The organism is Bradyrhizobium algeriense (assembly GCF_036924595.1).
Taxonomy (GTDB): domain Bacteria; phylum Pseudomonadota; class Alphaproteobacteria; order Rhizobiales; family Xanthobacteraceae; genus Bradyrhizobium; species Bradyrhizobium algeriense.
In genome coordinates this window covers 5,279,815-5,393,243 of record NZ_JAZHRV010000001.1, presented here as the reverse complement: position 1 = coordinate 5,393,243, position 113,429 = coordinate 5,279,815, and the positions used below count along the sequence as shown (strand labels likewise).

Here is a 113,429-nt window from a genome sequence, read left to right as displayed (position 1 = left end):
ATCTCGCCAATGCCGCGCGCGGCAATGCGCCGGGCGTGGTCGTGATCCAGGAATGGTGGGGCCTGCAGGACCAGATCAAGGGCCTGTGCGACCGCTTCGCGGTAGCGGGCTTCGATGCGCTGGCGCCCGATCTCTACAAGGGCACGGTGGTTCCGTATCACGACACGGATGCGGCCGGCAAAGAGATGAACTCGCTGGATTTCATGGACGCCACCACGCAGACCGTGCGGGGCGCCGCGCAATATCTGTCGCGCAACGGCGCCAAGGTCGGGTTGACCGGCTTCTGCCTCGGCGGCGCGGTGACCATCATCGGCGCCACCAAAATTCCGGAGCTGGCGGCCGGCGTGGTGTTCTACGGCATTCCGCCGGAGCAGGCCGCAAAGCCCGCGGACGTGAAGATCCCGCTGCAGGCCCATTTCGCCAACAAGGACGACTGGTGCACGCCGCAGGTGATCGATGCCTTCGAGCAGGGCATGAAGGCCGCCGGCAAGTCGCTCGAGCTGTTCCGCTATGACGCCGAGCACGCCTTCGTCAACGAGCAGCGGCAAACCGTGCATGACCGGCAGGCCGCGGAACTGGCCTGGGGCAGGGCGACGGAGTTTTTCAGGAAGCATCTCGGGTGAGGTGCGCGTCGCAATCGGTCTTATGTCCTAGATGCACCGGCCATCGCCGGCTTCATCGCGACGGTCGGGTTCTGGGTGTGCTGACAAATCGCCGCGCGGCATGACCGCTGAGGAATGGAAATGAAAATCTTCTGCACGGGCGCATCGGGCTATATCGGCGGATCGGTTGCGGCGCATCTCATTGCTGCCGGACATCACGTGACCGGATTGGTTCGCTCGCCTGAAAAGGCGGAAGCGGTTCGCGCGCGGGGTATCCAGCCAGTGCTAGGAGCGCTCGATGACGGAGAAACTCTGGCGCAAGCGGCGCAGGCTGCCGACATCGTCGTCAATGCGGCGAGCGCCGATCACAGGGGCGCGGTCGAAAGCCTGCTCGGCGCGCTTGCTGGTAGCGGCAAGCCATTCATACATACATCGGGATCGAGCATCGTCGGCACGCGCGCCAGGGGCGAGCGGTCGGATGCGATCTTCGACGAAGACGCGCCGATCGCACCATCGCCTGCGCGCGTGGCGCGGGTCGCGCTGAACGAGTTCATCCTCTCGCACCGCGACAAAGACTGCCGCCCGGTCATCATCTGCCCGAGCCTGATCTACGGCGTTGGCCTTGGCGCCGGACCTGACAGCGTGCAGGTGCCGCTGCTGATCAGGCTGGCCAAAAAGCGCGGCAACGCGGCGCACGCCGGACCTGGCGAGAACATCTGGTCGAACGTGCATATCGACGATCTCGTAACGCTCTACGCGCTTGCGATCGATAAGGCGCCGGCGGGCGCGTTCTATTTCGCCGAGAACGGCGAGAATTCGATGCGCGAAGCCTGCGAGGCGATCAACCGCATGCTGGGTTTTGCAGGCCCGCCAACGGCGATGTCGATGGCCGAAGCAGCCGCCGAATGGGGCGAAGGCACGACAGAGGATACGATGGCGTCCAACAGCCGCGTGCGGGCCAAGCACGCGCGCCAGCTCGGCTGGCAGCCGAAGGCGCGCGGATTGATCGAAGAGATCGAGCAGGGGTGTTACCGGGAGTAGGTGCGTATAGGCTGCTTCGGCGCGATCAGGCCGTGAGGTGAGGGGCCACATCTCGCATTTTATTTGGAGTTGCGTTAGACTGCTTCAATGACCAAGGTCCTCGAAGACGCCATCGAAAAGGTGCGAAAGCTTCCCGAAGATCGGCAAGCCTATGCGGCGGAATTGCTCGAACAAATTGTTGCCGCCGGCAGCGATCCGTTTGTCGTGCCGGAAGCGCATCGCGCGGCGGTGCTCGAAGGTCTGAGGCAGGCCCAGCGCGGCGAGTTTGTCAGTGAAGACGAAATGTCCGCACTTTGGGAGAAGTGTGGCCTGTGAGACTACGGTACGCGCCGCGTGCCCGCGCTGACATCGCCGAAATCCACGAATACATTTCGCAGCACAGTCCACGCGCGGCCTCTTCCGTCGTCAATCAAATACGCACCACAAGTCGGCTGCTTGCGGAGCATCCCGGACTTGGACGGGAGACGGATATTTCCGGCGTGCGTGTGTTTCCAACGGCTCGCTATTCGTTCCTTGTCGACCACCACATTCGCGGTGATGAATTGGTGATCGTCCATGTCCGGCATGGTCGCCGTGATGCGCCGCGGGCGAATGAATTCTAAAGTTTGCCTTTCATTGTCCGTCCTCGCGTACCCCGTCCCACCACGCACACGTTCCCGACATCAGCTTGTAGTTGCCTTCCATCACCTGCACCGGCGCGCGCAGGCCTGAAGCCGCCGCGCGCAGGCGCATCGCGCGTGCGACCTCGCGGTCTTCGGGCGGCAGCCAGACGCGCTCGTGGCCCCACAGGCTCGGGCCGTCATGCATCTCGACCGGCTGCCATGTCGCAGGATCGATCTCGCGGCCGCCCCAGCCGCATTCGATCATGAAGGCCGACGGCGTCCTGGCGTAGAACGAGGTCATGAAATCGTTGGTGTGCCGGCCGAGCGTGACGCCGACGCGGTCTTCTTGCGTCAGTGCGATGTCGTAGCACTGTCCGACATCGTCGAGCGAGAACAGCTCCACCATCAGATGGTGCATGCCGTTCCTGCCAGTCTCGATCAGCGCGAGGCTGTGATGCCGCGCGTTGACATGGAAGAAGTAAGCGCGGAACGGTTTTTCGATGTAGTCGGAAAGCCCGAAGCCGAGCACGTCGACATAGAACGCCCTCACCGGGGCGATATTTTCGACCGTCAACACGGCGTGTCCAAGCCCGAGCGGGCCGGTGCGGAATCCCGAAATCGAGCGCCCCGGCAAGAAGGGCGTATCGTCGATCTCGGCGCCGTAAAAGGCCTCCAGCCGGTTGCCGGCCGGATCGCGAAACGAAATCAGGCTGCGGACGCGCCTGGCATCGGCCAGCGTCTGCGGTTCGGTGGTGACTGACACGCCGGCTTTTTCCAGCCGTGCCGCCAGCGCGTCCAGCGCGGCGCTGTCGGCGACCTCCCAGCCGAAGAAGCGCGTCCCTTCGCCCATCGCGCGGTCGATCACGATGCGTTGCTTGCGGTCGTCCATCCGGAACGCCAGCAGGGAATTGCCGCGCTCGACCGCCTGCAGCCCCACCAATCCGGTCCCGAACTGGCGCCAGTCGTCCAGCGCATCCGAGCCGAACCCGGCATATCCCAGACCCAGCAATGCCATCGCCAGGCTCCCTTGTTTGCAATCTTTGCGCGTTGAAAGCGCGGCTGCTTGCTCAAATCCTACGCAAGTTTTCGCCTTTCCGACACCCAAAGATCGGGCCGGGATGAGGGCATCCCGGCCGGCCCCTCCCTTGACATCATCACCGGCGGATGGTGTTTAGGGCCCATGAACACCGTTATCAGCCCATCCCGTCTTTGGTGGCGCACCTCTTAAAGAGGTGGCCGGTGCGATTTCATTTTTCAATCGTCGAAGGTCGCCATCGCAGTGCGACGGTCCCTTCGTTTGTCCTGTGTGGCGCTCCCTCCCGAAGTTTCGTAAGAGGATCACATGAACAGGACAGCCTTCTCTCTGCCCGAGCACAGCGAGTACCGGACCAGCGGCGGCCTCGCGATTTCGCGCGCCGTCGAGCAGTTCACCGGCAACGCCAAGCGCCTCGACGACCTGATCGAATTGCTCGACCGCCGCCGCGGTGTGGTGCTGTCCTCCGGCACCACGGTGCCCGGCCGCTATGAGAGTTTCGACCTCGGCTTTGCCGATCCGCCGCTGGTGCTGGAAACCGCTGGCTCCAATTTCTCGCTCTCTGCGCTGAATGCGCGGGGCGAAGTGCTGATCGCGTTTCTGGGCGACGTGCTGCGCGAGCCCTGCGTGGTCATCTCTGAAAAAAGCCCGACGCGGCTGGCCGGCCATATCATTCGCGGCGCCGCACCGGTCGAGGAAGACCAGCGCACCCGCCGCGCCAGCGTGATGTCGCTGGTGCGCGATCTCGTCGCCGCCTTGTCAGCCAATGACGACCCGCTGCTCGGCCTGTTCGGCGCCTTCGCCTACGATCTCGTATTCCAGATCGAAGACCTCGTGCAAAAGCGTGCGCGCGAGAGCGACCAGCGCGACATCGTGCTGTATGTGCCGGATCGCCTGCTGGCCTATGACCGCGCCACCGGCCGCGGCGTGGTGCTGAGCTACGATTTTTCCTGGAAAGGAAAATCCACCAAGGGTCTGCCGCGCGACACCGCCGAGAGCGTTTACGCCAGGACGCCGCGGCAGGGCTTTGCCGATCACGCGCCTGGCGAATATCAGGCCACCGTCGAGGTCGCGCGCGCGGCGTTCGCACGTGGCGACCTGTTCGAGGCGGTGCCGGGGCAGCTCTTCGCCGAGTCCTGCGAGCGCTCGCCGGCCGAAGTGTTCCAGCGGCTTTGTCGTATCAACCCGTCGCCCTACGGCGCGCTGATGAATCTCGGCGATGGCGAATTTCTGGTGTCGGCCTCGCCGGAAATGTTCGTCCGCTCCGACGGCAGGCGAGTCGAGACCTGCCCGATCTCGGGCACGATTGCGCGCGGCGTCGATGCGATCGGTGATGCCGAGCAGATCAGGCAATTGTTGAACTCCGAGAAGGACGAGTTCGAACTCAATATGTGCACCGACGTCGACCGCAACGACAAGGCGCGGGTGTGCGTGCCCGGCACGATCAAGGTGCTGGCGCGGCGGCAGATCGAGACCTATTCAAAGCTGTTCCATACCGTCGATCATGTCGAAGGCATGATGCGCCCGGGCTTCGATGCGCTGGATGCGTTCCTGACCCATGCCTGGGCGGTCACCGTGACCGGCGCACCGAAATTGTGGGCCATGCAGTTCGTCGAGGACAATGAGCGGTCGTCGCGGCGCTGGTATGCCGGCGCGATCGGTGCGGTGAATTTCGACGGCAGCATCAATACCGGGCTCACCATCCGCACCATCCGCATGAAGGATGGTCTCGCTGAAGTGCGCGTCGGCGCCACCTGCCTCTTTGATTCAGACCCCGCGGCGGAAGACCGCGAGTGCCAGGTCAAGGCGGCGGCGCTGTTCCAGGCGCTGCGCGGCGATGCGCCAAAACCGCTGTCGGCATTTGCGCCTGATGCCACCGGCTCGGGCCGCAAGGTGCTGTTGATCGACCACGACGACAGTTTCGTGCATATGCTGGCAGATTATTTCCGCCAGGTCGGCGCCAGCGTTACCGTGGTCCGGCATGTGCATGCCCAGGAGATGCTGAAGAAGAACTGGGATTTGCTGGTGCTGTCGCCCGGGCCGGGACGTCCTGAGGACTTTGGGATTTCGAAAACCATTGGCACGGCGCTCGACCGAAAACTGCCGATCTTCGGCGTCTGCCTCGGCGTGCAGGCGATCGGCGAATATTTCGGCGGCCAGCTCGGCCAGCTCACCCATCCCGCGCACGGGCGGCCGTCGCGGGTTCAGGTGCGTGGCGGACGGCTGATGCATAACCTGCCCAATGAAATCGTGATCGGCCGCTATCATTCGCTCTATGTCGAGCGCGACAGCGTGCCCGAGGTTCTCGAGGTCACCGCGACCACCGAGGACGGCGTCGCGATGGCGATCGAACACAAGACCCTGCCGGTCGGCGGCGTGCAGTTTCATCCGGAATCGCTGATGTCGCTCGGCGGCGAAGTGGGATTGCGTATCGTTGAGAACGCGTTTCGTCTGAGCGTACCCGTCAATTGAGGCTTGCGAGATACCGATGACATTCGATCATGATCTGAAAGCTACCGTCCGCACCATTCCGGATTACCCGAAAAAGGGCATCCTGTTTCGCGATATCACGACGCTGTTGGCGGATGCGCGCGCCTTCCGCCGCGCGGTCGACGAACTGGTGCAGCCCTGGGCCGGTTTGAAGATCGACAAGGTCGCCGGCATCGAGGCGAGGGGATTCATTCTCGGCGGCGCGGTGGCGCATCAGGTCTCCGCCGGCTTCGTGCCGATCCGCAAGAAAGGCAAGCTGCCGCACACCACGGTGCGAATTGCCTACTCACTGGAATACGGCCTCGATGAAATGGAAATGCATGCCGATGCGATCCTGCCCGGCGAGCGCGTGATCCTGGTCGACGATCTCATCGCTACCGGCGGCACCGCGGAAGGTGCGGTGAAGCTGCTGCGCCAGATCGGCGCCAACGTGGTCGCGGCCTGCTTCATCATCGATCTGCCCGATCTCGGCGGCGCCGCCAAATTGCGCGCGATGGAAGTGCCGGTGCGTACGCTGATGGCGTTCGAGGGGCATTGAGCGGTTACGCGTTTTATCCTCCCCTGGAGGGGGAGGATCGACGCGCGCAAGGCGCGCGGCGAGGTGGGGTGACGGTCTCTCTACGTCCGACAGTGTGCGAGTGGAGAGACCGTCACCCCACCTCGTCTCACATTGCGCTGCGCTCAATGCGAGCCGACCCGCCCCCTCAAGGGGCGGGTAAGCAAGGTCACACCGCCTCGGCGCCGAGCTGCGACCGCCAGTGCAGCGCGCGCTCCTTCAGCAGCGCATCGCGGATGTAGGACGTCTCTTCCTCTTCCAGCCGTTCGCATTCCCAAAACGTCAGGCTGTCAGGCCCATGCGCGGTCCAGGCCGCCTGCAGGGTGCGGCAGGTGTGGCTGCCCTGGCGCAGCGTGAACCAGATCCGGTTCTGGATCTTCTCCAGATTGGGCGTCTGGCCGACCCATGCCTGGTGCGAGGCCTCGCAGCGGATGACGAAAACCCCTGCGAAGGTTTTCCGCTCCTTGTAGGCGGCGATCACCGCCTTTCTGTCTGATGTCACGGGATGGCCTCGCCAGTTGCGGTCAGGCGGAGGCGATACCAGACGAGGCGGACTACGTCAATATTATCCGGGTAATATTATCAACCTTGTGGATGCTTCACGACCGTTCTGAAAGCAGGCTGAACTCAAGCTCGCGAAAGCTGGTGTAGTTCCTGCGGATCCACTGGTGCAGCTCGGTCGATGAATCCCGTTCGTTGCGCAAATAGTCGGTGAAGGAAAAGGTCAGCCGGTCGACATAGGTCTTCAGGAACGAGGGCAGGGCCGTTATTCGCAGCACCCGCCCCAAGCCCATCATCTCGGGCAGTTCGCCGCGAACCACATACTCGTTGTCGATCGTAATCAACGCTTTCAGCGGGATCTGCTCCCGTAACGCCGAATAGGCGCGCGCGGAAACACGGTCGGTATCGGCCACGAACAGGATGATCGGCGCGACGCTGCGCCGCGCGGCCTCTTTCAGGAAACCGATCTCGTTGGTCATCTTGAAGAACTCGTCGAACGCATGAAAGCCGAGGTCGACCACCTTGGCGATGCCGTCATGGACGATCAGGCGGTCCATGAGCTGCATCTTGCCAAAGGTGTCCATGACGTCGGCCGTCTCGGTCAGGCGCGGCAGATATTCGAGCAGCGACGGTTCCTTCAGGTTGATGTCGAAGGAGGACACCGCGCCGTCTTTCAGCAGCAGGAACTCGCTCAGGAGCCGCGCGAGCAGCGTCTTGCCGACCAGCGGCCGGGGCGAGCAGATGATGTAAACAGGCGTGGAGCTCATCACCCGCTATATCAAAGGAATCCTTCGCCTATTCCAGCCCCCATCGCGGCGGGTGCGCGACTATTTTTCACCGCCGCGCACGCCAGGCTTGGCGCCGACCAGATCGGTCAACTTGATGCGGTCGAACTCGCTCCAAACGTTGGCGAGCCAGTGCCGGACATAGCCGCGCAGCACGAACGAATAGTTCGCGGCTTCGTCTTCCTTGCCCTTGTTGGCGACGAATTTGAGGAACGGCACTGAGGAGACCTCGACCTGCTCATAGGCCATTTCATTGAGCTTGGGGATGACGAGATCGGTGGCGTCCTTGATGCGGTGAAAGTAGGAGTTGTAGGTGGACTGGTCCCACTGGAAGAACTGGGTGTCATTGATGAAGTTCTTCACCAGGAAGTATTTGGCGCCCTGCATGAAACCCGCGGTCTCGGCGATTTCGTCCAGCGAGGCGATCGAGGGACCCAGGATGTGGAACACGGCGAAGGTGATCTGACCCGCCTTTGCCGCATCGAGAAAGCCGATGTCGCGCAGCGAGGCCAGCGCCGGCGACAGCAGTCCGGCGCGGACGTCGATCACGGTGACGGACGGGCTGGCCGCGTTCAGCGTATCGAAAATCTTCATCTGATCCGACGTCGTCGTCATGTCGACGATCTCGGTGATCTCGGGGTGGAAGCGCTTCAGAGTGCCGCGCGGCGATTCGGTGTCGAATGCCCGAGTCGGCACGTTGTTGGCGCTGAAGTAATCCAGGAGCGTACGCGACACGGTCGTCTTGCCGACCCCGCCCTTGTCCGCGCCCACCACAATCACGACTGGCTTTGCCATGGAATTCCCTTGAACAACGTCCCCGATCGCGGGAGCGATCGGTAGGCCCCATTCCCTGCTTTGGGCGCGAACATGGCAGAAACAAGGGAGAATTCAATTCCTTAGACGGCCATTGCCATTATTCATACGGGAATTTCGTTAATCCGGGGGCGGCGACAGGGCGGCTGCTTAGCGGTGCGGGCCCCAAGGGCCCTCTGATGGGCCGGGACGCGTGCCCGGAACACCGGCGGGCTCGCTGGGATCGCTCCACGGGCCGCGGGGAACCGGCGGTTGGAGTTGCCCGGTGGCCGATTCCTCCGGCTCGTCCGATTCGTCCGCCGTATCGGACGGCAAGGCGAGCGGGCCGGGATCATGACCGCCGGCAAACTGCACCAGCGCCTTGACGCGGTTGTCGACCGACGGATGGGTCGCGAACAGGTCGGCAAATCCCTCGCGCGGATTGTCGACGCAGAGCTCCATGACCGCAGACGTTGCGCCGGGCAGCTCGCCGCGGTTCTCGATCTTGCGCAGCGCCGTGATCATGGCGTCGGGATTCTTGGTCAGTTCGACCGAGCCGGCGTCGGCCAGCAATTCGCGCGACCGCGACAGCGCCAGCTTGACGACTTGCGACAACAGCCAGGCCAGCAGGATCAGCGCCACAGCAATGATGATCGCGATGATCGCGCCGCCGCCGCCCTTGCTGTCGCGGTCGGATGATGACGACGAGGAGGAAGAAGAAGAGGACGATGAAGACCAGCCGCTACCGGAGGAGTTCCACGACAGGTTGGTGAACATGCGAAAGAACAATTCGCCGAAAAAGCCCACCACGCCGGCGATAATCACGGCGACCACCATCAATTGCACGTCGCCGTTGCGGATATGCGTGAGCTCGTGGCCGAGCACGGCCTCGATCTCCTGATCGTTGAGCGCCTGCAGAAGGCCCGACGTCACCGTGATCGAATATTGCCGCCGGTTGAGGCCGCTGGCGAACGCGTTCAGCGCCGGGCTGTCCATCACCTTCAGCTTCGGCATCGGGATGCCGCGCGAGATGCAGAGATTTTCCAGGAGATTATAGAGCCGTGGCTGCTGCTGCCGCGTCACGCTCTCGCCGCCGGTCACGGCGTCGATCATGTTCTGGTGGAAGAAATAGGCGATGACGATCCAGAGCGCGGCGGCAAGGGTGGCGTAGGGGAAGGCCGCGATCAGGTCGCGCCGGGCTTGTATCAGGTAGAAGTCGACCGATTTGTTGCTGTACAGCAGCACCTCGGCGACCAGCGCGCCGGCAAAGACGATGACATAAATCAGGAGAAACAGCCCGGCGAGCAGCAGTATCGAACGAATCTTGTTCGACGAGATATGCGTGTAGAGACCGTACGCGGCCATGATGGGCTGCTCTGCCGGATGTTTGAAGCGTCAGAACTTCACGGTCGGCACGGCCTCGACTTCGGTGCGGCTGGCGCCGAGATCGAAGAATTCCTTGCGGGTAAAGCCGAACATGCCGGCGAACAGCGCCGCGGGAAGCTGCTGGATGCCAGTGTTGTATTCCTGGACCGCGTTGTTGAAGAAACGCCGGCTGGCCGCGATCTTGTTTTCGAGGTCGGACAGTTCGCTCGCAAGCTGCTGGAAATTGGCGTTGGCCTTGAGGTCCGGATAGGCCTCCGACAGCGCGATCAGGCGCCCGAGCGCGCCGCTGAGCTGGTTTTCGGCGGCGGACACCTGCGCCGGCCCCTGCGCCGACATCGCCGAATTGCGCGCCTTGATGACGTCGTCGAGCGTGCCGCGCTCGTGGCTGGCGTAGCCCTTCACGGTCTCCACGAGGTTCGGGATCAGATCGTGGCGCTGCTTGAGCTGCACGTCGATGTCGGCAAAGGCCTGGCTGACGCGCTGGCTGAGCGCGACCAGGCGGTTATACGCAGCGAAGGCAAACAGCACGATGATGACGATGACGCCGAGAACGATCCAGCCGGTCGACATGACGGACAACTCCTGTGGGACGAAAAGACAGGGAAACTAGACGAAAAACCGGGCAGGCGGCAGCCCACCCACGATTTGGGGCATGGCTTTAGTCGGAAGTGGGGCGGGATAAGTTCAAGGCCAACGCTCCGCGGTCATTCCGGGGCGATGCAAAGCATCGAACTCTGGTGCGCAATTGCGCACCTGAGAATCTCGAGATTCCCCGATGCGCAATTGCGCATCTGAGGTCTGGTCCTTCGGACCATCCCGGAATGACCGGATCAATTGACAGCATCGCCCCACCGCCAACGGCGGGCGGCGGCGTAATCCGCTTTGGCGCGGCGAGGCACTTTTGTGAGGACGAGACCTTCTGGAGTGCAGAGCTTCGCTGCTATTTCGACCTTGGTGACCGCGGGTTGCGCCAGCACGCGGGAAGGCCGTGTTTCAACCAGTTCACGCGTCAGCGCGACATAGGCGAATTTTTCGTCCTCGAACGGCAGCTCCGCGCCCTTGACCTGCTTGTGCGCGCGCGAGCGCTGCAGGCGCTGGGTGAAATGGCACCAGTCGGGCGTTTGAAGCGGGCATCTGCCGTCATGCGGGCAAGGCGCGGCGACATGCGCGCCCAACGCGATCAAGTGCTCACGCAGCGCGATGATCCGGGCATAGCCGGCAGGCGTGCCGGGTTCGACGACGAGCAGCGTGTCGTGGGTCTTTGCCCACATCAGTTCGGCGAGCGCGCGCTGTTCGGTATCACTGATTTCGCCGATCATGTAGCTCGCCATGACAAGGTCGGCGGCATCCGCTTTGGCGAGCGCGGCCCGGGCTTCGCCGCGCTCGTAGCTGAGGTCACGCAGGCGAAAGCTGTCGCTGACGAGGTCGAGCGCCAGCGCACGCAACGCGTCGTTCGCATCCAGCAGCGTGAAGTCCCTCAGCGACGGAAAGGCTTCGGTCGCCGCCCAGGTGGCCGTTCCCGGCCCGGCGCCGATATCGAGCAGGCTATTCGGGGCAAAATCCGGCCTGATCTCGACCAGCGCGTTCAGGCTCGCGATGACCGCGGCATAGGTCGCGGGCATTCGCGCCAGTGCGTAGGCAAGCGCATCGGCCTCGGAGCGGATGGCGCCGGAGTTGCCGCCGCCGCGGTAGGTTTTCGAGATTGATGCTGCGCGGCCGGCGGCGTCGCTGCGCGAAAAACCGCGCAGCTTGCCGTCGAGCGCGGCCTTCAGTTCGGCGGGGAGGTCGGGTGAGGTCATCTCGTGTTCTTTCCCTCTCCCCTTGTGGGAGAGGGTGGCACGGACGCGCGGAAGCGCGTTCGTGTCGGGTGAGGGGTATCTCTCCGCGAGTTGTGTCTTCGTGGAGAGATACCCCTCATCCGGCGCTTCGCGCCACCTTCTCCCACAAGGGGAGAAGGGAAGAAAGATCACGCCACGTTCTGGTCGAGGATCTTCACGGCGTCGTCGAGGCCGACCGAGACCAGTTGCGACACGCCGCGCTCGGCCATGGTGACGCCGAACAGCCGGTTCATCCGCGCCATCGTGATCGGGTTGTGCGTGATGATGATGAAGCGGGTTTCGGTCGACGACGTCATTTCGTGCAGCAGGTTGCAGAACCGCTCCACGTTATGGTCGTCGAGCGGCGCGTCGACTTCGTCCAGCACGCAGATCGGCGACGGGTTGGTGAGGAACACCGCGAAGATCAGCGCCAGCGCGGTCAGCGCCTGCTCGCCGCCTGACAGCAGCGACAGCGTCTGCGGCTTCTTGCCGGGCGGTTTTGCAATGATTTCGAGGCCAGCTTCCAGGGGATCGTCGCTTTCGATCAGATGAAGCGCGGCTTCGCCGCCGCCGAACAGTTCGGTGAACAGCCGCTTGAAGTGCTCGTTGACGGTCTCGAACGAGGTCAGCAACCGCTCGCGGGCTTCCTTGTTGAGGCTCTGGATGCCCTGGCGCAGCCGCTTGATGGCCTCGACCAGGTCGTCGCGTTCCGTGGTTAGCGCGGTGTGCTGGGTCTCGACCTCGCGCAGTTCTTCCTCGGCGCGCAGATTGACGGCGCCGAGACGTTCGCGGTCGCGGCGCAGTTTTTCGAGGCTTTCCTCGATCTCGTTGAGCGGCGGCAGTTCCGCGCCCGGTTCGATCTCGGCGAGCGCTGCGACCGCATGCGGCTCGACTTCGAGCATGTCGTGGATTTCGCGCTCGATGTCGGAAAGCCGGCGCTTGGTGCCTTCCATGCGTTCCTCGGCGCGGGCGCCGGCCTCGCGGGCAGAGGAGAGCGCTTCGAGCGAGGCCTTGGCTTCGCGGTCGGTCTGCGCCATCACGCTCTCGGCGGCGGCGAGCGCGTCGGCGGCGACGCGGCGGGCGCTTTCGGCGGATTCGATTTCGTTGATCAGCGCGCGGCGCTTTTCGGCAAACAGCGCCGGGGCATCGTCAAGCTCGGCGCGCTCGGCCGTTACTTCGGTGATACGCGCCTCGACGGTGGCGACCTGGGAGGCCGAGCTTTGCCTGCGGTTCTGCCATTCGGTGCGTTCGGCCGTGATCGCCTGTACACGTTTGTCGGCCAGTTCGGCCTCGCGCGCCAGCGCCTGGGCTTCGGCCCGCACCTGCGCGGCAAAGCGGCGGTGCCCGTCAATCTCGCCGCGAACGGCGGCGAGCCGCGTCTCGGTGTCGAGGGTCGGCGGCAACTCGGCCAACGCGGCGTTGGCGCTCTCATGCGCGGCTTCGGCCTCGCTGCGGTCGGCGGCGAGACGGGTATGGGCTTCGGTCAGCGCCGATTTGCGCGCGGCGTGGCGATTGATCTCGCGCTCGGTCGCGGCATGGCGTTCGCGCGCGGCATCGGCCTCGCGCTGCGCAGCACGCCAGGCCTCGCGGGCGGCGGACTCGGCGGCGGAGGCCGCCTTCAGTTCCGCCTCGGCTTCTTCCAGCGCCTGCCGCTTGTTGGCGGCATCGGTGCGGGCCTGCTCCAGCTCATGCTCAATATCGACCAGACGCGCGCGTTCGGCGAGACGCCGTGCGGCGCCGGTCGGCGCATGGGCGGCTGTGACAAAACCGTCCCAGCGCCAGACGTCGCCCTCCAGCGACACCAGCCGCTGGCCGGTCTTCAATTGCGACACCAGCTCCGCGCCGCGCTCCTTCGGCACGACGCCGATCTGCGCGAGGCGGCGCGCCAGTTCGGACGGCGCCTCGACGTGAGCGGCGAGGGCCTCGACGCCATCCGGCAGGGCCGGATCGTCGAAGCTCGCACCGGCATTGGTCCAGCGCATCGGCGCCGAGGGATCGACGGGCGCGTCAAGATCGTCGCCGAGCACGGCGCCAAGCGCCTTCTCATAGCCTTTGGTGACGGTGACGCCGTCGATAATCGGCGGCCACAGATTCTTGGTCTCGCCATTGACGAGTTTTGAAATGGTGCGCGCCTCGGTCTCAAGCCGCTGCACGCGCTTTTCGGCCTCAGTGAGCGGGGCGCGGGAGGCTTCGAGCTTCTGTCGCGCGGCGACGTGGCCGGTCTCGCTGGCCTGTGCGGCGGCCTCAGATACCGCCAGCGTTTCCTGCGCGGTCTCCATGGCCGCGGCGAGCGCGTCGAGGTCACCGAGATTGCCGGTTTCCTGTGCGAGTTTTTCCTCGTCGGCCTGAACGCTGGCGATTTCCTGATCGAGCCGGGCCAGCCGGTCGCGGTGGGTGCGCACGCCGGCTTCGAGCTGGTTGCGCTTGGCGGAGAGGTCGGCGAGCGCGGTGGTGAGCTCGCCGAACATGCGCTCGGCGGCGGAAAGCGTCGTTTCCGCTTCAGAAACACGTTCATCAACGCCGGAGCGCTTTTCGACGCGCGACTTGATCTCTTCCTTTAACTCAGCGTCTTCGGTGTCGAGCCGCTGCAGCGCCACCTCGGCATCCGAGGTCTGCTGCTGTTCGCGCGCGATGTCGGCGGCGAACTGCGTCAGCCGCCGGTCGAGCTCGGCGACGCGCTCCTTGGCGCGCACTTCCTCGCGGTCGAGCAGTTCGCGCGCATTGGTGAGCCGCTGCAGTCCCGCCGCGGCGCGGGCTTCGCCCTCGCGCAAGGCGGGGAGTTCGGAGGCGCGGATCGCCTGGATGCGTGCGGCCTCGGCCTGCTCGCGGGTGCGCTCGGCCATTTCGCGAACGTTGATGTCGTGGGTATGCCCGGCTTCCGCGACGTCGGCATTGGCCTCTAACCAGCGCAGATGGAACAGCGTGGCCTCGGCCTTGCGCACCTTGGCCGCAACTTCGCGAAAGCGAATGGCCTGGCGCGCCTGCTTCTTCAAGCCGTCGATCTGGCCGGACAATTGCCCGATCACGTCCTCGACGCGGGTGAGGTTGGTTTCGGCCGCCTTCAGCCGCAGTTCGGCCTCGTGGCGGCGGGCATGAAGCCCGGCGACGCCGGCGGCGTCTTCCAGCACGCGACGGCGCTGTTCGGGTTTCGCCTGAATGATCTCGCCGATCTTGCCCTGGTGAACCAGCGCCGGCGAACGCGCGCCGGTGGCGGCATCGGCAAACAGAATCTGCACGTCGCGCGCGCGCACGTCGCGGCCGTTGATGCGATAGGCCGAGCCGGCCTCGCGCTCGATGCGGCGAGAGATCTCAAGAAGCTGGCTATCATTGACGGCGGCCGGCGCCGTGCGATCGGAATTGTCGATCGTCATGACGACTTCGGCGTGGTTCCGCGCCGGGCGGTTGCCGGAACCGGCGAAGATCACCGCATCCATGTCGGCGGCGCGCAGCGATTTGTGCGAGGTTTCGCCCATCGCCCAGCGCAGCGCCTCGACCAGATTGGATTTGCCGCAGCCGTTCGGCCCGACCACGCCGGTGAGGCCGGGTTCGATCATGAAATCAGTGGGTTCAACGAACGACTTGAAGCCGTGGAGGCGGAGGCGCGTGAGTTTCATGAACACAAATCTCGGTTGGCCGGGCGCGAATCTCCCTGCCGTGACAATACCATAGAAGGCAATGTCGGTGTGGATGGATAGCCCATTGCGGCTCTTATGAGCCGCGACAATGGCGAGGCCGGGGCCGAAGGGCAACGGCCCTACGCGGCTTTTCCCAAGGGTTTTGAGAGGGTTTTGAGTCGTTTTTGTCCAGCCTTTTGCTGGACTTATGGCCGGATGTGAATCCGGCGGCGCGAATCAGCTCTTCAACAGCGAATTGATGCGCTTCGAGAATTCCTCGAAGCTCTGCTCGCCCTTGAGCATCTCGCCGTTGATGAAGAAGGTCGGCGTCGACTGCACCTTCAGCACCTCGGCGGCAAACTTCTGGTCGGCCGCGATCTTGTCGAGCAGCGCCTGATCCTTCAGGCAGTCCTCGACCTGCGTCTGGGTGAGGCCGGCCTGCTTGCCGATCCGGCTCAGCGTCTCCGTGGTGTTCTTCACCATCCAGTCGTTCTGCTGCCTGAACAGCAGATCGATCACGGCAAAAAATTTCGGCGCATCGTCCTTGGCGATGCAGCGTGCCAGCATCGATCCCGCGGCGGCCTTGATGTCGAGCGGGAATTCGCGGAACACGAAGCGGATCTTGCCGCTATCGATGAATTCCGACTTGATCTTCGGAAACACCTTTTCGGTGAACGCCGCGCAATGCGGGCAGGTCATCGAGGCGTATTCGGTGATGGTGACGGTAGCGTTGGCCGGTCCAAGCGCCATGTCCGGCAGGGATTGCGGTTTGGCGACGTCGGCGCCCTGCGCCATCGCGCCCGTGATCAGCCGCAGCGGCGAGAAGCCGGCGAGAGCGGTCAGCCCGGTCAGCGACAGGGCGGCGGTGAAGGCGCGGCGCGTGATCATCAAAGTCTGCTCCCGAATGGCGCGTTCACGCCCGAAAGAAGTACGAAAAGAAGCCTTCGCTAGCTTGAAACGCCAGTTGTGGCAATGGCGTGTTGCGGCGGCGGCGCTGCGCCCAGGGCTCAATTTCGCTTGATCGCAGCGCCGAGCCGCGCCAGTGCGGCGCGCAGTTCCTCGTCCTCCACCGCGGACAGGGTTTCTGCAACTTTTGCCACCGCTTTCGGGTCCGGCGCGCGGGAGGGCGCGGGGCGATTGCGGCGCGACAGCGGCGCCTGCCGCAGCGCCAGCCGCCCGACCGCGCTCCAGCCGAAGAAGCGGTTGACCCGTTGCAGGATGACGTCGGACGAATGCTGGATCTCCAGCGCCATCGGGCCTTCGACCCGCAATATCAGCGTGGCCGGTTCCTGCGGCTGCCCCTCCACCGGCCGCGGCCATTGCATTTTCAGCGGCTCGGAATGGGCGGCGATCTGAGGTCCCGCGATCTCGGCCCAGCGCGTCACCAGTTCCCGCGCGGCAAATCCCTGCTTGGCGTAGGCATCAGAAAACACGTCGCTGAGCAGGACGGAAAGCGGTTTTGCCGAGATCGGGCCGGGTTTGGACATGGGGCTTTATATCACCTCGCTCGTCGCAGGCGCCATCTCCACCGTCATGGCCGGGTTTATCCCAGCCATCCACGTCTTGGACAGCCGCGAAGAAGAAAGACGTGGATGCCCGGGACAAGCCCGGGCATGACGTGGAGAGATTGGAATCCCCACACTAGAGTGTGCCCATGAGTCCTGCGGCCGCCAAAATCAAACGACGAGAACCGCCTGTTGTGGCGGCCGATCGCCCCGCGCTGCTGCTCGACTGGTATGACCGCCATCGCCGCCGCTTGCCGTGGCGGCCGCCGGCGGGGGAGCGGGCTGATCCGTACCGGGTCTGGCTGTCTGAAATCATGCTGCAGCAGACCGGCGTCAAAACGGTCGGGCCGTATTTCGAGAGGTTTCTGGCGCGCTGGCCGGATGTCGCCTCGCTCGGCCGCGCCTCGCAGGACGACGTGCTGCGGATGTGGGCCGGGCTCGGCTATTATTCGCGTGCGCGCAATTTGCATGCCTGCGCCGTTGCGGTGCTGCGCGACCATGGCGGGGTGTTTCCGAATACCGAGGAAGGCCTGCGCAAATTGCCGGGGATTGGGCCATATACGGCAGCGGCGATCGGCGCGATTGCCTTCGACATCCGAACCATGCCGGTGGATGGCAATATCGAGCGGGTGGTGTCGCGGCTTTACGCGGTCGAAGAGCCGTTGCCACAGGCCAAGCCGCTCATTCAGGAATTGGCGGCGACGTTGCTCGGCCTCTCTCGCGCCGGCGACAGCGCGCAAGCACTGATGGACCTCGGCTCCTCGATCTGCACGCCGAAGAAGCCGGCCTGCGCGCTGTGCCCGTTGAACGAGGACTGCATGGCCCGCACGCGCGGCGATCAGGAAACGTTCCCGCGCAAGGCGCCGAAGAAGACGGGAACGCTGCGCCGCGGCGCCGCCTTCATCGTCACGCGCGGCGACGAACTTCTGGTTCGCACACGGGCCGAAAAGGGCCTGCTCGGCGGCATGACCGAAGTACCGGGCTCGGAATGGCTGGCTGGACATGACGACAAGGCGGCGCTGAAGCAGGCACCTGCGCTGAAGGGGGTTGAACGCTGGCATCGCAAGGCCGGCGTCGTCACCCACGTGTTCACGCATTTCCCGCTCGAGCTTGTGATCTACACCGCCGACGTCGCCGCGCGCACGCGGGCGCCCGAGGACATGCGCTGGGTGCCGATCGCAACGCTCGCTGGCGAGGCGCTTCCTAATGTGATGCGCAAGGCGATCGCACACGGGCTGGGGGAATGAGGCGCGCCCACCTCGCGGCGGCGCGCGCCTGTATCGGGTTAGTTCGACCGCGGAGTCTCGACGGCGAACGCTACGATCCGCCGCACCAGCGGCAGCACCGCGAGCAAGGTCGGAAACGCCACCAGCCACGATATCGCCCATGCGGCGGGCCATGTCGCAATGAAAGCAGGCGTTGGACCTAGGCTCCGCAAGGTCGAGATCGCGGATACGACGAACGTCATCAGCACCGACAGCACCAGCGGCATGACGATCGCCGCGTAGCGCGCAGGCAATTTTCCGCGCGGGCGCGGAGCAGGAGAAGTAGTCATGAAATTGCTCTTTGGAATTCGGTCGGTCGATCACGAGCGGCGCATGATGCATTCCTCCGGGGTCGAGCCGACCGGTTGAATGCGTTGCCTGACGTGAGACGCTTACGGTGCGCCTGAGCGCAGCAGCCGTTTCCTAACGGAGGCGTACGGCCAGCGCCAGCCCTTAAAATCTGGAAGCTGTCAAAATCGGCAACCGGGGCCCGGCGGGTACCGTGTAGCGGCTTGCTGACACCACGCTGGCAGCAGGCCTGCGCTAGATGGATGCCTCACGGAGGTACCCATGATCAGCACCGCTCTCGACAATATCCCTACGCCGCCGTCTTCCAGACTGCTCGGCTGGCACGTGCTCGACGCGCGGCCGAAGGAGGGTTGGATCCGGATCGGCTTCGACGGCAAGCGGGATTTCTGCAACCCGGCCGGCTTCGTGCAGGGCGGCATTCTCTCGGCGATGCTCGACGATACCATGGGGCCGGCGGTGTTCACCATGACCGAAGGCAAGCTCTACACGGCGACCATCACCATGACCGTGAATTATCTCGCACCGGCCAAGCCGGGGCCGATCACGGGCGAGGCCAGAGTCACCCAGCTCGGCAAGACCGTTGCCTTTGTGGAGGGGCGGTTGACGGCCGTGGATGGCACGCTGCTGGCGACCGCCACGACGAGCGCGCGGCTGGTCGAGACCGCGAAGGCCATCGCTTCTTTTGTCAGCTCGCAGCCCGCGGCGTTGCCTGCGTGATCTGGACGATCGGCGGCTTGGCGTTGAGGCCTTCGACCTGGAAGCCGGCGACCCGCTTGTAGTTGGCGGCGATGTCTTCCAGCTCCTGCAGCGAGAGCACGTCGGTGACGACGTCGTAGCCGTTGGGCGCGCGCTCTTCGACCATCTGCATGACCTGCTCGGGACCGTTGCGGCGGTTGAGCATCACGAGATCTGATGTCGCCGGGCGGCGCTCGGCTTCATAGGCGACCAACGCGGCGTTGGTCGCGCCATGCGCCAGGATCTCGCGGGTGATGACGCGCGCGTCCAAAATCGCCTGCGACGCGCCGTTGGAGCCGATCGGGTACATCGGATGCGCGGCATCGCCCATCAGCGTGACGCGGCCGAACGTCCATTGCGCAACGGGATCGCGGTCAACCAGGGGATATTCGTAGGCGTGCGGGCACCTCTCGATCAGGCCGGGCACATCGAGCCAGTCGAATTTCCAGTCCTTGAACCACGGCAAAAACTCTTCGAGCCGGGCGGTCCGGTTATAGTCCTCGCGCCGCCACTGATAGGTCGGCGGCATATGCCGCTCGGCCACCCAGTTGATTTTGAACTTGTCCGCGCTGTCTGCCTGTTTCGAAATCGGATAGCAGACGAATTTCAGGATTTCGTGGCCGGCCATGATCATGGTGCGGCCGGACAGGAAGGCGTCGCTGTCGGTGATGCCGCGCCACAGGATGCGCCCGTTCCAGATCGGCGGGCCCTCATCGGGATAGAGTTTTTCGCGAACCGCCGAATGGATGCCGTCGGCTGCGATCAGCAGCGCGCCCTCGTGAGCGCCGTTCGATTTGCCGGTCGCCTTGTCGATGAATTCGGCGCGGACGCCATTCTCCGTCTCGCTCCAGCCAGTGAGGTGATGGCTGGTCAGGATGTTCTCCGGCCCCAGCCGCTCGATCGCGGCATCGAGCAGGATCTGCTGCAGCGTGCCGCGATGGATCGAAAATTGCGGCCATTTGTAACCGGCCTCGATGCCGCGCGGCTCGCTCCAGATCGGCTTGCCGTGCTTGGAGAAATACGCGAGCTCCTTGGTGCGGACAGCGTGCGCATCGAGCCTGTCGTGCAGGCCGAGCTCGATCAATTCGCGTACCGCATGGGGCAGCACGTTGATGCCGACGCCGAGGGGTCTCAGCTCGGACACGCTTTCAAAGATCCTGGCGGGAACGCCGATCTGGTGCAGGCTGAGCGCCAGCGTCAGCCCGCCGATGCCGCCGCCCGCGATGAGAACAGTCATGTTACGCCCCTCTTGCTGCCTGGGCGTCATGGCATGAGAGGCGGCAAGGGGGCAACTGCGAAGGTAGCCGGCGGACAGGCTCACGGCGGCAGACGATTCAACCGAGCGGTGGCGGAGCACCGAAGAAGCCGAAGATTTTGACCAGCCGGCCGTCGGGACCGACCTCGCCAAAATCGATCGACGTGTCGCCGCTGGTTCCATCCGCGCGCACCAGGCGCCAGAGGAAGCGGACCACATGGTGGTGCACATCGATGCCGCTCATGAACTCGAGCCGTGCGCCGGGCCGGCTGGCCAGCGCCTCGCCGATCTTCGTCGCCAGCGCGTCACGCCCTGCCAGCGAGACGTTCGGATCGAGATAGACGCCGTTGTCGCTCCAGCATTGCTCGAGCAAGGCGTGTCGGGCCGCATCGTCCGGCTCGTTCCATGCCGCCATATATTGTGTCACGATCTTCGTGATCGCATCGCTTTCCATGAGCGCTCCTGTCCTTCCCTGTATTCCCTGCACGATCGAGGCGGGCAACTCATCGCGCGTTTCGCAGGTGAACTCTTGCAAGGAATCGTCGGACAGTCACTTACATCCGAGGTAATTGCCCTTCCGACGTGATGGTCTAGATTGCCGCACATGAGCGCGCCAAACCAGAGTTCGCAGGACGTCGCGAACGGGCATTTCAGCAGCCTGCTGAAGCACTGGAGAAACGTGCGCCGCCTTACCCAGATCGAACTGGCGGTTGATGCAAATGTCTCCGCCAAACATCTGTGTTTTCTGGAAACCGGCCGCTCTCAACCGAGCCGCGAGATGGTGCAGTTGCTCGGCAGTGCGCTCGATCTGCCGCTCGAGGAGAGGAACGCGCTGCATGTCGCGGCCGGCTTCGTGCCGCCCTACAGCGACAAGGGACTGGCCGCCGATAATCTGCAGCCGGTGCAGCAAGCGCTGGATTTCATCCTGCGTCAGCAGGAGCCGTACCCGGCGATTGTCATCGACGGCCGCTGGGACATCCGCATGCGCAACCAGGGATCGGCGCGCCTGCTGAAACCCTTTCGCGATTCATACGAGATGGCGGCCGGGCTTGCCGACAACGCCATGCACGTCGTCTTCCATCCGAAGGGGCTGCGGCAGTTCATCGTGAACTGGGATGAGTTCGCCGGCCAGCTGATCCAGATCCTTCATCGCGACGTCGCGCAAGGCAGCCGGGCTGCGGCGCAGCTACTCGGCGAAATCATGGCCTATCCCGGATTATCCGCCGAATGGAGGCTTCCGCGACAAGCGTCGGCGTCCGCTCCGGTCATGACGATGCACCTTGCCAAGGGTGACTTTCATCTCGCCTTCTTCTCCACCTTCACGATACTGGCGATGCCGATGGATGCAGCGCTGCAACAGATCAAGATCGAGTGTTTTTTCCCGGCGGACGACGCGACCGCCGAGAAGGCGCGACAACTGGCACTTTAACAAAACTCAGGAAATGGAAATGCAACATGCTCTGCGTAATCACCAAACGGCCGAGACGATAAACGAATTGCGTGCGTTGAACGCCCGCTTCATCCATAATTTCGTGACCAACGACGTGGCTTCGCACGACGCCATTCTGCATCCCGGCTTCATCAGCATCTTGCCCACGGGCCAGCGGTGGGATCGCGCGACATATCTGAAATACTGGGCTACGGCCTTCGATCCCGAGGTCGTCGTGTACTGGGACGTCCGTGACGAACTCATTACCGTCATCGGCGACGTTGCGCTGGTGCGTTCCACCAACAAATGCACGCGCCGCCGCGATGGCAATGAAGTCACCGGCATGACCACCTATACCGACACCTACCTGTTCGAGAACGGTGCGTGGAAATGCATCCAGGCCCAGATCACGGCGGTCGCGCCTGAGCATTATCCCGCCGATGACACGATCGTCAGCGTCTATATCAAGGGAAAGCTTCAGCACCGCGCGGCGGCGTGAATGCGCCGGCTGCGGGCAAGCCGGCCGGCATGCCCTGGCTTGCGTGTAGTGCAGGGGGGCCTCAACGCTCCGGGGATGGACGGCGGACAGGCGCGCGGTTAACCTCCGGCTTCCCCCGTGAGGATCACCATGTTCAAGCTCTATACCGCCCCCGGCACCTGCGCGCTGGCTTCGCATATCGCTCTGGAGGAGGCCGGCGCCTCCTATGCGGCGGAGCGGCTCGACTTCAAGAACGGCCAGCAGACCACCCCGCAATATCTTGCGATCAATCCAAAGGGGCGGGTGCCGGCGCTGGTGACCGACCGTGGCACCCTGACCGAAACGCCGGCGATCCTCGCCTACATTGCGCAGAGCTTTCCGCAGGCCAAGCTGATGCCGGACGACCCGTTCGCCTTCGCGCAGGCGCAGTCCTTCAACAGCTATCTCTGCGCGACGGTGCACGTCAATCATGCGCACAAGGGGCGCGGCTATCGCTGGGCGGTCGAGGAATCCTCGTTCGCCGACATGAAGCGCAAGGTGCCGGAAACCATGGCCGCGGCGTTCGCGCTGATCGAGCGCGACATGCTGAAGGGACCGTGGGTAATGGGCGAGCAGTACACGGTGTGCGACCCCTATCTGTTCACGATCGCCGGTTGGTTGGAGGGCGACGGTGTCGATGTCGCGGCGCTGCCGAAGGTGGTCGCTCACCGCAAGCGGATGTCGGAGCGGCCGGCAGTGCAGAAGGTGCTGGCGGACGTGAAGGCCTGAGATAGTAGCTTGTAGGGTGGGCAAAGCGCAGCGTGCCCACCGCCCAAACAACTCACGCCTGATGGTGGGCACGCTTCGCTTTGCCCACCCTACGCAGCCTTTTTCCCGCGCTCCATTTCTCGACCGATGCCGAGCATGATGTTGCGCAGCCAGATCGAACCAGGGTCCATCTGCGCCCGGGTCGGGTAGAACATGAACTGCTCGTCGATCCCCGGATCGAGCGGTGGCGTGACTGTTGTCAGCGATAGCTGCTTCGACAGCGCGCCGATCAGCCGGCGCGGCACGAAGGCGACGAGATCGGTGCGCGCGGCGACATGCAGCGCCTCGATATAGCCGGGCACGACCAGCGCGATCCGCCGCTCGATGCCCTTGGGGCGCAGCCAGATGTCGATCAGGTCCTCGCTCTGGCCGCGGATCACGACCGCGACGTGGCGCGCCTCGAGAAACACGTCCGGCCGCTTCAGCCGCGCGCCGATAGGGTGGCCCCGCCGCACCGCGAGCGCGTCGCTGTCGGTGTAGAGCCGTTGCCGGTGAAATCCGGTAAAGGCGTTGCCGATCGAGATCACCATGTCGATGGTGCGGGCGAACTCCGCGGTGAAGATCGCAGGTCCCCGCCACGGCACGACGTCGATCCGGACGTTCGGCGCTATCTTCGTGATCTTCTCCATCAGCGGCGGCATCAAAAGCTCGACGGCGAGATCCGGCATCATCAGGCGAAACTGGCGTTCGCTTCGCGCGGCGTCGAACTCATCGGCGATGAACAGGGAGCGCACCTGATCGAGCGCCTGCGCCAGGGGCGCGCGCAGCGCCTGTGCCCGCGGCGTCAGCTCCATCCGTGCTCCATTGCGAACCAAAAGGGGATCGCCGATCAGGTCGCGCAGCCGCTGCAACGCATGGCTGGCGGCCGGCTGCGACAACCCGATCCGCATCGCGGCGCGGCTGACATTGACTTCCCTGAGCAGCGCGTCGAGCGCGACCAGCAGGTTGAGGTCAAGCGAGTTCAAATTCATGGAGTGAATATATATCATATTCATTATCGATTGGAAGAATGGCATGCCGCGCGCGATGATCTGCAGCACAGATCAAAGGAGAGCCGCCATGAGCGCAGAAGCGAACAAGAAACTAGTGCAGCAGGTCTACACAGATTCCGCCAACCGGAGCGGCACCACCTTCGTCGATAACCTCGCCGAGGATGTGACCTGGATCGTCACCGGACAATATTCGTGGTCGCACGAATTCAGGGGCCGCGATGCGATCCAGAACGGCCTGATGGGTCATTTGCGGTCGCGCCTCGCCGCCGGGCGGCCGCGCACGCTGGCGTTCAATTTTATCGCGGAGGGTGATTACGTCGTCGTCGAAGCCCGCGGGGACAATGTCACCAAGTCCGGGGAGCGCTACGACAATCAGTACTGCATGGTCTGGCGGATCGAGAACGGCAAGATCAAGGAGATCAAGGAATACTGCGATTCCGCGCTGGTGGAGCGTGTGCTGGGGAAGTTTCCGCAAGAGCGGAAGGTGGCGGCGGCTTAGGTCGTGGATCTCGTCAGGTGGGCGGAGGCGCGAATCTGTCAACGCGCAAGCTACCGATCCTCCCCTGGAGGGGGAGGATCGGTTCGCATGAAATGCGAACCGAGGTGGGGTGAAGGTCTCTCAACACGAACACTGTTGGATGTGGAGGGACCGTCACCCCACCCCGGCGCGTCGCGCCGACCCGCCCCCTCAAGGGGCGGGTGAAGAAATTCAGGCCGCCTTCACCGACATGTGCTTGAACATGTTGCCGCGGGCTTCGTCATCCATCTCGGCCTTGAACTTGAAGCTATCCTTCAGCGCGATCGCCTTGGCGGCCGCCGGCCGCGCCATGATCTCATCGACCAGCCGCTTGACGTTGGGATATTTCGCGACCGCATCCTCGCCGAGAACGAAGGGGAGCATGCGGGCCCAGCCCCAGACGTCCATGTCGACGATGGTATAGGTGTCGCCGACCATATAGCGGCGGCTCGCGAGATGATCGTTGAGAATGCCAAAATGCCGCTGCGCCTCGAACTGGTAGCGGTTATGGGCGTAGTCGATTTTTTCCGGCGCAAAATGCTTGAAGTGGACGGCCTGGCCGGAATACGGGCCGACGCCGGTGGCGGCGAACATCAGCCATGACAGCAATTCGCCGCGGTTGGCGGGCGTGTTCGCAGGCAGGAACTTGCCGGTCTTTTCGGCGAGGTAGAGCAGGATGGCGTTGCTGTCGAATACCTTGACGCCGTCGTCGTCGATCGCGGGCACCTTGGCGTTCGGATTGATGGCGAGATATTCCGGCTTGAACTGGTCACCCTTGCGGGTGTCGACGGCGACCGGCTGATAGGCGAGGCCGGCTTCCTCGAGGAAGAGGGCGACCTTGGTCGGGTTGGGCGATCCGTTGAAATAGAATTTGAGCATTTTGGAATTCTCTCCCATTGCTTCTTGGCAGGACGGTTTATTGCGGCACGGGGCGGCATTGCCGCCTTGTGTCACGTCCATGCTCAAATTTTTGCGGGATGCGCAAGCGACGAGTTTGTGACCGGGCCCGGGCCGGCGCTCTCGAGACGAGCGAAGCTCGCTCTCTACGACAGCGCCAGACCGCCTATGCCGGCAACCGCAAGGCCGGCACCGGCAGCGATCATGAGGGATGCGAAGCGCATTTCCGAACGCAGCGCCGTTCGTTGCCCCGTGCGCTCCGATCCTCGCGCATAGCCGTGCACGATGATCTGCTCGCTGAAGGTGCCGCTGGCATCGAGAATGTCGGTCAAGCCCGCGCTGGCGACCAGGATGCCGAGGATGATCAGTCCGGCGGGGCCGAGCAAGCTCAACAGCAGTATTGGAAACAAGCCGATCAGGAAGATCGGCAGCAGTGGCAGCACGATGAACGACTCGGAGCCTCGCGTGCGCATGGCAGTAATCTCATTTGGGATAATGAATATAGCAGGTATCCGCTCAAATAGGGACGAAAAGGCGCGTGACCACCCGCGTGCCTGACAGGCCTGCCATGCCGGCTGATCGGGGTGGTTGCGCAGGGGGTAGGCAGGCCGCATTTCGCGGCATAGCCGCGGTCGTCTGCACGGTGCGGTGCTTTGGCGCGTCCTGCCGCGACACGCCGCAGGTGTCCTGCGGCGAAGCCGCTCAGCCCGCCGCCATCCCCGAGCGGATTTCGGCGCGCAGTTCGTCGATCAACCTCAGGCCGCTCTTGGTTTCGACATGCCAGAACGTCCAGCCGTTGCAGGCGCCGGAGCCTTGCGCGACCGCGCCGATGCGGTGGATCGAGCCGACCTTGTCGCCGAGCATGATGGCGCCGTCGGCGCGAACCAGTGCGCCATGGCGCTTCTTGGAGTCGACCAGCTTGGTGCCGGGCGGAATCATGCCGCGCTCGATCAGTTCGGAGAACGCCACGCGGGGGGCGTCGCGCGCGGTCATGAACGGCGCCAGCGTCGCGTCGGGCAGCGGTTCGACCGCCGCGATGCGCTCCTCGGCCGCTTTCGCATAGGTCTTGTCGCGCTCGAAGCCGATGTAGCGGCGGCCGAGACGTTTTGCCACGGCGCCGGTCGTGCCGGTGCCGTTGAAGGGATCGATCACGAGGTCGCCGGGTTTCGACGACGACAGCAGCACGCGCGCCAGGAGGCCCTCGGGCTTCTGGGTCGGATGCACTTTCTTGCCGTCGGCGCCCTTGAGACGCTCTTCGCCGGTGCAGAGCGGGATCAGCCAGTCGGAACGCGCCTGCACGTCCTCGTTGGCGGCCTTCAGGGCTTCGTAATTGAACGTATAGCCCTTGGCCTTCTCGTCGCGCGCCGCCCAGATCATGGTTTCATGGGCATTGGTGAAGCGGCGGCCGCGGAAATTCGGCATCGGATTGGTCTTGCGCCAGACGATATCGTTGAGGACCCAGAAGCCGAGGTCCTGCATGATCGCGCCGACGCGGAAAATGTTGTGATAGGAACCGATCACCCACAGCGTTGCCGACGGTTTCATGATCCGGCGACAGGCCAGCAGCCAGGCGCGGGTGAAATCGTCATACGCCGCGAACGATGAGAACTTGTCCCAATCGTTGTTGACGGCATCGACATGGGATTCATCGGGGCGCTTGAGGTCGCCCTTCAGCTGCAGGTTATACGGCGGATCTGCGAACACCAGATCGACGGAACCAGCCGGAAGCTTCGACATCTCGGCGACGCAATCGCCGACGACGATGCGAGCGCTGGACTCAGACTCAAATTTAGTGCGGGGCGCCCTTGCAGACGCCCCGCGACGCGACACTACCATGACTCAATTACTCTGACTCAGGCGACGCTGTCGGCGACGCGGGACTAAACAACCGACTGGCGATACATTGACCCCGCAAAGTAAAAATCGACTTAACCAAGTCTGTTGCCGACAGAGAATGCGGAAGAGAGTCTGCCGATTACATTACCAGCAGAGATTGCGGCCGCTCGCGCACTAGGCAGTTTTTGCCGGGCGGGCTATTGATTAATGGAATGGAAATTTTACGTGATTGCCGCGTTGCGTATTCGAGCAAACAGCCGGGGATGAGGAAATACCGCCATGCGTTACGATGATTTCCGCCGCAGCGACGACATTGAAGACCGTCGCGATGATAGCGGCGGCGGAATGGGTGGCGGTGGTGGCGGTTTTGGTCTGCCGATGGGCGGCGGCGGGCTCGGCATCGGCACCATCATCGTGCTCGGCCTGGTCGGCTATGCTTTCGGAATCGATCCGCGCATCCTGATCGGCGGCGCCGAAATCCTGACCGGCGGCAACCAGGCGCCGACCTACCAGACCGATCGCCGGTCGGGGCCGGCCAAGACCGGCGCGCCGAAAGACGAAGTCGGCAGCATGATCGCCGGCATTCTTGGCGAGATCGATGACCGCTGGAGCGAGATCTTCCAGTCCAGCGGACAGAATTACACGGGACCGCGCATCGTGCTGTTTCGCAACGCCACCAATGGCGGCCGCTGCGGCATGGCGCAGTCGGCGATGGGACCGTTCTACTGCCCGCCGGACAAGCAGATCTTCCTCGACACCGGTTTCTTCCGCGAAGTCGAGACGCGCTTTCGCGGCTGTTCGGGCAGCACCTGCAAATTCACGACAGCCTATATCATCGCCCATGAAGCGGGACATCACATCCAGAACCTGCTCGGCATCCTGCCGCGGGTGCAGCGGCTGCAGCAGCAGGCCGGCAGCAAGGCGGAAGCCAACGCGCTGCAGGTCAAGGTCGAACTGCAGGCGGATTGTCTTTCCGGCGTCTGGGTCAACCGCGAGGAAAAGAAACGTCCGGGCTTCGTCGAAGCCGGCGACATCGACGCGGCATTGAAAACAGCAACCGCGATCGGCGACGATACGCTGCAGCGACAGTCGACGGGCAGGGTGGTGCCGGACAGCTTCACCCACGGCTCCGCGGCACAGCGCAAGCAATGGTTCATGACCGGCTACCAGCAGGGCACGGTGCAGGCCTGCAACACGTTTGCCCAAGGCGCTTTGTAGCTTAAGCTGGAAAAGTATTCGTCATGGCCGGGCTTGTCCCGGCCATCCACGTCTATAGTCTTAAATCGAAAACGTGGATGCCTGGGACAAGCCCGGGCACGACGGGAAGAGGCGGTCATGTCCTCCATCGATGAATCAAAACAATTCGTGCCGCTCAACATCGCGGTGCTGACGGTCTCCGACACCCGCACGCTGGCCGATGACAAATCCGGCACCACGCTGGCGGAGCGGCTGACGGCGGCGGGTCATCGGCTTGCCGCGCGCGAGATCATCGTCGACGACATCGATGCGATCCGCGTCATCATCAAGCGATGGATCGCCGACGAGGGCGTCGATGCCATCATCACCACCGGCGGTACTGGATTTACCGGCCGCGACGTGACGCCGGAGGCGGTCGAGCCGCTGTTCGAGAAGCGGATGGATGGCTTTTCCATCGCCTTCCACATGCTGAGCCACGCCAAGATCGGCACCTCGACGGTGCAAAGCCGCGCCACTGCCGGCGTTGCGGGTGCGACCTTCATCTTCTGCCTGCCGGGATCGCCGGGCGCCTGCCGCGATGCGTGGGACGGCATCCTCGCCGCCCAGCTCGATTACCGCACGCGTCCCTGCAATTTCGTCGAGATCATGCCGCGGCTCGACGAGCATTTGCGGCGGCCTAAAGCACAAGGCGCGTCGGCCTGACGAAGATTCTAGCGTGGCCAAACCAGCCGCGACCAGATCGCGTGCCACATCTTGCGATACCACTCTTCGCGCAACCCATGTGCGCGCTTGATGTAAAAGTCCAGGAGGTCCGGCGTGACGCGCCGCGGGATATCGCGACGCCGCGGCTTCACAGTTCGAGTTCCCAGGTTTCGCCGATCAGGTCTTGACCGAAACTGCGGTGCGGCTCGGTGGCGACCAGCTTGAACCCGGCCTCGTGATAGATTTTGCGGGCGGCAACCAGAATGCTCTGGGTCCACAGCGTGATCCGGCGATAGCCGCAGGCCTTCGCGAACGCGATGCATTCGCCGACCAGCCGATGGCCCAGCCCCTGGCCACGCCCGGCCGGGTCGACCAGCAAGAGCCGCAGCTTGGCGATATCGTCGGTGTGCCGCACCAGAAATATCGAGCCGACCTGCGCTCCCTCGATCTCGGCGATCCAGCAACGTTCCCGCGATGCGTCGAACGAGCTGAGGAACTTGGCTGCGATCTCGGCGACGAGCCCCTCGAACGAGGAATCCCAGCCGTATTCGCGGGCGTAGAGCGCGCCGTGGCTCTGCACCACCCATCCCATGTCGCCGGGACGCGGCTCGCGCAGCGTCGCCGGCTTTGGCGCTACACTGCCATCACCGAGCAGCCGCTCGATGTCCGTCATTGCCCCGATCAGGCGCTCCCTGCCGCCGCGTGTCAGCGCGGCAAGCATCGCCGCAACGTCGTCCTTTGTATTGCGCTCGAGTTTGGCGAACGCCTGACGGCCCTTGGCGGTCAATCCGAGCCGGTATTGCCGGCGGTCGGACGGCAGCGGTTCGCGGCTGATCAACCCGGTTTCATCGAAATTCTGCACGATGCGGCTGAGATAGCCGGCATCGAGGCCCAGTTCGGCGCCAATCTCCTTGGCTGAGAGATCTTCGCGGTGGGCGAGCTCGTACAGCACCCGGGCTTCGCTCAGCGAGAACGGGCTTTTCACGAGCTGCTGGTCCAGCACGCCGAGCTTGCGGGTGTAGAAGCGATTGAAGGCGCGAACCGCCGCGACGTCCCGTTCGGAATCCGGTTGGGGCATGATGCTTCCTCGATATTTGCCATTGTCAAATATATGATTGCCTTTGGCAAGTATATATTTGGCAGGCGTCCTGCGAGGCGCGCCAGCCCCGTTCTACTTTGCATGGGGTTGTTTTCGATATTTTGTGTCTGGGCCCTGCGGTGTACCGCTTTTAGGCGACGACCATGATCCGGCTGCGCAACTGGGTGCGCGCCGAGCGGCCGAGTTGGCGCAACAGCCGCGTCTCGGAACGGCGCGAATCCGGCCGGTAGCCGCCAAGCCGCTCATAATGGTCGCGCGCGATCAGGAGGCCTTGTTCCGCCGACGGGCCGGTAATCATGCGGGCGACGAATTTGAAGCCGTCGCGCAGCCGCGTGTCGGCATAGGGCGAGCGGGCATAGCGAAAGACCCCGGCGCGCGGCCGGTCGCTGCTCGATACGTTCTGGATGAACTGCGTGGTCTCGTCGATCCATCCATTGTCGAGCACCGCGCCGGCGTGCAGGAACATCAGCCATGGCGAGCGCGCCGCCCGCGCGCCTGCGGCCAGCGCCGCGGCGCGTGTTCCTTCAAACCCGAGAAAGCGGCACCCGGCGACGTCGGCCACCCGTTCGATCACGCCGTTGCCGGCCCTGTCGACCAGCAGCACCTCGCGGATGACGCCGGCTGCCGCTCCCGGCACCAGCGCCGCCAGCGTTGCGACGGCGGGCTGCTCGACCCCTTCGGTTGGAATGATCACGCTCAACATGGATGAGGCTTCGGTGACTCAAACGAGGAAAAACGCCGCACCGTTATCATGTTGTCACAATCAAAACAGCCGCTTGCGTGCAGCTTTTTGCGGCACTGGCGCCAATACCCTTTTCCGATGTTTGCGCTTCGTTGTGATTGTTGTCGATGATGTTCTTGATTTGTTCTTACGACGTGCTATGTTCGCTTCATGAGCCGAGCATCCTCTCATGCCCTCAAGCACCCGCCGGTCACGGCGCCCTCCGAGCCGGCGGGTGCGACACCTTTTCCTGAGCTTGCGGTCGCCATCGAAGGCCAGCGACGGCGTGGCCGCGGCGCGCAGTCCAACGATAGCGGCCGGTTCGAGGCCGAGGCGCGGGTCGCCTTCGACGATGGCTGGCAGAGCCTGGACGAACTGCCGCCGTTCAAGACGACGGTATCGCTCGATACCTCGCGCAAGGTCATCACCCGTAACGACTCGCCCGACATCGGGTTCGACCGTTCTATTAATCCGTATCGCGGCTGTGAGCATGGCTGCGTCTACTGCTTCGCGCGGCCGACCCACGCCTTTCTCGGATTGTCGCCCGGGCTCGATTTCGAATCCAAGCTGCTGGCCAAGCCGGACGCGCCGGAACTGCTCGAGAAGGAACTGGCCGCCTCCGGTTACGAGCCGCGCATGATCGCGATCGGCACCAACACCGACCCGTATCAGCCGATTGAGCGCGAGCACAAAATCATGCGCGGCATTCTCGAAGTGCTCGATCGCGCCGGCCATCCCGTCGGCATCGTCACCAAATCGGCGCTGGTGACGCGCGACATCGATATTCTGCAGCGGATGGCGAAGCGCAATCTGGCCAAGGTCGCCATATCCGTGACCACGCTCGATCCCAAGCTTGCGCGCACCATGGAGCCGCGCGCCTCGATGCCGCCGAAGCGGCTGGAGGCGCTGCGGCAATTGTCGGAGGCCGGCATTCCCGCGACCGTGATGGTCGCGCCTGTCATCCCCGCGCTGAACGATTCCGAGATCGAACGCATTCTCGATGCCGCAGCCCATGCCGGCGTCAAGGAAGCAAGCTACGTGCTGCTGCGGCTGCCGCTGGAAGTGCGCGACCTGTTTCGCGAATGGCTGATGGCGAACTATCCCGACCGTTACCGTCACGTCTTCACCCTGATCCGCGACATGCGCGGCGGGCGCGACTATGACTCGCAATGGGGCACGCGGATGAAGGGTACCGGCCCGATGGCCTGGATGATCGGGCGGCGGTTCGAAATCGCTTGCGAAAAGCTCGGCCTCAACAAGCGCCGCTCGAAGCTGACGACCGATCATTTCATCAAGCCGAAGCGAAGCGGACAGCAACTGAGTTTGTTCTAGAAGCCGTCATTCGGGCGCAAGCGACTTGTCCGCCGTAGCTCGAAGAGCGAAGGCGGAAGCAATCCATGTCGCCACGGAACAATGGATTGCTTCGTCGCTTACGCTCCCTTGCGCAAACGCTTCGCGTTTGTCGCAGGCAATGACGGATAGGAGAGTAGCATGAATACCAAAGCGCCAACCCCCCGGTTCACGGTCATCACGCTCGGCGTAACCGACATGCGCGCCAGTATCGCGTTTTACGAAGCGCTCGGCTTTGCCCGAAAAATGCAGGCAACCGGCGAGGCGGTCGCTTTCTTCGACACTGGCGGCACGCTGATCGCGCTTTTCCCGTGGGATCAACTCGCCCGTGACGCCACACTGCCGGATCAGCCGCGGCCGAAAACCTTTCGCGGAACGACGCTCGCCTGGAATTGCGGCTCCGTCGAGGAGGTCGACATCGTGCTGGATTTCGCCATCTCCTGCGGCGCGTCGCTATTGAAGTCCGCACACAAGACCGAGTACGGCGGTTACTCCGGCTATTTCGGCGATCCCGACAACCATCCCTGGGAAGTCGTGGTCGCGCCCGGCATCGAGGTTGGCAACGACCGGCGGGTTCATCTGCCGGATTAAAACCCACGATGCGATGGCCGCGCCGCTTCTCTCTGCCGGCAAGTTGCGGTATTGCAGCTTGATGAACCAGAAGCCCGCACCGCTATCGGAAAAGCAGCCGCTCGTCATCTTGACGACGCCGCGCCTGATTCTGCGCGCTGTGGTCGAAGAGGATATATCTACTCTGCAGAATCTGGTCTTCGCCGACAGCGATGTCATGCGCTTTGCATTTTCCGGAGCGACGATGGCACGGGACGCGGCCGAAGATTTCATCCGGAGGTTCTTCACCTTCGGTGTCAGCCTCACGGGGATGGCGGTTCTGATGGAAAAGCCCGCGGGCGATATCATCGGCTTTGCCGGCTTGTCCCCATGCAACGCGCTGGGAGCCGACGATTTTGAGATCGGGTTTGTCCTTGCGCGCCGGGCATGGGGCAAGGGGATCGCAACCGAAATCGGCGAGGCGCAGCTTGCCTTTGGGTTCGAGCAACTCAAATGCGGCAGATTGCTCGGGCTGGTCGATCCGCGAAATGCACCGTCCATTCATGCGCTCGAGAAGCTCGGAATGCGCTATCAGGAGACGATTGCGGATCCCGAACGCGGAAGTCGGAGCGTTTATGTGATTGAGGCCGCGGAGTGGCAACGGCGGCGCGCTGAATAACGGGAATTGTGCCGGGTTTCCGGTTGCGCCCGGGCGCGCGCTTTCGCACGATCCCGGCATGATTCGGGACAAGTCCGCCAAGAAAAACACCAAAAAGACCGACAAGAAGGCTGGCATGGAACAGGCCGAGCCGCTCAAGGGCGTAATCGCAGTCGCGCCGCCGAGCTTTCGCCGCGAAAGAGCGCTGATCAAGCGTGGCGTCTGGCCGGTGGCCGGCTGCGACGAGGCCGGCCGCGGTCCGCTGGCAGGTCCGGTGGTGGCGGCCGCCGTCGTGCTCGACCCCAGGCGAATTCCCAAAGGGATCGACGATTCCAAGCGGCTGACCGCCGAGCGCCGCGAGGAACTGTTCGAGGAAATCTGCGCGACATCGTCCTTTGCGGTCGCCTTTGCCTCGCCGGCGCGGATCGATCGCGACAATATCCTGCGCGCCTCGCTCTGGGCGCTGGCGCGGGCCGTGCGCGCGCTGCCCGAAATGCCGCAGCATGTGTTTGTCGATGGCCGCGACAAGATCGACGTGCCCTGCGACTGCGATGCAGTAATCGGCGGCGACGGCATCGTCATGTCGATTGCAGCCGCCTCGATCATCGCCAAGGTAACGCGCGACCGCCTGATGTGCGCATTGGCGCTGGATTGCCCGGGCTACGGCTTCGAAACCCACAAGGGCTACGCCGTGCCGGAACATCGCGAGGCGCTGGACCGGTTAGGCCCGAGCATCCACCACCGCCGGTTTTTCGCGCCGGTGATCGCCGCGCGGCTGAAACATTACCCCGAGACGGCCCAAGAGACGGTCGAACCCGATCTCTTTGCCGTGGACGGAGAGATTACTTCCGAGATTTCAGTCACGATCTGAGGCCGGTTGCCTCGGCGGCTCCTGCGCTCTATCAAACGTCCCTGGGGGACAGGGCTGCCCGGCCCGGCATTCGGACGTTTCATGCGCTTCACCTCGCTCGTTGTCGAACTGATCCGCGCCCGGCCGCGCCTGGTGGTCTGGATCGTGGTGCTGGCCCAGGCCGGGCTTTGGCTGATCCTGCCGATGCTGCTCTATCCGAGTCCGCCCGGCGACCTTGCGACCGTGCTGGCCTTCGGCCGGGAGTACCAGGTCGGAACCTGGCTCGGTCCGCCGCTGGCGTTCTGGCTCGCTGACATTGCTTTCCGAGCCGCCGGCAACAACATGTTCGGCGTCTATCTGCTGGCGCAGGCCTGCGCCGTCGTCACCTTCTGGGTCTATTATCAACTGGCCCGCGCGATCGTCGGCGGGCAGCAGGCGGTGCTCGCGGTCCTGCTCTCGCTGACGGTGGTGGCGTTCAGCTCGCCCGGCGTCGAGTTCGGCCCGCTGGTGCTGGCACGCCCGCTGTGGGCGCTGCTTTTGCTGCATTCCTGGCAATTGATCGGCCAGAACCGGCGCAATGCGTGGTTCGCCTGGTCGATCGAGGCCGGGCTGCTGCTGCTGACGACGTCGGCCGCGCCCGGAATATTGCTGCTGCTCGCCGGATTTGCCGTTGCCACCGTGCGGGGGCGGCGGGTCTTGATGTCGCTCGACCCGCTCTATGCGCTGCTCGTGATCGCCGTCCTGGTGTTACCCTATCTGATCTGGCTGCTCCGCGCCGACGCACTCGCCATGCCGCCATGGCCCGCGATCTCCGATCTTGGCGCGCGCGTCCTGCAATGGGGTGGGCTGCTCATCGGCCTGGCGCTGGCGATGTCCGCCATCGTGCTGCTGGCAATCCTCAATTCCGGCTGGTTCGCCCGCAATGCCGGGGAAGCGCCGATCATCTATCGGCCGCCGGTCGATCCGCTGGCGCGCGACTTCGTCTATTTCTTCGCCATCGCCCCGGCGCTGCTCGGAAGTTTCCTGGCCGGGCTGTTCAATTTCGACCACGTCGTGGGCGGCGCGGGCGTTGCATTGCTAATGTCGGGGCTTGCCGTGATCGTGGCGACCGGCGATCTGATTCACCTGCGGCGTCAGCGCATGTTGCGCACGGTCTGGGCCGCGGCGGTCGCCGCTCCCGCTGTCGCGGTGATCGCGACCGCGTTTGTTCTGCCGTGGACCGGCGCTGCCGAAGTGCCGACCGCGTTGCCGGCGAAGGCGATTGCGCATTTCTTCGGCGACAATTTCGAACGGCGAACCAACCAGCGGCTGCGCGCGGTAGCCGGCGATCCGCAACTGGCGAGTTTCATCGCGATGAGCGCCGGGCGCCCGCATCTGTTGCTCGACGCCACGCCGGAACGAACGCCGTGGCTGTCGGCGGCGAAATTCAGCGAGACCGGCGGCGTCGTGGTCTGGCGCGCCTCCGACACCTCAGGCACGCCGCCTCCCGAGATCGCGCAACGCTTTCCGGGCCTGGTGCCGGAAGTGCCGCGCGCTTTCGAATGGATGGTGAACGGCCGCCAGCCGCTGTTGCGCGTCGGCTGGGCCATCGTGCGGCCGAAGGCGCCGTAGTCGGTCCCTCGGCCCATCCTTCGAGACGCCCGCTTTGCGGGCTCCTCAAGATGAGGGAGACACTGTCTGCTCAAGTGCCTTTGCAATCGCGCGCAGATCCTGCCACGACATCCGCTTGTAGGAGGGCGACCGCAACAGGTAGGCCGGATGGAACGTCGCCATGGCGCGGATGGTGCGGGTGCCGGTGTCGTAGTCGAACCATTTCCCGCGGGTCCTCATGATGCCCTCGCGGGTTGACAGCAGCGTTTGCGTCGAGGGATTGCCGAGCGTCACCAGCACGTCCGGGTTCACGAGCTCGATCTGCCGCTGGATGAACGGCAGGCAGATTTGCGTTTCCTGCGGCGTCGGCGTCCGGTTGCCGGGCGGTCGCCAGGGGATCACGTTGGCGATATAGGCCTTGCTGCGGTCGAGCCCGATCGCCGCGATCATCCGGTCGAGCAATTTGCCGGAACGCCCGACAAAGGGCAGGCCCTCGATGTCTTCGTCCCGCCCGGGCGCCTCACCGACGAACATGATGCGCGCCTGCGGATTGCCGTCGGCAAACACCAGCCGCGTCGCGGTGTTTTTCAGCGCGCAGCCCTCGAAATTTTCCAGGAGCGTGCACAGCGCTTCCAGCGTCGGCGCCGTTCGCGCCGCTTCGCGCGCGATGGCGATCGCCGCTTCCGGCGGGGGCGCTATTTCGCTGCGCGGAACCGCCGGCGTCGCGGCGGGCACTTCCCTGATCGGGCGGGCTGGCGTCGTCTCGCGGACCGGGACGGGGGCTATCGGGGCGTCGGGCTCGCTCAGCCGATCGACCGGCGCCTCCGTCAACGCGCAATCGACCCCGGCCTCCAGATAAAAGGCCAGCAATTGCCTGATATTAGGCGCGGGTTCGGGGATCAAATCCATTATGCCAATCTAATATGGATCGCGCCGGCGTGAAACGCCTCGCCTCGCATTTCCATGGTTGTTATCGGCGCAAAAATCGGAAACAACCAGCCTTTAGAGCCGTTCTCAATCGGGCTGAGATCAGATCATGAGTGCAGAAGAACTTCCTCCCCGCGAATCCATGGAATTCGACGTCGTGATCGTCGGCGCCGGGCCGTCGGGCCTTGCCGCGGCGATCCGGCTGAAGCAGCTCAATGCCGATCTCAGCATCGTCGTGGTGGAGAAGGGTTCCGAAGTCGGCGCGCATATTCTCTCAGGCGCCGTGATCGATCCGGTGTCCCTCGACAAACTGATCCCGGACTGGCGTGAGGACGCGGATTGTCCGCTGAAGACGCAGGTCAAGGACGATCGCTTCTACTGGACCACCGCAACCAGCGCGATCCGGCTGCCGAACTTCGCCATGCCGCCGCTGATGAATAACCATCACTGCTATATCGGCTCGCTCGGCGATGTCTGCCGCTGGCTGGGGCCGAAGGCGGAGGCGCTCGGCGTCGAAATCTATCCGGGCTTTGCCGCGGCCGAGGTACTTTATGATGACAACGGAGCGGTGCGAGGTATCGCGACCGGCGACATGGGCATTGCCAGGGATGGCAGCCTCAAGGATTCTTTCACGCGCGGCATGGAACTGCTGGGCAAGTACACGCTGTTCGCCGAAGGTGCGCGCGGCAGCCTGAGCAAGCAGTTGATCGCGAAATACTCGCTCGACGCCAAGAGTGAGCCGTCGAAATTCGGCATCGGGCTGAAGGAAGTCTGGGAGATCGATCCCGCAAAACACCAGAAGGGCCTGATCCAGCATTCGTTCGGCTGGCCGCTCAACAATTCGACTGGCGGCGGCTCATTCCTCTACCACTACGACGACAACAAGGTGGCGGTCGGCTTCGTCGTGCATCTCAATTACGACGATCCGTATCTGTCGCCGTTCGACGAATTCCAGCGCTTCAAGACCCATCCTTCGATTCGCACCGTGTTCGAAGGCGGCAAGCGGCTTTCCTATGGCGCGCGCGCCATTACTGAGGGCGGCTATCAGTCGGTGCCGCGTCTGAGTTTCCCGGGTGGTGCGCTGATCGGCTGCGCCGCCGGCTTCGTCAACGTGCCGCGCATCAAGGGCGTGCACAATGCGATGGGCAGCGGCATGCTCGCCGCCGAACATGTCGCCGCAGCGCTTACCGCCGGGCGCGCCAACGACGAACTGGTCGAATATGAGAACGCCTGGCGGGATTCCGCCGTCGGCCGAGACCTGCACCGGGTTCGTAACGTCAAGCCGCTGTGGTCGAAGTTCGGCACCATCATCGGCGTCGCGCTCGGCGGCTTCGACATGTGGTGCAACACGCTGGGCTTCTCGCTGTTCGGAACCCAGTCGCACGCCAAGCCCGACCGCAAGACGCTGGATGCGGCGAAGGCGCACACCCCGATCGCCTATCCCAAGCCGGACGGCAAGTTGACTTTCGACAAGCTGTCGTCGGTGTTCCTTTCCAATACCAATCATGAAGAGGACCAGCCGGTTCATCTCAAGGTCGCCGACATGAACCTGCAGAAGGCGTCCGAGCACGATGTCTATGCCGGTCCGTCGAACCGCTATTGCCCGGCCGGCGTCTACGAATGGGTCGAGGAAACCTCAGGTCCGCGCTTCCAGATCAACGCCCAGAACTGCGTCCACTGCAAAACCTGCGACGTGAAGGACCCGAACGGCAATATCACCTGGGTTCCGCCCGAGGGCGGCGGCGGGCCCAACTACCAGGGTATGTAGCGAGGCCGTAGACCACGATTGCGTGAGCTGGAGGAGGGTGATACCGCCTCCGGCCACGATACCGCCATAGTAAAAGCGTTTCCGGGTTGAGCTGGCTAAATCGAAGCCTCAAGGGCCTAATCTGCCAATCGATTCGCCAACCCGTATCCTTGCGGTTGAGGGCCAAAAGCGGCATTGTCGCTGCCCGAGATGCCGCCGCTTGGGTTTGCATTCGAGACCGATCGTAACGATCCCGCCATACATCCTGGAGCAAGGCGAACGTGATGCTTTCCACTCGTATGAATCGTTGGACCTTCGCCGCAATTACTCTCGCCGCACTGGCCGCACCGGCTGCGGTTTTGGCCCAGACGCCCGAACACACGGGCGATAACGCCGCGCAATTCCCCAGCAAGGCCGATCTGAAATCGCTGACGACGTCCGGCAGCTATCTGGCCGCGCGCCACGCCAGCGTCGAGCGCGACGCGGCTTCGGCCGCGGCGTTCTATCGCTCCGCGCTGCGCACCGATCCGAAGAACAACGAACTTTTGGACCGCGCCTTCATCTCCTCGCTTGCCGATGGCGACATCGATGAAGCGGTCAAGCTCGCCGATCGCATCCTGACGATGGACAAGGCGAACCGCGTCGCGCGGCTGGTGGTCGGCGTCCGCGACCTCAAGCAGAAGAAATATCCCGCCGCGCAGCTCAACATCAACCAGTCGATCCGCGGACCGATTACCGACCTGGTGGCGACGCTGCTGTCGGGATGGGCGAGCTACGGCGCGGGCGATGCCAAGGCGGCGGTTGCAGGTATCGACAAGCTGACCGGCCCCGAATGGTATCCGATCTTCAAGGATCTCCACACCGGGATGATCCTGGAAATATCGGGCAAGGACAAGGATGCCGGCACGCGGTTCGAGCGCGCCTACAAGCTCGACGATTCGATGCTGCGCGTGTCCGACGCCTATGCGCGCTGGTTGTCGCGCAACAAGGACGGCGCGGCGGCGGCCGGCATTTACGAGGCGTTCGACAAAAAGCTGCCGCGGCATCCGCTGGTGCAGGAAGGGCTGCGTGACACCCGGGCCGGCAAAAAGATGTCGCCGCTGGTCGATTCGGCGCAGGCCGGCGCAGCCGAGGCGCTGTACGGCATCGGCGCCACGCTGACCCGCCGCGGTGGCGAGGATTTGGCGCTGGTCTATCTGCAGCTCGCGCTCTACCTGCAGCCCAATCATCCGCTGGCGCTGCTGTCGCTCGCCGATCTCTATGAGTCTGTGAAGAAGCCCCAGATGGCGATCAAGGTCTACGAGCGCATGCCGGCCAGTTCGCCGCTCAAGCGCAATGCGCAGATCCAGCTTGCCACCAATCTCGACGCCGCCGACCGTAGCGAAGAGGCGATCAAGATCCTGAAGGGCGTCACTGGGGAAGCTCCGAAAGATATCGAGGCCATCATGGCGCTCGGCAACATCGAGCGCGGCCGAAAGAAATTCAACGATTGCGCCAACACCTATTCGCTGGCGATCGATGCGATGCCCGGGGTGACCGACAAGAACACCTGGGTCACCTATTATTATCGTGGCATTTGCGAGGAACGTTCCAAGCAGTGGAGCAAGGCCGAGACCGACATGCGCAAGGCGCTGGAGCTGCAGCCCGAGCAGCCGCATGTCCTCAACTATCTCGGCTATTCCTGGATCGATCAGGGCATCAACCTCGACGAAGGCATGAAGATGATCAGGCGCGCCGTCGATCAGCGCCCCGACGACGGCTACATCGTGGATTCGCTGGGCTGGGCGTTTTACCGGATCGGTAATTTTGAGGACGCGGTGAAGAATCTCGAGCGTGCGATCGATCTCAAGCCCGAGGATCCGACCATCAACGACCATCTCGGCGATGCCTATTGGCGCGTCGGGCGCACGCTGGAAGCCAAATTCCAGTGGGCCCATGCCCGCGACCTCAAGCCCGAGGCGGAGGAATTGCCGAAGATCGAGGCCAAGATCGCCAACGGTCTGCCCGAAGACACCTCTTCTGCGGCTTCCGCCGACAAGAAGAAAGAAGACGGCAGGGGCGGCTGAGACAAGGACTTTGGGGGCTGTTCGGTAATGCCGGCATTGAGTGATGAGGCGCGCGCCAAGGTCAACCTGACCTTGCAGGTGAACGGCCGTCGTGCGGACGGCTTTCATGATCTCGAAAGCGTGGTGGCGTTCGCCGACTGCGCCGACCGGCTGACATTGACGCCGGGTTCGAATCTGGAATTGAAGATGTCCGGGCCGCTGGCGCTGGCTTGCGGCGAGACGTCGGACAATCTGGTGCTCAAGGCCGCGCGCCTGCTGGCCGAGCGCGTACCAAATATGAAGGCCGGCAGCTTCTCGCTCGACAAGGTCTTGCCGGTGGCGGCCGGAATCGGCGGAGGTTCGGCCGATGCCGCGGCGGCGTTGCGGCTGCTTTCGCAATTGAACGGGCTCGCGCTCGACGATCCCCGCATCATCGAGGTCGCGGAACTGACCGGCGCCGATGTACCGGTCTGCGTCAACTCACGCGGCTGCGTCATGACCGGCGTCGGCGAAACGCTGCAGCCGCTGAACCTGCCGAAAATGCCCTGCGTGATGGTCAATCCCGGCGTTCCCGTCGCGACCAAGGACGTCTTTGCCGCGCTGGGCCTGCGCAACGGCGAATTGCTGGTCGGCGCCACCGACGTGCTGCTGCAGGACCACTGGCCCGACGGGGTAGCATCGCTCGAGGACTGGGTTGAAGCACTCGCCGCCAGTTCCAACGATCTGGAAGCGCCGGCCATGCGCGTCCAGCCCGTGATCGGTGACGTCATCGCGGCGCTCAACGCGACCAACGGCGCCTGGCTGGCGCGGATGTCCGGATCGGGCGCCACCTGCTTTGCGATCTACGAGAACACCGCCGAAGCCGGCCGCGCGGCGGAGAAGATCCGGCGCGATCACCCCGGATGGTGGGTGCATGCGGGAACGCTGAGTTAGCTCGATTTCGTAGGTGGGCAAAGCGAAGCGTGCCCACCATTCCGAGTGAAATTGTTGATGGTGGGCACGGCGCAAGAGCGCCTTTGCCCACCCTACGGCTAGCTCGCTGGCCGCCGCGCCAGCGCCAGCGAAATACCAAGGCTTGCGATGAACAGCCCCGAGCCCTGCCGCAATCGTTGAAGCAGATTCGGATTGCGCGTGAGACCGGCGCGCGCCGTCGCGGCCAGCATCACCACGACGACATCGGCCAGCGTGTTGAGCGCCACCGAGATCAGGCCGAGCGCGATGAACTGGAGCGCAGGGTAGCCGCCGGCCGGGTCGAGGAATTGCGGAATGAAAGCCAGAAAGAAGGCCGCGGTCTTCGGGTTGAGGGCTTCGACCAGCACGCCTTCCCGAAACACCCGTTCTGTACCGGCAGCGATGGCCTGTTGCGGCAGCAGATCGCGCGCCTCGCGAAACGTCTTGAGGCCAAGCCAGACCAGATAGAGCGCGCCTGCGAATTTGAGTACGGTGAACAGCTCGGCACTGGCAAGGATGATCGCCGAGACGCCAAGCGCGCCCGCGATCACATGCACGAGCCCGCCGAGCGCCGTCCCGAACGTCGACGCGATGCCGGCTCGCTTGCCGCCCGACAGCGTCCTCGCGGCGACGTAGAAGATTCCAGGACCGGGGACAGCGGCGATGACAAGCGCGGCCAGGAGAAACAACGTGAAACTGGTGCCGTTCAATGCGATCTCTCTTGTAGGATGGGTAGAGCGAAGCGAAACCCATCAATAGGCTGCCAACGGCGTGAATGATAGTAGCGGCGTCATTGCGAGCGAAGCGAAGCAATCCATTGGGCCGCAAAGGAAGCATGGATTGCTTCGTCGCTTCGCTCCCTTGCGCAAACGCTTCGCGTTTGTCGCAGGCAATGACGGCGGTGCGCGTTAATGCGATCTCGCCAGACAGAACGCCACGACCTGCTCCAGCGCAGTCTTCATCGGCGAGGCCGGGAACAGCGCCAGCGCGTCGACGGCCATCGCGCCGTAGTGCTGGGCGCGGCTGATCGTGTCTTCCAGCGCGCGGTGCTTGGTCATCAACCCGATGGCATGATCGAGGTCGCTGTCGCCGATCTCGCCACGCTCCAACGCCTTGACCCAGAACTTGCGCTCGCCGTCATTGCCGCGGCGGAACGCCAGCACCACCGGCAGCGTGATCTTGCCCTCGCGGAAATCATCGCCGATGTTCTTGCCGAGTTTCGCGGCCTTGCCGCCATAGTCCAGCACGTCGTCGACGAGCTGGAACGCGATGCCGAGATTCATGCCGACCGAGCGGCACGCGGTCTGCTCGGCCTTCGGCCGGTTGGCGATCACGGGCCCGACCTCGCAAGCCGCGGCAAACAGTTCGGCGGTCTTGCCTCGGATGACGGCGAGGTATTCGTCCTCGGTGGTCGCGGTGTTCTTGGCGGCCGCAAGCTGCATCACTTCGCCTTCGGCGATGGTGGCCGCGGCGGAGGAGAGAATGTCCAGCGCGCGCAGCGAGCCGACCTCGACCATCATGCGAAAAGCCTGGCCGAGCAGGAAGTCGCCGACCAGCACGCTCGCCTCATTGCCCCACAGCATCCGCGCCGACAGCTTGCCGCGGCGCAGCTCGCTCTCGTCGACCACGTCATCATGCAACAGCGTCGCGGTGTGCATGAATTCGACGGAAGCCGCGAGCTTGATATGGCCGTCGCCGGAATAGCCGGTGAGGTTTGCCATCGCCAGCGTCAGCATCGGGCGGAGACGTTTGCCGCCCGACGAGATCAGGTGGTTGGCGACTTCCGGAATCATGGTGACTTCCGACCCCGTCCGCGACAGGATCGTGGCGTTGACCCGCTCCATGTCGGCGGCGACAAGCCCGACCAGCGCGTCGATCGAAGCGTTCGGGCTTTCGAAGGGTACAATAACCGCCACGCGGGTCTCCAATTTTGGCCAATTCGCACTATCCTTGTTCTACAATAGAAAGTGCCGGCTAAGGCGGCAAGGGCACGTAGCGGTTGACAGACCCGGTGCCGCTGTCGCACCCGGGCGAAAAGGAGAGCGTCCCTTGCGGGAATTGGTCAGGACCAACGATATCGTGCTGGTTTCCGCAGTCGGCGCGCTGCTCGACGGCGCCAATATCCATCATCTGGTGCTGGATCAGAACATGAGCGTCATCGAGGGATCGCTCGGCATCCTGCCACGCCGCATCCTGGTTCACGAGGATGACAATCGCGCGGCCCGCCAGTTGCTGGCCGAGGCGGGCCTGGCTCACGAATTGCGCCCCGATGACTGACCCGGTACTCGAACTCACCGAAGATGCGTTTCTCGGCGGGCAATTGCGTTTGATGCAACTAAAATCCGGACATCGCGCCGGTCACGATGCGGTGCTGCTGGCGGCGGCGACGCCAGCCCGTTCGGGCGACCGCGTGGTCGATCTCGGCGCCGGCGTCGGGGCCGCGGGCCTGGCGGTCGCCAGGCGCGTGACCGGCATCGATCTCGTCCTGGTCGAGATCGATGCCGCGCTGGCAGGGCTTGCGCGCGCCAATGCGGATGCCAATGCGATTCACGCTGACGTGATCGTGCTCGATGTGGAAGCCGATGCCTCGGCTTTTGCCGCTGCCGGATTAGCGCCTGACAGCGTCGATGCGGTGCTGATGAACCCGCCCTTCAACGATCCCGCGCGGCATCGCGTCTCGCCGGACACGGCGCGCGGGACCGCGCATATGGCGACCGCAACGACGCTCTCGAAATGGGTTCACGCCGCGCGGCGCATTCTCAAATCGAGGGGAGCGTTGACGCTGGTCTGGCGCGCCGATGGAATTGCCGAGGTGCTCTCGGCGCTCGATCACGGTTTCGGGAGCTTGCAGCTCCTGCCGGTTCACGGCGAGCCGCGGGCACCTGCCAATCGCGTCCTGGTTCGCGCCACCAAGGGTGGGCGGACGCCGACACAAATCCATCCCGCCCTGATGCTCAATGACGAGCAGGGCGCGCCCAATAAAAGAGTGCAGGAGATTTTAGCCGGGAAGGGGAGCTTGCCGCTCGCGTCCCCGTAACGGTGGCTCGCACGCCCATTTTTAGGAACAGGACGCTATTGCGGAAGCGTCTCTGACTGTTGTTTGGGTGCCGATGTAAAGTGGATCGCGGCCAGAAGGCTGCCGATGAGCATTATCAGCAGGTAGATTTTCATGTCAGTCTCCGCTGCGCCATTGCAGCTTTAACGTCTGCAATGCAAAAGGCGTTCCGGCCTTTGCAATGACACTGGCGCGATAAAAAATGGTTAATTCGAGGTAACGGCATGAGTGAACAATTAAGTGATCGCGCGGGATTGCCGAACCTCATTGACAGGGTGAAGCAACTCATTCCGGCAAAATTCCGGCGCGACGCTGCCGTCGTCCCGGTGGTCCGCCTGTCGGGTGTCATCGGCGCGGTGACGCCGTTGCGGCCGGGCCTGACGCTGGCGGGCATCGCCAAGACGCTGGAGCGCGCTTTCGCCACCAAACACGCCAAGGCGGTGGCGCTGGTGATCAATTCGCCCGGCGGTTCGCCGGTGCAATCGCGGCAGATCTATTTGCGGATCAGGCAGCTTGCCGCGGAAAAGAAACTGCCGGTGCTGGTGTTCGTCGAGGACGTCGCGGCCTCCGGCGGCTACATGATCGCCTGCGCCGGCGACGAGATATTCTGCGATCCGTCCTCGATCCTCGGCTCGATCGGCGTGGTCGGCGGCAGTTTCGGTTTTCAGGACCTGCTCAAGCGAATTGGCGTCGAGCGGCGGCTTTACACGGCAGGCGAGCACAAGGCGATGCTCGATCCGTTCTTGCCCGAAGATCCCGATGACGTGGCGCGCCTGAAGGCGCTTCAGCGCGAGATCCACGCCATCTTCATCGCGCTGGTCAAGGGGAGCCGCGGTGCGCGGCTCAAGGGAACCGAGGACGTCTTGTTCACCGGCGAGTACTGGGCGGGCGAGAAGTCCGTGTCGCTGGGTCTTGCGGACAAGATCGGCGATATCAGGTCGACGCTGCGCGAGCGTTACGGTGAGAAGGTGCTGACGCCTGTCATTGCGCCCGCCAGCGGCATGCTGTCCGGGCTGTTGGGCCGCAGGTCGCCGGGAGCGGGTTCGCTGGCCGCATTCGACGGTATCGGGGGACTGCCGGATGACCTGATTTCGGCGCTCGAGACCCGGGCGATTTGGGCCAAATTCGGGTTCTAGAAATCAACTGCAGGTCATCGAGCCGCGCCATTTAGTCCCAAAAGCGGAATTGCGGCGCAGGCCGGCTTGGGCGACAATGCACCCATTGGGGGCTGACACGTGAACGACAAGGATCGACCGATGCCGCCGCTGATCGCATTCGCGGGTGCCCTGGGTGGGCTCGCCGTGGTCCGATGGGCCTACAAGACCGCCGTCCGCATCAACAGGGAGTTGGAAGAGGCGCGCCTGGCACGCGTCGCCGAGACCCAGACGGGCGATATTCCGACGCTGCGCCGCGACCCCGTCACCGGAGCTTATCGGCCGGGTTAACCTTTCGTCATTCCGGGGCGGTGCGAAGCATCGAACCCGGAATCTCGAGATTCTCAGGGGCGCAAGGGCGCCCCATAGTTCGCGCTGATGCGCGCCCCGGAATGACGGAGAGCGACATCCGCCGCCCATCGCCTTGATTCCCTGCCGCCGCGTCGATACGGTCCCGCGCTCTTAAACCCCCCTTCGCGAGACCGACACTGCCGATGGACGCACTTCCTGCCCATATGCGCCCGGAACGTTCGTTCCAGGGCTTCATCCTCGCCCTGCAACGGTTCTGGGCAGAGCAGGGCTGCGTGATCCTGCAGCCCTACGACATGGAAATGGGCGCCGGCACGTTCCATCCTGCGACGACGCTGCGCGCGCTCGGTCCGAAGCGCTGGAACGCGGCCTATGTGCAGCCCTCGCGGCGGCCCAAGGACGGCCGTTACGGCGAAAATCCCAACCGGATGCAGCACTATTATCAGTTTCAGGTGATCATGAAGCCGTCGCCGCCGAACCTTCAGGACCTGTACCTGAAGTCGCTGGCCGCGATCGGCATCGATTCCAGCCTGCACGATATCCGCTTCGTCGAGGACGATTGGGAGAGCCCGACGCTCGGCGCGTGGGGACTGGGTTGGGAGTGCTGGTGCGACGGCATGGAAGTCAGCCAGTTCACCTACTTCCAGCAGGTCGCGGGCGTCGAATGCGCGCCGGTTGCCGGCGAGCTCACCTATGGGCTCGAGCGTCTTGCGATGTATGTGCAGGGCGTCGACCGCGTCTACGATCTTAATTTTAATGGCCGTGACGGCGCCGACAAGGTCACCTATGGCGACGTGTTCCTGCAGGCCGAGCAGGAATATTCGCGGCACAATTTCGAATATGCCGACACCATGATGCTGTTCGAGCAGTTCAGGATGGCGGAAGACGCCTGCAAAAAGTATCTCGCCGTCGGGTGGCGCGAGGGCGGCAACCAGAAAGAACATCTGATGGCGCTGCCGGCCTATGACCAGTGCATCAAGGCGAGCCACGTTTTCAATCTCCTGGATGCGCGCGGCGTGATCTCTGTGACCGAGCGGCAGAGCTACATCATGCGGGTGCGCGAACTGGCAAAGGCCTGCGGCGAAGCCTGGGTACACACCGAAGCGGGCAGGGCGATCTGATGCCTGATCTTCTGCTGGAGCTGTTCTCCGAAGAAATCCCCGCGCGCATGCAGGCGAAGGCGGCGGACGATCTGCGCCGCATGGTCACCGACAAGCTCGTTGCCGAAGGCCTCGTCTATGAGGGCGCAAAAGCGTTCGCGACGCCGCGGCGGCTGGCGCTGACCGTGCACGGCATCCCGGCGCGGCAATCCGATCTGAAGGAAGAACGCCGCGGCCCGCGCGTCGGCGGCGCCGATGCGGCGATCCAGGGATTCTTGAAGGCCACGGGTCTCGCCCGGATCGAAGACGCCAAGATCCAGACCGACCCGAAGAAGGGCGATTTCTACATCGCGCTGATCGAAAAGCCGGGACGCGCCACGCTCGACGTGCTCGCCGAGATTCTACCCGTCATCATCAGAACCTTCCCATGGCCGAAATCGATGCGCTGGGGCGAACGTTCGGCCAGGTCAGGCTCGTTCTCCTGGGTGCGGCCGCTGCATTCGATCATCGCGACCTTTGGTCCGGAGACCGAAGACCCCGACGTGGTGAAGTTTTCCGTCGACGGCATCGAAGCCGGGCAGACCACGTTCGGCCACCGCTTCATGGCGCCCGCTGCGATCTCCGTGCGCCGCTTCGAGGACTACGAAGCGAAGCTGAAGGCTGCAAAGGTCGTTCTCGATCCGCAGGCCCGCAAGGACATCATCCTGGCCGACGCAAAACAGTTGGCGTTCGCACAAGGCTTTGAGCTGGTCGAGGACCAGGCGCTGGCGGACGAGGTCGCAGGCCTCGTCGAATGGCCGATCGCGTTGATGGGATCGTTCGATAAAGAGTATCTCACGATCCCGGACGAGGTGATCCGCGCGACCATCCGCAACAACCAGAAATGCTTTGTGGTCAGCGATCCCAAGACGGGCAAGCTGACCAACAAATTCATCCTCACCGCCAACATCGAAGCCACCGACGGCGGCAAGACCATCGTCGGCGGCAACGAGCGCGTGATCCGCGCAAGGCTGTCGGACGCGAAATTCTTCTACGAGACGGATCTGAAGACCAAGCTCGAGAGCCGGCTGCCAAAATTCGATCAGATCGTGTTTCACGAGAAGCTCGGCACGCAGGCCGAGCGGATCAAGCGGATCGAGCGGCTGGCGGCGGAGATCGCGCCGCTGGTCGGCGCCGATGTCGGGAAGGCCAAGCGCGCCGCCCATCTGGCAAAAGCCGATTTGCTCACTGAAGTCGTCGGCGAATTTCCCGAGCTGCAGGGCTTGATGGGGAAGTATTACGCGCAGGCCCAGAGCGAGGATGCCACCGTCGCCGCCGCGAGCGAGGAGCATTACAAGCCGCAAGGCCCCGCCGATCGCGTTCCTACCGATCCGGTGAGCGTGGCGGTCGCACTGGCGGACAAGATCGATACGCTGGTTGGCTTCTGGGCAATCGACGAGAAGCCGACCGGCAGCAAGGACCCCTATGCGCTGCGCCGCGCCGCGCTCGGTGTCATCAGGCTGATCGTCGAGAACGCACTTCGTGTCTCGATCCTGAATGTGGCTATCTCGGCGCTAGGCGGCTTGCTTAACAAGCGCCCGAGGGAAGCGATCGTCGACGGCCAGAAACTTCCGGGCGATCTCCTCGCCTTCTTCGCCGACCGCCTGAAAGTCCAGCTCCGCGACCAGGGCGCGCGCCACGATCTCGTCGATGCCGTGTTTTCGCTCGGGGGGCAGGACGATTTGCTCCTGGTTGTTCGACGCGTCGAGGCGCTCGGAAAGTTCCTTGACACCGACGACGGCAAGAACCTGCTTGCAGGGACCAAGCGCGCGAGTAACATCCTTGCGATCGAGGAGAAAAAGGACAAGCGCACGTTTGACGGCGCCCCGGATACCGGGCTTTACAATTTGCCTGAGGAAAAGGCGCTCGCCAGCGCGATCGATCAGGTCAAGGGCGAAGCCGGCTCCGCCGTTGCCAGGGAAGATTTCGCCAGCGCAATGAGCGCGATGGCCAAGTTGCGTCCGGCGGTCGATGCGTTCTTCGACAAGGTCAAGGTCAATGACGATGAACCCAAGGTGCGCGAGAACCGACTAAAGCTCCTGAACGAGGTCCGCGCGGCGACCCGCGCGGTTGCGGATTTTTCGAAGATCGAAGGCTAGATCATGGACCGTCAGACGCTCGCCGCTTACGAACTGGATGCGGCGGCGTTCGCGAAGGACTGGCTCGCTCAGCCGGCGCCCGTCGACCTGCAGGAGGTCGTCGAGCGGTTTTTCGTGCGCGGCGGCACCTCGGCGGATATCGGCTGCGGCTGCGGCCGCGAAGTCGCCTGGCTCCACGCGAACGGTTTTTCGGCCGTGGGCTTCGATCCTTCCGAAGGCCTGCTCAACGAGGCGCGCCGGCGATATCCCTCGTTCAAGTTCGCGCATGCCGAATTGCCCGAACTGCGCGGCGTAGGCACCTTCGATAACGTCCTGTGCGAAACCGTGATCATGCATCTCGACCGCAAGCAGATAGCGGCATCGGTTCGCCGTCTGCTCGATATCGTCAAGCCCAGCGGTATTCTCTATCTGAGCTGGCGCGTTACCGAGGGCGCTGATCAACGCGACGCGCAGGGACGGCTTTACGCGGCCTTCGATTCCGCCTTGGTGCTGGCGGAATTGAAGGCGACGACGGTGTTGCTGGATGAAGAGGCAGTCAGCGCCTCATCCGGAAAGAAGATTCATCGGCTCGTGGTGAAGAAGCCGGGGCTGGAAATTCGCGAGTAGCCGAACCAAGCTGCACCGCATCCGGGCCAAAGAAAACCCCGCCCGGAGGGGACACACCGGGCGGGGCTTTTTGTCCGGTCGTATCTCGCGCACATCCGCTTGCGCGGCGCCCGGACCAATCGTTCAGGCTACTGAAGGTCAATCGACCACCTGAACGATGCGGCGCGAACGCGGTTCGACCAGTATCGTCTGGCCGTTCACCACGGTGTAGCGATAGGGCGTCATGCCGAACGATTGCGGCACGTCGTAATAGGTCACGCCGGCTTCCGGCAGCACGGCGCCAACCGTCACGCGCTCGGAAATCGTGTAGTTCGGCACGCGCTCACGCACGATGTATTCGCGGAAGGCCGGCCGCTGGTCGGCAGTGATGCCTTCGTGTTCGCCGATGACGACCGTGCTGCCGCCGGTGGTGCCGGTGGTGATCGTGCTTTGCGCCTGAGCCGCGATCGGGGCAGCCATCGCACCGGCGATCGCCGCAATGGCAAGTAGTCTGTTCCGCATGGTCAACTCCTTCGCGAGAAGAGAGGCGCCGGCTTTCACCAGCACACACATGCGGGCCAATTCATCCCGCGCGGCATTGTTCCGGCAAAACCGCGGCCTCATACGCGGCATTTCTGGGGAATTGTTGCGGAGCCTGGAACCCTTTGAAGTCGTGAGCGTCTTGCTATTCCGAAACCGCGCCAGCGGTTAAGTTGCGGCCCTCGATTCGATTCCCCACCCATCAGCCGGAGATTTCAATGACCATCACTGCTGCGCACATTTCCCCGATCGTCGCGCTGATTGCGGGAGTCTTGATTCTGATTATGCCCCGGTTCCTGAATTTCATCGTCGCCATCTACCTGATCGTAGTCGGTTTGGCCGGCCTCGGCGTGTTCAAGATGTTTCGGTTCTAGCGTTTCGGTTCTGATTGAATCAGAACCGAAACGCTAGATTCCTGTTTGACGCGTTTTCTTCTTCACGCGAACCGGTATCTCGAATACCGCAGGAAAGCAGGGTTTCGCGGCTTGCGCGGAACCCTTCAAAGTGGTGTAAGGCGCGCAATCTTCTCACCTTTTCGGATAGTTGGAATCCATGGCCAAAGCCGTCGCGAAGTCCAAGAAGGCTGCAGTGAAATCTGTAGCGAAATCAAAGCCATCGGCCCAGTCCAAGGCCGCTGTGGCCCCTTCCGCCCGCAAGGCGCTGAAGAAGGCCCCGGCCAAGCCGGCCGCCAAGGTCGCGGCCAAGAAGGCCGCAGTCCGCAAGCCGGCCACTGACGCGGTAAAATCCGGCAAGTGGGTCTATACCTTCGGGGACGGCAAGGCGGAGGGCAAAGCGGGCCTGCGCGACCTCTTGGGCGGCAAGGGCGCCAACCTCGCGGAAATGGCCAATCTCGGCCTGCCGGTGCCTCCGGGCTTCACCATTCCGACCTCGGTCTGCACCTATTTCTACGCGCACGACAAATCCTATCCCGCCGCGCTGAAGACGCAGGTGGAGAAGGCGCTCGATCATGTCGGCAAGCTGACCGGAAAGGCGTTCGGCGATTCGAAGAATCCGCTTCTGGTCTCGGTCCGCTCCGGCGGCCGCGCCTCGATGCCGGGCATGATGGACACCGTGCTTAATCTCGGCCTCAACGACAAGACGGTCGAAGCGCTCGCCGATCTCTCCGGCGATCGCCGCTTCGCCTATGACAGCTATCGCCGCTTCATCACGATGTATTCGGACGTGGTGCTCGGCTTCGAGCATCATCACTTCGAGGACATCCTCGACACCTTCAAGGACAGCCAGGGCTATACGCTCGACACTGATCTCTCCGGCGACGACTGGGTCGAGCTGGTCGGCAAGTACAAGGAAGCCGTGGCGCGCGAGACCGGCAAGGATTTCCCACAGGATCCGCACGAGCAATTGTGGGGCGCGATCGGCGCGGTGTTCTCATCCTGGATGAATACGCGTGCGGTGACCTATCGCCGCCTGCACGACATCCCGGAATCCTGGGGCACCGCCGTCAACGTGCAGGCCATGGTGTTCGGCAACATGGGCGAGACCTCCGCGACCGGAGTAGCGTTCACCCGCAATCCCTCCACCGGCGAGAGCAAGCTCTACGGCGAGTTCCTGATCAACGCGCAGGGTGAGGACGTGGTGGCGGGCATTCGCACGCCGCAGGACATCACCGAGGAAGCGCGCCAGGAATCCGGCTCCGACAAGCCGTCGATGGAAAGCGCGATGCCGGAAGCCTTCAAGGAGCTGACGCGGTTCTACACGCTGCTCGAAAAGCACTACCGCGACATGCAGGACATGGAGTTCACGGTCGAGCAGGGCAAGTTGTGGATGCTGCAGACCCGCGGCGGCAAGCGCACGGCGAAAGCCGCGCTGCGCATCGCGGTCGAACTCGCCAATGAAGGCCTGATCTCGAAAAAGGACGCGGTGATGCGGATCGATCCGGCTTCGCTGGATCAATTGCTGCATCCGACCATCGATCCCGCGGCCAAGCGCGACGTCATCGCGACCGGCCTGCCGGCCTCGCCCGGCGCCGCATCGGGCGAGATCGTGTTCTCGTCCGACGAAGCCGCAAAACTTCAGGCCGACGGCCGCAACGTCATTCTGGTGCGCGTCGAAACCAGCCCGGAAGACATTCACGGCATGCACGCCGCTGAAGGCATTCTCACCACCCGCGGTGGCATGACCTCGCACGCCGCCGTGGTCGCGCGCGGCATGGGCAAGCCCTGCGTCTCCGGCTGCGGCGCCATTCGCGTCGATTACGGGCGGGGCACGATGAGTGTCGGCTCGCGCACCTTCAAGACCGGCGACGTCATCACCATCGACGGTTCGCTCGGCCAGGTGCTGGCCGGCCGCATGCCGATGATCGAGCCGAAACTGTCGGGCGAATTCGGCACGCTGATGGGCTGGGCCGATCAGGTTCGCAAGCTCGGCGTTCGCGTCAACGCGGATACGCCGGAAGATGCGCGCACCGCCATCAAGTTCGGCGGCGAGGGCATCGGGCTGTGCCGCACCGAGCACATGTTCTTCGAGGAAACCCGCATCCGCACCGTGCGCGAGATGATCCTTTCCGAGGATGAACAGTCGCGCCGCGCGGCGCTGTCAAAACTGCTGCCGATGCAGCGCGCCGATTTCGTCGAGCTGTTCGAGATCATGAAGGGCCTGCCGGTCACGATCCGCCTGCTCGATCCGCCGCTGCACGAGTTCCTGCCGCACACCCAGGCCGAGATCGAGGAAGTCGCGCGCGCGATGAACACTGATCCGCGCCGGCTCGCCGATCGTGCCCGCGATCTCGCCGAGTTCAATCCGATGCTGGGCTTCCGCGGCTGCCGCCTCGCCATTGCCTATCCGGAGATCGCGGAGATGCAGGCGCGTGCGATCTTCGAAGCGGCGGTCGAAGCCGAGAAGCGCACCAGCAAGGCTGTCGGCCTCGAGGTGATGGTGCCGCTGATCGCGACCAAGGCCGAGTTCGACCTGGTCAAGGCGCGGATCGACGCGATGGCGCAGTCGGTGATGAAGGAGACCGGCAAGAAGCTCGCCTATCAAGTCGGCACCATGATCGAGCTTCCGCGCGCGTGCCTGATGGCCGGCGACGTGGCGCAGACCGCGGAGTTCTTCTCGTTCGGCACCAACGACCTGACCCAGACCACCTACGGCATCAGCCGCGACGACGCCGCAAGCTTCCTCGGCACCTATGTCAGCAAGGGGATTTTGGAAATCGATCCGTTCATCTCGGTCGATCGCGATGGCGTCGGCGAACTGGTGAAGATCGGCGTCACTCGTGGCCGCAAGGTCCGGCCCGGTCTCAAGGTCGGCATTTGCGGCGAGCATGGCGGCGATCCTGCCTCGGTGGCGTTCTGCCACGAGATCGGGCTCGACTACGTGTCGTGCTCACCCTATCGCGTGCCGATCGCCCGCCTCGCCGCCGCGCAGGCCGCGCTCGGCAAGACGGTCGCGAGCCAGGCGTAGTTTAAACGCTCGCTACCAACGGATACGACGTCATGCCCGGGCAGAAGCGCGTCTTCGCGCTAGATGACCCCGGCATTCGCGTTTTGGCGCACGCGTGAAAGCCGTCATTGCGATTGACTGCTTTCACCATGATAGCGTGAATTGGAACTCGCGCGTCGCGACGTGGGCGAGCGTGGTGCGTACGTGCGCAAAAAATTTTCTTCATCATCTTTGTTGACGGGATATTTACCACTTTCATCGCGCGTCTGTTTACCAACACTTCTCATGCGATCCGCGAAAATCCCGTGATGTCTTGCGTGTAGCACGCAGGCCACGCCGATTAACTCCCCGGCAACCTAAATTCGATACCAACAAAAAAGGTCGAATTGCACGGATGTACTGACGTTCGATCGTGTAAGTGTTGCGTGAGCGTATCGATGTTTGTGTTGCGTAGCCAGCCGAAGGGCGCGCGGTTCGCGTCCTTCGGCCTCGGTCTCTGCGTCTTCGCTTTGATGCCGACCGAGATCGGATATCAGGATATCGCTTCGCTGCTGGCGCGCCAGCCCGGCGTCGCCGAGCGCTGGCAGAAGCGGGTGTTCTCGTCCGCCGGCACGATTCAGGTCGCAACGTTCTCCTTCGGCCGTCCGATCGGAACCTCCTCGCCGCAAACCGCGACCTACCGCCTCGCCAGTCTCGACAACCAGGGCATCGACATCACGGGATCCGTGACGCGCAATCCGCTCGTCGCTCCGCCGCCGCGTTATCACGCTGCCGATTTCCCCAAGGTCGATCGCACGCTGAAGGGCGATCGTCTCGTCGTGACGCCGCCGCCTGCTGAAACCGCAAGCCCCGCCGGGCGCGCGCCGGCGACCGAGGACCCCGCGACATCGAATACATCGGTCAAGGGCGCCAAGACCGCCGAGATGGCGCCATCCGTTGAGCGCGCGCCGCTCGATCCGGAGCTGCAGGCCGCGCTGCGCGCGCCGCCGCTGGCGCAATACGACATGTCGCTGTCGCTCGAAACCAGGCCTCAAGACGATCTCAAGACTGTTCCGGAAAAGCGCGAGGCCGCGCACACGCCGGCGTCGCCGCGCGACGGCTTCTCGTTCAAGACTTCGAGCCTGTTCTTTGGTTCGTCGCTCGGCTCGCCGGAGAGCATCGAGCGCTGGCGACCTGGCGAAGAGCCCGTCATCGTGATTCCGGGCGCTGTTCCCGATCCCGACATGAAAGTGATGGCCTCGCTGCCGGTCGATGCCGATGGTCCGGTGCGGGCCGGCGAGATGGGCGAGAGCGTTGCGCCGAAGGGCGAAGTCAATTCCGACAACCAGCGCGCCAAGACGCCCGCCGAACGTCTCGGCCTGTTCGATGAAAAGTCGCGCGCCAAGTCGGAGAAGTGTTTGGCGGAAGCGGTCTATTTCGAAGCCCGCGGCGAAGCGGTACGGGGCCAGATCGCGGTGGCGCAGGTGGTGCTGAACCGCGCCTTCTCCGGCAAATATCCCGAAACCGTGTGCGGCGTGGTCTACCAGAACAAGCACCGCCATCTGGCCTGCCAGTTCACCTTCGCCTGCGACAACAACAAGGACGTCATTCGCGAGCCCGATATGTGGGAGCGCGCGCAGAAAATCGCCAAGGCGATGCTCGACGGCCAGCTCTGGTTGCCGGAAGTCGACAAGTCGACGCACTACCACGCTTATTGGGTGCGGCCGTCCTGGGCCAATGAAATGAAGAAGATGTACAAGACCGGCGTGCACACCTTCTACCGGCCGCGCGCCTGGGGCAACGGCAGTGACGCGCCGAGCTGGGGAAGCCAGGCCGAAACCGCGGCAATCTCCGCCAAGCTCGCCGAAGCCGCACAGAGCTCCGCCGAGCAGGCGAGCGCGAAACGGTAGCATTGTTGTTCCCGTAGCCCGATGGAGCGCAGCGAAATCCGGGGGCCGGATGATCCGCGTGTGAGACCGTCCCGGATTGCGCTTCGCTCCATCCGGGCTACGCGCCACGGCTGATAAATTGCATTGATTGCACTCGCCGATTTTGCAGGGCTGCCCTGCAGCGAGAATTTTTTTGCGGCTCCCCTTGGGGTTTTCATGCAAATGCATTAAGTCATGCCGGCGCATTGGTTCGGCCCGCAGGAAATTCATATGTCAGCAACGACCGGCGATCTTCGTCCATCCTCCGGCCTTGGCACCTGGCGGACGCCGCTCGTCATCATCATCTGCGGATGCTTGATCGCGCTGCTGAGCTTCGGGCCGCGCTCGAGCCTCGGATTTTTCGTCCAGCCGATGAGCCGTGAGTTCACCTGGGGCCGCGACGTCTTCGGCCTCGCGCTGGCACTGCAGAACCTGTTGTGGGGCCTGGGCCAGCCGATCGCGGGCGCCATCGCCGATCGCTTCGGCATCCTGCGTGTGATGATCGTCGGCGCGCTGCTCTATGCCGGCGGTCTGCTCCTGATGCGTTATTCCACGGCGCCGTTGTCGCTCGATCTCGGCGCCGGCGTCCTGATCGGCTTCGGTCTATCAGGCTGTTCGTTCAACCTGGTGCTGTCGGCGTTCAGCAAGCTCTTGCCGCCCGAGAAGCGCGGCTTTGCGCTCGGCGCCGGCACCGCGGCCGGCTCGTTCGGCCAATTCCTGTTCGCGCCGTTCGGCGTCGCGATGATCGACAATTTCGGCTGGCAGGCGGCGCTGACGGTGTTCGCGCTCCTGATGCTCTTGATCGTGCCGCTGTCGCTGGCGATCGCGACGCCGCCTTCGACGTCGTCGAACGAACCTGTCGGCGACCAGCAATCGTTCAAGACCGCGCTGGCGGAGGCGTTCGGCCATCGCTCCTATGTTCTATTGGTGCTCGGCTTCTTCACCTGCGGCTTCCAGCTCGCCTTCATCACCGTGCATCTGCCGGCCTATCTGGCCGATCGCGGGGTTGCGGCGTGGACCGGCGGCTGGGTGGTCGCGGCCATCGGTCTCTTCAACATCATCGGCTCGCTCAGTGTCGGCTGGCTGCAGAACAAATATCCGAAGCGCTATATTCTCTCGCTGATCTACTTCGCCCGCGCGCTGTCGATCATGGCGTTCATCTCGTTTCCGATCACCACCTTTTCGGCGATCGTATTCGGCGCCGCCACCGGCCTGACCTGGCTCTCGACGGTGCCGCCGACCTCGGCGCTGGTGGCGCTGATGTTCGGCACCCGCTGGTTTGCGACGCTGTATGGCTTTGCCTTCGTCAGCCATCAGGTCGGCGGTTTCCTCGGCGTCTGGCTCGGCGGCGTGGTGTTCGAGCAGTTCGGTTCCTATACGCCGATCTGGTGGCTCTCGATCTTCTTCGGTGTGCTGTCGGCGCTGATCAACCTGCCGATCGTCGAGCAGCCGGTCGCGCGCCCGGTTGCACAACCCGCCTGATGCGGTAAACACTCCTGACAGAGAAAAGTCCGGGGAGTTTGCCGTGGGAACGTTCAAGGCCATCAGGATCGACAAGGCGGAGAAGGGCACCACCGCCGCACTGACGCAGTTCGACGAAGCCGAGCTGATGGAAGGCGACGTCACGGTTGCGGTCGAGTGGTCGACGCTGAACTACAAGGATGGCCTGGCCGTCACCGGCAAGGCCCCTGTGGTGCGGCGCTTCCCGATGATCGCCGGCATCGATTTCGCAGGCACCGTCGAACAATCCTCGCATCCGGAATGGAAGGCCGGCGACAAGGTCGTCTGCAACGGCTGGGGCATGGGTGAGACCCATCTCGGCGCCTATGCCGAGAAGGCGCGCGTCAAGGGCGACTGGCTGGTGCGGCTGCCCGACGACATTTCGACCCGCGACGCGATGGCGATCGGCACCGCCGGCTACACCGCGATGCTGTCGGTGCTGGCGCTGGAGAAGCATGGCCTGACGCCTGCGAGCGGCCCTGTCGTGGTGACGGGCGCTGCCGGCGGCGTCGGTTCGGTCGCCACCGCCGTGCTCTCGAAACTCGGCTACCACGTCATCGCATCCACCGGGCGCATCTCGGAGGCCGACTACCTCAAGGGGATCGGTGCCGCCGAGGTGATCGACCGTGCCGAACTCGCAGGGCCCGCCAAGCCGCTGGCGAAGGAGCGCTGGGCAGGCGGCGTCGACAGCGTCGGCTCGACTACGCTCGCCAACCTGCTTTCGATGACGAAATATGGCGGCGCCATCGCCGCCTGCGGGCTTGCCGCCGGCATGGACCTGCCGTCTTCGGTCGCGCCTTTCATTTTACGCGGGGTGTGCCTTCTGGGCATCGATTCCGTGATGTGTCCGCTGCCCCAGCGCAAGCTTGCCTGGAATCGCCTCGCCAGCGATTTGGATAAAGGAAAACTTGCTGATATTACTCAGGAAATCACCCTCGACCAGGTCATTGGAACCGGTGAGCAAATACTCGCCGGGCAGGTCCGCGGTCGAATCGTGGTAAAAATTCTCTAACGGCGTTCAGACTTTACCAACCAACCTGCTCCAATGTTGCCACTGTTGATATGGTAAGCACGGGGTAAAGGCGGGCGCCCGCGCTATTGTTAAGTTGGAGTAGCAGCATGCTTGCGCGTTTGGTTCTGGGGGCCGTCACGGCCGGTGCGATGATCGTTCCTGCGCTGGCCGGGAGCATGAATGCCGACGAGGCGCGCAGGTTTGTGACCGGCAAAGTTTTCGCCTTTACCTGTTTCGACGGTACCCGTGGCGCCGGCCGCATTCTCGAAGATCTCGGCGCAGCCGGTTCTGTCCAATTCAGCGGCTCCGGCCCGATCCGCCATGTGCGCCTGCCCGGCAACACGCTGCAGATTCGCGGCCAGGCCGTTTGTGCTTCGATCAAGGGACTTCCGTTCGAGCCGTGCTTCAATCTCGACAAGCGCGACGATCGCTCGTTCCGCGGCTCCGTCTCGGGCATGGGCTTCGCCTATTGCGATTTCCGCCATCAGGGCGCCTCGCAGATGCTGATGGCGCGCTCCGTGGCGCGGCCGCGCTCGATGCTTCGTCGGGAGGAGCCGTCGCGCGCGGCGGCTGACGCACGTGCCGAGGTAACGTCGCGCGTCGAAACGCCGGCGGTCGAGAGCGCCAAGCTCGAGCCGGTGAAATCCGAGCCAAAGGCTGAATCGGCCAAGTCTGAACCGGCCAAGGCCGAGAGCGCTCCGGAGCTGCGCCGCTCGACCGATTAATTGCACGGTAAGTCGGCCTCGGCTCCGGCCAATCCATTTCAGCTGACGAACGCCAACCCGTAGTCATACGGGCTGGCGCATTCACGTCCCGGTAGCGAATCTCATTCCAACTGGTGACCGGCAGAGAAGGCCGGGGGCGGCCCAACCCATGAGATCAATCATGCCGCTGTATTTTTTTCGGATCAGCCACGGCAGCTACGCAGGCGCGTCCGATCAGGGATCCGAATTCGCAAGCCGCGAGGCCGCCTGGACCGAGATGACCAAGGTCTGCGGTAACCTGCTCGGCAGCCTTTCGCGCAGCCTGAAACAGAACGCCGAATGGCAGATGGAGCTTCTGGACGAAGCCAAGCGGCCGGTTTTCCGGATTCGCCTTGTCGCCGAATCCGTCGGTTAGCGCTCAATTCAGTGTCCGTTCCCGCACCCGGGTAATTTTACGGAGCGCCGTATTAACCGTCGCTTGCGACCTGATGCGTACCGTTGCCGAATATTCCCGGCGCATCGAAGATTGACGGCAGTTCCTCATAATTCAGCGGCGCCTGTCTCCAACGCTTGAGAGAGCCAGCCATGCCCGCACTTTCCATTCGCGCCAAGGTCATCGCCGTGATCGCATTCATGCTGATCGCGATGTCCGGCATCGGCCTGCTGGCGATCCGCAGCATGCAGGTGATCAACGCCCACACGGTGGAAATCGCCTCGAACTGGCTTCCGAGCGTCCGGGTGCTCGGTGAACTACGGGCGGATATCAACCTGTTCCGCGTTGCACTCCGTGCCCATGTGATGGCGGAAACGCTGGAGGCGAAGGCCGCCAACGACAAGCGACTGGCCGGCATCCTCGAAAGGATTGCAAAAGATCGCAAGGCTTACGAGCCGATGATTACCTCTCCCGAAGAGCGCTCGATCTACGAGAACTGGGCGCGCGCCTGGGACAAGTACATCACCGGCGTCCAGGAGGTCATCGAGTTGTCGCGCCAGAGCATCGGCCGGATTCCGCATGAGGCGAGCGAAGCCATCTCCAAGAAAGTTGCGGTCATCGCCGCCGAATCCGATGCGTTCCTGGAAAAATCCATCAATCTCAACAATGCGGGAGCGGACACCGCGACCCGGAAGGCTGCGGAAGGTTACAATTTCGCGTTCTGGACCGTCCTGGGCATTGTCGCTGCCGTCGTCATCTGCGGTATCGGCGTGGGGATGTATCTGGTCCGCGATCTCTCGAGCGGGATTGCCTCCGTCGTGATGCCGATGCAGGCGCTGGGAAGGGGCGACCTGTCCGCCGCAGTAACGCGCCGCGGTGAGAAGACCGAAATCGGCGCGATGGCGGATGCCCTGCAGGTATTCAAGGATGCGCTGATCGCCAAGAAGGCCGCCGACGAGGTCGCCGCCCGCGATGCCGAAGCCAAGATCGAGCGCGGCCGTCGCGTCGACAGCATCACGCGGGACTTCGAAGCCATGATCGGCGAGATCGTCGAAACCGTGTCGTCGGCCTCGACCGAACTCGAGGCTTCCGCAGGCACGCTGACTTCGACCGCGGAGCGCGCCCAGGAGCTTGCCACCACCGTCTCGGCAGCCTCGGAAGAGGCCTCCACCAACGTGCAGTCGGTCGCATCCGCCACCGAGGAAATGGCGTCCTCGGTCAACGAGATCAGCCGGCAGGTGCAGGAATCCGCGCGGATGGCAAGCGATGCTGTGGATCAGGCCTCAAGGACCAACGATCGGGTCGGCGAATTGTCGAAAGCCGCCGCCCGCATCGGCGACGTGATCGAGCTCATCAACAACATTGCGGGCCAGACCAACCTGCTTGCGCTCAACGCCACCATCGAGGCGGCACGCGCCGGTGAAGCCGGCCGTGGCTTTGCGGTCGTTGCGTCCGAAGTCAAGGCGCTGGCCGAACAGACCGCCAAGGCCACCGGCGAGATCGGTCAGCAGATCACCGGTATTCAGTCCGCAACCCAGGATTCGGTCGGCGCCATCCAGGAAATCTCGGGCACCATCGGAAAGCTTTCCGAAATTTCCTCGGCGATCGCGGCCGCCGTGGAAGAGCAGGGCGCGGCGACGCAGGAAATCTCCCGCAACGTGCAGCAGGCGGCGATGGGAACGCAGATGGTATCCGCCAACATCACCGACGTGCAGCGTGGCGCGACCGAGACCGAGACGGCCTCGTCACACGTGCTCTCCGCGGCGCAGTTGCTGTCGGGCGACAGCAACCGTCTCAAGCTCGAGGTCGCCAAATTCCTCGAATCGGTACGCGCCGCCTAGAGCTCCGTTTCAATGGTATCGAAACAGAGCTCTAGATTCTTGGTTTGACGCGTTTTCTTAACGCGAACCGGTTGCTACTTCGCTTGAAAACGCTCTAGTGGATCAGCTTCCCGAGGAAGCAGCCGGTGCAGGCGGCGGCGATGCCGCTTGCCTGCGGAACAGGATCCGCTGGTACAGCCAGCCGATCGCCACCAGCACCAGGCCTAAGCACATGAACGACAGCGCGCGGTAGACGCCCGTGAGCGTCGACATGTCGATCAGGAAGGCCTTCAGGATCGTCAGTGCGATGACGACGGCGGAGGCCAGCCGCGCACGCTGCGAGTTGAAGAGAATGCCGATGCCGAGCAGCACCACGCCGAACGCCAGGTACGCGATCGAGTAAGTGTATTGTTCGGCGCCGGTGGTCGGGCCGACCGACATGACCGGGCCGTGATAAATTCTCCTGATTTCAAACGTCATATAGGCAAGCGCAAGAATGAGCGCTCCCGCTGCGATCGTGTTGGCGTAACTGACCGGGCGCCGGCCTGCGACAGCGTATGACAACAGCAGTGCGAGAACGGCGGGCAGCGCGTAGCCGAGCAGCAGCAGATTGATGACGGCGCCGCCGACGTCGATATACCAGAGAATGGGGTTCTCCAGCATCAGCAGCCCGAACACCGCCGCAAGGCCCGCGAACGCCGTGAGCAGGATCGCGCCGGCATTGTGAATGACGCTGCCGGTACGGATGCGCAGGCGCTCCAGCCCGATCGCCATTGCGAGCGCTACGCAGACTTGCAGCGCGACCTCGGTGAGCCCGGCGCTCTGGTGATAGACGTCGCCCTGATTGACGGCGTGGCGGATTTCCATGAACGCCAGCAGCACCGTGAACAGGATCGCCGCCGCCTCCACCGTCCGCAGCGGCGCGTCATCGCCGCCGCGGCGCAGCAAGATGCTGCCGGCCCAGAACGAGAGCGCCGGAATACCATAGCCCCACAACAGCCAGTTGAAGATCGGCGTGGTGCCGACTGCGGTGCCGACAATGCGCGGATCGTCAGCGATCCGCAGCACCACGATCGCAGCCAGGATCGCGGCCAGCGAGCGCAAGAACGGAATCGGCCGCTGCGTCGAAATCCAGGCGGTACCTGCTGACATCAACGCCAGCGCAATCGTGAGCCAGCCTTTTTCCAGCGCGAATGTCAGCGCTAGCGCCAGCGCGGCGAGCGAGCCGGTCGCAAACAGCGCGATTGAGGCCTGCAGTCCCGGACGGTCTTCGCGCTTGGCGAGGACCTCGGTCGCAGCGGCATAGGCCGCGGCGAGCGCGACCGCGAGAACCGCGAACGGGATCGAACGATCGAGATGGACGATGCGGGCGTAGAGTGCGACCAGCAGCGCCAGCGGCGTGAAGACCGCCGCGGCCGACCAGATCACCGGTATGATTGGTCCGATGGAGCGACCCTGCGCCAGGAAGCCCGCCACACCAAAACCTGCGGCGAAGATCGCGGCCGAAATCAGATGCAGCGACACCGATCCGTCCGTGGCGTTCGGTCCGATGCCTGACAACGGGCCGCCGGGCAGCACCAGCATGTCGGCATTGGCGCGAACGGCCCATTCAGCGAATACGACAAAGACCAATGCAGCGGCAGCCCCGACCGCGCCGGCGGCGGCATCGCTGCGCCAGGCGACCAGGAGACTGCCGGCCACCAAGAGGCCGAACACGATCATCGCGGTGTCGGCATGAAAACTGTTCAGCACGATCAAGGTGGCGCCGAGCAGATAGGCCGCAAGCGAGCCGGAAGAGATCGGCTCGACCTGCCCCTCGTCGGCGGGTGGGCCGAACATGAAGCCGCACACTACGAGCAGGGCGACAAGAATGAAACCGGCGAGCACGTGGAACGCATGCGGGCCGACCATCGATGGGCCGCATTGCAGGCAAGGGAACGTCCATAGCAGCGCGAACACGATCGCGGTAACCGCGAGCCAGCGCCACAGCCTGACACGCGCAAGTCCGAAAGCGGCAGCGGTGACGATCGCGAGATAGATGTAGAGCGCCCAGAAGTCCGGCTTGTCGGACGAGACCAGGACAGGCGTGACAAAGGCGCCGACGACGCCGAGACCAGCGAGCGCCGGCCCGTGCAAGAGTGCCGCGGCAAGCGTGCCCAGCGCCACCAGCCCAAGCAGGACGAACGCGGTGGCGGGCACCAGAAAGCCATATAGCGCATAGGCGGCGTACACCGTGGCAAACGCCACGGCTGTTCCTGCAGCCGTCAGGATGGCCGGGATGTTGGCGATCGGCAGGGTCTCGATCGTGGAGATGCTCTCTTTGCGGCGCGTCCATTCGCCGGCCAGCAGTAGAGCCGCAGCAAACAGGCCGCCCAGCATGGTGCGGACGCCCGGGCCGAGCAGGCCGGCCTCGATCGAATAGCGCACCATGAAGAATCCACCGAGCGCCAGCGTCAGCCCGCCGATCCACACCACCCAGCGGGTGCCGATCGTTTCCTCGAAGCCACGATCGGGCTGAGGCAGCGGTGGTGGCGGTGCCGCCGCGGCGCTTGTGGCCTGCTCCGGCGTCTCGGACGGCGCAACGGGCGCGACGTCGGGTACGATGGGCGGTGGTGTCGGCGCGGCCGCGGCCGGCGGCAGGGTCTGCTCGAACGCTTCGAATGGCGTGAGCGGCGGAGGCACGGGTGCCGCGGCGGCCGCCGGCGTCGCCTGGATCGCCTCCAGGCGCTGGCGCAGCTCCGCCACCTGATTCATGGCCTTCCGCGCAAAAATCAGCGCGACGATCGCGATCACGAGCGCGAAGAAAACGAAGGGATCGTCGAGCATTGGGCCTCCAGGCGGGCGCGTGAGAGCGTTGACCGGCCACCTCGGCGGCCCGGTTGCAATCCTGTGTGGGGCTTTGTCCGCTAAAGTTCAAATCAAGCCCGTGAGGCAATGTCGCACTCTTTGCAGCGAGGGATATGGCATTTTCGTGCCATATCCCTCAGGCGCGCACAGGTTTCTATTCCAGATCGAGCTGGAACGGCCGGCCTTCGACGGTCATGCTGCCCGGGCCCATCTCGTCGAGCGCGCGCAGCATCCGGCCGTCGCGCCCGAGCGCCTTGTCAGCGAGGCTGACGATCAGCCGGTTCGGGGAAGCAATCGGAGAGCGGGCGCGAATTTGCCGGGCAATCTCGATCTCGTTGCGGTGCGGATTGAGAGCGCAGGCGGCGGCGAAGGCGCTCGCGGTCGAGCGGCTGATGCCGGCATAGCAATGCACCACCATCGGCGCGCTGCGGTCCCAGTTGCGGACGAAGCTCAGCACCCTCTCGATATGCAGGTCCGACGGCGCGACAAAGCCGTCCATCTGCTCGGTGATGTCGTCCATCGACACCCTCAGATGGTTGGCCTCGAGCACCGAAGCTGGCCGCAGCACCTGATCGACATTGGCCATCACGGTGAGGATATGGCTGGCGCCGGTGGCTCTGACGGTCTCGGGAAGTGCGGCAAGCGAACAGACGTGAAGCATGGCGATCCTTCGAAGCGTTCCCTAGTCCTGTTTTGCCGTAATTATAGGCCCGGGGGTGAAGCGGTGAAAGCAGGTTTGCGCGGGGCAATCAACCGAGCAGCAGCTTGAATCGCGCCAAAAACTGCTTCTCGGCCCGGGCCGCGGTCCACGGCGTCAGATAATCGCGCACCGTGGCCTCGGGCAGGCCGGGGTCTCTGCCGAACAGGCGTTTCGCCTCTCCTTCCGAAAATCCGGCCAGATGGGTGGCTTCGAGATAGGCCGCGCCGCGATCGGCCGCCTTGATGGCCTTGGTAATTTCGTCCGCCAGAACCGGCGGCAGGCCGAAGCGAATATGGATCGCCGCCAGCAGGCGCTTCTCCACCACCTTGTAGTCGCCGCCGAGCACGGCTTTGAACGGCGAGATCATGTCGCCGATGACATATTCCGGCGCGTCGTGCAGCAGCGCTGCGAGCCGGAAGCGGGCGTCGACGCGCGGCATCTGTTCGCGCATGACGGTTTCCACCAGCAGCGTGTGCTGCGCCACCGAGAAAATATGCGCGCCGCTGGTCTGCCCGTTCCAGCGTGCGACGCGCGCCAGGCCATGGGCAATGTCGGCGATCTCGATATCGAGCGGGGAGGGGTCGAGCAGGTCGAGCCGTCGCCCCGACAGCATTCGCTGCCAGGCGCGATTGGCGATGCTGGACGTTTTGCGCGCCGTCATTTGGCCTTGAGGCGGGGCTTGCGAAGTTTGCCGCTGCAGTTCTCGTGGCAGAAGCAGGTGACCAGATGGTCGTTGACCATGCCGGTGGCCTGCATGAAGGCGTAGACGATGGTCGGGCCGACGAACTTGAAGCCGCGGGCGCCGAGCTCCTTTGAAATCTTGATCGAGACCGGCGTCGAGGCCGGTACGCTGGCCGTGGTCTTGAACTGATTGACGACAGGCTTGCCGTCGACGAACTCCCACAGGAACTTGGAGAAGCCCGCGCCTTCTTCCATGATCTTCAGATAGGCCTTGGCGCTGTTGACGGCGCCTTCGATCTTGGCGCGGTTGCGCACGATGCCGGCATCGTTCATCAGCGCGTGGATCTTCTTGTCGCTGTAGCGCGCGATCTTTTCCGGCTGAAAATCGTCGAACGCTTTGCGGAAGTTCTCGCGCTTGCGCAGGATCGTGATCCACGACAGTCCAGCCTGGAAGCCGTCGAGGATCAATTTTTCATAGAGCGCCCGGTCGTCGTATTCGGGGACGCCCCATTCAGTGTCGTGATAGGCCATGTAGAACGGGTCTTCGCCCGGCCACGGGCACCGCAGCTTGCCGTCGGGGTGCAGGCGCGCAGATTTGCTCATGCGACGGTCTGCTTCGGTGGGGTGCGAACGTCGTTCGGGTCGGTCAGCCGGATCGCAAGGCCGCCGGCCGTCAACGGCAGTCCCGCATCGAGCGCGTCCGCAACGCGGTCGATCCGGACCAGCGCGAGGCCATGGCCGCCGGCGGTAGATCCCATGGTGCCGAGCTGCTTGTCGCCACCGAGAACGGCGACGCCGGTCTCCGGCGAAAAGTCTTCGAGCGTGACGCGCACGATCCGCGTCCGCGCGGTGCCGCGATGCTGCATCCGCGACACCACTTCCTGGCCGACATAGCAGCCCTTGTCGAAATCGACGCCGTGCAGGCGGTCCATATTTGTCTCATGCGGAAACGCGTCGCTGTACATGAAATCGAGCCCGCCGCGCGGCACGCCCAAGGCGATGCGATGGGCCTCGTAGGCGTCACTGTCGACGAGATCGGCGCCGATCAGACCGGCGACTTTATGCTTGAGATCTTCGGGCACGAGAATGCGCCAGCCAAGACCCTCATGCCGCGGATCGGCAAAAGCCAGATCGGGCTTCACGGCCGGCTCGCCCTCCCATACCGCCAGCACGCCCATGCTGTCGGAGATGTTCTCCACCGCGACCTTGGCGCGCAGCTTATAGAAGCCGAGCTTGTCGGCGAGGTTCTGCGCCAGCGCGCGGGGCGCATCGATCAGGAAGCCGCCGCCATGGCCGGCGGGGGCTTCGGTGATCAGGAAATCGGCCGTGATCTTGCCCTGCGGCGTCAGCAGCGCGCCGAACCGGCCAAGGCCGGGCTGCAGCAGCGTGACGTCTGTGGTGACGAGGCCGTTGAGGAAGTTGCGGGCATCCTCGCCGCTGACCTTGACCACGCCCCGGTCCGGAAGAAACGCTGCTTTCATAAGCTAAATCAGCCTCTTTTGACGTGCTTTTTGAAGTTCCTGGGGAAACGCAGGTGGCGGATATCCCATCCGAAGTTAAGGCGCTAAGGTGCCGCCAACAAGCCCCGCGACGGCCTTGAAGCGGGCGCCTAAGGACCGATGAATCAGCGATGAATCAACGATTTGATACCATTCTAAAATCCGGCACCGTGGTCAATCAGGACGGCGAGGGCATCCGCGATATCGGCATTTCCAACGGCCGGATCGCCGCGATCGGCGGCCTCGGGCGGGCGTCCGCCGCCGAGACGATCGACTGCAGGGGCCTGCACATCCTGCCCGGCGTGATGGATACGCAGGTGCATTTCCGCGAGCCGGGCCAGACGCATAAGGAAGATCTTGAAACCGGATCGTGCAGCGCTGTGATGGGCGGGGTGACGGCGGTATTTGAAATGCCGAACACCGATCCGCTGACCGTCACGGAAGCCAACTTCACCGACAAGGTGAAGCGCGGCCGTCACCGCATGCATTGCGACTTTGCTTTCTTCATCGGCGGCACGCGCGAGAATGTTCAGGATTTACCTGAACTCGAACGCGCACCGGGCTGCGCTGGCGTCAAGGTGTTCATCGGCTCGTCTACCGGCGCGCTGCTGGTCGAGGACGACGAGAGCCTGCGGCGTATCTTTCAGGTGATCCGCCGTCGCGCTGCCTTTCATGCCGAGGACGAATATCGCCTCAACGAGCGCAAGCCGCTGCGCATCGAGGGCGATCCGCGCTCGCATCCGGTGTGGCGGGACGAGACCGCGGCGCTGATGGCGACGCAGCGGCTGGTCAATCTCGCGCGCGAAACCGGAAAGCGCATCCATGTCCTGCACATCTCGACCAAGCAGGAGATCGAGTATCTGCGCGATCACAAGGACGTCGCGTCCTGCGAGGCGACGCCGCACCATCTGACGCTGGCCGCGCCCGAATGCTACGAGCGGCTCGGCACCCGCGCGCAGATGAACCCGCCGGTGCGCTCGGCCGATCACCGCGAGGGTATCTGGTACGGCATCGAGCAAGGCATCATCGACGTGCTCGGCTCGGACCATGCGCCGCACACGCTGGAGGAAAAGGCCAAGACCTATCCGGCCTCGCCCTCGGGGATGACCGGCGTGCAGACGCTGGTGCCGCTGATGCTAGATCACGTCAATGCCGGGCGGCTGTCGCTGGCGCGCTTCGTCGATCTCACCAGCGCGGGCCCCGCGCGGCTCTACAACATCGCCTGCAAGGGCCGCATTGCCGCCGGCTATGACGCCGACTTCACCATCGTCGATCTCAAGCGCAGCGAGACCATCACCAACAAATGGGTGGCCTCGCGCGCCGGCTGGACGCCCTATGACGGCGTGCGCGTCACCGGCTGGCCGGTCGGCACCTTCGTGCGCGGCAAGCGCGTGATGTGGCAGGGTGAGGTGACGACGCCGTCAACCGGCGAGCCGGTGCGGTTTCTGGAGACGTTGAAGGGGTAGGAGTTTCAGCTGTCGAGGGAGGGCAGGACGTCACGCCAGCCACAGCCGTCGTCACCCGCGAAGGCGGGTGATCCAGTATTCCAGAGACGGCAACGATTGAATCGAGGGGCCGCGGCGTACTGGGTCGCCCGGTCAAGCCCGGGCGATGACAGCCTGGTCTGACGCGAGCTGTTACTGCTTCGCCAATTTCAGCGAAAACTCACCGTTCCTCACGCGAGCCGGCAGACCTTCCACGAACTTCGCCACTGCGTCCTCGCCGTAGGTCGAGACCAGTTCGGCCAGCGCCGTGAACAGGCTCGCTTGCGCGAGGCAATCGCCATCGACGCCATCGTGCCGCGCTTCCGCCCAGGCCTCGCTCAAATAGCTCAGCGCAGTCTGCTTCTGCTCGAAGTCGGGAAGCGGGTCGCGGGCGGTCGGGAACGAGGCTGGGCGGCTCATGAAGCTCAACGAAATCTGCGCGCGAACCAGGGCGGAACGCATCCTAACGCGACAAGCTGTAGCACGCGCGGCGGGCTCGCCTAGGCCACATCTTTAGGAAGGGTTAACGGCGCTGCTCGAATTTCAGGCGGCGACAAAAGTTCCCGCGCGTCTCACGCAATGCAGCCGAGGACCGCCCCCGGGGTGGCGCAAACATGGTGCGCGCCGGCCTCCAGCAACTCGTCGCGGCTGCCGTATCCGTACAGCACGCCGATGCCCTTCATGCCGTTGTTCTTCGCGCCGACCATGTCGTGGCTGCGGTCGCCGATCATCAGGGTCTTGGCCGGATCAACCGATGCTTGCTTCAGCGCGTATTCGAGCAGATGGGATTTGTCCACACGGGTGCCGTCGAGTTCGGAACCGAACACGCGCTCGAAGTGATCGCGCAGACCGAAGTGATCGATGATGCGCTCGGCGAACACATGCGGCTTGCTGGTGGCGACGAACAGCCGGTGGCCGGAGGCGCAGAGCGACGTCAGCACCTCGCCGATGCCGTCATAGACGCCGTTCTCATAGAGGCCGACATCGGAAAATCGCTCACGATAATACGTCACGGCGAGATCGGCCGACGTCTCCGCGCCAAGCAGCCTGACGAAACTGGCGCGCAGCGGCGGGCCGATGCACCAGGTCAGTTCGTCCTCGGTCGGCATGGTCGGATGATCGAGCCTTTGCAGCGCATACTGGATCGAACGGGTGATGCCCGGCTTGGGGTCCGTCAGCGTTCCGTCGAGGTCGAAATAGATCGCGTCCATGGTTGCCTAGTTCGCGTAGCGCGCGGTGAGGTCGCGCGAGATCTTTGAGCCTTCCTCGATATATCTGCGGATCGCGACGGACGCCGCAGGCGTGCAGGTCCGGTAGGTCTGCTGAAAGCCGTTATAGCCGCGGTTGAAGCCCGCGATCATGCGGGCGCGGCGGTCGCCGGACGGGGTTTCGGCGTCGATCAGCGCCTGCATTTCGTTGCGCCATTTCGCCCCTTCATTGGAGCCACAGATGCCCCGGAGGTAATGCAGGGTGCCGAGAATCTCGGCCAGCCGCTGCAGATCGCCGTCAAACGGCGCGGCGGCATCCTGGGCCCGCGCGGGAGCCAGGTGGCATGCCGAAATGATGATGAGGGCGGCGAGGGCGTGCTTGAGCATTTGGGGCCGATATGCCCCCTCAGTACGCCCGAGGCAAGGTGTGAGGCTCCGGGAACGGCCGCCTAGACCAGCTTTCGGGCGGCCTCGATGACCTCCAGGAGGCCGCCGGTGATCTTCAGGTCGCCGAGCCCATCCGGCGCCAGCCATTTGAAATCGTCGTGCTCGTCGTTCAGGACCGGCTCCCTGGCCGTCCAGCGCGCCGCGAACGACATGATCAGGTAATGCCCGCCGCCGCCGGCCCCGGGCAGCACCTCGCGCCAGCCGGCCAGGCCCAGAATCTCGATTCTCAAGCCGGTTTCCTCGTCCACCTCGCGGTGGAGCGCCGTGTGCAGGGATTCGCCGAATTCGACCCGGCCGCCGGGGAGCGAGTAAAAACCCTTGCCGGGCGAGCGGGCGCGGCGGACCAGCAGGACCTTGCCGTCACGAAAAATCGCGCCGCTGACGGCGAGTTGAGGGTGGGTCGGCTGGACAGGGGAAGCCAAGGGGGAATCCGGTAAGCAGGGAACTTGCGGTGCGAACGATCATGCCCGATCGGTTCGCGCAGGTCTAATACGACGAGATGGAGTGAGGCGTGGCGCGGCTAGTTCGACATCACCGCTTCGATGTCGCCCTCGGTGTTGCCGTTGATGACACCACCGGCCAGCGCCACCAGCGGCTTGACCCAGGCGGTGGCCTGCTCGGCCAGCGTGGCGCGGGTCTTATCCTGCTGGGCCTCGCGCATGGCGTTGCCCACCGCGGTCAGGATCGAGGTCATGGTAGCCGTGAGATTGTCGAAATTGGCACGGACCTTGGGGTCGGCGCATTCATAGGCCTCGATCGCGAGGTCGCGGGCCTTGAAGTTGGAGGCCCAGAAGTGCTCGGCGTAAGACAGCGGGGTCCAGGTGAGAAAGTCCTCCGCGCATTCCGGCATGTCCGGCACCATTTCGAGCAGCATGACGGCTTCGTTGAAATGATTCAGGTAGTCGGTGGCGAGCCCGGTGCGGGGATTGATATTGGCCGCGCGCAATTGATCCGCACGCGCCTCGTCAATACGGGCCGTCGTCGGTGGTGGCATCGGGCGATCGGATCGCACATCTGTGGTGGCCATGAAGGTCATCTATCCCACTGTTAACATCGGGGGTTAACACCCATTAAACAGCGGCTTATCTTGTTCAGATAATGTGCGGACGTTTTGTAATTACCTCACCGCCTGCGGCACTCCGGCAGATCTTCGGCTATATCGAGCAGCCCAATTTCCCGCCGCGGTATAATATTGCGCCCACTCAGCCAGTTCCGGTTGTGATTCTGGAAAATGGCGGCCGCCATTTTCGGCTGATGCGCTGGGGACTGATTCCGTCGTGGGTGAAGGATCCCCGCAAATTTACGCTCCTGATCAACGCGCGCTCCGAGACGGTTCTGGAGAAGCCGGCGTTCAAGAATGCCATCAAGCGGCGGCGCTGCCTGATCCCGGCCGACGGCTATTACGAATGGCAGGATGCGAGCGGCCGCAAGCGGCCCTTTTTCATCCACCGGCGCGATGGTCGGCCGGTCGGCTTTGCCGCGCTCGCGGAGACCTGGATGGGGCCGAACGGCGAGGAGACCGACAGCGTCGCCATCGTCACCGCGCCCGCCAGCCGCGACCTCGCCACGCTGCATCACCGCGTGCCCGTGACGATCGCGCCCGAGGAATTCGAGCGCTGGCTCGACGGCCGGACCAACGATGCCGACGACGTTATGCCGCTGCTGCGCGGGCCGACTGAGGGCGAATTCGCCTGGCACGAGATTTCCACGCGCGTCAACCGCGTCGTCAATGACGACGCGCAACTGCTGCTGCCGATCACCGACGAGGAGCGCGCGGCGGAGGAGCCGAAGCCTGCGAAAAAGGCCGCGCCGCGCAAGGTGACGGCGGAGGATGACGGGCAGGGGTCGTTGTTTTGAAGCGTCATATTTGTAGGGTGGGCAAAGCGAAGCGTGCCCACCATTCTCATCGAGATTCTGGATGCATGGTGGGCACGCTGCGCTTTGCCCACCCTACGGTCCTCACCGAAAAATATGCAGCGCGGCATACTGCAGCAGCATGATCGTCTTCGCATCCACAATGCGGCCGTCTGATATCATCGCGAGCGCAGAATCGATCGGCAATTCCAGCACCTCGATGTCTTCGCCTTCATCGGCGAGGCCGCCGCCGCTGCTGATGCGCATCGAGGGCTCGTATTCGGCGACGAAGAAGTGCAGCTTCTCGGTGACCGAGCCCGGACTCGAGAAGGCTTCGAAGATCTTCCTGATCTCGCCGAGCCGATAACCGGTCTCCTCTTCCGCCTCGGCCCGGATCCGCACCTCGGGCGCTTCGCCGTCCAATACACCGGCCGCAGCCTCGATCAGGAGATCGTCGTAGCCGTTGACATAGACCGGATAGCGAAACTGCCGCACCAATATCACGGTGCGCTGCGCGAGATTGTAGGGCAACACGGTGGCGCAGTTGCCGCGGTCATAGGTCTCGCGGGATTGCGTCTGCCACTGGCCGTTGGCGCGGCGATATTCGAACGTGGTCTTGTTCAAGAGGTAGTAGTCGTCGGAAAGGATCTCGACGTTCTTGACGCGGACGCGATCGGAGATAGTCATGGCTGCCTGTTCGTCTGGAAACTACGGCGTCGGCTCGCGGCCGTCGAGCCATTTGGCGAAGGTCACGGTCTGCTGGTTGTAATAGCCGAGCGACTGGTAGAATGCGTGGACCTGCGCATTGTCTTTGCGAACCATAAGTTGAAGCTTCAGGATGCCGGCCGCGCGCAGCCAGTCCTCGGCCGCGTTCATGATCGCACGGCCATAACCCTTGGCGCGGCGCTGTGGATCGGAGGCGACGTAATAGACCCAGCCGCGATGGCCGTCATAGCCGACCATCGCGGTCGCCACGATCGCGTCACCGTCGCGGCCGATCAGGATCGTTGAATTCGGCTCGCGGCGGGCGAGCGCGATGTCGGCTGCGGGATCGTTCCACGGCCGCGTCAGGCCGCAGGCCTGCCACAGCGCGATAACAGTGGCGACATCGGCGTCCGCGATGTCGGCGATGGCGAGCGCGGGAATTGTCTTCGCAGCCGTCACGGTCACAGCACCTTCCCCGGATTCATGATGCCGAGCGGATCGAGCATCGCCTTGATGCCGCGCATCAGCTCGATCGCGACCTTGTCTTTCACGTCGGGCAGTTCGTCGCGCTTGAGCACGCCGATGCCGTGCTCGGCCGAAATCGATCCGCCCATCCGCATCACGATCGCGAATACCACCTCGTTGACCTCGTGCCAGCGCGACATGAAGTCGGCGGTGTTGCCGCCGATCGGTTGGCTGACATTGTAGTGGATGTTGCCGTCGCCGAGATGGCCGAACGGTACCGGCCGCGAACCCGGAATGAGTTTTACCACCGCCGCATTGGCCTCTTCGATGAACGCGGGCACCGCCGCGACCGGCACCGAGATGTCGTGCTTGATCGAGCCGCCTTCCGGCTTCTGCGCGGCTGACATCTCGTCGCGCAGCTTCCAGAACCCGGCGCGCTGGGAGAGAGAAGCTGCGATCACGGCGTCGTCGACGATGCCTTCTTCCATGCCCTTGGCGAGGATGGATTCCAGGGCGTCGCGGGCATCGTCGCGCGAGGAGGATAACTCCATCAGCACGTACCAGGGATGCTTGGTCGTCAGGGGATCGCGGATGTCGATGCCGTGACGCAGGCTGAAATCGACGGCGATGTCGGCCAGCAATTCGAAGCTGGTGAGGCTGCCGGCCGCCTCGTTCTGCGAGATCGACAGCAGCTTCAGCGCCTCTGCCGGCGACTTGAGGCCGACATAGGCGGTCTCCACCGCACGCGGCTTCGGAAACAGTTTCAGCGTTGCCGCGGTGATGATGCCGAGCGTGCCCTCGGCGCCGATGAAGAGGTTGCGCAGATCGTAGCCGGTATTGTCCTTCTTCAGTTTTGACAATCCGTTCAGGATCCGTCCATCGGCGAGCACAACCTCGAGCCCGAGCGCCATTTCGCGCGCCACGCCATACGCCAAAGCAGCGGTGCCGCCGGCATTGGTGGAGAGATTGCCGCCGATGGTGCAGCTTCCTTCCGCGCCGAGCGACAGCGGGAACAGGCGGTCGACTTCCGTCGCACGGGCTTGCGCGATCTGCAGCACCACTCCGGCCTCGCACGTCATGGTGTTGGAAGCGGGATCGATCTCGCGGATCTTGTCGAGCCGCCGCATCGAGACGACGACCTCGCCATGATGCGGGGTCTGGCCGCCGACCAGGCCGGTATTGCCGCCCTGCGGCACCAGCGCGATTTTGTGCTCGCTGGCGAGCTTGCAGATCGCGGACACTTCCGCCGTCGAGCCGGGCCGCAACACCAATGGCGAGCGGCCATGAAACAGGTCGCGTTCCTCGGTGACGTAGGGCGCGATATCGGCGGCATCGGTCACGGCATATTTGTCGCCGACGATGGCGCGAAACTTTGCGATCAGCTCGGCGGGAAGAGGCGGCACGGAACCTTTCTTGGAGCCCTGGACGATATTCATTTTCTTGTTCTCGTTCATTCTCGCCCGACTGCTGCGCGGCGCAGCCGGTCGTTGATGGCTTCGCCCAATCCCTCGTTCGGGATGGGCATGACAGCGATGGTGCGCACGCCCTTGCCGTCGAGCGCGCGAAGGTGGCCGAACAGATTGGCGGCAGCCTCCGCAAGGTCGCCGCGCTCCGACAGATTCATCACTGTGGAGGTGGCGTCAATTCCCGAAATTGCTCCGAGGCCGAACGCGAGCAATGCTTCGCCCGGTTGCAGCGCTTGCGCGTTGAGGCGAACGCGCGCGCGCGGCGCGTAATGGGACGTCAGCATGCCCGGCGCCAGCGGTTGTACGCCGTCGGTTCCGGCATCCGCCGGCGGCTGCACGAGCGCGCGGCCCAGCACGCGCTCGATCTCCGCGCGCGGCACGCCGCCGGGGCGCAACAGCATCGGCGCATCGAAGCAGCCGACGACGGTGGATTCGACGCCGACGGCGACCGAGCCGCCATCGACGATTAACTCGATCCGCTCCGCAAGGTCGCTCTGCACGTGGGCAGCGGTGGTCGGGGAAACGTGGCCCGAGATGTTTGCGGATGGCGCGACTACCGGGCCGCCGAACACACGCAGGATCTCGCGCGCCACAGGGTGGGCCGGTATCCGGATCGCGACCGTGTCGAGCCCGGCGGTGGCGAGGTCGGCCACCGCGCAGCTTTCCGTTTTCGGCAGCACCAGCGTCAGCGGGCCCGGCCAGAATGCCTCCGCCAGCGCGGTCGCAGCGGCGTCGAAGCGCGCGATTTTGCGGGCAGCGGCGATATTGCCGACATGGGCGATCAGCGGATTGAAGGCCGGCCGGCCCTTGGCCTGGTAGATGCGGGCGACCGCGGCCGGATTGGTGGCATCGGCGCCGAGGCCATAGACGGTCTCGGTCGGAAACGCGACCAGGCCGCCTTCGGCCAGGATACGCGCCGCCGCCGCCACGGCGGCCTCGCCGGCGGGCAAAATCTGGGTCTTCAGGGCAACATTCACTGTGATTAATTTCCTTAATCCGGCTGCTTGCGGTCGCCGACACCCAAGGCTATAAGCCGCGTTCCAAGTCGGAGTGTGGCTCAGCCCGGTAGAGCACTGCGTTCGGGACGCAGGGGTCGCAGGTTCGAATCCTGCCACTCCGACCAATTATTTTATCATTTATTCTTGCCATTCATTTTTCAGGGCTTTTTCTGATTGCTGGCGGTTCCCGAGTCAACCGCGGATTCCCTGCCTGAAACGAAACATAAACATGCGTTCTCGCGGCTCAATAAGCCCGAGGTTTGCCTGACCTTGTCCCTCCTGGGGAGGGAGCAGGGAATGCCGGGTGCTTGCTGCACCCGCGGTCTCGTGTGCAATGGGCACAAGGAAGTGCGCACACGAGCATACAGGTACAGCCGGAGCACGCCGGCATTCCCTGCGCAATGGGTTGACGGCTTATGCCGCGCTCTCCCTGGAGACGAATTCGTCTTGCCTCCATCGCTGCCGGCCTGATGGCTCAATCGATCCGGTCGGATCGAATTCGCCACCGGCAGCTTGGCACCAGCCACGGGTGTCGGGACCACACGGTTTTGCCGTACGCTTCAGCGCCGTACGTCCTGCGCGCCGGATTTCGCTCACAAGATAAACTTGCCCTGCGACTCCATTTGCGCGCCGACGCCATAGCGTCCACCACATCCCGCCTCGCGTTCGTGACGATCGCGATACGCCCCTCTTGTCGAGACGGGACAGCGCGGAAATAGCCACTGATTTGGGGTGAGGGGGAAGCGAATTATTTTTGGAGAGCAGGCTGGACGACCCAAATCAGACTGAATCCATTCAGCAAATTAGATTTTTCGCGCAATGGACCCTTCAGCGTTTGGCTGAGAGATGAGCCTTGATGCCCGCAGCCATCCGATCCGAGGGGGTGCCCGGCGGGAAGAACCCGAGATACTTGCCGTCGCGATCCATCAGATAGATGAAACCCGAATGATCGACAGTGTATCCTGCAGCGCCTTCGATCGGGACTTTGGCGTAAAAGACCCGATACAAGCGCGCAGCGTCGCGAATCTGCGCAGCATCGCCTGTTAGGCCGAGCAGGCGCGGGTGAAAGAACGGCACATAGTCGGCGAGATGCGCAGGCGTATCGCGGTCGGAATCGACAGTGACGAACAACGGCTGCACCGCGTCGCCGCCGGGGCCAAGTTTGTCGACGGCCTGCCCGATCGCCATCAGATCGGTCGGGCAGACGTCCGGACAGGAGCTGAACCCGAAATAGACAAGCATCAGCTTGCCACGGAAATCGACGTCCGTACGAAGCTTGCCGGTGTGATCGATGAGAGTGAAGGGGCCGCCGATCGGCTCCTTGCCCCACATCACTGCGTCCATCAGCTCGCCGGCGCTGCGTTCGCTCTGCGCGTGCACCACGGGCACTGCACCGAGCAGTCCCGCGGCCAGGACCGGGCCGACAAGCACCCGACTGTTCCTCATGCGCCCATTGTCATACGGACGCCGGTTGTCGAAACCAGAAGCTTGTCCGGTAGCTGCGCGCGCACGGCGCGAGCGAAGTTGTCGCCGCTACAATGCATCGGGATAATCACGTCCGGCTCGAGCTTCTTGATCTCGGCGACAACTTGATTGAGATAGTCCTCGGGTGCCGGCCCGAGATGGAAGCCACCGACGATAGCATGGATCTTCTGCACGCCGGAGACTTCCTGTGCCTGCCGGACCGAATTGACGATGCCGACGTGACCGCAGGAGCTGATCACCACGAGCCCGCGGTCTTTTACATTGAAACAGGTCGCGTGCTCGTGGATGTGCTCGTCCGGAACGATCTTGCCCAGCATCTCCGCTGGCAGGTAGTGGCTCGCGTTACAGCCGAGACCGTCCTTCACAGCAAATCCGACGTGCGTGTTCGGCAACACTCTTTCGATGCCCGACCTCTTGATCTTGCCCGTCGTGAAAGCGTGGTCGGCGACAACCGTCGGGTTTTCCGCCAGAACGACTGAGACCTTGTTCGCGGCCAGCTCGCGGCGATCGAGCGCGCCAAATTCGGCAAGTGCGCCGGGCGCGCCGCTATAGCGCTGGCAGAAATTGTCCTCCCCGCCGGCATAGAGTTTCACATCGGTGGGCAACGCGCTGCGGTACTTCTGCAGAAAGCCGATGAGGCCGCCGTAATGATCGAAGTGGCCATGGCTCACGACCATTGCATTGATCTTGCTGGGATCAGCGCCGGTCAGTTCGATATTGTTGAGCAGAGCTTCCGGCGTATAGCCGAAGTCGAGCATGATAGTGCGCTGCTCGTTGCCGCGCTGTGACTGCAGGTACAGAGACAACCCCCACTGGTTGTGTAGTGCGCGACGATAATCCTGCTGCCGTGGTGCCGGCTCGATCGAGACGTTCCCCACCTTGCTCGGCCGCTCGAAAATATTCTGGCTTCCATCGACCAGCACCCGGATCGAGAGTTTGTCCACCACGGGAACGTCGATCGCGGCTGCTTTGGCGATTTCGATGCAGGTGAAACTGCCGGCGGCGACGGCTCCCCCAATGGCCGCACAACCCCTCAGAAAATCGCGGCGTTTGAACTGCTCGATCATCGATTCCTCCCTGCAATGGAGCCAAGCCTTATCCTTGGCTGGATGACTCCAAAACTGGCGAAGTATAGAAGGCGCGAAATCGCGCCCTCAAATCCAATATCAATGAATAAGTAGTGCTTGCCCGCCGAAGGCACTGGTGCTGCGCTCAACTACAGAACTCCGGCACGTGCCGTTGGCAGCTCATCGAAGAATACGCCACTTTCGGTGCAGCCAAAAGAGCAGATTCACTTCCGTTTATCGCACTTGGCGTCGTTTCGCTGCGATGCGGAATTTGGTCCGCTATCGGCGGCGCATTTCGGACATCGTGTAGTAATCAAGCTCGATTTATGGGCACGCGCCCTGGTTCAAAGGACGACGGCGCACAGCGCGAGCCTTCGATGCCGCCACGCCCGCACCACAACGGGAGCGGCGATGCCGGACTTCTTTCGTACCGCGCCGTGTTGAACTCAGCGTTAGCGTGGCGTGCTGCTGGTCCCGGAATTCCGGCCGGAACTTGCAGCACCCGAACCCGTCGTTGTCTGACTGCTGCTCGGATTGGGATGCCCGGGTGCATGCGCGGAAGCACCTGGTGTTTCCTGTTGTCCCACAAATCCGGACTGTCCGGAGTCGCGGGTCTTGATGCCTTTGTCCGCTTCTTCCTGCATCTGCTTGTCAGATTGCATCTGTTGGCCAGGCGCCGTCGACTGCTGAGCCTGTGCCGGCACGGCGATGGCAATGCCAAAAGCCACCGTCATGGCGAGAATTGAAGGTCGCATGAGCCATCCTCCTATCGTTTCCTCTCCGCACAACGCGCGAGGCAGCGATGGTTTCCCCGGAGAACTTCGAAGGAGGAGAGCGCAGGAACCCGCGAATAGCCAGGTCGAGATCTACAGGACCGCTCAGCTTGGCGCAGCCACTGCGATCATTGTGCGAGCTGCGCCAATCCTTTCCAGTCGAAGGTGATTCCGTGGCCGGGCCGCGTTGGCGCCAATGCCATGCCTTGGTCGAGGACCAGCGGGTGCTCGATATAACGATCGAGTCCAAATCCGTGCGCTTCGAGATAGGAGCGATTTGGGCAGGCCGCGAGAAGGTGGACCGTGATGTCGTGTGCGCCGTGGCTGGTGACCGGAAGATTGAACGCTTCGGCGAGCCGCGCGACCTTCATGAAGGCGGTGACGCCGCCGCAATTGGTGACGTCGGGCTCGGGATAGGACACCGCGCCGGCCGCGATATAGTTCTTGAACTCCCAGAGCGAGCGCAGGTTTTCGCCGGCCGCAATCGGCACGCCGCCGGCAGCCATGATGCGGGCATGACCGGCAATATCATCGGGAATGATCGGCTCTTCGAGCCAGGTGAGGTCGTAGGGCTGCAACGCGCGCGCAGCGTGGATGGCTTCCTCGACCGTCCATTTCATGTTGGCGTCCGCCATCAGAGGAAAGCCGTCACCGAGATGTTGGCGCATTGCCTGCACGCGCGCGATGTCGGATGCGAGATCGGGGCGGCCGACCTTCATCTTGATGGCGCGAAAGCCCTTGGCAAGATTATCATCGGTTTGCTTGAGAAGCGCTTCAACAGAGAGATCGAGGTCGATGCCGCCGGCGTAGCAGGGCACACGAACGTCGAAGCCACCGAGCAGACGGAACAGCGGCAGATTGGCGCGGCGCGCCTTCAGGTCCCACAGGGCGATATCGAGCGCCGAGAGCGCAAGCACGGGCGGTCCGCCGCGCCCGCCATAATGCAGGCCCCACCAGATATAATGCCAGATGGCCTCGGTGTCGTCGGCGTGCCGACCCTCGATCAGTTCAGGGATCTCCCGCTTGAGGATGTCGGCAATCGCGCCGCCATTACGCCCGACGGTGTAGGTGTAGCCCGTGCCTTCAGCCCCGTCTGAATCGCGAACGCGGCATGTCACCAGTTCGAAGGCTGCGATTTCGCCATGCGTGCTGTCGGAGAGGGTAACCGTCAGCGGGATCCGATAGAGTTCAGTCTCGATCGTTTTGATTGTTGTCATTGATTTCCACCTGAGTTTTCTTCGTGCATATTGAATTGGGCGCGCCGATAGGTTGGTTTGACCCCCCTTCCACTTTTGTCCACTTTACCGTGGTCCCGTTTAACGCACCACGTCCGGCACCGCGGACCTTAAGTTTGCGTAATCTCATTGCAGCCAGGAACGTCTGGACCATCTAAGTGACAGGCGGGAGCGTTAAAACCTGCCCTTCAACTGACACCCAGCGGCCGTGCTCAGAAAAGGCGAGCTGGGTTCTTTTGGATTTAACGCAGGTCCTGCCTCATTGGCCTCAGAGGCGACGATGATTTCTACCTCTCAATTTCGAAATGCCCGCTGGTTGGAAAAAGACGATCGGCTCTTGCGCGCGATGTCTAAGGCCGGGGAGGGCCTCACGCTGATGACGGTCAAACCCAATCGGCCAATGACGTCCGTCAAGGTGCGTGCCGTCGACTCCGGCTCTGTCTCGCCAGCTCTATTCGAAGTGAACCCGATGCGGCCTTGAAACGTTAGATCAGGCACCCAATCGGCGGAATTTACGTGGAGAGCGTCCAGGCATATCTAGATCGGAAGTACCAGGAACTCAGGCTGATCAATGACTGCCTGAGACACCCCTTGCCGTTGACCTGCCCGCGGTCGGTCAGCGAAGTCATTCGGCACAAGTTTCAGCTCACCGCTGCCCTTAAGGCAGAGCACGCCCTGCATGACTGGAACGTCACCGAGACGGCTTGGGCACATCCCGGCCAACAGCGCATCGGCCCCTTCGAATTTCGATACGACTACCAGCGCGCCGATCTCGATGTGCGCGGCCCCTCTTTCTACGAACGCGAGTGCGGCGCGATCGATACCATCTATACGGCTTCCGGCATGGCCGCGATCTCGGCTCTGCTGTTGGCGTCTGCCCGGGTGACCGGAAGGGCGGACATTGTGGTCCTGCCTGGTGCCTATGGTGAGACGCAGGAGTTCATCGAAGGCTATGCCGATCGTTTGCGGATGATTGCGCTGAAGCGCCCCTTGGAAGAGGGCGCCGCTCGGAGATCGGCTTCATCGCGGATAATGTTACTGGACTCCTCCGCATCCGCTTCCGCGTTTGATGCCGGGCTTCAGTCCACGAAATCGGCGCCTGATCTCTTGATCTTCGATACCACCTGCTTCTCCAGCGCGTCAGGGCGCATCCGGTGGGTGTTGGGACGTGCTCGTGAATTGGCTATCCCTGTTGTCATGGTGCGTAGCCATACGAAGCTGGATTCGCTCGGGGCAGAGTACGGTCGACTGGGCTCCGTGACTTTCGTTAATTGGGAAAGGAATGTACCCCGCGGATCGAAGCTCAGAGAACTTCCGGTCGAAACGCGAAATGCTGTTCGGCTATTGGGCGGCGCGGCGCTGCCAGCGCATTTCCCTCCCTACATCGGTGCACCGTTATATCGCGAGCTGACGAACAAACGAATCGCGGCCATTTTGCGCAACAGCCGTCGCGCCAGCCGGTATTTTGCGACCGCTCTCCCAGGCTTGACGGCCGAACTCCATTTCGTTCACGGCCTCTACGTCACGATCGGCAGCCAGCAGCCGCTTGATGAGGCAACGGCGAGACGGACGGCTGCGGAAATGAGCAACGATCTCGCCCGGACGGGTTTGCCAATCCAGCACGCAGGGAGTTTCGGGTTTGATTTTGCAGGAGCAGAATGGTTCCATAATCCCACGACTGATCGCTATAGCATCCGCATCGCGGTGTCCGATCTTCCCACCACGATCTGGGATGATCTTGATGAAGCGATTGCCCGGTGGTGGTCGACGCACCAGCGCAGGAGACTTGAGAACCCATCTCACCGTTCCATGCCGAGTGCATTCTCTACCTGAGTATGCAGGGGCGCGAATTGGGGGTAGTTTCCGTTGACGGATGTTTGAAACCTGCGCACGGCCCAAATGTCACGTACAAATAAAGGTCACGTACGAATACGGTGAGCCAACGGTTCCCGTTTCCAAATCAGGAAATCAGGCGCAAGCTTCCCCTGTGCGCTGTGGGCAACAAGACAAGCTTAATGATTGAGCCGCAGATTCGTCTTAGGTTGCACTTGGGAACGACACTCGGCGTCAGCAGGGTGTTCATGGATGGAGGCTTGGATGCCCAGACAATTCGGCTTGAAGGCAACGTCATCAGCCGCACGGCCGGCGTCCGCAGGATCATCCCGCGCCACGCCGGGCCGGAATGAACCGGCGTCTGCATTGAAGAACCGTTCTCCGGGCAGTTCCGCTCCGGGCAGTTCCGCGGCGTCAAAGCTCGCTTCGCAATGCTCGGAGCTGCCGTTCTCACCGGCGAGCTGGCGCGGCGGCCGTGATCGGCGATCCATCTCGGCAGAGTGAAAATCCTCGCGCCGAAATCCTCCGCACCGAGGCGCGCTTGCCTTTGCTTTGGCCGCGCCGCGTCAATCGCGGCGGTTTCGACCTTACGTGCTCCGTTCGGGAAGGTCGCCAAGCAGGTTTGACAGCTTGACCGCCAGCTTTCGCAGCCGGGCATTCTCTTCGAGCAGCACCCCGACATTATCGGTTTTCTGATGCTGCGCGTCATCACCCCGAAGTCCGTCGACTTCGTCGAGCAGGGGCGCCAGGGCGGTGAGAAGTTCGTCGCTCTGCAGCAGTGCTTCATTTGCCTGACGCACGTCATTGCCTTCACGCAGCGGCACGACATTGTCGGCATGTCCGACATTTCGAAATGAATCGCGGCGGGCTTGTTTGTCTTGCGGCGGATATTCGATACTCATGACACATTCCTGTTCACAAGGTGGCCCGGTCGTCGGTTCGACGACAAGCTTTCCATTGAGTCGAGGGCGAATTTGCGTCGGAAAGGGAACAAGGATGAGGCTCGCCGGAAAGCCACACGTCCTTTGATTCACACGGCAGATCGAATTAGGCCAAATTTTTGACGTATCGCGAACCATTCTGACGTCCGCGCGGCTGGGGAGCAAACCATCTTATTTTGGGGCGTATCGATGACCGATTTCCTGACCAATGCGGATCACTGGCGCAAGCGCGCGGAACTGACAAGGGCGTTAGCCGCGAACGCCGTCAAGGACCAGGGGCGTTTGCTCAAGGTGGCGGAGGAGTACGACCGTCTGGCGGCTCACGCCGAACGGCGACGCAGTGCGATGGTCCCGGCTGGTTCCTACGCTTCGGCAAGCCGGCCCGAGTAAGTCCTGCTCCATCGAAAAACCGTCGGAAGAGGCGGGCATTTCCGCTTCAGTTGACGCATTTCGATGCTGTCGCGGCGGAGAAGTGCACCGCCAACCCCAGATGTGTGACCTGTAAAACACAACCGCGGGGTAACGTTCAAAGCATTGTGATCATGCGATTGCAGGAGAATCAACGAATCACCTAGACCGTTAGCGGGGCTGGGAAGCGGAGAGTTAGTATGAGAGTCGCTTCCTTAGAAAGTGTACTGACGGCGGCTACGCTGGTGTTGGCCATCGTTATCGTGCTGTGGGGAATCAAGATTTTCCACGGTGTATGAGCAGGCGTGCTGGCGTCGAACTGGAAACCTCCGGTCAAGAAGAGGTTCGCGACAAAGGCGTCACTTCCGCGGCGGCGGAGGCCTTTTCATTTTTAGTTGCCGACGCATAGTTCGCCGGAGGCTTGTTCCTTCCGACGCGTATCGAGTTTGGTTTACGGCCTGGCGCGAATTCCGCACAGGCCGCGAGAGGCATTGGTTGCAAGTCCGGCATGCATTTTGGTTATTATCTAATGATCGCAGCGCTCGTTCTCATGGGGCTGGAAGTTCTTTACGCGCTTTATCAACTGGCCACGTTTCTTTGAGAGAAACTTTTCGGCTCTGATTGAATCAGAACCCGTCCTAGATTGTTGTTTTGATGCGTTTTCCTGACGCGGAGCCGGTCCTGGTCCGAGGACATGCTCTGCTCGAAGACGCCACACATCGCACGCGCAGGCTGCAGCGCCAGCCTCCGCGCGCTTCAAGATTCGCCGCAATCACGCCGCTTTAGCGCCGGGGTCGCCTCCGCGCGCTTCCAATTTTAGTCGCAAAATTGCCCGCCGACTCACCTCATTCTCCGCGCGCGACAAAGAGACTGGGGGCTCGTTCCGCATTTTAAAATTGGAGTATCATCATGCGAGTAGACCATCCGCAGCTTAATAAGCGAGACCGACGCGCAGAACCCTCATTTTGGGTTGAGGAACCGACCGACGACGCTCTTTCACTGCTTGAGAATGCCCTTCGCGGGGACGAGCCCGCCCTTCGTCACGACGACCAGGCCGACGAAGCTCATTCGCTGATCGAAGAGAATGCCCGGCTTCGGGAGCTTTTGGCTCAGCTATCGGACGTCATTCGCAAAAACGGCGTTCACCAGCGCTAACGCGCAACGAATTGATCGCGGCCCCGCCCCGGCAAGAGTGGTTCAACCACTGCCGCGGCGGGGCCGCTCCATTTTCGATGATTGAATTCACGCGAACGCCGCCCGCGCGGGAAGCGGCGAATGATCGGACGGTACAGGCGCCGCCGGCAAGCTTCGACAAAAAGCGAACCGCCTGCCGCAGCTGACAGTGGCCCGCTTCAAAGCGGTCGTTCAAAAGAAACGACCCCAGCTTCGGGGGCTGGGGTCCACTGGGGTCGTTCTATGCCGGGGCGCGCCGATCCCCATGCCGACCCGGCATGTGCCCGAGGTAAATCTGATTCCAGCCGATGTCTGTAAGGAACCCGACAGTGGCCTGATTCAAAAAAACGGTGGCCTACTCGGCCAGTACCCGTCAGGCCAGATGGCAAGCCACGAAATGCCCGTCGCTGCCTTGCTTCAGTTCGGGTGCGCTTTCGCGGCAGCGCGGCTCGGCGATCGGGCAGCGGGTGTGGAAATGACAGCCGCGCGGCGGGTTCATCGGGCTCGGCACATCGCCTTGCAGGCGGATCCGCTTGCGCTTCACCTTCGGGTCCGGCACCGGCACGGCGGAGAGCAGCGCCTGGGTATAGGGATGCTGCGGATGGCGATAGAGATCGCGCGCGCTCGCCAGCTCGACGATGCGGCCGAGATACATCACCGCGACGCGGTCGGAAATATGCTCCACCACCGAGAGATCGTGGGCGACGAAAAGATAGGTGAGGTTGAGTTCGGCCTGCAGATCTTCCAGCAGGTTGATCACCTGCGCCTGAATCGAGACGTCGAGCGCCGAAACCGGCTCGTCGCAGACGATGAACTTCGGCTCCACCGCGAGCGCGCGCGCAATCCCGATGCGCTGGCGCTGGCCGCCGGAGAATTCGTGCGGGTAGCGCCGCATGTGCTCGGCCTTCAGTCCGACCTTGACGAGCAGGCTCGCCACGCGGTCGTCCCGTTCGCTGGCCGAGGAGGTGAGCTCGTGGATGGTGAAGGCTTCGCCGAGGATCGCAGCGACGGTCATGCGCGGATTGAGCGAGGCAAACGGGTCCTGGAACACGATCTGCATGTTGCGCCGCATGGCGCGCAGGTCGCCGCCGGAAAGGCCGCGCACGTCGCGTCCGTCAAAGACGATCTCGCCTTCGCTGGGCTCAACGAGGCGCAGCACGCAGCGCGCCGTAGTGGACTTGCCGCAACCGGACTCGCCGACCAGTCCGAGCGTTTCGCCGCGATTGACCGCAAACGACACGCCGTCCACCGCGTGAACGCGTCCGACCTCGCGCGAAAGGAGTCCGCCCTTGACGGAAAAATGCTTCTTCAGGTCGGTGACTTGCAGCAGGGGTTCGCTCATGAGCTCGCTCCCTGCGTCTGTTCGAGGTGGCAGGCCATGCGATGGCCCGGTGCGACCTCGCGCAGAACCGGTTCCGTTTCGGAGCAACGACCGAAGGCGTAGCGGCAGCGCGGCGCAAAGCGGCAACCGGGGGCGGGATTGATCAGCATCGGCACCGAGCCGCCGATCGCTTCCAGCCGGGTCTTGTGCGCGCTGTCGAGATCGATGCGCGGGATCGAGCGGATAAGGCCCTGCGTGTAGGGATGCCGCGGGCTTTCGAACAGGCTGTCGACATCGGCCTCTTCCACCACCTTGCCGGCATACATGACGACGACGCGCTGCGCAGTCTCGGCGACCACGCCCATGGCGTGGGTGATCAGCATGACCGCCATGCCGAAGCGTTCCTTCATGTCCTGCAACAAATCGAGGATCTGCGCCTGGATGGTGACGTCGAGCGCGGTGGTCGGCTCGTCGGCGATGACGAGTTTTGGCTTGCAGGCCAGCGCCATCGCGATCATGACGCGCTGGCGCATGCCGCCCGAGAACTGGTGCGGATAATCATGCACGCGGCCTTCCGCATTGGGAATCTGCACCAGCTTCAGCATCTCTATGGTGCGGGCGAGCGCCTCCTTTTTCGAGAGGCCCTCATGGCGGCGCAGGCTCTCGGCGATCTGCTCGCCGATCGACAGCACCGGGTTGAGCGAGGTCATCGGCTCCTGGAAGATGAAGCCGATCTGCTTGGCGCGTATGTCGTCAAGTTCGTGGCTTGTGAGCGGCACGAGATCGCGGCCCTCGAACAGGATCTGGCCTTCGACGATGCGGCCCGGCGGCATCGCGATCAGCTTCAGGATCGACATCGCCGTGACGGTCTTGCCGCAGCCGGATTCCCCGACCACGCAAAGCGTCTCGCCCTTGTTGAGCGCGATGTCGACGCCGTCGACGGCCTGCAGCATGCCGTCGTCGGTGGCAAAGTGAGTCTTCAGGCCCTTGATCTCGAGCAGCGGCGCCATCAGATCACCCGCCTTGCATCGAGCGCGTCGCGCATGCCGTCGCCGATGAAGTTGATGGCGACCACCGCAACGAAGATCGCGCCGCCCGGAAACAGCGCCCAATGGGCGGCGATGTCGAGAAAGTCCTTGGCGTCGAACAGCAGCCGGCCCCAGGTCGGGGTGTCAGGCGGGAATCCGAGGCCGAGAAAGGACAAGGTCGATTCCGCGATGATGGCGGCGGCGACGTCGATGGTGCCGGCGATGATCACCGGTCCCAGCGCGTTGGGCAGGATGTGGCGCACCACCTGCCGCAGCGGGCTGGCGCCGAGCGCGCGGGCGGCTTCGACAAAATCCTTTTCGCGCAGCGAGAGGAATTGCGCGCGCACCAGGCGGGCCACCGGCATCCAGCGCAGCCCGCCGATGACAAGCACGATCAGGATGAAGATACCGCCTTCGGGGCCGAACACGGCCTTCAGTCCGTCGCGGAACAGGTAGATCAGGAGCAGCAGCAGCGGCAGTTGCGGCAGCGAGAGGAAGAGGTCGGTCAGCCACATCAGGGCATGCCCCAGCGCGCCGCGGGACATGCCGGCGAGCGCACCGATCACCGTGCCGACGATGACGGCGACCGCCATCGCGGCGAGGCCGACCGCGAGCGAGATGCGTCCGCCGTAGATCATGCGGGCGAGGATATCCTGTCCGAGATCGTCGGTGCCGAACGGATGGGCGAGCGAGGGGCCTTCAAGGCGGGCGTTGAAATCGATGTCGTTGATGCTGACGCGCCAGACGAACGGGCCGAACACCACCGCCAGAATCAGGACGATCAGCAGGACCGCGCTGACCACGGCGAGCTTGTGGCGGCGATAGCGCCGCCAGGTCTCGCGCCAGGGCGACCAGGCCGGCCGCCGCTCAACGGAGGGAGATGCGAGGGTCAAGCCAGCCATAAAGGACATCCGCGATCAGGTTGAAGAGCACGACAAGACAGGCGAAGACGAACGTCACGGCCATCACGACCGGCGTGTCGTTGGAGAGAATGGAGGAGATCAGGAGCGAGCCGATGCCCGGAATGCGAAAAATCTGCTCGGTGACGATGGCGCCGCCGAACACGGCGGGCATCTGCAGCGCGACCAGCGTGACGACCGGGATCATGGCGTTGCGCATCGCGTGCTTGACGATCACCCGGGCCTGCCCGAGGCCCTTGGCGCGGGCGGTGGTGACGTAATCGAGGCGGATCACGTCCAGCATGGCAGAGCGCACGAAGCGCGTCATTGAGGCGGCCTGAAACAGCCCGAGCACCATCACCGGCATGATGGCCTGCCGAACCTGTTCGATCACCCAGCGGAAGCCGGTCGCCTTGATGTCGGAGGTGTAGACGAAAGGCAGCCAGTCCAGCGTGATCGAAAAGAGCAGGATGAACAGCAGGCCGGTGAAGAAGGTCGGCAGCGAAAAGCCGATAAAGGCGAGCGTGTTCGCGATCTGGTCGAAGATCGAATAGGGCCGCGTCGCGGCATAGACCCCGACGGGGATCGCAATCGCGAGCGCAAGCAGTTGCGCCGAGCCGATCACATAGAGCGTCGTCGGCAGGCGCTGCAGGATCAACGTGTCGACGTTCATCCGGCTGACAAAGGAAAAGCCCCAGTCGCCCTGCAGCATGGCCGTGATCCAGTGCAGGTAACGCAGATGGATCGGGTCGTCGAGGCCGAACTTGGTCCGAAGCGCCGCGGCTACTTCGGGCGGCACGTTGGGATTGGTCGCGAGTTCACTGAAGGGATCGCCGGGCGCCAGCGCCAGCACGATGAACAGCACAAGCGAGATGCCGAACAGGCTCGGCACCGCGATCAGGAGACGACGCAGCACATACTGGCTCATGAGGGAAAAATCCCGTCGCGCTTATCCCGTCGCCTCCCGGTACCAGTCGAACAGGTTGTCGGTTTCGTTGGCCCAGCCGCTGACCACCGGGCGCAGCGCGTTGGAGCAGGCTTCCACTTTCAGGCGGTGCATCACCGGAATGAAAACGGTGTCCTGCATCATGATGTCGTTGGCCTTGATATAGAGCGCGGCACGTTTCACCAGGTCAGTCTCGGCCTCGGCGGCATCGATCGTCGCGTCGTAGTCCTTGTTGACCCAGCGCGGGAAGTTCACGCCCTGCCACTTGTTTTCCTTGGTGGCGACGTTGCGCGAATGATAGCGGCGCATGTGCTGGGCCGGATCCGGCTGGCTCATCGGGATCTGGAACATCTCGAGGTCGGCGTAGAACTTGGCGTAGGTGTCGGGATTGGCGACGTCGGAGGAGAAGAACACCGAGGCGACCACCGATTTCAGCTCGACGTCGATGCCGGCCTTCTGGCAGGCCTGCTTGACGATGGCCTGGGTCTTCTGGCGCGGGCCGTTGATCGCGGTCTGGTACAGAAGCTTCAGCTTCTTGCCGTCCTTCTCGCGGATGCCGTCGGTGCCGACCTTCCAGCCGGCGTCGTCCAGCAGCTTGGACGCCTTCTCGATGCTGAATTCCCAGGTCGTGTTCTTGGAAACGAACTTCTCGGGGCCGTTGAGGAAATTGGGCGTGACGCGTCCGGCGCGGCCGTAGATGACCTTCTTGACGGCCTCTCGGTCGACCAGCATGGAGAGCGCCTTGCGCACCGCCGGATCGGAGAACAGCGGATGCTTGGTCTTGATCGAGGAGCGTTCGCCGTCGACCTCGGTATTGGGATCGGTGAAGTTCAGCGCGATGAATTCGGTGTCGCCACCGACCGCATACACGGTCTTGCCCTTGCCGCCCTTTTCCAGACGCAGCAGGACGTCGTCTTCCACCTGGATGTTCCAGCCGAAATCATATTCGCCCGTTTGAATAACGGCGCGCGCGGCCGAGATGGCATCGCCGCCGCCCTTCATTTCGATGGTGTCGAAGTGGGGGCGGTTCGGCATATGGTAGTCAGGATTGAGTTCGCCGCGGATGACATCGCCCGGCTTGAACTCGACGAATTTGTAGGGACCGGTGCCGACGGGGGAGAGGTTGTTCGGGGCCTCGCGCGACTTGGCGCCTTTATATTCCGCGAACAGATGCTTGGGGATGATGCTTTGGGGAGCGCCGACAAAGGCATCGGCCCAGAACGGCGTCGGCTTCTTGAAGAGGATGCGGACCGTGAGATCGTCGACCTTCTCGACGGTGATGTCGCGGTGAACGCCGATGGTCACGGTGGCGGTGGCGGGATCGCGGGCGTATTCCCAGTTGAACACCACGTCATCGGCGGTGAAGGGTTTGCCGTCGTGCCATTTGACGCCAGGCTTGAGCTTCCAGGTCACGGACATGCCGTCGGCGGCCAGCCCGCCATTCTGGAGCGAGGGAATTTCGGCCGCCAGAACCAGCTTCATGTTGCCGTCGGGATCCCAGCAGGCGAGCGGCTCATAGAACAGGCGCGAGCCGTCCTGGTCCTTGGTGCCGGTGGCGAAATGCGGATTGAGCAGGGTCGGTCCCTGCCACCACAAAAGTTTCAGCGCGCCGCCGCCACCGCGCTTGGTCGGCTTGTAAACGGACGGGCCCTCGGCCAGGGCCACGCCGCCGATGGCCAGAATCTGCGTCGCCATGGGCGCGGTGAGACCGAACGCAAGCATCCGCTGAACGAAGCCGCGGCGGTCCATGCGGCCGTCCTTTACTTCGTCGATCATGGTTCGCAGTTCGTTGTCCAGCATCGTTGTCCCCGTGTCTGGTTTTGGCGTTGTACGGCGCGCCGCCGGGCGGCAGCGTCAGGTGTCCCCGGGTAAGATGGCACATCAAATGGCCCGAACGTCAACGGCTGGCTGTCGACAATCGGCAGGAGGGAAGGGGCCTGTGATTTTTGCTTGGGCAGAAACGCGCTGCGCCGCACATAGCTTCAGCAATCCGGCGCCAAAGCGCGCGGAATCGTGCTCTGCACTGCAAAAAATTTGTTCGCCGGACCCGGTCAGGTCAGCGACATATCCAGCGGCGGCGCGACGCTGTCCGGCAGCGGACTGACATAGGGCGTCCGGGTGGTGCGCTTGTTCAGGTCGGCCTTGGCGGCGGCGATCAGGTCCGGTTCCGTCAGCGCCCTGACGCCGAGCCCTGCCATCGCCTTGGCGGCCTGAACCATGGCCTTGTGGGCGTGCGGGCTCTTGCCCTGCGCCACCACCTGCCAGGTATGGAACGGGGTGCCGATCGCGACCGTCGGGGCATGGACCTGAACGGTCGGCACGACCCAGCTCACGTCGCCCACATCGGTCGAGCCGATTTGCGGATTACGCTTGGCGTTAAGCGGCACGATGAAATCGGCCAGCGGCCGGTCGGTCGGCTCCATGCCGATCGAGTGATAGACGGACGCGATATCCTTGTCCGTCAGCGTGGAGCGGATTTTTGCGGCGAAATCCTTGTCGGTGTCATCGAAATGCGGCGGGCCGAGTTCCTCCATGATGCGATGAAGCGCCGCCTCGAGCGGGGTGTTCGGCAACAGATTGGAGACGGCGGAAATGATTTTCATCTCCACCTTGGTTTCGGTCATCAATGCCGCGCCCTGCGCGATCTTGTGGACGCGCTCCACCAGTTCGTTCATGCCGGGCAGGTCGCGATCGCGGATTGAATAGCGCACGCGCGCATGGGCCTGCACCACGTTGGGGGCAATGCCGCCGGTGTCGAGCAGGGCGTAATGGACGCGGGCGTCGCTCGGCATGTGCTCGCGCATGTAATTGACGCCGACATTCATCAGCTCGACCGCATCCAGCGCGCTGCGGCCGAGATGCGGCGAGGCCGCGGCATGCGAGGTGCGCCCGGTGAAGATGAAATCTGCGCGCGTATTGGCGAGCGAGGGCGTCACCACGACTTCCCAGAAGCTCGACGGGTGCCAGGTGATCGCGATGTCGGCGTCGTCGAAGGCGCCATCGCGCACCATGAAGGCCTTTGCCGCGCCGCCTTCTTCCGCGGGGCAGCCGTAATAGCGCACGCGCCCCGGCGCTTTGTGTTCGGCGAGCCAATCCTTCACGGCCGTGGCCGCGAGCAGGGCGGCGGAACCGAGCAGATTGTGGCCGCAACCATGGCCATGGCCGCCGGCCTCCAGCGGGCGAGGTTCGGCCACGCCGGCCTCCTGGCTGAGACCGGGCAGGGCGTCATATTCGCCGAGAAAAGCGATCACGGGCCCGCCTTCGCCCCATTCGCCCATCACCGCGGTCGGAATGCCTGCGACCTGCTCGGTGATGCGGAAACCCTGGTGGCGCAGCTCGGCCAGATGTTCGGCGGACGAGCGCGCCTCGGTGTAGCAGACCTCGGGCATCGCCCAGACGCGGTCGCTCAAGTCGACGAAGCGCGGCTTGATGGTGTCGACGCCACGCCAGATGTTACTGCGATTATCCATCTTCCGGTTCCCGATCTCAAAGGGCGATGTGAGCAATTGTTATCAGCTTCGCCAAACGGCGCCAGCGCCGGGGCAGGCATCTGCCATGCCCATCACAGCTTCATGCCATGCGGCTGGAACAGCCGGCCTTTCTCCACGACCAGCACCACGCCGAGCGCGGCCAGCGTGCAGAGCAGGAAGCCGGTCGCGAACGGCACCAGCGTGCCGTCGTAATCCTGGCCGATGGTGGCGCCGATGCCGATGGCGAGCAGCGTGGTGATCGAGCCGTACAGCGAGGCGGCGGTGCCGGCGATATGGCCCTGCGGCTCCATGGCGAGCGCGGTGAAATTGGCGATCATCAAGCCGAACGCGAACATCATCGATACCGAGAGCACCATGAACAGCGGCAAGGGCAGCATCTGCAGTTTCGCCGCCACCAGCATGGTTGCGGCGATGACCACGAAGCCGATCAGCGCGCCGTGGGAGAGCACGCGCATGCCGAGGCGGCCGACGAGGCGGGAATTGACGAAGCCTGCGATCGCGGTTGCCGACGGCGACGCCGGCAAACGCAACCGGAAAATAATGCCCGAGCTGGTAGATGCCGGTGAACACCTGCTGCGAGATGAAGACGAAGGCGAACAGCGAGCCCAATACGCCGCCGGCCGCCAGCGCATAACCCAGCGTCTGGCGATGGGTCACGGTCTGGCGGAACGCATCGAACACCGCGCGAAGCGCGAGCGACCTGCGGTTGGCGACAGGCAGCGTCTCCGGCATGCGCAATGCGCTCCAGACCAGCGCCACTACGCCGTACAGCATCAGCACGATGAAGATGCCGCGCCATTGCGTCAGCATCAGCACGGCCTGGCCGAATGCCGGGGCGATGACAGGCACGGCAATGAACACCATCATCGCCAGCGACATCACGCTCGCCATGCGCCGGCCGGCGTAGCAGTCGCGAACGATCGAGGTCGCGATCACCCGCGTGGCCGAGGTGCAGACGCCTTGCAGCGCGCGCGCCAGCAGCAAGGTTTCAAAGGAAGGTGCCGCGATCGCAAGCAGGCTGGCGATACAATAGACGGCCATGCCGCCGAGCAGGACCGGCCGCCGCCCGAACCGGTCGGACAGCGGGCCCATCACGAACTGGCCGACGCCGAAGCCAACCAGGAAGATCGACAACACCATCTGCGGCCGGTTGGCTGACGTGATCTCGAAGGCGGACGCGATGTTCGGCAGCGCCGGCAGCATCATGTCCATCGCGAGCGGATTGAGCGCCATGATGGAGGCGATTACGATCACGAATTCGGGGAAGCCCATCGGGCGGTGGCCTGAAGCGGCCAAGGCATCGGCACTGGTGTCGGACAACAAAAAAATCCTTTTGAAGGCGGCACCCTATGGATTTTGGTGCGCTGCACAAATAACGTTTTCGGCATGGCAGACCATCGGTAAGTGGGTCTTGAACGCGCAACACTGTTATTTGCCGGCGAGTGCCTCATTGCACCTCTTTGCAAACGCCAGGAGGTAGGCCCCCATCTCGGCAGACAGCCGTGAGGTGGGTTGCACATTCTGCGTGCTCATATTGAGCGCGTACACCGGGAGACCCTTGACGATGATCGGTGTCGCAACAGCCAGAACGCCGCGCTGCCACGAGACGGCGCAATAGCCATCGCGCTTGACAGAGCGGATCGATCTCTGCACTTCGGCGAGCAAATTCTGCGTTGCGCCGGCACCGCGCCGCGTGAAGCCTGCAAACAGTTTGGCTCTTTCTTGTTCGGTTATCCCCGCCAGATAGGCGCGCCCGAGCGAGGTTAATTCCATCGGCACCTGCTGCCCCGCAACGACATTGCGCAGAACAACGCGCGGGTTGAATCGGACGGATTCCAGATAGACCATCATCGAGCGGTCCGCGGTGGCCAATCCAACATTGATCTTCCGCCGCATGGATTCAACGCGCATCATCGGCCCCAAGGCGTTGAGGATCGGCGAACTCATGCGCATCGCGTGCCCGAAGCTCATCACTGCCGCGGCCAGCCTGTAGGCGCGTTCGCTGCGAACATCGTCCAGCATGCCGGCCTGGACCAGCGTGCGAGTCAGCCGGCTGACCGTCGCTCGCGGAATTCCGGTCCGCTCTGCGATCTCCCCGTTTCCGAGCACATCGATTCCCTGACGGAACGCCCGCAGGATCTCGACGCCCCGCTGCAACGAACGATTGCCGCCAGCAGAGTTCATGCGCGCCGCCCTCCTGCCATAGCCGCCTTCTCAGCTCGTCTAATGGATAAGCGGGATAGCCGAAGGCACGCAAGCTGCTAACGCACGTCGGCCAGTTCGGCAGCGTCCGACGAGGAACGGCCGTCCTGCCAATTCCACTAGATGGAAATGGGGCCAGCGGAGGCGGGATTGCCCGTGCTAGCTGCATGGACGGCCCGGACACAGAAGCCGCCGTGACAGACGCATTTTCCAAAATGCTCGAACAACAGCCAAAGGGAGGCACGCATGCAGAAGAGCAAGGTAACCCATCTTTCAGGATCCGCAGCGCGCCGGCGCCCGCGGATCATTCTTGCCGCCTTGTCGGCGATGGCGGTATTGGGGGCTGCCGCGCCGGTCCAGGCCGAATACCCGGCCAAGATTATCAAGATCGTCGTTCCCTTCTCCTCCGGCGGCGGTACCGACACCATCGCTCGAACGCTGGCTCAGGAAATTTCGTCCGACCTGGGCAAGCCGGTCATCATCGAAAACAAGCCGGGTGCAGGCACCGTCATCGGGACCCAGACTGTCGCGACCAGCGAGCCTGATGGCTACACGCTGCTGCTGGCAAGCTTCGCCCATGCGGTCAATCCGAGCTTGAACAGCAAGCTTCCGTTCGATCCGCACAAGGACTTCGCCGCCGTCTCGCTGATCGCGCGATCCCTCAACATCGTCGTTGTGAATCCGGCATCGAAGATCAAATCGATTCCCGACCTGATCGCTGAAGCCAAGGCTAACCCCGGGAAGCTCAACTACGGCACGTTCGGGACGGGAACTTCGGCCCATTTGGCGGGAGAACTGTTCAAAGCGATGGCGAATGTGAACCTGACAACGGTGGCCTACAGGGGCGCTGCGCCGGCAATCACCGATCTCCTGGGCGGCCAGATCGATGTCATCTTCACCACGGTGGCAAGCGCAGCCTCGCTTGTCGGAGGTGGACAGCTCCGGGCACTGGCTGTCACGACTGCCGAGCGCTCGCCCGCGTTCCCCGATTTGCCGACGGTCGCCGAAGGCGGGCTGCCAGGCTACGCTGCTGAGAGCTGGTACGGATTGTACGCGCCGGCCAAGACGCCTGCGCCGATCATCGAGCGTCTGAACAAGGCCGTCGCCAGGGCCATTCAGTCCGCCGCTTTCAAGCGGCTTGAGAGCAACGAAGGCCTGATCATGGTCGGCGGCTCCCCCGAAAAGCTCGATCGCTATGTTCAGGACGAGGAAGCGCGATGGCGCAAGCTGATCAAGGACGCAAACATCAAGGTGGAATAGCCCCGCGCATGTCCTTCCTTGGCAAGGCCGCGCCATGAGCAACGATTTCAATCACCGGTTTGAGAGGTAACGATGACTAGCCTGGTCGAGTTGTCCGTTGAGGATTCAGTCGCGATCGTGAGGTTGAACAGGCCGGATGTGCGCAACGCCATCAACGATGAAATGCGCGCGCAGTTCGTCGCCGCGCTCGATCGGGCAGCCAATGACGAGGCCGTGCGCGCCGTCGTTTTGACCGGAAACGGCAAGTCGTTCTGCTCGGGTGGCGACATTTCCGGCATGCGCGAGCGGCTGCAGGCGCCGTCCGGCAAGGTGGCATTCAATGGCTGGCGGCGGCAGCAGCAGACCCACAAGAGCGTTGCGGCGCTTCACGGCATGGGAAAGGTGACTGTCGCTGCCGTGAACGGTGCGGCCGCGGGTCTGGGATGCGACATGGCGCTCGCGTGCGATTTCATCGTGGCCTCCGAAGAGGCCGTGTTCAGCATGAGTTTTGTTCGTCGTGGGTTGGTTTCCGACGGTGGAGGAATGTACTTCTTGCCGCGTCGGGTAGGTCTGTCGCGCGCGAAAGAGATGATCTTCACCGGTCGTTCCGTGGGTTCAACAGAAGCTCTCGCTATGGGACTGGCGGATCGCGTGCGTCCGGCTGCGACGCTCGTGCATGACGCCGCAGCATGGGCGCGCGATCTCAGTCGGGGTTCGATGGCGGCGATCGCTCTGACCAAGGGCATCATGGATCGCACATTTGAAACGGCGGAAGAGCAGGTCTTTGCGCTCGGCCGGGAAGCCCAGGCCATCTGCTACACGACGTCCGAACACCGGGAATCCGTCGCGGCATTCCTCGACAAATCCGCGCGATAGGGGGCGATATGGATTCGCTGGAACGTTTGATCCGACCGAAGAGCGTGGCGATTATCGGCGCGTCAGCCGATGCCGGCAAACTGACCGGCCGTCCGCTGGCCTTTCTGGAGAAGTATGGCTACGGGCATGAAGTCTTCCCGGTCAACCCGCGCCATCAATCGATTGGACGCTATCCGTGTTTTCCGGATATCCGGTCGCTGCCGCATGCACCAGACGTCGCCATCGTCCTGGTCGGCTCCAGCCGTGTTCCGGACACTGTCAAGGAGCTGGGAGCCATCGGAACGGGCGCGGCGATCGTTCTCGCCGGCGGATTTGGTGAAAGCGGCGCGGAAGGAATGGCGCTGCAGCAACGGCTGAAAAGCGCGGCCGGCAATATGCGGCTTCTTGGACCGAATACGATCGGTCTCGTCAACGTCACCGACGGCATCGCCCTCTCCGCGAGCGCGGCGCTTCAGATCAACGAGCTGGTGCCCGGCTCCATCGCGCTGGTTTCCCAAAGCGGGGGCATCCTTGGGTCGCTGCTGTCGCGAGCCGATGCCCAAGGCGTCGGGTTTTCCAAACTGGTCGCAACGGGAAACGAATCCGACATCGACGTGTCCGATCTGATCAACTACCTGGTCGATGATCCCGCCACGAAGGTGATCGCGCTCTATCTGGAGGGCCTGCGCAAGCCGGTGCAGTTTCGGCAAGCGACATTGCGCGCAGCGGGAGCCGGCAAGCCGATCGTGGCTTTCAAAGTCGGGCGATCGGAGTCCGGTATCCAGTCAGCAAGTTCGCATACCGGGGCGTTGGCGGGATCGGACGTCGTCTACGATGCGTTGTTCAGGCAACTCGGCATCATCAGAGCACTGTACTTCTCTGATCTGCTCGATATCCCGCTCGCGCTGAGTTCTGGGCGCCGACTGAAAGGCCGCCGCGTCGCCGTGGTAACCTCGACTGGCGGCGCGGCCAGTTTGGTCGCTGATGCAGCCGGCCTGGCGGGGTTCGAAACCCCGGCACCAGACCCGATGACTGCTGGCCGCCTGAAGGCTCTGAACATTCCCGATGCTGTGCTGGATCGAAACCCCATCGACGTTACCCTCGCGGGCGTGAAATCCGAGTATTTTCGAGATGTGCTCGACAGCGTGCTCGAAAGTCCTTCCTACGATGCAGTTGCCGTCATTCTGGGTTCGTCTTCGATCACGGAACCGGAGACCGTCGGCGCGCCGTTGCGTGATTGTTTCGCCCGGACCGACAAGCCCGTTGTGGTATTTGCCAGCCCCCACGCGCCGCACGCGGTCAGGCACCTCAATCTCGCGGGCATACCAACCTTTGCCGCGCCTGAGGCCTGCGCCGCGGCATTTTCAGCAATGTGGCGCATTCACCGAAAGACCTCTCCGCAAACCGGTGATCCGGCCATGCCCGTGGCCGTCGGCGCCGAGATCCGGTGCATGCTGCGTCCCGGTCCTCTCAACGAGTATGAGAGCAAGGCGCTGTTTGCGAAATTCGGCGTTCCCGTCCCCCGTGAGATCTGTGCCGCCACGCCCGAGGAAGCTGCAGCTGCAGCGGTACGCTTCCAGGGCAACGTCGTCATCAAGGCTCTGTCCCGCGACGTGCTTCACAAATCTGACGTCGGCGGAGTCGCCGTCAACATCCCTCCCAGCGATGTCGCGGCCACTTGCACCCGGATGGCGGAAACATTCTCGCTGGCGACGAATCGAAAGGTGGAAGGATTTCTGGTCCAGGAACTGGTGACCGGCGCGATCGAACTGATCCTGGGCCTCAAGCATGACAGTCAGCTTGGGCCTTCGATCCTGTTGGGCATGGGCGGCATCGCAGCTGAACTTTACAAGGACACCGCCGTGAGGCTGGCGCCGCTTTCGCGAAAAGATGCTGAGGAAATGATCGGCGAGCTGAAGTCCGCTCCGCTGCTGAGCGGCTTTCGCGGTCGCCCGGTTGCGGATGTCGAGGCTCTTATCGACGCCATGCTTGCATTTTCGAGCATGGTATCCTCGATCGGGACGAACCTGCTGGAAGCGGAGATCAATCCCTTGTTTGTCTTGCCGCGGGGGGATGGCGTGAAGGCGGCGGACGGTGTTGCGGTGGTGGCGCCGGACAAAGCCGGGATCGGAGGTTAAAAACCTGGCGAAACAGGTTGTTGCGGTGCACAATGGGCGCTCCTAAACGAACGGCTCGCCATTAGCCAAAGAGTTGTTCTGGTGGGCGGCTTGCTCTATCCCCTACGCACGAAACAACAGCTTGATTGCCTTCGAACGGAGACCTTGTGTCGGGACAGACCTTGAAGATCGGCACGCGCAAGAGCGCGATGGCGCTGGCGCAGACGGAAGGGATCGCGCGGCTGTTGCGCGCGGCCGATTCCGCGCTCGACGTCGAGATCGTCAAGTTCGAAACCCGCGGCGACCGGGACCAGACCAGCAAGCTGCTGCGCCATGGCGGCAAGGGCGGAGCGTTCGTCGCCGAAATTCGCGAAGCCATGCGCGGCGGCGAATTGCAGGCGGCGATGCATTCGCTGAAGGATGTTCCGGGCAATGAGGAGACCCCGGGCCTGATCATCGCCGCGACGCTGCCGCGCGACGCCGCCAACGATGCGCTGGTGCTGCGTCCCGGCCTTTCGCTCGATGAATTTCGCGCATCGAAGGGCAAGGGTTTCAAGATAGGCACCAATGCGGTGCGCCGCGCGGCCTATCTGCGCCGGCTGTTTCCCGAGGTGACCGTCATCCATTTCCGCGGCGCGGCCGATACCCGCGTGGCAAAACTCGACCGCGGCGACAAGCAGCGGCTTCCCGATGGCGGCGAGGTCGGCCCTGCGGATGCGCTTGTGATGGCACGGTCGGGGCTCGAGCGCATCGGGATGACCTCGCGGATCGCCCATGATTTTTCGGTTCGCGAGATGCTGCCGGCGGTGGGGCAGGGCATCGTCGCGGTAGAATGCGTCGAGAACGATTGGCTGACGCGCAAGCGGCTGGCGAAGATCGAGGACGCCGCGTCGCGGCGCTGCGCCGAGGCCGAGCGCGAGGTGCTCTGGGTATTGAACGGCCATTGCAACTCGCCGATCGCCGGCCACGCGACGCTTGCGGGCCGCGAGATGATGCTGACGGCCGCCGTGCTCGATGAAACCGGCGACCGCTTCATCGAGGTGTCGCGGCATGGCGCAGCGGACCGGCCGCGCGAGCTTGGCCGCGCCGTCGGGCTGGAATTGCTGGACAAGGGTGCGGCCGAGATTATCGCGCGGACGAGGCCGGACGAACATTAGGGCGCATACCCATAAATCGAGATTGATTGCTACTCGATGTCCGCGCCGATAGCGGACCAAATTCCGCATCGATTTGGGCTGTCGGATCAGAAGCTAAAACATCCTCAGGACTGCGAGTCTTCGACAAGACCAAAACAGCCGGACATAGATGAATCGGGAATCTCTCTTCCGCATGCCCGTCTCAGCCTACGGATGTGCCGGCGTTTGCCCGGCTTTTTCCGAGCGCAAGAATGCGATGCAAGAGGTCCGGGTAATCAAGTCCGCCATGCTGGGCCGCTGTAGCGAACTCCTGGCTCTTCGCGATTTCGGGATTGGGGTTCGCTTCAATGAAATACAGGGTGCCGTCGGCAGAGAGGCGAAAATCGATGCGCGCGTATCCATCGAGCCCGAGTGTTCGGTAGATGCGTTTCGCTGTTCGCTGAATGCGGGCGAGTACCTCCGGCGCAAGGTTCTTGGCCGGCCCATCCATAATTCCCACGCGCTCCTGATAACCGGGATCGTGTTTGACCTTCTCGGTGGCTATGGCCTGGCCGCCCATAGTGCCGAATTTCAATTCCCAAACCGGCAACACTCGCAACCGATTGTTGCCGAGCACGCCGACATAAAGCTCACGTCCCTCGATATATTGCTCGGCGATCGCGGCGGTCCCGATCCGCTCATGGACGAAGGCGACGCGCTCTGCGAGCTTCTCGTCCGTATCGACGACGGATGCCTGCGAGATACCCCGGGATCCATCCTCGTTCAGGCTCTTGACGATTAACGGCAGCGCAAGACGCGCTGGGCGTTTGACCTTTCGGCGCATCGGGAATACGGCGAAGGCCGGCACCGCGATCCGGCGATGGTGCACCAATGTCTTGGACAGATCCTTGCCGCGCGCCAGGATCAGACCACGCGGGTTACACCCGGTATACGGGATCTGCATCAGTTCGAGATAGCTTGCGACGTGCTGGTCATACGTGGGCTCGTTGTGAAACTGCTCCAGCAACGTGAATACCACGTGCGGCTTGAAACTTTCGATCTCCTCGCGCACCGGCCTGATTTCCTCCTGCGCACCGAGCGGGCGAACATCATGGCCGGCCGCACGCAAGGTGCTCACGACGTCGTATTCTGTTTTCCATTCGTTGATTTGCCGCGCAGTGTATCCCTCGGTGGAGTCCGGGGGCACAAAGTCCGGATGCATGAGCACCAGAACGCGCAGGCGTCTCATAGCGCGATCCATTTTCGCCGCGAAGGACCGAACAGCGCGTGCATGGTCTTGGCGGTCAACAGGACGGTGAAGTCAGCCACAAGCTTCCGATCGGAGCCGACAGCGCGCAGATTGAGCTCTCGGCAGCGGGAGATCATGTCGTCAAGTACAGCATCAAGCGTAAGCTGGTTCTCGCCCGTCCACCGCGCAACCAGCTGCCTGATGTGGGCGCGGTGCCGCCTGATGAATGCAGAAGCCGGCGGCCCCCGGCGATGCCGTGGATCGGCGGAAAAGAGCCGGGAGAGGTCGCGGTCGTAAGTCTTCGGTGGCCTGAAGGCGTAGAACGCCTGCTTCTTTTTATAGTGGTCGCCGAGTGTCTGGCCGAGTTCATGCAGCGGATCGACACGCTCCCGCGTCGTGACCAGCGGCCGCTTCCCGGCGATCTCCTCCATCAGTTCGTCGACATATTCGAGCTTGTTCAGCGCCGGCCAGCCGGCATAGCGCGTCCGCCAGTTCGAACGCGGCCGCAGCCACACCGCGAAGGTTTCAGCGAAATCCTCGTCCGGATGGCTCTGCGCGTACCACAGCCGAAGATGCTGAACATATTGCCGGCTGGCCGGATTGGGCCGGTAGTAGCGTGGGTAGTGTTTTGAGGACCGGCCGAACAGCTGCTGCCAACGCCGGCGGCGCTGCAGCTGATAGCCGTGCTGGATGGCATGGCCTGCCTCATGGCGGAGGATGGCCATGCATTCGGACCAGGTGCCGCCCTCGACGTCGAGCATCATTTTCTTCTCCAGCTTCATCAGGCGGGGATGGCTGAGATAGAATGGGACGGCAATGCCCGGCACATCTGCCGGACTAAACCATTCGCTCGACATCCATGTATGTGGCCGCAGCCGGATGCCCCGCTCTTCAAGCTCTTCATAAAGAGTGCTGATACAATCCTCGAGCCAAGTGCCTTCGACCGCAACCCTCAGACTACTGAGGCGTTGCTGGAGCAACTGCTCATCCGATAGCTTTTCCCAAGCATATTTCCGGCGGGGCATAGGCCTCTGGAAGTCATAACAACTCGGTACTCAGATGGTGTCATAGGATGCTGCTGACAACAACCGCCGAGTCTCCGCGGCGCGCCGCTGTTTAGCGACCCACGTCGGCCTTGGTGTCATTCGCTACCGGGGCGGTCCAGCGGCAAGTCCAGCCATGTCCACTGTGACGCCGAAAGCGGAAGTCAATTCAGAACGTTGGGCGGCCACGCTACGGGCCGTTGCGGATTGTATCTGCATCATCGACCCGCGTGAATGGTCAGTTCGGCAATACGGCTGTCGGCGCGGCGGAGCCGCCGGCAAAGTTCGCGGTTGATATTCTGCATCACCATCACGTAGCCGTGGATGTCGGCCTTGTAGTACGCGTAGAGGTTTCGGGCCGTGAGCTCGTACAGTACGGTTGCGCTCTCGGCTACGACGGTGGCTGACCGGTTCTGCATTTCGATGAGCGTCATTTCGCCGAAGAAATCGCCGGGCTCCAGACCCGATATCCGAATTACGCGGCCCAAATCTCCGAGCTTGCTCACCAGGAGCTGGCCCGAGTGAACAATGAACATTGAGCGCCCCGGTTCTCCTTCCGCGACGATCGTGGCGCCGGCGTCGAAGCGGCGCTCGACCAGCATTGAGGCCAGGAGATCGAGGCTTGCGTCCGAGAGGCCACCGAAGAAAGGTGTGGCGAGCAAAAATGCTTTCAGATCGGGCGAGCTGACAGCCATCGATCCAATATACTCTCGCTTCCGGCAGCGGCAAGTTCGGAACCTGCTTTCGCGGCCGCGCGGTTGCCGGTCTCCTTCAAGGATCGGTCAAGCGACGTAGTCAAGCTCGGCACGTCACTTCCTAACGTTTGACCTGGTCCTCCCAGTCCTCCCACTCCACGTCATTGATTTCCAGGTAGCTGGAAACGGCTGCGCCAACGGTTGGGAAGAAATATTGCTCGCCAAGCTGCGAGAACAACCCAAATCGCTTCAGCTTGTCCTTTACCGGATCTTTCAGTTCGGCAAAGCACAACTCGATACCCTGCGCGTGCAACGCCTCGTCCAATTCGGCGACTATATCGCCGGCGGAGACGTCCACACTGGTGACGGGCTCCGCCGCAACGACCAGCCAGCGCACGGGCGTCGGCGATTTCGCCACGGCGTCCAATATGCGTTCCTTGAAGAATTCGGCGTTGGCGAAGAATAGAGGCGCATCCCACCGAAACAGGACCAGCCCGGGGATTCGGCGTGCATCCGGATATCTCGTGATGTCGTGATAACCTTTGACGCCATCGGCGCGACCCAACACGGCAGAGTGCGGGCGCCAGCCGTCCCACAGGAATTCGATAATGGCGATCGCGATTGCGAGCCCAATTCCCGGAATCACTCCGAATACGGCCACGCCGACAAAGCAGACCATCGACAGCCAGAACTCCCACTGCTGAATCCGATAGATTCGTTTGAGGTCGGTGACCTCAAACAAGCCGATCGCAGCGGCGATGACGACAGCCGCCAATGCAGCGGAAGGCAAATGCTGAAGCAGGTTTGGCGCCACCAGCAGAAGGGTGGCGATGGCAAGCGCGCCGACGACGCTGGTTAGCTGGGTGCGGGCGCCGGCGGCTTCGGCAACAGGCGTACGCGAAGAGCTGCTGCTGATCGGGAAACCTTGAAAAAAGCCGGTTGCCAGATTGGCGGCGCCAAGCCCGACCATCTCCTGGTTGGGATCGACATGAGTGCCCAATCGCGCGGCATAGGAACGCGAAAGCACGCTGGTGTCCGCAAACGAAACCAGGGCAATGGCGCAGCCGCCGACCAGTACCGGGACGATATCGCCGTAGGTTATCCAGGGGATTGCCAAACCCGGCAATCCCTCTGGAAGGGGGCCAATGACCGCCACGCCGTAACGGGTTCCAAGATCAAGCGCGCCGACGACGGCGGTCGCCGCAACCACCGCAATCAGAATCCCTGGCAGCCGCTTGTTGTTCTGGAGCAGCAGGATGACCGTCAGCGTGCCGAGCCCAATCCCGAATGCGACCCAGTTTGTCTTTCCTTCAAGGATCGCATCGGCGATCGCCCACAGACTCCGCAGGGGTCCTTCGCCCTTGATCGAGAAGCCGAAGAGGTTTGGCAGTTGGCTGATCAAAACGGTCAATGCAATTCCGTTCATATAGCCGTACCGAATCGGTTTGGAGAGCAGCTCGGTGACAAAACCCAGGCGGGCGATGCCGGCCAGAATGCATACCGTCCCTGAAACGATCGCCATCATGGCGGCGAGCGCTGCGGCGCGGAGAGGATCACCACCGGACAGCGGAACGACAACGCCGAGGATAACAGCCGCCAGCGCCGAGTCCGGTCCCAGAACGAGGATGCGACTGGGGCCGAACAATGCGTAGACCAACAGCGGCACGATCGTTGCGTACAGACCGTAGATCCCAGGCAAGCCCGATGCCACCGCGTAGGCAATTCCAACCGGGACCAGCATGGCCGCCAGCACGAGCCCAGCGAGGATATCGTGCCTGAGCCACGCCGCCTCGTATCGACGCAGCGTTTCGATGCCCGGCAGCCAGTGCATCCAATGCTTCATTGGCCGTCACTTCCAGGCCCGGCCACACCGCGCCGAAACGTCAGTAGCGGCTGGGAACCGGGTGGCCGGCGCCCAGACCCACGGTAGAGCGCCCATGACGTGTGGGTGCCCTTGATCATGCGCTGGTAGGCCGCTGTGTAGTCCCACCAGCGCCGCATCGATTCAGTGTCCATCGGACTGAGCTTCCAGTGCTTCATCAGGTCTTTGATCCGCGCCTCAAACCGGCGACGTTACTCGTCCTGACTTACATCGAGAAAGTATTTGCGCAGGATGATGCCGTTGTTGACGATCATCTCCCGCACGACAACGGGGACCATCGTTATGAGCCGCTCGCAATCCTCATCGGTGACGAAGTTCATCACCCGCTCGACGCCGGCCCGGTTGTACCATGAGCGGTCGAACAGTACGATCTCGCCCGGTCGGGCCGGCCGCCGCACGCTTCGAAAGCAGATTCCAGGTGGCGTGAATAAAGGCGGCGAGGACAACGAGCGAGAGTGAGAGCGGCGACATGAGACCTCCGTGCCATCTGGCGCGAACAAGATCTCGACATCTCCTCCCGGCTTTTGTCCCTCGGGTGCAGCCGCGTGCTATCGCGGTTTCCGCAACGCTCGGACCGGCGATGGCGGTCTCGCCATCCGGAACCCTAGTTGCCACTCAGTCGATGGAGCTCTATATCCAAGGGAATCAGGTGTGGCCAATCCAAAATCTTGTGTTGCAGCGCAGTGCCGCGAATCAGGCCGCCAGATCCTGCAACAGCAGCGACGAACCCCTGATCAGCACCTTGCGCCCCTTTGCAGTGATGGCGGGCGTATCGCCGTTTATGTCGGCTAGTCCGAGCGTGATCAGGCCGTCGATCGTGTAGCGGCTCATGCGCGGCAGCTTTGATTGCGGTGTGCGCAACGCTTTCAATGCTTCCCACTGGGACGGCGTCAGGTCGTAGTCGAATTCTTCGTTCATGGTACCTCGGCATTTCTTGCAGCGCTTGCCACAATTCTTGTGGTGCCTCATAGCGAGCGCACGTGAAATTCGTGCGACTGCAACGAGTCGGTATTTCGACAAGCGACGATGCGCTGTCACATCATCGTGTCACTGGAATCGATTGAATGTGTCGAATCACACAGATGGCCGGACAAAAACGCTGGCGCAAAATTGCGTGAATACGGGGCGCGTCAAAAAGACCGCCCAATCGCCGCAACCCTTAAGAGAAAGTTACTAACAAGTGGTAAATTTCAGGAGCCCGGCCTCTTCGCGCCGTCGGAACGCGCGGCCATATTGGCTGCTAAAGCTGGGCTTCGATCGCCACCTTGTCTATCACCGACCAAACTTCGCGAATCTTGTCGTTCCGAAACTCGTAGAAAACATTCTCGGTGAATGAAACTCGCTTCCCGCCTACCTGGAGGCCAAGGAAGCTTCCCTTCGGTGTGCAGTCGAAGCTGAGCCGGCTGGCAATATAAGGTGGATCGGCGATCAGCATCCGGATGTTGAAATGAAGGTCCGGAATTTCATCAAAGTCTCTCTGCAGCATTTCGAGATAACCCGACAAGCCGATGCGCCGGCCGTTGTGGACCACGTCGTGATGAACGAATTCGCCCAGCATCGGCCAGTCCTGCTTGTTCAGGCAGGCAATGTAGTTTCGATAGAGGTCGGAAAGGTCGGCTTTGGTCATGGCAATGCGCCTTCTTCCGGGGGTGTAGCTGCCGTAGGGTGGGCAAAGCGAAGCGTGCCCACCATCTTCTACGCCGAGAGAATGGTGGGCACGGCGCTTCGCGCCTTTGCCCACCCTACGACTCTATCCCCGCCTTACTATGATTCTATCCCCGCCGCACGCTGGCGCCGCCATCGACCGGCAGCGTCACGCCGGTGATGAAACTTGCTTCATCGGAAGCGAGGAACAGCGCGGCGTTGGCGACGTCCCAGCCGGTGCCCATCTTGTGGCGCAGCGGCACTTTTGCATCGCGTTCGGCCTCGACCTCGGCGCGGCTCTTCTTGAACTCGCGCGCGCGAGTATCGACCGCCATCGGCGTGTTCATCAGGCCGGGCAGGATGACGTTGGCGCGGATGCCGTATTGCGCGTTCTGGTAGGCGAGCTGTTCGGTGAAGGCGATCATCGCCGACTTGGTCGCCTTGTAGGCCACATAAGGATAGGTCGTGATCGCGGCCATCGACGAGATGTTGATAATCGCGCCGCTTTTTTGCGTCCGCATGATCGGGATCACGTGCCTGGCGGCCCACACGCAACTCTTCAGGTTGATCGCGACGCAGCGGTCGAATGCTTCCTCGGATATATCGAGCAGTTCGGCGTCGCCGCCGGACAGGCTGACGCCGACATTGTTGTGCAGGATGTCGATGCAGCCCCAGCGTCCTTGCGCGTCCGCCACCATCGCCTTGAGGTCGGCATTTTGGGTGACGTCGGCCTTGAACGCCGCTGCGGTGCCCTGTTTGGCGGTGATCATGTCGACCGTCTCCTGGGCGGAGGCCAGATTGTGATCGACACACAGCACCTTGGCGCCTTCGCGCGCAAAGGTCAGCGCGGTGGCGCGGCCGTTGCCGATGCCTTCGCCGGGGCTCTGTCCGGCGCCGACGACGATGGCGACACGATCTTTCAGGCGCATTCATTCCACTCCCGGGATCGGGTACTGTTGCAGTACCTCTCTGTAAAAGGGTTCGTTGTCGATCTTCATCGTCGCCAGCACGCGGACCACGGCGCAGTAGAACGCGATGGTGAGCACGAGGTCGACCATCTGCTCGTCGGAGAGTTCCTTTTTAATCTCGGCGAATGTCGCCTCCGACATCGCAAGTTCCCGCACCATCTCACGGGCGCCACGGAGAATCGTCTTCGCCAGAGGTTCGAGTTTGGAGGGCTTGCCCTCGGTCTCGGCCATCAGGGCGGCGATATCGTCATCGGTGACGCCGAACTCCTTGCCGATCTTCACATGGTGGGTGAATTCGTATTCGGATTTCTCCATCCAGCCGACCTGGAGGATCGCGAGTTCACGCAAGCGCGGATCGAGCTTGCTGTTGAAGCGGATGTAGCCGCCGATGCCGTTGAAGGCGCGCGCCATGTCGGGAGAGTTCACCAACAGCTTGTGCAGGTTCGTGTTGCGCTTGAGCATGTCGCGGTATTCGGGGGCGACCTGGTCGGCTTCGAGATAGGGCAGACGGGCCATTTTGTTGTTGTCCTTGTTGGCGATAGCGGATCGGGCTCACCTAGCCGTAGAGCGCTTTGTGCTCCTGATCGTAGTTGGCGTAGGAATCTTTGATGCTCGCCATGTTCAACAGCATGGTTGCAACGGGCTTGTCATCGGCGGCGAACACCGTCGTGCGCATCCACACGCTCTCGGTGCGGCGGCTGCCACTCAGCGCAACGACCTCACGTTCGGTGGAATAGCTCTCGCCGACAAACAACGGTCCACGCAGCAGGCGGATTTCCTGATCGGCGAACAGCCCGACCGCCGGACCGCGGACCGGCAACCGGTCCTCGCGGGCGCGGTATTGAAACAGCACGCTCAGCATCTCCATGGGAATGATCGCCCGTCCCCAGGGATTGAGCTCCTGCGAATAATACGCCGAGGGCTCGGTGATCACCTTCAGCTTCTGCTCAAGCGAAAACGGATAGAGGTCGCCCATGTGCTGGTCGAAATCCATCTTCACCGTCTGGCGGGGTGTCTTCATGCCGACCTTGAGGTCGGCGAGAATGACGGGATCGCCGAGCGGCTTCAATTCGCCAAGCCGGCGGGAAAGCGCCGTGTCCGTTCCGTCACCGCCGATCGATGCCGTGCCACGCAAAATCTCGGTGCCGTCGCGCTTGGTCATGCCGATCGCGCAGATCCTCTCGCCCGGCTTCGGCTTTTCGATATTGGCCTGCACCTCCTCGCCCTCAAAGGCGGGGTTGCGGTAGTGGGCCGACAGGCACCCGGTCTCGAACCAGGCCTGGCCCCAGATGCGCTCGCACAGCGGCGCGAACTGGCTGAAATGGGTCGGGCCCTCGATGGTGCCGCCCTGAAAGCCGAGCTTTTGCGCGGTCGCATCGTCGTGGATCGAGGCGTGGGAGTCGTAGACCTGCGCGTGAAGCATCTGCTTCGGACTGCGCCACGGCCCCACCAGCAGATTGCCGCTTTCCAATAGTTCGGTCGTGAACGCCGCTTCTGTCATTCCTGGTGTCTCCCTTTACTCCCAAGCGTTTCAAAGAAGGCGGATTTCGGCAAGAGCGATCCACAAGGCGGGCGAGATATGTCCTGCGGCCATGAATTCACGCTGGGCACGCATAGCAAAACCGGTGCATTCTGTTCGCAATTAGACCGGTTCAAATAACCGGCGGAACGCGCGACGGGGAGCGGACGAATGGCGTTGATGGAAGTTGGTCTGGACGACAAGTATCGTCTGGACGCGAAGCGGATTTTTCTGTCCGGTACACAGGCGCTGGTCCGCCTTCCCATGTTGCAGCGCGAACGCGACCGCGCAGCGGGGCTCAACACCGCCGGATTCATATCAGGCTACCGCGGCTCGCCGCTCGGCATGTACGACCACGCGCTGTGGCGCGCCAAAACCTTCCTCAAGCAGCATGACATCGAGTTCGCGCCCGGTCTCAACGAGGACCTGGCGGCCACCGCCGTGTGGGGCAGCCAGCAGGTCGGCATGTTTCCCGGCGCCAGGGTCGATGGCGTATTCGGTATCTGGTATGGTAAAGGCCCCGGCGTCGACCGCTCGATGGATGCGCTCAAGCATGCCAACTCGGCGGGCACCTCGCCGAACGGCGGCGTGATTGCGCTCGCCGGCGACGACCATGGCTGCCAGTCCTCGACGCTCGCCCATCAGAGCGAGCAGGTGTTCGCCGCGGCATTGATGCCGGTGGTCAATCCGGCGACGCTGCAGGATTATCTCGACCTCGGTATTTTGGGCTTTGCGCTGTCGCGCTATTCAAGTTGCTGGGTCGGCTTCAAGGCGATTTCCGAAACCGTTGAAAGCTCGGCCTCGATCGTCAGCGATCCCGACCGCATCAAGATCATCATGCCCGATGATTTCGAAATGCCGCCGGGCGGGCTTTCCATCCGCTGGCCCGATGCGCCGCTGGAGCAGGAGCGGCGGCTGCACGGCCCGAAGATGCAGGCGGTGGCGGCGTTCACGCGCGTCAATCGCTTTGACCGCATCGTGCTGGATTCCAAGCCCGCCCGGCTCGGCATCATGGCGACCGGCAAGGCCTATCTCGACCTCCGGCAGGCGCTGGCCGACCTCGGGATATCAGACGCCGAGGCGCAGGCGCTGGGACTGCGCATCTACAAGGTCGCGCTGACCTGGCCGCTGGAGGAATCCGGAGCAAAGGCGTTCGCCGAAGGTCTGCAGGATGTGCTTGTGGTCGAGGAGAAGCGCGGTTTCATCGAGGACCAGCTCCTTCGCATTCTCTATAATGTCGATGCCTCGAAGCGGCCCTCGGTGGTTGGCAAGCGCGACGAGAGCGGCGCGATGCTGCTGCCGAGCGAGGGCGAAATAACGCCGACCATGGTCGCGGCGGCTGTGGTTGCGCGGTTGCGCAAACTTGGCCATCGCAGCCCGGCGCTGGAGCAGCGTCTCGCAAAGCTCGAAGCGTTCGACCGGCCGGCCGAAGGCATTGGCGCCGCCAAACTTCAGCGCACGCCGTATTTCTGTTCGGGCTGTCCCCACAACACCTCGACCAAGATCCCCGAGGGCAGCCGCGCCATGGCCGGCATCGGCTGTCACGGCATGGCGCTGTCGGTGCCGAACCGCCGCACCCAGACGATCTCGCATATGGGCGCGGAAGGCGTCACCTGGATCGGGCAGGCGCCGTTCACCAGCGAGCCGCACGTGTTCCAGAATTTGGGCGACGGCACCTACACTCATTCCGGCCTGCTCGCGATCCGCGCGGCGGCGGCTGCTCGCGTCAACATCACCTACAAGATCCTCTACAACGATGCGGTGGCGATGACCGGCGGCCAGCCGGCCGAGGGCGGCCTGACGGTGTCGCAGATCGCGCACCAGGTTTCGGCGGAAGGCGCCAAACGTCTCGTCATCGTCTCCGACGATCCCGAAAAGTATCCCAGCAATTACTTCCCATTAGGCGCGACCGTTCATCATCGCCGCGAGCTCGACGCGGTGCAGAAGGAACTGCGCGAGGTCAAGGGGCTGACGGTCCTGATCTACGACCAGACTTGCGCGGCGGAAAAGCGCCGCCGCCGCAAGCGCGGGCTCTATCCCGATCCGCCGAAGCGCGTCTTCATCAACGAAAGGGTCTGCGAGGGCTGCGGCGATTGCTCGTCTGTTTCCAACTGCGTTTCCGTGCAGCCGCTGGAAACCGAGTTCGGCCGCAAGCGGCGGATCGACCAGTCGAACTGCAACAAGGACTTTTCCTGCATCGAGGGCTTTTGCCCGAGTTTTGTCACCGTGCATGGCGGCAGACTAAGGAAGGCCGATCGCACCGCGGCCGATCCGTCCGCGCTGTTCGCCGATCTGCCTGTGCCGGCCACGCCTGTGCTCGATGGCGCTTACAACATCCTCGTCACCGGCATCGGCGGCACCGGCGTCATCACCATCGGCGCGCTGCTCGGCATGGCCGCCCATGTCGAGGGCCTGGCGTGCTCGACGCTCGACTTCACAGGGTTATCGCAGAAGAACGGCGCGGTCATGAGCCATGTCCGCATCGCGCCCGAGGCGGACGATCTCGCAACCGTCCGTATTGCGCCCGGCGGCGCCAACCTCATCCTCGGCTGCGACATCGTGGTCGCCACAAGCATTCCGGCGCTGAGCCGGGCCGAGCGCGGCGTGACGCGCGCGATCGTCAATGCCGATTTGTTGCCGACGGCAAGCTTCGTCATCAACCCCGACATCGACTTTGAGGCGGGGACGATGCGCGACTCGCTAAATGGCGCCGTCAGCGCCTCCGATCTCGATATTCTGGACGCGACCGGGCTTGCCACCGCGCTGATGGGCGACAGCATCGCCACCAACGCCTTCATGCTCGGCTTCGCGTTCCAGCGTGGCGCTTTACCCCTTTCGCTGGAGGCGATCATGAAGGCGATCGACCTCAACGGCGCGGCGATCGACATGAACAAGCTGGCGTTCTCGTGGGGCCGGCTCGCCGCGCACGATCTGCAGCGCGTCGTCGCGGCTGCCCGCTTCAAGAATTCGGGCGCGGCGCCGGTCAAGCGGACGCTCGACGAGAGCATCGCTTTCCGCGCCAAGTTCCTGACGGACTACCAGAATGAGGCCTACTCGAAGCGCTACCTCAGCGAGGTCGAGCGCGTTCGCGCGGTCGAAGCAAAGGGCTCGCCCGGGTCGCATGAACTGACCGAAGCGTTTGCAAAAGGCCTGTTCAAGTTGATGGCCTACAAGGACGAATACGAAGTCGCCCGGCTTTATTCCGACGGTGAGTTCGCAAAAGCGTTGAAGGAACAGTTCGACGGCGACGCGAGCGTCAAGGTCAGCCTAGCGCCACCGCTGCTGACGCCGCGCGACAGGGTGACCGGGCACCTGCGCAAGCGCGAGTTCGGCGCCTGGATCTTCCGCGTCTTCGAACTCCTGACGCGGTTCAAGTTCCTGCGCGGAACTGCGTTCGATCCGTTCGGCTACACGGCCGAGCGCCGGATGGAGCGGGCGCTACCGAGCGAATATTCCGCGATCATCTTCCGCCATCTCGACACGGCGAAGCCGCAGGATTGGCCGCGTCTGGTAGCGCTGGCAAAGTCCGCGGAACTCGTTCGCGGCTACGGCCACGTCAAGGAAGCCAATGTCGCGAAGTTCCGCAGCGAGTGCACGCGCGTGGAGGCCGCGATCGGCCAGCCGGTGGCGCAGGCAGCTGAATAAGTTTCGCTTATCTTGGCTGTTCTTGGCTGTGAACTTTTCCACAGCCAGGATCATTCACCAGTAATCTTGCGGGCGGGATCGGCTGGCATTGTGCGGCCGGCTGCCTACATGATGGCCGTTCTTCAGATTTTTGGTTGATTTCAGGAGGCCTTCGATGGTCCTGAAAAGCGCTTTTGCGGTAGCACTTTGCACGGGGCTCCTGATGTCGGGCAGCACCGCGCTGGCAGACGACTACAAGGCCGGCGAGCTCATTGGCCTCGATCTTTCGCAGGCCGTGCTCTCGCCGAAGCGGCTCGGCCCGGAGACGCGATTCGCCCCGGTCCGGATCGAGGCGAGAAACGATGCCCGGCCGGTGAAGACGGAGCGCGTGGTTGTGCCGAAGGAAGCCGCGCCCAAGCCTCAAGTAGCGCCTCAGGTAGCTGCTCACGTAGCGCATGAGCGCGCCGAGAAACCGCGTGTGGAGAAACCGCGTGGCGCCGCCCGCACCAGGCTGGCGCGGCGTCATACCAATCCGCTCGACGCGCAGGCGCGCGACACGCGGATCCAGACCTGGCCGTGCAAGTCCGGCGGCATCTGCGGCTGGCAGCGGTAGATCCGCAGCGTTCGTCATTGCGAGGAGCAAAGCGACGAAGCAATCCATCTGTCCGCAGACAGAAAGAATGGATTGCTTCGCTTCGCTCGCAATGACGGCAGCGTTCCCCCACCACGTCATCCATCTGTCGTAAAACCTTCGGCCAGGAGTCAAATTGCTCGGGCACACCTTCGTCGTGATTCGACGAGGGTGCTTCGATGCCGATTGCGATACGCGCCGGGCAAAGCCTGAACCGGCGTCAGTTGCTGGTCCGCTCCGCCGCGACATTTGCCGTCGCCGGTCTCGGCAGCCTCGCCAAACCTCATCTCAGCCGCGCCGCGGATCGTCCGCTCATCGCCAGCGGGATTCAGTCGGGCGACGTCTCGGCTGATTCCGCGGTGATCTGGGCGCGCGCCGACCGGCCGGCGCGGATGCAGGTTGA

The 113,429-nt window shown here is 63.2% G+C and carries 108 protein-coding genes, 1 tRNA gene and 2 pseudogenes (2 of these 111 only partly in view); 50 read left to right on the top strand and 61 right to left on the bottom strand.

All coding sequences use genetic code 11. The features are described 5' to 3' along the window. The 4 genes from V1286_RS26060 to V1286_RS39025 form a co-directional block, all read left to right on the top strand. On the top strand, nt 1–623 hold the 3' portion of the coding sequence (locus V1286_RS26060; RefSeq protein WP_334484393.1) for a dienelactone hydrolase family protein. It extends 52 nt beyond the left edge of the window; only the last 623 of its 675 coding nucleotides appear in the window; the start codon falls outside the window, past its left edge; it ends in the stop codon at nt 621–623. A gap of 120 nt (nt 624–743) precedes the next feature. Further along, entirely contained in the window at nt 744–1,643 is a 900-nt protein-coding gene (locus V1286_RS26055; protein ID WP_334484392.1) for an NAD-dependent epimerase/dehydratase family protein, read from the top strand. A gap of 87 nt (nt 1,644–1,730) precedes the next feature. After that, the gene (locus tag V1286_RS26050; RefSeq protein ID WP_334484390.1) at nt 1,731–1,958 is read left to right on the top strand and encodes a hypothetical protein; all 228 of its coding nucleotides are present in this window, start codon (nt 1,731–1,733) and stop codon (nt 1,956–1,958) included. Continuing rightward, nucleotides 1,946–2,245, top strand: a complete 300-nt coding sequence (locus V1286_RS39025) for a type II toxin-antitoxin system RelE/ParE family toxin (RefSeq protein ID WP_417021280.1) — start codon at nt 1,946–1,948, stop codon at nt 2,243–2,245. Before V1286_RS26050 ends, V1286_RS39025 begins: the two co-directional genes overlap by 13 nt. Nucleotides 2,246–2,255: 10 nt before the next feature. Here V1286_RS39025 and V1286_RS26040 read toward each other — a convergent pair whose 3' ends face one another. Beyond that, nucleotides 2,256–3,260, bottom strand: a complete 1,005-nt coding sequence (locus tag V1286_RS26040; protein WP_334484386.1) for a VOC family protein — start codon at nt 3,258–3,260, stop codon at nt 2,256–2,258. 327 nt (nt 3,261–3,587) lie between these two features. Here V1286_RS26040 and V1286_RS26035 point away from each other — a divergent pair, with 327 nt between their 5' ends. Then, nucleotides 3,588–5,750 carry an anthranilate synthase component I gene (locus tag V1286_RS26035; RefSeq protein ID WP_334484384.1) on the top strand — a complete coding sequence of 721 codons (2,163 nt, stop codon included), beginning with the start codon at nt 3,588–3,590 and terminating at the stop codon, nt 5,748–5,750. Between the two features lie 16 nt (nt 5,751–5,766). After that, nucleotides 5,767–6,306, top strand: a complete 540-nt coding sequence (locus V1286_RS26030) for an adenine phosphoribosyltransferase (protein WP_334484382.1) — start codon at nt 5,767–5,769, stop codon at nt 6,304–6,306. A 187-nt stretch (nt 6,307–6,493) separates the two neighbouring features. Here V1286_RS26030 and V1286_RS26025 read toward each other — a convergent pair whose 3' ends face one another. The 9 genes from V1286_RS26025 to V1286_RS25985 form a co-directional block, all read right to left on the bottom strand. Next, nucleotides 6,494–6,826, bottom strand: coding sequence for a GIY-YIG nuclease family protein (locus tag V1286_RS26025; protein ID WP_334484380.1), 333 nt, complete (start codon nt 6,824–6,826; stop codon nt 6,494–6,496). Between the two features lie 97 nt (nt 6,827–6,923). After that, a complete protein-coding gene (locus V1286_RS26020; protein ID WP_334484378.1) occupies nt 6,924–7,592 on the bottom strand; it encodes a P-loop NTPase family protein in 669 nt (222 codons plus the stop codon). A 60-nt stretch (nt 7,593–7,652) separates the two neighbouring features. Then, on the bottom strand, nt 7,653–8,405 hold the full coding sequence (locus tag V1286_RS26015) for a P-loop NTPase family protein (protein WP_108518437.1): 753 nt from the start codon (nt 8,403–8,405) through the stop codon (nt 7,653–7,655). Between the two features lie 168 nt (nt 8,406–8,573). Continuing rightward, on the bottom strand, nt 8,574–9,767 hold the full coding sequence (locus V1286_RS26010) for a M48 family metallopeptidase (RefSeq protein ID WP_334484375.1): 1,194 nt from the start codon (nt 9,765–9,767) through the stop codon (nt 8,574–8,576). 30 nt (nt 9,768–9,797) lie between these two features. Continuing rightward, nucleotides 9,798–10,358, bottom strand: a complete 561-nt coding sequence (locus tag V1286_RS26005) for a LemA family protein (protein WP_108518441.1) — start codon at nt 10,356–10,358, stop codon at nt 9,798–9,800. Between the two features lie 260 nt (nt 10,359–10,618). Then, complete coding sequence (locus tag V1286_RS26000) at nt 10,619–11,587, bottom strand: small ribosomal subunit Rsm22 family protein (protein ID WP_334484372.1); 969 nt, start codon at nt 11,585–11,587, stop codon at nt 10,619–10,621. A 167-nt stretch (nt 11,588–11,754) separates the two neighbouring features. Next, nucleotides 11,755–15,219 (bottom strand): chromosome segregation protein SMC, encoded by a 3,465-nt coding sequence (gene smc / locus V1286_RS25995; RefSeq protein ID WP_334484370.1) that lies wholly within the window; start codon nt 15,217–15,219, stop codon nt 11,755–11,757. A gap of 237 nt (nt 15,220–15,456) precedes the next feature. Further along, nucleotides 15,457–16,110, bottom strand: a complete 654-nt coding sequence (locus V1286_RS25990) for a DsbA family protein (protein ID WP_190241922.1) — start codon at nt 16,108–16,110, stop codon at nt 15,457–15,459. Between the two features lie 116 nt (nt 16,111–16,226). Then, nucleotides 16,227–16,706, bottom strand: coding sequence for a DUF721 domain-containing protein (locus V1286_RS25985; protein ID WP_108518448.1), 480 nt, complete (start codon nt 16,704–16,706; stop codon nt 16,227–16,229). A 167-nt stretch (nt 16,707–16,873) separates the two neighbouring features. Here V1286_RS25985 and mutY point away from each other — a divergent pair, with 167 nt between their 5' ends. Beyond that, a complete protein-coding gene (mutY, locus tag V1286_RS25980) occupies nt 16,874–17,971 on the top strand; it encodes an A/G-specific adenine glycosylase (protein WP_334484363.1) in 1,098 nt (365 codons plus the stop codon). Nucleotides 17,972–18,009: 38 nt separating this feature from the next. Here mutY and V1286_RS25975 read toward each other — a convergent pair whose 3' ends face one another. Then, nucleotides 18,010–18,279: a DUF2798 domain-containing protein gene (locus V1286_RS25975; protein ID WP_334484360.1), complete on the bottom strand. Its 270-nt coding sequence runs from the start codon at nt 18,277–18,279 to the stop codon at nt 18,010–18,012. A gap of 280 nt (nt 18,280–18,559) precedes the next feature. Here V1286_RS25975 and V1286_RS25970 point away from each other — a divergent pair, with 280 nt between their 5' ends. Then, nucleotides 18,560–19,015: a PaaI family thioesterase gene (locus V1286_RS25970; RefSeq protein ID WP_334484357.1), complete on the top strand. Its 456-nt coding sequence runs from the start codon at nt 18,560–18,562 to the stop codon at nt 19,013–19,015. On the opposite strand, the gene V1286_RS25965 is transcribed toward V1286_RS25970, so the two are convergent. Both V1286_RS25965 and V1286_RS25960 read right to left on the bottom strand, forming a co-directional pair. Further along, the gene (locus V1286_RS25965) at nt 18,984–20,270 is read right to left on the bottom strand and encodes a flavin-dependent oxidoreductase (protein WP_334484354.1); all 1,287 of its coding nucleotides are present in this window, start codon (nt 20,268–20,270) and stop codon (nt 18,984–18,986) included. The two genes, V1286_RS25970 and V1286_RS25965, sit on opposite strands and share 32 nt — an antisense overlap. 97 nt (nt 20,271–20,367) lie before the next feature. Then, nucleotides 20,368–20,742 carry a nuclear transport factor 2 family protein gene (locus tag V1286_RS25960; protein ID WP_334484351.1) on the bottom strand — a complete coding sequence of 125 codons (375 nt, stop codon included), beginning with the start codon at nt 20,740–20,742 and terminating at the stop codon, nt 20,368–20,370. Nucleotides 20,743–20,892: 150 nt separating this feature from the next. On the opposite strand from V1286_RS25960, the gene V1286_RS25955 reads away from it, so the two are divergent. The 3 genes from V1286_RS25955 (at nt 20,893) to V1286_RS25945 (ending at nt 22,963) form a co-directional block, all read left to right on the top strand. Further along, on the top strand, nt 20,893–21,717 hold the full coding sequence (locus V1286_RS25955; RefSeq protein ID WP_334484348.1) for a helix-turn-helix domain-containing protein: 825 nt from the start codon (nt 20,893–20,895) through the stop codon (nt 21,715–21,717). Nucleotides 21,718–21,736: 19 nt separating this feature from the next. After that, nucleotides 21,737–22,216 (top strand): nuclear transport factor 2 family protein, encoded by a 480-nt coding sequence (locus V1286_RS25950; RefSeq protein WP_334484345.1) that lies wholly within the window; start codon nt 21,737–21,739, stop codon nt 22,214–22,216. A gap of 129 nt (nt 22,217–22,345) precedes the next feature. After that, nucleotides 22,346–22,963, top strand: a complete 618-nt coding sequence (locus tag V1286_RS25945; protein WP_334484342.1) for a glutathione S-transferase family protein — start codon at nt 22,346–22,348, stop codon at nt 22,961–22,963. Between the two features lie 89 nt (nt 22,964–23,052). Here V1286_RS25945 and V1286_RS25940 read toward each other — a convergent pair whose 3' ends face one another. Beyond that, the gene (locus tag V1286_RS25940; RefSeq protein ID WP_334484339.1) at nt 23,053–23,973 is read right to left on the bottom strand and encodes a LysR family transcriptional regulator; all 921 of its coding nucleotides are present in this window, start codon (nt 23,971–23,973) and stop codon (nt 23,053–23,055) included. A gap of 88 nt (nt 23,974–24,061) precedes the next feature. Here V1286_RS25940 and V1286_RS25935 point away from each other — a divergent pair, with 88 nt between their 5' ends. After that, nucleotides 24,062–24,493: a nuclear transport factor 2 family protein gene (locus V1286_RS25935; RefSeq protein WP_334484336.1), complete on the top strand. Its 432-nt coding sequence runs from the start codon at nt 24,062–24,064 to the stop codon at nt 24,491–24,493. Nucleotides 24,494–24,703: 210 nt separating this feature from the next. On the opposite strand, the gene V1286_RS25930 is transcribed toward V1286_RS25935, so the two are convergent. The 3 genes from V1286_RS25930 to V1286_RS25920 all read right to left on the bottom strand — a co-directional run bounded on the left by V1286_RS25930 (nt 24,704) and on the right by V1286_RS25920 (nt 27,244). After that, on the bottom strand, nt 24,704–25,390 hold the full coding sequence (locus tag V1286_RS25930; protein WP_334484333.1) for a glutathione S-transferase family protein: 687 nt from the start codon (nt 25,388–25,390) through the stop codon (nt 24,704–24,706). Nucleotides 25,391–25,554: 164 nt separating this feature from the next. Continuing rightward, the gene (locus V1286_RS25925) at nt 25,555–25,881 is read right to left on the bottom strand and encodes a hypothetical protein (protein ID WP_334484331.1); all 327 of its coding nucleotides are present in this window, start codon (nt 25,879–25,881) and stop codon (nt 25,555–25,557) included. Nucleotides 25,882–26,110: 229 nt separating this feature from the next. Further along, nucleotides 26,111–27,244, bottom strand: coding sequence for a site-specific DNA-methyltransferase (locus V1286_RS25920; protein WP_334484329.1), 1,134 nt, complete (start codon nt 27,242–27,244; stop codon nt 26,111–26,113). Nucleotides 27,245–27,523: 279 nt separating this feature from the next. On the opposite strand from V1286_RS25920, the gene ypfJ reads away from it, so the two are divergent. Together ypfJ and moaB are read left to right on the top strand one after the other, a co-directional pair. Then, on the top strand, nt 27,524–28,462 hold the full coding sequence (gene ypfJ, locus V1286_RS25915; protein WP_108518478.1) for a KPN_02809 family neutral zinc metallopeptidase: 939 nt from the start codon (nt 27,524–27,526) through the stop codon (nt 28,460–28,462). Nucleotides 28,463–28,579: 117 nt separating this feature from the next. Beyond that, nucleotides 28,580–29,143: a molybdenum cofactor biosynthesis protein B gene (gene moaB / locus V1286_RS25910; protein ID WP_334484326.1), complete on the top strand. Its 564-nt coding sequence runs from the start codon at nt 28,580–28,582 to the stop codon at nt 29,141–29,143. A 148-nt stretch (nt 29,144–29,291) separates the two neighbouring features. Here moaB and V1286_RS25905 read toward each other — a convergent pair whose 3' ends face one another. Both V1286_RS25905 and V1286_RS25900 read right to left on the bottom strand, forming a co-directional pair. After that, nucleotides 29,292–30,221, bottom strand: a complete 930-nt coding sequence (locus tag V1286_RS25905) for a bifunctional helix-turn-helix transcriptional regulator/GNAT family N-acetyltransferase (RefSeq protein ID WP_334484324.1) — start codon at nt 30,219–30,221, stop codon at nt 29,292–29,294. 151 nt (nt 30,222–30,372) lie between these two features. Next, nucleotides 30,373–30,945 (bottom strand): glycosyltransferase family protein, encoded by a 573-nt coding sequence (locus V1286_RS25900; protein WP_334484321.1) that lies wholly within the window; start codon nt 30,943–30,945, stop codon nt 30,373–30,375. A 189-nt stretch (nt 30,946–31,134) separates the two neighbouring features. Here V1286_RS25900 and V1286_RS25895 point away from each other — a divergent pair, with 189 nt between their 5' ends. The 5 genes from V1286_RS25895 to V1286_RS25875 all read left to right on the top strand — a co-directional run bounded on the left by V1286_RS25895 (nt 31,135) and on the right by V1286_RS25875 (nt 35,981). Then, nucleotides 31,135–32,295: a PA0069 family radical SAM protein gene (locus V1286_RS25895; RefSeq protein ID WP_334484318.1), complete on the top strand. Its 1,161-nt coding sequence runs from the start codon at nt 31,135–31,137 to the stop codon at nt 32,293–32,295. 159 nt (nt 32,296–32,454) lie between these two features. Then, a complete protein-coding gene (locus tag V1286_RS25890; protein ID WP_334484315.1) occupies nt 32,455–32,904 on the top strand; it encodes a VOC family protein in 450 nt (149 codons plus the stop codon). Then, nucleotides 32,870–33,541 (top strand): GNAT family N-acetyltransferase, encoded by a 672-nt coding sequence (locus V1286_RS25885; RefSeq protein WP_334484312.1) that lies wholly within the window; start codon nt 32,870–32,872, stop codon nt 33,539–33,541. The genes V1286_RS25890 and V1286_RS25885 overlap by 35 nt, the downstream gene beginning before the upstream one ends. A gap of 58 nt (nt 33,542–33,599) precedes the next feature. Beyond that, nucleotides 33,600–34,391, top strand: coding sequence for a ribonuclease HII (locus tag V1286_RS25880; RefSeq protein WP_417021185.1), 792 nt, complete (start codon nt 33,600–33,602; stop codon nt 34,389–34,391). Nucleotides 34,392–34,472: 81 nt separating this feature from the next. Then, a complete protein-coding gene (locus V1286_RS25875; protein ID WP_334484309.1) occupies nt 34,473–35,981 on the top strand; it encodes a glycosyltransferase family 39 protein in 1,509 nt (502 codons plus the stop codon). Between the two features lie 45 nt (nt 35,982–36,026). On the opposite strand, the gene V1286_RS25870 is transcribed toward V1286_RS25875, so the two are convergent. Next, complete coding sequence (locus V1286_RS25870; RefSeq protein WP_334489895.1) at nt 36,027–36,863, bottom strand: uracil-DNA glycosylase; 837 nt, start codon at nt 36,861–36,863, stop codon at nt 36,027–36,029. A 133-nt stretch (nt 36,864–36,996) separates the two neighbouring features. On the opposite strand from V1286_RS25870, the gene V1286_RS25865 reads away from it, so the two are divergent. The 3 genes from V1286_RS25865 (at nt 36,997) to V1286_RS25855 (ending at nt 41,612) form a co-directional block, all read left to right on the top strand. Further along, nucleotides 36,997–38,655: an electron transfer flavoprotein-ubiquinone oxidoreductase gene (locus V1286_RS25865; RefSeq protein ID WP_334484306.1), complete on the top strand. Its 1,659-nt coding sequence runs from the start codon at nt 36,997–36,999 to the stop codon at nt 38,653–38,655. A gap of 263 nt (nt 38,656–38,918) precedes the next feature. After that, nucleotides 38,919–40,700 (top strand): tetratricopeptide repeat protein, encoded by a 1,782-nt coding sequence (locus V1286_RS25860; protein ID WP_334484303.1) that lies wholly within the window; start codon nt 38,919–38,921, stop codon nt 40,698–40,700. 27 nt (nt 40,701–40,727) lie between these two features. Then, on the top strand, nt 40,728–41,612 hold the full coding sequence (locus V1286_RS25855; protein ID WP_334484301.1) for a 4-(cytidine 5'-diphospho)-2-C-methyl-D-erythritol kinase: 885 nt from the start codon (nt 40,728–40,730) through the stop codon (nt 41,610–41,612). A gap of 98 nt (nt 41,613–41,710) precedes the next feature. Here the strand turns inward: V1286_RS25855 and V1286_RS25850 are convergent, their stop codons facing one another. Next, nucleotides 41,711–42,340 (bottom strand): LysE family translocator, encoded by a 630-nt coding sequence (locus tag V1286_RS25850; protein ID WP_334484298.1) that lies wholly within the window; start codon nt 42,338–42,340, stop codon nt 41,711–41,713. Between the two features lie 198 nt (nt 42,341–42,538). Beyond that, the gene (locus V1286_RS25845; RefSeq protein ID WP_334484295.1) at nt 42,539–43,546 is read right to left on the bottom strand and encodes a polyprenyl synthetase family protein; all 1,008 of its coding nucleotides are present in this window, start codon (nt 43,544–43,546) and stop codon (nt 42,539–42,541) included. Nucleotides 43,547–43,679: 133 nt separating this feature from the next. On the opposite strand from V1286_RS25845, the gene V1286_RS25840 reads away from it, so the two are divergent. The 7 genes from V1286_RS25840 (at nt 43,680) to V1286_RS25810 (ending at nt 49,992) form a co-directional block, all read left to right on the top strand. Beyond that, entirely contained in the window at nt 43,680–43,907 is a 228-nt protein-coding gene (locus tag V1286_RS25840; protein ID WP_212420243.1) for a putative signal transducing protein, read from the top strand. Next, entirely contained in the window at nt 43,900–44,667 is a 768-nt protein-coding gene (locus V1286_RS25835) for a tRNA1(Val) (adenine(37)-N6)-methyltransferase (protein WP_334484292.1), read from the top strand. The genes V1286_RS25840 and V1286_RS25835 overlap by 8 nt, the downstream gene beginning before the upstream one ends. 242 nt (nt 44,668–44,909) lie before the next feature. Beyond that, complete coding sequence (locus V1286_RS25830) at nt 44,910–45,821, top strand: S49 family peptidase (protein ID WP_334484290.1); 912 nt, start codon at nt 44,910–44,912, stop codon at nt 45,819–45,821. Nucleotides 45,822–45,941: 120 nt separating this feature from the next. Then, the gene (locus tag V1286_RS25825) at nt 45,942–46,130 is read left to right on the top strand and encodes a hypothetical protein (RefSeq protein ID WP_334489892.1); all 189 of its coding nucleotides are present in this window, start codon (nt 45,942–45,944) and stop codon (nt 46,128–46,130) included. A gap of 203 nt (nt 46,131–46,333) precedes the next feature. After that, nucleotides 46,334–47,269 (top strand): glycine--tRNA ligase subunit alpha, encoded by a 936-nt coding sequence (locus V1286_RS25820; protein WP_334484288.1) that lies wholly within the window; start codon nt 46,334–46,336, stop codon nt 47,267–47,269. After that, nucleotides 47,269–49,386 (top strand): glycine--tRNA ligase subunit beta, encoded by a 2,118-nt coding sequence (gene glyS, locus V1286_RS25815; protein ID WP_334484286.1) that lies wholly within the window; start codon nt 47,269–47,271, stop codon nt 49,384–49,386. Before V1286_RS25820 ends, glyS begins: the two co-directional genes overlap by 1 nt. A 3-nt stretch (nt 49,387–49,389) precedes the next feature. Then, nucleotides 49,390–49,992 (top strand): class I SAM-dependent methyltransferase, encoded by a 603-nt coding sequence (locus V1286_RS25810; RefSeq protein WP_108518527.1) that lies wholly within the window; start codon nt 49,390–49,392, stop codon nt 49,990–49,992. 138 nt (nt 49,993–50,130) lie between these two features. Here V1286_RS25810 and V1286_RS25805 read toward each other — a convergent pair whose 3' ends face one another. Beyond that, nucleotides 50,131–50,493 (bottom strand): DUF1236 domain-containing protein, encoded by a 363-nt coding sequence (locus tag V1286_RS25805; protein WP_334484283.1) that lies wholly within the window; start codon nt 50,491–50,493, stop codon nt 50,131–50,133. 236 nt (nt 50,494–50,729) lie between these two features. Between V1286_RS25805 and V1286_RS25800 the strand changes: the two genes are divergently transcribed. The 8 genes from V1286_RS25800 to V1286_RS25765 all read left to right on the top strand — a co-directional run bounded on the left by V1286_RS25800 (nt 50,730) and on the right by V1286_RS25765 (nt 61,310). After that, nucleotides 50,730–50,885: a DUF3096 domain-containing protein gene (locus V1286_RS25800; protein ID WP_334484280.1), complete on the top strand. Its 156-nt coding sequence runs from the start codon at nt 50,730–50,732 to the stop codon at nt 50,883–50,885. A 178-nt stretch (nt 50,886–51,063) separates the two neighbouring features. Further along, nucleotides 51,064–53,934, top strand: a complete 2,871-nt coding sequence (gene ppdK, locus V1286_RS25795; RefSeq protein ID WP_334484278.1) for a pyruvate, phosphate dikinase — start codon at nt 51,064–51,066, stop codon at nt 53,932–53,934. Nucleotides 53,935–54,350: 416 nt separating this feature from the next. Continuing rightward, nucleotides 54,351–55,802 (top strand): cell wall hydrolase, encoded by a 1,452-nt coding sequence (locus V1286_RS25790; protein WP_334484276.1) that lies wholly within the window; start codon nt 54,351–54,353, stop codon nt 55,800–55,802. A gap of 249 nt (nt 55,803–56,051) precedes the next feature. Next, nucleotides 56,052–57,302, top strand: a complete 1,251-nt coding sequence (locus V1286_RS25785) for an MFS transporter (RefSeq protein ID WP_334484273.1) — start codon at nt 56,052–56,054, stop codon at nt 57,300–57,302. 43 nt (nt 57,303–57,345) lie between these two features. Further along, nucleotides 57,346–58,332, top strand: a complete 987-nt coding sequence (gene acuI, locus V1286_RS25780; protein WP_334484271.1) for an acrylyl-CoA reductase (NADPH) — start codon at nt 57,346–57,348, stop codon at nt 58,330–58,332. A 107-nt stretch (nt 58,333–58,439) separates the two neighbouring features. Continuing rightward, the gene (locus V1286_RS25775) at nt 58,440–59,057 is read left to right on the top strand and encodes a hypothetical protein (protein WP_334484268.1); all 618 of its coding nucleotides are present in this window, start codon (nt 58,440–58,442) and stop codon (nt 59,055–59,057) included. A 160-nt stretch (nt 59,058–59,217) separates the two neighbouring features. Next, nucleotides 59,218–59,451: a DUF6894 family protein gene (locus V1286_RS25770; RefSeq protein WP_334484262.1), complete on the top strand. Its 234-nt coding sequence runs from the start codon at nt 59,218–59,220 to the stop codon at nt 59,449–59,451. Nucleotides 59,452–59,621: 170 nt separating this feature from the next. After that, a complete protein-coding gene (locus V1286_RS25765) occupies nt 59,622–61,310 on the top strand; it encodes a methyl-accepting chemotaxis protein (protein ID WP_334484259.1) in 1,689 nt (562 codons plus the stop codon). A gap of 102 nt (nt 61,311–61,412) precedes the next feature. On the opposite strand, the gene V1286_RS25760 is transcribed toward V1286_RS25765, so the two are convergent. From V1286_RS25760 to ygfZ, 5 genes are all read right to left on the bottom strand, one after another. Then, on the bottom strand, nt 61,413–64,115 hold the full coding sequence (locus tag V1286_RS25760; protein ID WP_334484257.1) for a DUF2339 domain-containing protein: 2,703 nt from the start codon (nt 64,113–64,115) through the stop codon (nt 61,413–61,415). Between the two features lie 175 nt (nt 64,116–64,290). Continuing rightward, on the bottom strand, nt 64,291–64,797 hold the full coding sequence (locus V1286_RS25755) for a tyrosine phosphatase family protein (RefSeq protein ID WP_334484256.1): 507 nt from the start codon (nt 64,795–64,797) through the stop codon (nt 64,291–64,293). 88 nt (nt 64,798–64,885) lie between these two features. Next, a complete protein-coding gene (locus tag V1286_RS25750) occupies nt 64,886–65,497 on the bottom strand; it encodes an HD family hydrolase (protein WP_334484255.1) in 612 nt (203 codons plus the stop codon). Then, a complete protein-coding gene (locus V1286_RS25745) occupies nt 65,494–66,120 on the bottom strand; it encodes a DNA-3-methyladenine glycosylase I (RefSeq protein ID WP_334484254.1) in 627 nt (208 codons plus the stop codon). Before V1286_RS25745 ends, V1286_RS25750 begins: the two co-directional genes overlap by 4 nt. Next, nucleotides 66,117–66,998, bottom strand: coding sequence for a CAF17-like 4Fe-4S cluster assembly/insertion protein YgfZ (ygfZ, locus tag V1286_RS25740; protein WP_334484252.1), 882 nt, complete (start codon nt 66,996–66,998; stop codon nt 66,117–66,119). Before ygfZ ends, V1286_RS25745 begins: the two co-directional genes overlap by 4 nt. 149 nt (nt 66,999–67,147) lie before the next feature. On the opposite strand from ygfZ, the gene V1286_RS25735 reads away from it, so the two are divergent. Next, nucleotides 67,148–68,482, top strand: a complete 1,335-nt coding sequence (locus V1286_RS25735) for a dihydroorotase (RefSeq protein WP_334484250.1) — start codon at nt 67,148–67,150, stop codon at nt 68,480–68,482. A 171-nt stretch (nt 68,483–68,653) separates the two neighbouring features. Here V1286_RS25735 and V1286_RS25730 read toward each other — a convergent pair whose 3' ends face one another. The 5 genes from V1286_RS25730 to V1286_RS25710 all read right to left on the bottom strand — a co-directional run bounded on the left by V1286_RS25730 (nt 68,654) and on the right by V1286_RS25710 (nt 71,149). Then, the gene (locus V1286_RS25730) at nt 68,654–68,920 is read right to left on the bottom strand and encodes a hypothetical protein (protein WP_334484247.1); all 267 of its coding nucleotides are present in this window, start codon (nt 68,918–68,920) and stop codon (nt 68,654–68,656) included. A 152-nt stretch (nt 68,921–69,072) separates the two neighbouring features. Then, nucleotides 69,073–69,711: an HAD family hydrolase gene (locus V1286_RS25725; RefSeq protein ID WP_334484245.1), complete on the bottom strand. Its 639-nt coding sequence runs from the start codon at nt 69,709–69,711 to the stop codon at nt 69,073–69,075. Nucleotides 69,712–69,717: 6 nt separating this feature from the next. After that, on the bottom strand, nt 69,718–70,095 hold the full coding sequence (locus tag V1286_RS25720; RefSeq protein WP_334484243.1) for a TIGR02301 family protein: 378 nt from the start codon (nt 70,093–70,095) through the stop codon (nt 69,718–69,720). Nucleotides 70,096–70,157: 62 nt separating this feature from the next. Continuing rightward, nucleotides 70,158–70,577: an NUDIX hydrolase gene (locus V1286_RS25715; RefSeq protein WP_334484240.1), complete on the bottom strand. Its 420-nt coding sequence runs from the start codon at nt 70,575–70,577 to the stop codon at nt 70,158–70,160. A gap of 98 nt (nt 70,578–70,675) precedes the next feature. Continuing rightward, nucleotides 70,676–71,149 carry a hypothetical protein gene (locus V1286_RS25710; protein ID WP_334489890.1) on the bottom strand — a complete coding sequence of 158 codons (474 nt, stop codon included), beginning with the start codon at nt 71,147–71,149 and terminating at the stop codon, nt 70,676–70,678. Nucleotides 71,150–71,253: 104 nt separating this feature from the next. Here V1286_RS25710 and V1286_RS25705 point away from each other — a divergent pair, with 104 nt between their 5' ends. Continuing rightward, on the top strand, nt 71,254–72,012 hold the full coding sequence (locus tag V1286_RS25705) for an SOS response-associated peptidase (RefSeq protein ID WP_334484238.1): 759 nt from the start codon (nt 71,254–71,256) through the stop codon (nt 72,010–72,012). Between the two features lie 102 nt (nt 72,013–72,114). Here V1286_RS25705 and V1286_RS25700 read toward each other — a convergent pair whose 3' ends face one another. The 4 genes from V1286_RS25700 to V1286_RS25685 are packed head-to-tail and all read right to left on the bottom strand — an operon-like array spanning nt 72,115 to nt 75,622. Beyond that, nucleotides 72,115–72,696, bottom strand: a complete 582-nt coding sequence (locus V1286_RS25700) for an NUDIX hydrolase (protein WP_334484236.1) — start codon at nt 72,694–72,696, stop codon at nt 72,115–72,117. Nucleotides 72,697–72,717: 21 nt separating this feature from the next. Further along, a complete protein-coding gene (locus V1286_RS25695; RefSeq protein WP_417021279.1) occupies nt 72,718–73,155 on the bottom strand; it encodes a GNAT family acetyltransferase in 438 nt (145 codons plus the stop codon). A 20-nt stretch (nt 73,156–73,175) separates the two neighbouring features. Next, a complete protein-coding gene (locus V1286_RS25690; protein WP_334484234.1) occupies nt 73,176–74,615 on the bottom strand; it encodes an FAD-binding oxidoreductase in 1,440 nt (479 codons plus the stop codon). A 14-nt stretch (nt 74,616–74,629) separates the two neighbouring features. Beyond that, the gene (locus V1286_RS25685; protein ID WP_334484232.1) at nt 74,630–75,622 is read right to left on the bottom strand and encodes an L-threonylcarbamoyladenylate synthase; all 993 of its coding nucleotides are present in this window, start codon (nt 75,620–75,622) and stop codon (nt 74,630–74,632) included. Between the two features lie 69 nt (nt 75,623–75,691). Between V1286_RS25685 and V1286_RS25680 the strand changes: the two genes are divergently transcribed. Continuing rightward, nucleotides 75,692–75,768: transfer RNA gene (locus tag V1286_RS25680), tRNA-Pro, on the top strand. 703 nt (nt 75,769–76,471) lie between these two features. On the opposite strand, the gene V1286_RS25675 is transcribed toward V1286_RS25680, so the two are convergent. From V1286_RS25675 to V1286_RS25660, 4 genes are all read right to left on the bottom strand, one after another. After that, nucleotides 76,472–77,089 carry an SCO family protein gene (locus V1286_RS25675; RefSeq protein ID WP_334484230.1) on the bottom strand — a complete coding sequence of 206 codons (618 nt, stop codon included), beginning with the start codon at nt 77,087–77,089 and terminating at the stop codon, nt 76,472–76,474. Beyond that, on the bottom strand, nt 77,086–78,195 hold the full coding sequence (locus V1286_RS25670) for an MBL fold metallo-hydrolase (RefSeq protein ID WP_334484227.1): 1,110 nt from the start codon (nt 78,193–78,195) through the stop codon (nt 77,086–77,088). Before V1286_RS25670 ends, V1286_RS25675 begins: the two co-directional genes overlap by 4 nt. Nucleotides 78,196–78,647: 452 nt before the next feature. Next, nucleotides 78,648–78,950 (bottom strand): hypothetical protein, encoded by a 303-nt coding sequence (locus V1286_RS25665; RefSeq protein ID WP_334484224.1) that lies wholly within the window; start codon nt 78,948–78,950, stop codon nt 78,648–78,650. 146 nt (nt 78,951–79,096) lie between these two features. After that, nucleotides 79,097–80,185, bottom strand: coding sequence for a mandelate racemase/muconate lactonizing enzyme family protein (locus V1286_RS25660; RefSeq protein ID WP_334484221.1), 1,089 nt, complete (start codon nt 80,183–80,185; stop codon nt 79,097–79,099). A 534-nt stretch (nt 80,186–80,719) separates the two neighbouring features. On the opposite strand from V1286_RS25660, the gene V1286_RS25655 reads away from it, so the two are divergent. Then, nucleotides 80,720–82,036 carry a hypothetical protein gene (locus V1286_RS25655; RefSeq protein WP_334484218.1) on the top strand — a complete coding sequence of 439 codons (1,317 nt, stop codon included), beginning with the start codon at nt 80,720–80,722 and terminating at the stop codon, nt 82,034–82,036. Nucleotides 82,037–82,215: 179 nt separating this feature from the next. Here the strand turns inward: V1286_RS25655 and V1286_RS25650 are convergent, their stop codons facing one another. Together V1286_RS25650 and V1286_RS25645 are read right to left on the bottom strand one after the other, a co-directional pair. Next, entirely contained in the window at nt 82,216–82,527 is a 312-nt protein-coding gene (locus V1286_RS25650) for a hypothetical protein (RefSeq protein WP_334484216.1), read from the bottom strand. Nucleotides 82,528–82,623: 96 nt separating this feature from the next. Beyond that, nucleotides 82,624–82,938 (bottom strand): hypothetical protein, encoded by a 315-nt coding sequence (locus V1286_RS25645; protein ID WP_108518580.1) that lies wholly within the window; start codon nt 82,936–82,938, stop codon nt 82,624–82,626. 228 nt (nt 82,939–83,166) lie between these two features. Here V1286_RS25645 and V1286_RS25640 point away from each other — a divergent pair, with 228 nt between their 5' ends. Together V1286_RS25640 and V1286_RS25635 are read left to right on the top strand one after the other, a co-directional pair. Continuing rightward, nucleotides 83,167–83,367, top strand: a complete 201-nt coding sequence (locus V1286_RS25640; RefSeq protein WP_108518582.1) for a hypothetical protein — start codon at nt 83,167–83,169, stop codon at nt 83,365–83,367. Between the two features lie 927 nt (nt 83,368–84,294). Further along, on the top strand, nt 84,295–84,540 hold the full coding sequence (locus V1286_RS25635; protein WP_108518585.1) for a hypothetical protein: 246 nt from the start codon (nt 84,295–84,297) through the stop codon (nt 84,538–84,540). Between the two features lie 391 nt (nt 84,541–84,931). Here V1286_RS25635 and V1286_RS25630 read toward each other — a convergent pair whose 3' ends face one another. The 8 genes and pseudogenes from V1286_RS25630 to V1286_RS25595 form a co-directional block, all read right to left on the bottom strand. Continuing rightward, on the bottom strand, nt 84,932–85,900 hold the full coding sequence (locus V1286_RS25630; protein WP_334484211.1) for an ABC transporter ATP-binding protein: 969 nt from the start codon (nt 85,898–85,900) through the stop codon (nt 84,932–84,934). Beyond that, nucleotides 85,897–86,889: an ABC transporter ATP-binding protein gene (locus V1286_RS25625; RefSeq protein WP_334484208.1), complete on the bottom strand. Its 993-nt coding sequence runs from the start codon at nt 86,887–86,889 to the stop codon at nt 85,897–85,899. The genes V1286_RS25630 and V1286_RS25625 overlap by 4 nt, the downstream gene beginning before the upstream one ends. Then, on the bottom strand, nt 86,889–87,809 hold the full coding sequence (locus V1286_RS25620) for an ABC transporter permease (protein ID WP_334484205.1): 921 nt from the start codon (nt 87,807–87,809) through the stop codon (nt 86,889–86,891). Before V1286_RS25620 ends, V1286_RS25625 begins: the two co-directional genes overlap by 1 nt. After that, the gene (locus tag V1286_RS25615; protein ID WP_334484202.1) at nt 87,775–88,734 is read right to left on the bottom strand and encodes an ABC transporter permease; all 960 of its coding nucleotides are present in this window, start codon (nt 88,732–88,734) and stop codon (nt 87,775–87,777) included. The genes V1286_RS25620 and V1286_RS25615 overlap by 35 nt, the downstream gene beginning before the upstream one ends. 21 nt (nt 88,735–88,755) lie before the next feature. Then, nucleotides 88,756–90,552, bottom strand: a complete 1,797-nt coding sequence (locus tag V1286_RS25610) for a peptide ABC transporter substrate-binding protein (protein WP_334484199.1) — start codon at nt 90,550–90,552, stop codon at nt 88,756–88,758. Nucleotides 90,553–90,803: 251 nt separating this feature from the next. Next, nucleotides 90,804–92,222 carry a M20 family metallopeptidase gene (locus V1286_RS25605; protein WP_334484196.1) on the bottom strand — a complete coding sequence of 473 codons (1,419 nt, stop codon included), beginning with the start codon at nt 92,220–92,222 and terminating at the stop codon, nt 90,804–90,806. A gap of 92 nt (nt 92,223–92,314) precedes the next feature. Further along, nucleotides 92,315–93,563: pseudogene (locus V1286_RS25600) on the bottom strand (multidrug effflux MFS transporter). A 108-nt stretch (nt 93,564–93,671) separates the two neighbouring features. Next, nucleotides 93,672–94,427 (bottom strand): IclR family transcriptional regulator, encoded by a 756-nt coding sequence (locus tag V1286_RS25595; RefSeq protein ID WP_334484194.1) that lies wholly within the window; start codon nt 94,425–94,427, stop codon nt 93,672–93,674. Between the two features lie 264 nt (nt 94,428–94,691). Between V1286_RS25595 and V1286_RS25590 the strand changes: the two genes are divergently transcribed. From V1286_RS25590 to hemC, 4 genes are all read left to right on the top strand, one after another. Further along, on the top strand, nt 94,692–95,705 hold the full coding sequence (locus tag V1286_RS25590) for a Bug family tripartite tricarboxylate transporter substrate binding protein (protein ID WP_334484191.1): 1,014 nt from the start codon (nt 94,692–94,694) through the stop codon (nt 95,703–95,705). Nucleotides 95,706–95,777: 72 nt separating this feature from the next. Continuing rightward, on the top strand, nt 95,778–96,560 hold the full coding sequence (locus V1286_RS25585) for an enoyl-CoA hydratase/isomerase family protein (RefSeq protein ID WP_334484189.1): 783 nt from the start codon (nt 95,778–95,780) through the stop codon (nt 96,558–96,560). A gap of 44 nt (nt 96,561–96,604) precedes the next feature. After that, nucleotides 96,605–98,677, top strand: coding sequence for an acetate--CoA ligase family protein (locus V1286_RS25580; RefSeq protein ID WP_334484187.1), 2,073 nt, complete (start codon nt 96,605–96,607; stop codon nt 98,675–98,677). Nucleotides 98,678–98,838: 161 nt separating this feature from the next. Further along, the gene (hemC, locus tag V1286_RS25575; RefSeq protein ID WP_334489884.1) at nt 98,839–99,813 is read left to right on the top strand and encodes a hydroxymethylbilane synthase; all 975 of its coding nucleotides are present in this window, start codon (nt 98,839–98,841) and stop codon (nt 99,811–99,813) included. Nucleotides 99,814–99,994: 181 nt separating this feature from the next. Here the strand turns inward: hemC and V1286_RS25570 are convergent, their stop codons facing one another. The 10 genes and pseudogenes from V1286_RS25570 to V1286_RS25525 form a co-directional block, all read right to left on the bottom strand. Continuing rightward, nucleotides 99,995–101,020 (bottom strand): D-alanine--D-alanine ligase family protein, encoded by a 1,026-nt coding sequence (locus tag V1286_RS25570; protein WP_334484184.1) that lies wholly within the window; start codon nt 101,018–101,020, stop codon nt 99,995–99,997. Beyond that, nucleotides 101,017–101,877: a putative zinc-binding metallopeptidase gene (locus V1286_RS25565; protein WP_334484182.1), complete on the bottom strand. Its 861-nt coding sequence runs from the start codon at nt 101,875–101,877 to the stop codon at nt 101,017–101,019. Before V1286_RS25565 ends, V1286_RS25570 begins: the two co-directional genes overlap by 4 nt. A 404-nt stretch (nt 101,878–102,281) precedes the next feature. Next, nucleotides 102,282–102,758: a Crp/Fnr family transcriptional regulator gene (locus V1286_RS25560; RefSeq protein WP_334484180.1), complete on the bottom strand. Its 477-nt coding sequence runs from the start codon at nt 102,756–102,758 to the stop codon at nt 102,282–102,284. Nucleotides 102,759–102,879: 121 nt separating this feature from the next. Beyond that, complete coding sequence (locus V1286_RS25555; protein ID WP_334484178.1) at nt 102,880–104,601, bottom strand: SulP family inorganic anion transporter; 1,722 nt, start codon at nt 104,599–104,601, stop codon at nt 102,880–102,882. Further along, nucleotides 104,598–105,038: pseudogene (locus V1286_RS25550) on the bottom strand (polyphosphate kinase 2 family protein). The gene V1286_RS25555 and the pseudogene V1286_RS25550 overlap by 4 nt, the downstream one beginning before the upstream one ends. Before the next feature lie 295 nt (nt 105,039–105,333). Continuing rightward, entirely contained in the window at nt 105,334–105,558 is a 225-nt protein-coding gene (locus tag V1286_RS25545; protein ID WP_334484175.1) for a hypothetical protein, read from the bottom strand. Nucleotides 105,559–105,880: 322 nt separating this feature from the next. Beyond that, on the bottom strand, nt 105,881–106,267 hold the full coding sequence (locus V1286_RS25540) for an ester cyclase (protein WP_334484172.1): 387 nt from the start codon (nt 106,265–106,267) through the stop codon (nt 105,881–105,883). 145 nt (nt 106,268–106,412) lie between these two features. Continuing rightward, complete coding sequence (locus tag V1286_RS25535; protein ID WP_334484169.1) at nt 106,413–107,213, bottom strand: SDR family NAD(P)-dependent oxidoreductase; 801 nt, start codon at nt 107,211–107,213, stop codon at nt 106,413–106,415. Then, nucleotides 107,214–107,768, bottom strand: a complete 555-nt coding sequence (locus V1286_RS25530) for a carboxymuconolactone decarboxylase family protein (RefSeq protein ID WP_334484166.1) — start codon at nt 107,766–107,768, stop codon at nt 107,214–107,216. Between the two features lie 40 nt (nt 107,769–107,808). Next, a complete protein-coding gene (locus tag V1286_RS25525; protein WP_334484164.1) occupies nt 107,809–108,753 on the bottom strand; it encodes a hypothetical protein in 945 nt (314 codons plus the stop codon). 189 nt (nt 108,754–108,942) lie between these two features. On the opposite strand from V1286_RS25525, the gene V1286_RS25520 reads away from it, so the two are divergent. The 3 genes from V1286_RS25520 to V1286_RS25510 all read left to right on the top strand — a co-directional run. After that, a complete protein-coding gene (locus V1286_RS25520) occupies nt 108,943–112,416 on the top strand; it encodes an indolepyruvate ferredoxin oxidoreductase family protein (RefSeq protein ID WP_334484161.1) in 3,474 nt (1,157 codons plus the stop codon). Nucleotides 112,417–112,570: 154 nt separating this feature from the next. After that, entirely contained in the window at nt 112,571–113,008 is a 438-nt protein-coding gene (locus V1286_RS25515) for a hypothetical protein (RefSeq protein ID WP_334484159.1), read from the top strand. A gap of 197 nt (nt 113,009–113,205) precedes the next feature. Then, nucleotides 113,206–113,429: the 5' end (the start) of an alkaline phosphatase D family protein gene (locus V1286_RS25510; protein WP_334484156.1), read on the top strand. The gene runs 1,363 nt beyond the window's last position; the window shows 224 of its 1,587 coding nt (coding positions 1–224); it begins with the start codon at nt 113,206–113,208; the stop codon falls past the right edge of the window.

Bases quoted from the DNA above. Each gene is read 5' to 3' on its own strand.
- V1286_RS26055 (WP_334484392.1), top strand. From the start codon at position 744: ATGAAAATCTTCTGCACGGGCGCATCGGGCTATATCGGCGGATCGGTT.
- V1286_RS26050 (WP_334484390.1), top strand. From the start codon at position 1,731: ATGACCAAGGTCCTCGAAGACGCCATCGAAAAGGTGCGAAAGCTTCCC.
- V1286_RS26040 (WP_334484386.1), bottom strand. From the start codon at position 3,260: ATGGCATTGCTGGGTCTGGGATATGCCGGGTTCGGCTCGGATGCGCTG.
- V1286_RS26035 (WP_334484384.1), top strand. From the start codon at position 3,588: ATGAACAGGACAGCCTTCTCTCTGCCCGAGCACAGCGAGTACCGGACC.
- V1286_RS26030 (WP_334484382.1), top strand. From the start codon at position 5,767: ATGACATTCGATCATGATCTGAAAGCTACCGTCCGCACCATTCCGGAT.
- V1286_RS26020 (WP_334484378.1), bottom strand. From the start codon at position 7,592: ATGAGCTCCACGCCTGTTTACATCATCTGCTCGCCCCGGCCGCTGGTC.
- V1286_RS26015 (WP_108518437.1), bottom strand. From the start codon at position 8,405: ATGGCAAAGCCAGTCGTGATTGTGGTGGGCGCGGACAAGGGCGGGGTC.
- V1286_RS26010 (WP_334484375.1), bottom strand. From the start codon at position 9,767: ATGGCCGCGTACGGTCTCTACACGCATATCTCGTCGAACAAGATTCGT.
- V1286_RS26005 (WP_108518441.1), bottom strand. From the start codon at position 10,358: ATGTCGACCGGCTGGATCGTTCTCGGCGTCATCGTCATCATCGTGCTG.
- V1286_RS26000 (WP_334484372.1), bottom strand. From the start codon at position 11,587: ATGACCTCACCCGACCTCCCCGCCGAACTGAAGGCCGCGCTCGACGGC.
- smc (WP_334484370.1), bottom strand. From the start codon at position 15,219: ATGAAACTCACGCGCCTCCGCCTCCACGGCTTCAAGTCGTTCGTTGAA.
- V1286_RS25985 (WP_108518448.1), bottom strand. From the start codon at position 16,706: ATGTCCAAACCCGGCCCGATCTCGGCAAAACCGCTTTCCGTCCTGCTC.
- mutY (WP_334484363.1), top strand. From the start codon at position 16,874: ATGAGTCCTGCGGCCGCCAAAATCAAACGACGAGAACCGCCTGTTGTG.
- V1286_RS25975 (WP_334484360.1), bottom strand. From the start codon at position 18,279: ATGACTACTTCTCCTGCTCCGCGCCCGCGCGGAAAATTGCCTGCGCGC.
- V1286_RS25970 (WP_334484357.1), top strand. From the start codon at position 18,560: ATGATCAGCACCGCTCTCGACAATATCCCTACGCCGCCGTCTTCCAGA.
- V1286_RS25965 (WP_334484354.1), bottom strand. From the start codon at position 20,270: ATGACTGTTCTCATCGCGGGCGGCGGCATCGGCGGGCTGACGCTGGCG.
- V1286_RS25960 (WP_334484351.1), bottom strand. From the start codon at position 20,742: ATGGAAAGCGATGCGATCACGAAGATCGTGACACAATATATGGCGGCA.
- V1286_RS25955 (WP_334484348.1), top strand. From the start codon at position 20,893: ATGAGCGCGCCAAACCAGAGTTCGCAGGACGTCGCGAACGGGCATTTC.
- V1286_RS25950 (WP_334484345.1), top strand. From the start codon at position 21,737: ATGCAACATGCTCTGCGTAATCACCAAACGGCCGAGACGATAAACGAA.
- V1286_RS25945 (WP_334484342.1), top strand. From the start codon at position 22,346: ATGTTCAAGCTCTATACCGCCCCCGGCACCTGCGCGCTGGCTTCGCAT.
- V1286_RS25940 (WP_334484339.1), bottom strand. From the start codon at position 23,973: ATGAATTTGAACTCGCTTGACCTCAACCTGCTGGTCGCGCTCGACGCG.
- V1286_RS25935 (WP_334484336.1), top strand. From the start codon at position 24,062: ATGAGCGCAGAAGCGAACAAGAAACTAGTGCAGCAGGTCTACACAGAT.
- V1286_RS25930 (WP_334484333.1), bottom strand. From the start codon at position 25,390: ATGCTCAAATTCTATTTCAACGGATCGCCCAACCCGACCAAGGTCGCC.
- V1286_RS25925 (WP_334484331.1), bottom strand. From the start codon at position 25,881: ATGCGCACGCGAGGCTCCGAGTCGTTCATCGTGCTGCCACTGCTGCCG.
- V1286_RS25920 (WP_334484329.1), bottom strand. From the start codon at position 27,244: ATGGTAGTGTCGCGTCGCGGGGCGTCTGCAAGGGCGCCCCGCACTAAA.
- ypfJ (WP_108518478.1), top strand. From the start codon at position 27,524: ATGCGTTACGATGATTTCCGCCGCAGCGACGACATTGAAGACCGTCGC.
- moaB (WP_334484326.1), top strand. From the start codon at position 28,580: ATGTCCTCCATCGATGAATCAAAACAATTCGTGCCGCTCAACATCGCG.
- V1286_RS25905 (WP_334484324.1), bottom strand. From the start codon at position 30,221: ATGCCCCAACCGGATTCCGAACGGGACGTCGCGGCGGTTCGCGCCTTC.
- V1286_RS25900 (WP_334484321.1), bottom strand. From the start codon at position 30,945: ATGTTGAGCGTGATCATTCCAACCGAAGGGGTCGAGCAGCCCGCCGTC.
- V1286_RS25895 (WP_334484318.1), top strand. From the start codon at position 31,135: ATGAGCCGAGCATCCTCTCATGCCCTCAAGCACCCGCCGGTCACGGCG.
- V1286_RS25890 (WP_334484315.1), top strand. From the start codon at position 32,455: ATGAATACCAAAGCGCCAACCCCCCGGTTCACGGTCATCACGCTCGGC.
- V1286_RS25880 (WP_417021185.1), top strand. From the start codon at position 33,600: ATGATTCGGGACAAGTCCGCCAAGAAAAACACCAAAAAGACCGACAAG.
- V1286_RS25875 (WP_334484309.1), top strand. From the start codon at position 34,473: ATGCGCTTCACCTCGCTCGTTGTCGAACTGATCCGCGCCCGGCCGCGC.
- V1286_RS25865 (WP_334484306.1), top strand. From the start codon at position 36,997: ATGAGTGCAGAAGAACTTCCTCCCCGCGAATCCATGGAATTCGACGTC.
- V1286_RS25860 (WP_334484303.1), top strand. From the start codon at position 38,919: ATGCTTTCCACTCGTATGAATCGTTGGACCTTCGCCGCAATTACTCTC.
- V1286_RS25855 (WP_334484301.1), top strand. From the start codon at position 40,728: ATGCCGGCATTGAGTGATGAGGCGCGCGCCAAGGTCAACCTGACCTTG.
- V1286_RS25835 (WP_334484292.1), top strand. From the start codon at position 43,900: ATGACTGACCCGGTACTCGAACTCACCGAAGATGCGTTTCTCGGCGGG.
- V1286_RS25830 (WP_334484290.1), top strand. From the start codon at position 44,910: ATGAGTGAACAATTAAGTGATCGCGCGGGATTGCCGAACCTCATTGAC.
- V1286_RS25825 (WP_334489892.1), top strand. From the start codon at position 45,942: ATGCCGCCGCTGATCGCATTCGCGGGTGCCCTGGGTGGGCTCGCCGTG.
- V1286_RS25820 (WP_334484288.1), top strand. From the start codon at position 46,334: ATGGACGCACTTCCTGCCCATATGCGCCCGGAACGTTCGTTCCAGGGC.
- glyS (WP_334484286.1), top strand. From the start codon at position 47,269: ATGCCTGATCTTCTGCTGGAGCTGTTCTCCGAAGAAATCCCCGCGCGC.
- V1286_RS25810 (WP_108518527.1), top strand. From the start codon at position 49,390: ATGGACCGTCAGACGCTCGCCGCTTACGAACTGGATGCGGCGGCGTTC.
- V1286_RS25805 (WP_334484283.1), bottom strand. From the start codon at position 50,493: ATGCGGAACAGACTACTTGCCATTGCGGCGATCGCCGGTGCGATGGCT.
- V1286_RS25800 (WP_334484280.1), top strand. From the start codon at position 50,730: ATGACCATCACTGCTGCGCACATTTCCCCGATCGTCGCGCTGATTGCG.
- ppdK (WP_334484278.1), top strand. From the start codon at position 51,064: ATGGCCAAAGCCGTCGCGAAGTCCAAGAAGGCTGCAGTGAAATCTGTA.
- V1286_RS25790 (WP_334484276.1), top strand. From the start codon at position 54,351: ATGTTTGTGTTGCGTAGCCAGCCGAAGGGCGCGCGGTTCGCGTCCTTC.
- V1286_RS25785 (WP_334484273.1), top strand. From the start codon at position 56,052: ATGTCAGCAACGACCGGCGATCTTCGTCCATCCTCCGGCCTTGGCACC.
- V1286_RS25775 (WP_334484268.1), top strand. From the start codon at position 58,440: ATGCTTGCGCGTTTGGTTCTGGGGGCCGTCACGGCCGGTGCGATGATC.
- V1286_RS25770 (WP_334484262.1), top strand. From the start codon at position 59,218: ATGCCGCTGTATTTTTTTCGGATCAGCCACGGCAGCTACGCAGGCGCG.
- V1286_RS25765 (WP_334484259.1), top strand. From the start codon at position 59,622: ATGCCCGCACTTTCCATTCGCGCCAAGGTCATCGCCGTGATCGCATTC.
- V1286_RS25760 (WP_334484257.1), bottom strand. From the start codon at position 64,115: ATGCTCGACGATCCCTTCGTTTTCTTCGCGCTCGTGATCGCGATCGTC.
- V1286_RS25755 (WP_334484256.1), bottom strand. From the start codon at position 64,797: ATGCTTCACGTCTGTTCGCTTGCCGCACTTCCCGAGACCGTCAGAGCC.
- V1286_RS25750 (WP_334484255.1), bottom strand. From the start codon at position 65,497: ATGACGGCGCGCAAAACGTCCAGCATCGCCAATCGCGCCTGGCAGCGA.
- V1286_RS25745 (WP_334484254.1), bottom strand. From the start codon at position 66,120: ATGAGCAAATCTGCGCGCCTGCACCCCGACGGCAAGCTGCGGTGCCCG.
- ygfZ (WP_334484252.1), bottom strand. From the start codon at position 66,998: ATGAAAGCAGCGTTTCTTCCGGACCGGGGCGTGGTCAAGGTCAGCGGC.
- V1286_RS25735 (WP_334484250.1), top strand. From the start codon at position 67,148: ATGAATCAACGATTTGATACCATTCTAAAATCCGGCACCGTGGTCAAT.
- V1286_RS25730 (WP_334484247.1), bottom strand. From the start codon at position 68,920: ATGAGCCGCCCAGCCTCGTTCCCGACCGCCCGCGACCCGCTTCCCGAC.
- V1286_RS25725 (WP_334484245.1), bottom strand. From the start codon at position 69,711: ATGGACGCGATCTATTTCGACCTCGACGGAACGCTGACGGACCCCAAG.
- V1286_RS25720 (WP_334484243.1), bottom strand. From the start codon at position 70,095: ATGCTCAAGCACGCCCTCGCCGCCCTCATCATCATTTCGGCATGCCAC.
- V1286_RS25710 (WP_334489890.1), bottom strand. From the start codon at position 71,149: ATGCCACCACCGACGACGGCCCGTATTGACGAGGCGCGTGCGGATCAA.
- V1286_RS25705 (WP_334484238.1), top strand. From the start codon at position 71,254: ATGTGCGGACGTTTTGTAATTACCTCACCGCCTGCGGCACTCCGGCAG.
- V1286_RS25700 (WP_334484236.1), bottom strand. From the start codon at position 72,696: ATGACTATCTCCGATCGCGTCCGCGTCAAGAACGTCGAGATCCTTTCC.
- V1286_RS25690 (WP_334484234.1), bottom strand. From the start codon at position 74,615: ATGAATATCGTCCAGGGCTCCAAGAAAGGTTCCGTGCCGCCTCTTCCC.
- V1286_RS25675 (WP_334484230.1), bottom strand. From the start codon at position 77,089: ATGAGGAACAGTCGGGTGCTTGTCGGCCCGGTCCTGGCCGCGGGACTG.
- V1286_RS25670 (WP_334484227.1), bottom strand. From the start codon at position 78,195: ATGATCGAGCAGTTCAAACGCCGCGATTTTCTGAGGGGTTGTGCGGCC.
- V1286_RS25665 (WP_334484224.1), bottom strand. From the start codon at position 78,950: ATGCGACCTTCAATTCTCGCCATGACGGTGGCTTTTGGCATTGCCATC.
- V1286_RS25660 (WP_334484221.1), bottom strand. From the start codon at position 80,185: ATGACAACAATCAAAACGATCGAGACTGAACTCTATCGGATCCCGCTG.
- V1286_RS25650 (WP_334484216.1), bottom strand. From the start codon at position 82,527: ATGGATCGCCGATCACGGCCGCCGCGCCAGCTCGCCGGTGAGAACGGC.
- V1286_RS25645 (WP_108518580.1), bottom strand. From the start codon at position 82,938: ATGAGTATCGAATATCCGCCGCAAGACAAACAAGCCCGCCGCGATTCA.
- V1286_RS25640 (WP_108518582.1), top strand. From the start codon at position 83,167: ATGACCGATTTCCTGACCAATGCGGATCACTGGCGCAAGCGCGCGGAA.
- V1286_RS25635 (WP_108518585.1), top strand. From the start codon at position 84,295: ATGCGAGTAGACCATCCGCAGCTTAATAAGCGAGACCGACGCGCAGAA.
- V1286_RS25630 (WP_334484211.1), bottom strand. From the start codon at position 85,900: ATGAGCGAACCCCTGCTGCAAGTCACCGACCTGAAGAAGCATTTTTCC.
- V1286_RS25625 (WP_334484208.1), bottom strand. From the start codon at position 86,889: ATGGCGCCGCTGCTCGAGATCAAGGGCCTGAAGACTCACTTTGCCACC.
- V1286_RS25620 (WP_334484205.1), bottom strand. From the start codon at position 87,809: ATGGCTGGCTTGACCCTCGCATCTCCCTCCGTTGAGCGGCGGCCGGCC.
- V1286_RS25615 (WP_334484202.1), bottom strand. From the start codon at position 88,734: ATGAGCCAGTATGTGCTGCGTCGTCTCCTGATCGCGGTGCCGAGCCTG.
- V1286_RS25610 (WP_334484199.1), bottom strand. From the start codon at position 90,552: ATGCTGGACAACGAACTGCGAACCATGATCGACGAAGTAAAGGACGGC.
- V1286_RS25605 (WP_334484196.1), bottom strand. From the start codon at position 92,222: ATGGATAATCGCAGTAACATCTGGCGTGGCGTCGACACCATCAAGCCG.
- V1286_RS25595 (WP_334484194.1), bottom strand. From the start codon at position 94,427: ATGAACTCTGCTGGCGGCAATCGTTCGTTGCAGCGGGGCGTCGAGATC.
- V1286_RS25590 (WP_334484191.1), top strand. From the start codon at position 94,692: ATGCAGAAGAGCAAGGTAACCCATCTTTCAGGATCCGCAGCGCGCCGG.
- V1286_RS25585 (WP_334484189.1), top strand. From the start codon at position 95,778: ATGACTAGCCTGGTCGAGTTGTCCGTTGAGGATTCAGTCGCGATCGTG.
- V1286_RS25570 (WP_334484184.1), bottom strand. From the start codon at position 101,020: ATGAGACGCCTGCGCGTTCTGGTGCTCATGCATCCGGACTTTGTGCCC.
- V1286_RS25565 (WP_334484182.1), bottom strand. From the start codon at position 101,877: ATGTCGAGCGAATGGTTTAGTCCGGCAGATGTGCCGGGCATTGCCGTC.
- V1286_RS25560 (WP_334484180.1), bottom strand. From the start codon at position 102,758: ATGGCTGTCAGCTCGCCCGATCTGAAAGCATTTTTGCTCGCCACACCT.
- V1286_RS25555 (WP_334484178.1), bottom strand. From the start codon at position 104,601: ATGAAGCATTGGATGCACTGGCTGCCGGGCATCGAAACGCTGCGTCGA.
- V1286_RS25545 (WP_334484175.1), bottom strand. From the start codon at position 105,558: ATGAACGAAGAATTCGACTACGACCTGACGCCGTCCCAGTGGGAAGCA.
- V1286_RS25540 (WP_334484172.1), bottom strand. From the start codon at position 106,267: ATGACCAAAGCCGACCTTTCCGACCTCTATCGAAACTACATTGCCTGC.
- V1286_RS25535 (WP_334484169.1), bottom strand. From the start codon at position 107,213: ATGCGCCTGAAAGATCGTGTCGCCATCGTCGTCGGCGCCGGACAGAGC.
- V1286_RS25530 (WP_334484166.1), bottom strand. From the start codon at position 107,768: ATGGCCCGTCTGCCCTATCTCGAAGCCGACCAGGTCGCCCCCGAATAC.
- V1286_RS25525 (WP_334484164.1), bottom strand. From the start codon at position 108,753: ATGACAGAAGCGGCGTTCACGACCGAACTATTGGAAAGCGGCAATCTG.
- V1286_RS25520 (WP_334484161.1), top strand. From the start codon at position 108,943: ATGGCGTTGATGGAAGTTGGTCTGGACGACAAGTATCGTCTGGACGCG.
- V1286_RS25515 (WP_334484159.1), top strand. From the start codon at position 112,571: ATGGTCCTGAAAAGCGCTTTTGCGGTAGCACTTTGCACGGGGCTCCTG.